Consider the following 115343-nt stretch of genomic DNA (forward strand, 5'->3'; position numbering starts at 1 on the left):
GTAATAGGTTTTCAGTGGGCTATGCTGCCCAACGGACATTGATTCTTTATGCAGGATAGAAGCCGAAGGTTGGTAATATATAATATAGCCCGCATTCCTAATTCGTTGTGACCAGTCGAGTTCTTCATAATAGAGAAAAAAGCGCTCGGCAAACCGACCAACTTGTTCAACAACTGTTCGACTAATCATCATAGCGCAGCCATGCGCAAAGTAAGTTGCATGAGGCTCGTCGAAACGTCCATCGTCGGTCTGATTACTGCCAATAGTCGTTGTCGTTCCGGTGTACATGTTTATTGGGTTGTAACCGGCGTACTGAATAAGTTGGGGTGCATCATAAAACCTGATTTTAGGGCACACGACTCCTATTTTCGAGTTTTCTACGAAGGGCTTTAGTAAATTCTCGATGAGCGTAGGCGAAAGCTCCGTATCGTTATTGACGATAAAAAAATAGTCGCCCTGCGCTTCACTCATCCCTAAATTGTTGCCGCCCGTAAAGCCCAAGTTGACCTCACTCCGAATTAGTCGTAGGTCAGGGTAGTCGTTAGGGCTAACGGTGTCTTTTAAAGGCTGTATAGACCCGTTATCAACCACTATGATTTCGTAGTTTGGATATGCCAGAAACCGGGCTGATTCCAGAAACTGTCGGGTCACCTCAGCCTGATTGTAATTAATGGTGATGATTGATACGAGAGCCGACTCGCTACCGTCCTCTACACGTTCTCTTTTTGCCATAAACTGAAAAGTGTATTCCAGATAATTAGAATATCTGTCTTGAATGAAAAGGTAGAGGAGTATTCAATGTCGAGCAATGTACGGTCCCGATCCGACATTGGGCCTTGCCCTTTACCGCGCTTTTTTACCTGCCATAAGCCAGTTAACCCGGCTGGGCCAGCAAATCGCTGGGCAAATTCGTCGGAGGTTAATTTTTCTGCCTCATAGAGGGGTAGAGGACGATTACCTACTAAGGACATATCACCAAGCAGAATATTAAAGAGTTGCGGTAGTTCGTCAATGCTGCTGTTTCGCAGAAATGTGCCAAGTCGCGTAATACGTGGATCATTCCGGAACTTCATAAATTTAGCTGATCCGTTCGTTTTTTGTAAATACAGCTTTTCACATATTAGACGATCCTGATCAAAAAGTAACTGCTGGCAGGATGTACCCTGCTGATAGCATATGCTGCATAACGATTCTACTTCGTTTGTTTCACCAGCTTCGGTTGCGGCTTTTGTATAGATATTCTGCGACGCAAGCTGTTTAAGAAGTTGATCGGCTTCTACTTTCATGGTTCGGAACTTATACATATTGAACACATGAAAATTGGCTCCGGCCCGTTTTGACTTGTAGATTATGGAACCTTTCGAGTCTAAAACAATAAGCAGTGCAACAATCAACAAAACAGGAGATAACAGCAGAAGCACAGTCAACGCAGCACTAATGTCAAGTGAACGCTTCCACCAAGGCAGGGTAAAATGTTGGATAGGAACAAACAAATTAGTCGTATTAAACGCATTAATTTGCATGTTCAACTTGAGATAATAGTCTATTTTAGCCTGAAGCTGGTGAGTATCTTCATTGACAATTAATAAGTCTGTCACACCAGCAGCCATTTTAGTTTGATCTACATGCGTCTCGCCAAAACGAGACGTAACAAGAAAAGGTACTAACCGATAGTCACTCTTACTTCGTACTATACTTGCCATCGTGTCCCCGCTGTTTCTATCGGCGATAATTAGGTCCACTTGTTGGCCATCAGTTAGCCATTCTTCTGCGTCTTTTGTCGCTCTGAAGCGTACTATTGAATAAGTTACACCAACCACGCCAGCAATTCGGTTAGCGATCAGGTCGTCTTCTATCACCAATAAGACATAAATTGTTGACATTTGATTTTCTACATTGGGGTCATTTAGGCCCTCAATAGATTTAATTGGATACTCTGGCATCAATATTGATGAGTGACGAGTAAAATAGAATTGCTGACTGGGTAATCGCGAGAAGGCAAACCAGGTTGGTTTGCGAAGATAAAAGCCTCCGCAGACATGTTAGGATTACCCATTTCACTGAATAATGATCTTTTAACTGTTTGCTGATTCCTGACAATGTTCTAAGATACAGCGTAGTCGCCCAAGAGCATAGACAGGATACGTGAGCGTTGCAACCAAAGGGGCTTACTTTTTGCACTAAACCGGACGGGCAACGATTTTTGAGTTTCCTCGACCGACAAATCGGTACGCCGGAGGAGGGAATGTAATTTAGCCTTGACTTCTAATGGGTTGAACGGTTTAGAAATGAATGCATCCACTCCCTTTTCCAGACACTCGATTCGGGTCGTACTATCTGATGCATTTGACAAAATGACGATGGGAATCTGAGCCGTTAGCCGACTCATTCGAATAAGTTTTGTCAATTCTAAACCACTAAAAAAAGGGAGCTCTAATTCTGTAAGGACACTATCAAATCGATTACCCTGTATTAATAAACGAGCCGCTTCCTGTCCTGAGTTAGCCACTGTGATCTTAAAATCTTTATTTAGCGTCTGAACAAGTATGTCAACAACGTATGGATTTTCATCCACTATGAGAAGATGGCGCTTAATTTTCATTTCGGTGTATTTTAAATTATCTATGGGTTAGATTTAAATTTTTAGACTAGGGTATCCTACTTGTGGTTACTATCGTATGTCAAAAAAACTATATCTGCTAGAGTAAAATGGGCCATTAATTAACGTAAAGAAGATTTTATATTCATCATCTTGTAACCTATATCAGACCCTATGCTTCTGAAAATGAGAGGGTTATTTGTAGAGTTATAGCAGTATCGCCACAACTGACAAGGTATCTTGATTAATTAAGCTATTATTTTAATATACACTGAAATTGATTGGGCGGTATGCTATTATACATTATTTAACCAATTGTAGCTGAAAGCAGACACTTCATATATAAGTGATATAAAATCAGTTTCTTTTATTTTAGAATGGTACACTATCAGGAAAATATTCAATCAAAACGATTAAACAAAGCAAAATGGTAACATGGTATAGGTGAGAAAGGAAATAGTCACGTGAATTAAGAATAGTGGTAGAATGAATGATACTTCATTTTACTAACTGTCAATGATTGCGACGCGCAAGAGTAGGATTCCCATCCAACAATCAGCTATTCGGTTTATCCGTTTTAGTACAAAGCCGTATCTTTGAGCTACGTACCAGTTGATTTTATGAACCAGCCAACCTCTTTTCAACCGCATCGGCGGACCGAACTTCGCCCCCATCTGATTGCCCTGCTGGGGCTACTCGTGTTGGCTATTATCTATTTTTCACCAGTGCTGTCGGGCAAAATACTATCTATGTCCGATGTGCAGCAGTCGTCGGCATCGGCACGCGAGATTCGAGAGATTACCCTGCAAACCGGGCAAAAGCCGCTCTGGACAGATGCCGTTTTTAGTGGTATGCCGGGCTATATGATCGACTTCAACTACCCCTATATTTTTGTGTACAAGGCTGTGATGGGCGCCATTAGCCTGCTCCCCAATACGGCAAGTGTGGTATTCATTATCATGCTCTGTACCTATCTGTTACTGGTTGTTTTGGGCTGCAATGCTTGGCTATCGGCCCTCGGAGCGGCCGCCTATGGGTTTGGTACATTAAGTATTGTCAGCCTCGAAGCGGGACATATCTCTAAACTCTATGCAATGGGTTTTGGCTCTGGGTTACTGGCTGGGGTGATACTGACACTAAGAGGGCGGTATTGGCTCGGCGCTGCCCTGACAGGTCTGTTTTTATGCTTGGAGTTCGGTGCCAACCACATTCAGATCACCTATTACCTATTCATGACTATTGGCCTGTACGTGCTTATTGAAGGCATCGCACTGGTTCGGGCAGGCAAAGGGCGACAGTTGGCACTTGGCTTAGCGACGCTGGCTATTGCTGGTGGGCTGGCCGCTGGTAGCTTTGGGAAACGGTTATTGGTCCTTAATCAATACACTAAAGAAACCATTCGGGGCACGTCAGAACTGACAGCCAAAACAACGAATCCTGATGGGAAAACGACGGGAAATGAGTCGAGGAGTGGGCTAGACAAAGAGTATGCGTTCAGCTATAGTTATGGTAAAGCCGAAACGCTAACGCTGCTCGTACCAAACGCCTTTGGTGGCGCATCGGGTGGTGGGCTGACCACTGACTCTGACTTTTATAAAGCCATGACTAGTCGGGGTGTTGACCCAGCCGCAGCAAAACAGATGGTCGAACTGGGGGCTCCTGCTTACTGGGGCGATCAGCCGATGGTGGGTGGTCCGGCCTACGCGGGCGCAGCATTGCTATTTCTCTTCGTGTTGGGACTTTTCATTATTCGAACGCCCATTCGTTGGTGGCTATTAAGTGCGGCTGGATTGCTGATTATGCTGGCCTGGGGTAAAAACTTGTTAGTCATAAATGGCTTTTTGTTCGATTATCTGCCTTATTTGAATAAGTTTAGGGCAATGACGATGGCTCTTTGCCTGGCCCAATTATTTCTGGGTATCGGGGCGGCTCTGGCTGTGCAAACCATTGTCAATCAGAGAATGACATTTGCCCAGCTACGGCAACCACTGTTCATTAGCCTGGGCCTAACGGCGGGCGTAGCCCTGATGCTGGCTTTGTTGGGTAGTACATTCTTTACGTTTCAGACGTCTACCGATCTTGCTTCTCTCTCCCGGTATTTTGGCGAAGCCGCTAAAGATTTTCAGACGGCTCTTATCAGTGATCGACAGAGTATGCTACGGGCCGATGCCTTTCGATCCTTCATGCTGATTTTGGTGACGGCTGGCGCGTTGTGGGCTTTTGTAACGAATAAAATTAAGCCTATCATTTTTTATCCCGTATTGTTTGCCGTAGTGGTGTTTGACTTATATGGCGTTGACAAACGGTTTTTAAATAACGCCGATTTTATCACCAAAACGCAGGCCAGCACAGTATTTGAACCAACGGCAGCCGACCAGCAAATTCTTCAGGATAAATCACCTGACTACCGGGTTTTTGACCAGACGGTTGACTTCATGAACAGCAACCGGACGTCGTATTTCCATCGCTCAATTGGTGGCTATCATGCGGCTAAACTGCGTCGGTATCAGGAGTTGATTTCGTATGCTTTTCCAGTCAATACGTTGCATATCCTGAATATGCTAAATGCAAAATATATTATTCAGGCCGGGCAACCCGATCCGGCTAATCCGCAACAACCGGCTGGCCCAGTTGCTATTCCCAATTCCGAAGCACTCAGTGCGGCCTGGTTTGTGGGTACGATACAACAAGTAGCCAATGCCGATGATGAACTGGCAGCGATGAAGACCTTGAATCCGCGTGATTCAGTAGTAGTTGACAAGCGTTTCGTGACTCAATTGGGTGGTCTGCCTGCTACAATGGATCATACGGGAAGTACCATTCAACTGACGAGTTACCGCCCTGATAAATTGATATATAAGGCTAACGCTACACGAGATGGGTTGGCGGTTTTCTCCGAAATCTATTACCGGGGTGAGTCGGACTGGCAAGCGTTTATTGACGGTAAACCAGCCCCACACCTTCGGGCTGATTACGTCCTGCGCGCCATGCGTATTCCGGCTGGAAATCACACGATTGAGTTTCGATTTGATCCGCCCCTCGCCCATACCGGCGATACGATTGATCTGATATGCAATGTATTGCTACTAGCACTCATTGGCTTTGTTATCTTCCACGAAGGTCGGAACCGGCGCGTTCAACCAACGAGTGAACCAGAGCCAGTACTGCCAACGGCTCCAGTTGCAACACAACCAATTCTGACGCCAACGAAAGCAAATTCACCGCAACGGCGGACTGGTGGGACAAAAACACGCTAATATGGCTTGTTGACTGCTTGGATTAAGGAGTTAAGGAGATCTGAAATACAACAAAAAAGCGTCGCCAGTTATCAACTGGCGACGCTTTTTTGTTGTATTGTATTATGCTTGGGGCTCTGCTTCTGGTTTCGGAACTGGTGCTTTAACAATTACCCGAGGGCGAGTAACGCCGTATGAACCTCTTGCAATCTTTCCTTTGCGGGACTTTATATCGCCTTTACCCATAATTAAAACGGTTTTAGTTTAGTATACGTCTTTACTACGCGGAAACGTATCCGTTCGTTCATTCTTGTAATTAACCATTTTGATCACAAGGATAGCACGTCTCATTTTAACGCCTGTGCTTCTACGCCCTCAACGGTAATTTTAACTGTTTTGATGGCTCCATCTGCGTCAAAATACATGTGGTCAATACACGTTTCGCGATGATTGCCATCCGTCTCGGTTAATGGACGTCGGTGATAAATAATATACCAGTCGTCGGTTCCGGGAACCTGAATAACCGAGTGGTGCCCTGCTCCGGTAGCCACTTTGGGGTCTTGCTGCAAAATCTTACCCACTCGCTCGAACGGACCAAATGGCGACTTTGCCACCGCGTAAGCAACGGAATAGTTAGGGCCTGTCCAGCCGCCTTCTGACCACATAAAATAATATTTGCCATTTCTGACGAACATGGTGGGTCCTTCAACATAATCTTTAGGTGTTATTTCCCGAAATGTAGTGCCGTCAGGGAAAGGAAGAAAACCGGTGAAATCAGCCTTTAAGCGGGCGATGTTACAGTGACCCCACCCGCCGTAAAGCAAATAATACTGGCCATCTTTATCGTTGAAAACAAACTGGTCGATGGGTTGGGCTCCATTATGAATCTGGCCGACCAATGGCTTGCCTAGGTAATCGCGGAAGGGTCCGGCAGGGTTGTCGGCAACAGCTACCCCAATGCCACCTACTTCTTTTTTGTCGTCATGAATATCATTTGCGCCAAAAAATAGAAAGTATTGGTCGCCCTTCTTAATAATTGAGGGTGCCCACATAGCTCGCTTCGCCCATTTTACGGCTGTTGAGTCAAGAATACGGCTATGCTTTGTCCAGGTCACTAAATCGGGTGACGAAAAGGCATCGAGAAATACCTGTTGATTATAAGGAGCCGAATAGGTTGGATATATCCAGTATTGCTTGCCAAATATGACACCTTCAGGATCAGCGTACCAACCTGGGAAAAGGGGATTACCGCTCTTTTTCAACGCTGGCTTGGTTTGGGCCCAACAGGAAAGCGTAAGGAAGAAAAGAAAAACGCAGTATAAAGCGCGTTGAAAATCAGGGATACACACAGTCATTGAACGAGAGAAGAGTTTATACGGATCAGCTTAAAACGCAAAAGCAGAACAGAGATTACCTGCGATTGCTAAGAAACTTAAAGGCTAATGGCTTCAAATATAAACCACCGAATACTTTTTTCCTGGTAGGGAACGTACAAATCCCTGAAATTCCAATGTGAGCAACAAAGCAGCCAGACGGCCCATCGGGATTTGACTCTTCCAGCTCAATTCATCAATATGGAAATCGACTGATTGGCGGAGCAATGCCAGAAGTTGACTTTCCTCTTCCGTAATATTTACAGGCAAAGCTGGTGCTATGTTCTTTTGGAATACAGGTTCGCCAGCCTGATTGATGGGTCTATCCCAGTTCAGAGCTTCGATAATGTCTTTAGGACTGGTGTAAATCTGCGCTTTGTTTTCCCGAATGAGTTTATTACAACCCGCTGAAAATGCCTGATTCAATTGTCCCGGAACAGCGAATACCTCACGGTGGTAGTTGTTGGCATACTCAGCTGTAATCAAAGCACCTCCTTTGGCGGCAGCTTCGATTACAATGACGGCATCGCTCAACCCCGCAATAATGCGGTTGCGAGCCGGGAACAGGTGCGCATCGGGTTTGGTGCCGGGCCGATTTTCGGTGAGCAAACCCCCTTGTGCAAGCATTTCTCCAGCCGTTTTCTGGTGAACAGCTGGGTAAATAATATCTAAGCCACTGGCCATTACGCCAATTGTTGGTAAGCTATTAACCAAGCTAGCCCGATGAGCGGCAATATCAATGCCGTAGGCCAGTCCACTGATAACACTAATGCCATAAGGGGCTACCGCTTCAATAATTTCGCTGGTGATACGTCGACCGTAATCCGTTGCTTGTCGCGTACCCACCACCCCAATAGTGCGTGGCGTATTGAGATTACCCGTCCCCTGAAAATAGAGTAGGGCAGGGGCATCGTAGAGAGTTTTAAGCCGGGCTGGATACGCTTTATCCGTATAAAACAGTGCGGTTGCACCTAGCTTTTCCAGCTGCTTTACAACCTGTTCTGCTTCGGCCAAGACAGCGGATCTCAGAATAGCGCGGGCCGTTACGTCACCAATACCGGGTACTTTCATCAAGCGTGCCAATGGCGACCGGAACACATCGGTAGCCGAGCCGCAGTAACTAATTAATTGACGAATGAGAATACTGCCCACGCCAGGGACAAGTGTGAGCGCAATTTGGTGGTGAGTGTCGGTGGGCACAGAAACAATAAGCTGAATTTGTATACGTATACGCAGTCATCGTTGACTTTTGCAAGCTTACATATTTCTGGTGGCAAAACCCAGTTTACCAGTAAAACGGACTGTTAGTTTAAATGCTACTAACTATCACTTCATCGAGTTGAGTCAGGTTTTGCCGTTAGAAATAGTGCGTCAAATAAAGTTCTTGAGAAAGTGGTCCTGATGAGAAAAGGAATGAAAAGAAAAAATCTGACTATTAGAAGAGAATGAATAGACAGTTATCTACATGTTATTTTAGGCGCAAAGTTCCATGAAAAGTATGGATAATTGCGGTAAATAAACTAGCGAGACCAATGGAAAATTCTCACTTATAGAAAACCGAAAAGTCCTTATATGTCAGTCGATTGGCTCACTCTCTAGGGGCTTATCCAAATCTGCCCGCATTTTCTCCAGAAATGATTTTAATTTTTTCAATTTGTTAATGTAATGGGCGTGTTCACGTCGGTTAGCATCACGTTCGTTTAAAAACTCGCGCGCGCCAGGCAATGTATATTTCTGCCGGTTAATCAAGTCCAGAATTTCGGTCAGATGGTTAATGTCAGCCTGAGTATAAACGCGGTCACCGGAGCGGTTTTTTTTGGGCTGTAGGGTTGGAAATTCTTTCTCATAATACCGAAGTTTCGAGGCATTAATCTCAAACATCTCCGCTACCTCCTTAATACCGTAGTACAACTTGCCCCCGTTTTCCATACTGCAAACTTGTCAATCTGTCTGAATAAACGCAAGTTTTGGCGTAATTTTGCAAAATTAGTCGGTGCTAAGCCGCCGGTGCAGTCAATAGTCGCGTTCTGCCGTTATGGTTAATGAAAAGCGGTACTATTGACCGCGTTAGCGGCCCGGTACTGACGTTATGACTTACGACTAACATAATGACTTCCCACGAAATACGTCGGCATTTTCTCGACTTCTTCCACTCCAAACACCACCTGATTGTATCGTCGGCTCCGCTTGTCGCCAAAAACGACCCGACGCTGATGTTCAATAATTCGGGGATGGCGCAGTTTAAAGACTTTTTTCTCGGAAATGGTACGCCCCCGGCTAAGCGCGTGGCCGATACGCAAAAGTGCCTGCGTGTATCGGGAAAGCACAACGATCTGGAAGATGTTGGTTTTGATACCTATCACCACACCATGTTCGAGATGCTCGGCAACTGGTCGTTCGGTGATTATTTTAAGAAAGAAGCCATTACCTGGGCGTGGGAGCTGCTGACGGAGGTCTATCAGTTGCCGAAAGATCGGCTCTATGTGTCTGTTTTTCAGGGTGATGAGAAAGATGGAGTTCCCTTCGATCAGGAAGCGTTCGACCTCTGGAAACCCATCGTGGGTGAAGACCGGATTATCTACGGCAACAAAAAAGATAACTTCTGGGAAATGGGCGATACGGGTCCATGCGGTCCGTGTTCCGAAATTCACGTTGATCTGCGTTCGCCCGAAGAAGTTGCCTCAACTCCCGGCAAGGAACTTGTAAATGCCGACCATCCACAGGTTGTCGAAATCTGGAACCTCGTGTTCATGCAGTTCAACCGCAAAGCCGATAGTTCGTTGGAACCTCTGCCCGCCCGCCACGTCGATACGGGTATGGGTTTCGAGCGTTTGTGCATGGCTATCCAGGGAAAAAAATCGAATTACGACACCGATGTTTTTTCGGGCACGATTAACGTCATAGAAGAATTGTCGGGCCGGAAATACGAAGCTGGAAAAGGGATGCCGGATGTAGCGATGCGTGTTATTGCCGATCACATTCGCGCCGTGTCATTTGCTATTTCCGACGGGCTGGTACCATCGAATGCTAAAGCGGGTTACGTAATTCGCCGAATTCTGCGCCGGGCCATTCGGTATGGATACTCCTACCTGAACCTGACTGAGCCATTTATGACTAAACTCGTGCCGACGCTAGCCGATCAGTTCGCCGATGTATTCCCAGAACTTTATGCCCAGCGTGATTTTGTGGCAACCGTAATTCGGGAAGAAGAGATAGCTTTCCTTCGGACCTTAGGAACGGGTTTAGGACGTGTGGATGCAATTACCAATGAGTTGTCAAAAGCGATTGCAGCTGACATTCCAACTGTGACATCTAAACTTTCAGATGTTGCAAAAAGTGTTGAGACCTTGGCAGAATTAAATCCAGACTCAAACCTTCTTAATTTTAAGAGTGATTTGACAAAATCTTTAGGTGCTATAACGCAGTTCTCAGAAGGTTTAAAAACTAATATTAAAAACATTGGCGATTTATCATTTCAATTAAGTAAAGCATTAGAAGCATCAAGAGCTGCGTCACAGTTCCAGAATCTTCAATCCAGCGTTGATACAAGTGGACTTTCTAAAGTAATACAGAATCTTCAGTCCAGCATTGATATAAGTGGACTTTCTAAAGTAATACAGAATATCCGAGATTTGACAAAGATTCCCGGAGAAACCGTTTTTGAACTGAATGACACATTTGGTTTTCCGGCTGATTTGACGGCGCTGATTGCCCGAGAAAAAGGCTTGACGATTGATGAAGTTGGTTTTCAGAAAGCATTGCAGGAACAGAAAACCCGGTCGCGCAAAGATGCTACATCGTCGGCGGGTGACTGGATTGAACTGACTGCCACCGAGCGCATTGAATTTGTTGGCTACGACCAGCCAGAAGCGTATGCCCATATTGTGAAGTATCGCCGGATTCAAAATAAGCAGGGAACGCAGATTCAGGTTGTGATTGACAAAACGCCATTCTATGCTGAATCAGGTGGGCAAATTGGTGATACAGGTGTGCTTCGGCTATTCGCTGGTTCGGACCAGATTGGCACACTGACGGTGCTGGATACGAAGAAAGAAAATGACCTGACAATTCATATTGTTCAGGATGTTACTGGCCTTGACGAATTGCTGACTGAAGCGGATTCTGTCTATGCCGTTATCAACACGGCCCGACGTGGCTTGATTGCCAGCAACCACTCGGCTACGCACCTGCTCCACGCGGCCCTGCGTGATGTGTTAGGCAAGCACGTAGCCCAAAAAGGGTCTTACGTTGGCCCCGATGCCCTGCGCTTTGACTTCTCGCACTTCAGCAAAGTAACCGACGAGCAACTCGCCGAAGTTGAACGAATTGTGAATGAGAAAATTCGGGAAGACATCAAACTCGATGAGAAGCGAAATGTACCTATTGGACAGGCTAAAGAATTGGGCGCAACGGCCTTATTCGGTGAGAAATACGGTGATTTCGTTCGTGTTATCACCTTCGATCCCAACTATTCAGTCGAACTCTGTGGCGGTACACACGTTCGGGCAACCGGCCATATCGGTCTATTCAAATTCACGGGCGAAGGCTCGGTATCAACGGGTATCCGGCGGATTGAAGCCAAAACATCAGCTGGTGCCGAAGCCTTAGTAAACGAGCAAATGGCGGTCGTGAGTGAATTGAAAGACTTACTAAAAGCCCCCAAAGACGTAGTAAAAGCGGTACAGGCATTGCTGGACGAACGGGGGGTATTGCAGAAGCAAATTGAAGCCTTACAAAATGAGAAGGTTCAACAACTGAAAAACCAGCTTCTGGATAAAGTAGAAGCGGTAAACGGTCATTCTCGCCTTATCGAACGGGTAGATATTCACTCTGCTGATGCACTGAAACAACTGGCGTATGATCTAAAGGCTAAAGTTGATAATCTGGCCCTTGTACTTGGTGCGGATATCAATGGGAAACCGCAACTGGCCGTGATGCTACCTGACTCGCTCATTCAAGGTAAGAATCTCAACGCCGGTCAGGTGGTGAAAGAACTGGCCAAGAATATCAAAGGCGGTGGCGGTGGTCAACCGTTTTTCGCTACAGCGGGCGGCACCGACTTATCGGGGTTAGATGCCGCTCTGGCACAAGGAAAAGAACTGCTAGGGTAAATTAAAGAGTTGTTTTTGTACAATCGGCCTTGTATGACCCCGATGGGGTCACATGTTTATAGCAAATATGGACCTTCTATAAACATGTGACCCCATCGGGGTCATACTGAAAGTCAGCAACTAAGATGGATAAAGAAGTACAACCTATTGGCGTGTTCGATTCGGGATATGGCGGCCTGACTATCCTGCGCGAAATCGTTCAGAAACTCCCACAATACGATTACGTTTACTTGGGCGACAATGCTCGGACTCCCTACGGTACTCGCTCGTTCGATACAGTTTATCACTATACGCTCGAATGTGTCCGCCACCTATTTGACCAGGGTTGCCGACTGGTGATTCTGGCCTGTAACACGGCTTCGGCCAAGGCTTTACGTAATATTCAACAACTCGATTTGCCTACGCTTGCTCCTGGTCGGCGGGTGCTGGGTGTAATCCGACCCACTACGGAAGTGATTGGGAACTACTCCAAAACCGGTCAGGTCGGGATTCTGGCTACGCGCGGTACCGTAACATCGGAGTCGTATGTGGTTGAAATTGAGAAGTTTTTCCCTGAATTGCAGTTGTTTCAGGAAGCCTGTCCGATGTGGGTGCCGCTGGTTGAAAACGGCGAATATGCCAGCTCTGGAGCTGATTACTTTGTTAAGCAACACATTGACCGATTGATGGCTCAATCGCCCGAAATTGATACGCTCTTACTGGCTTGTACACATTACCCGCTCTTAGTTGATAAAATTCGGCAGGCGGCTCCTTCCAACATGACGATCTTGAGTCAGGGTAGCATTATAGCCAACAGCCTGTCCGATTATTTAAATCGTCATCCCGAAATTGACGCGCAATGTAGCAAACACCACCAGAGAACGTTTTTGACAACTGACTCGACTGACGATTTCGATCGGCAGGCAACAGTTTTTTACGGTGAGCCGGTTCAATCGGTTCATCTGGCCTTGTAAAAACGCTATCAAGAAGTTGTCACCAACTGATTACTTGCTATGTTCAGAAGGTCTTGACGTTTAGGGTTTTGCTGTAGCTGTACTATCTGCTTTCAGTTTCGCGGCTTCCTTTGCCTGTTTCTTGAAAAAGCCACGCAACAGAAAATTGTTCTGGGCTGCTTTCAAATCTTCATTGAGAATTGCCGTACCCTGGCTTAGGTTGCGGAGCGTCGTGCGGAGGTTAGTCGCCGTTTCCTGATCGGTGAGCAACACTCCCAGCGGGCTATTGGTGTTATTGAGCTTTTCGGACGCCTTATGCAGATTGTCGGAGGTGCGGCTCAGTGTTTCCGACGCCTTATTCATGTTGCCAACCGTCTTGTCTGCTGAATTAGCTGTGTTTTCGAGTTGAGTAGCGGAGCGGCTCAGTCGCCGAAAAACTGTAGTGTCGGTCACTAATTCATTGGCCAGCGACCCTTTTGTATTTAGTTTAGACGCAAACTGCGAAACAGAACCCGTTATTTTTACCGTATTCTGCGAAGCCCGCTCCAGATTTACCATGGCCCGCTTGAAATTATTAGCCACCATAGAATCGGTCAGTACGGCCCCGACAGTCCCTTTGCCACGCTTAAGATTACCGACTAATTCCTTAAAATCATTGGTTACCCGTAGCAGGTTGTTATTGTTTTCCTGTAACGTTGCCATGATCTGGTCTGAACTCAAAGCCTCCGATGTTTTGAGTCGGTCATTTTCATCTACTTCGGGATGGCGAGTTGTTCCCCCGGTAATAACAACGATCTTGTTGCCAATAAGTCCATCGGAGCTGATCGATGCGTTGGCATCTTTGCGAATATAGGCCTGCGAACTTTGTTCAATATCCATATCTACCTCCACTTGCGAGGTACCGAAGAAACTAATGCGCTTAACGGTGCCAATTTTTACGCCTGAAAACCAGACGTTGTTCCCAACTTTTAAGCCGCCTACATCGTTGAAAATTGCATTAATTCGAATGCTTTTCGTAAAGCGTTTTTGCTGACCACCCAGCACAAATACCCCGGCTACGAAAATGACAAGGCCAAGCAGGACAAAAATGCCGACAACAAGGGAACGTTTAGTTGATTCTGTACTCATATTATAAAGGTGGTTGGTCGATAGTCGTCAGTGATTAGTTGCTAGTATCAAGCGAAGTGACTACTAACTAACAACTCAAAAGTTGTTGTGTTTAATTAACAAAATTGTAATTGTAGAATTGCTGGACTCGTTCATCAGGGTCGGCAAACACCTCATCGAATGTACCCACACGTTCAAAGCGTCCATCTAAAAGCATAGCCACCCGGTCGCCGGTCGCTTTAGCGCAGGTCAGGTCGTGGGTAATAATGATTGAGGTGGCTCCTAAACGTTCGCGTACATCATTGATAAGGTTGTTGATTTCAATGCATGTTATGGGATCCAGACCCGCCGTAGGTTCGTCGTAGAGCATAATTTCTGGCTTCAGAATCAGCGTACGGGCAATACCGATTCGTTTTCTCTGCCCACCCGAAAGTTCTGAAGGCATCTGGTTAATTGTTTGCGACAGGCCAACGGCATCCAGCGCTTTTTCGACAGCCTCGTTAATCTCTCCACGACTCAAATTACGGACATTTCGCACAAGCGGAAACTCCAGATTTTCGCGAATGCTCATGCTGTCGTATAGCGCACTGCTTTGAAATGAAAAGCCGACTTTCTGCCGAAACTGATCCATTTCTTTATCCCGTAATTGCTCAACATCCTGCCCCAATACCATCACGCTCCCAGTATCGGGTTTGAGCAGACCAACAAGGATTTTAATTAAAACGGATTTCCCTGTACCAGATCGACCAAGCACCACCAAATTTTCACTCTTGTTTACCTCTAAGTCGATTCCGCGTAATACGTGCATTGTACCAAAAGACTTACGCAGTCCATGAATGGAAATAACAGGATCGTTTGTTGGTGTCATATCATTAAAAAGGCGAAGAGTGAACGAACAAATGGTTCTTATCGCACATTCACAAATTGGGAATTAACGTTATCGAAAGGCTGCAATAATTTGAAGAGAAAGTAATTCTTCGATAAAAACTAAAAACATGGCCGTCACAACCGATGCGTTAGCCGCCTTACCGACGCCCTCTGTACCTTTTGATGAATGGTATCCTTTGTAACAGCCAACCATGCCGATGGTGAACCCAAAGACAATTGATTTAGTGATTGACGCAAAAATGTCAACGTATGAAATCGCTCCGAATACTTCCTGGATAAACGATGTAAAACTGGTTTGTTCATTCAGGTTGACATTGATGTAGGCACCCATCAAGGCTACGAAAATGGTGTACATCGTCAGAATCGGTATCGTGATCGAGGTGGCCAACACCCGGCTAACGACCAGAAATTTGAACGGATTCGTACCTGACACTTCCATTGCGTCAATCTGTTCCGTTACGTTCATTGATCCTAACTCCGCCCCTATACTTGATCCTACCTTGCCGGCGGCAATCAGAGCCGTTACCAGTGGTCCCAATGCCCGAACAATAGCAATGGCGATCAACGATGGCAACCAGGAGGAGGCCCCAAACTCGGATAGTGAAGGGCGCGACTGGTTCGTAAAAACAATACCTGTAATGAAGCCCGTCGTTGAAATTAGTAGTAGCGACCGATACCCTACTTCGTAGCATTGCCGAACAATTTCTTTGAATTCGTAAGGTGGTAGGACAGCCTCCCGGAAGAACCGGCCGATAAAAGCGGCTACATCGGCTAGGCTTAGAAAAAAGCTATCAAGTCGACGCGTTACAATAGGCCGACCAGAAGCAGAATCGGTAGATTTAGTAGTATCAGGCTGCATTCAGGCGCTGGAAGATAAGCCGGCTGGAATTCCCTGCCGGATATAGATTAATAACTGATTTCGGCGATTAGGGTTTATCTTGTGAGAGCGATACTGATTTTGCTTCTGTTTTTGGGCTGCCTAAATCGGTTAAAGCTAAAAAAAATAGTTGAAGAACGCCCTAATTTCGCCAAAATTTAGGTTGACCAGCGAAATCTGTCAGTAGAAATGGACGTTACGTCAGCATAAAAAAACGACCTTTGTTCCGCACATAACCCGGCTGTTTGTTTCTTGCCGAGTTTGCAACTGCTTATGATTCATATTGGACGAATAAATACTTTAACCGCCCTGCGCGAAACCAGCGTTGGTTTTTTCCTCGGCGACCTGTCGGACAGACAAACGCAGGACTTTAGTAACGACATACTGCTGCCCAATAAATACGTACCCACTACGCTTGCCGTTGACGATGAGATTGACGTGTTCGTTTATACGGACTCTGAAGACCGACCCATTGCTACAACGCTAACGCCCGCCGTTCATCGCGATGAGTTTGCCAGCTTGCAGGTTGTTGCCGTTACCAGTGCTGGGGCATTTCTAGACTGGGGACTGGAAAAAGACCTGTTTGTGCCGCATCGCGAGCAGGCACAGCCAATGGAAGTTGGTCAGTGGTACGTGGTGTTCATGTATTTGGATGAGAGTACAAATCGGTTAGTAGGGTCGAGCAAAGTAAACCGGTTTTTGGATGATGACGTGAGCGACCTGGAGGTAGGTGAAGAAGTGCAACTGCTGGCCTGTGAACTAACCGACCTCGGCGTAAATGTTATTATCAATGACCGTTACAAGGGATTGGTTTATGCCAATGCTATCTTTCGCACCGTCCGAACCGGCGATCTACTCATTGGCTATATCAAGCACGTTCGCGATGATGGCCTCGTTGATGTAAGCCTACAACGGACTGGCTTTGAGAATGTTGAGCCTAATGCCCGGCGCATCATGGCAACACTTAAAGCTGAGAACGGGTTTTTGCCGCTAACGGACAGTACCCCCCCCGATGTGATTTATAGTGCGTTGGAAATGAGTAAGAAAACGTTTAAGAAAGCCATCGGTACGCTCTACCGGGAGCGAAAAATTGTCATTGAAGAGACGGGCATTCGGTTGGTCTAATCCCGTCTCTTCAACGGGTTTTCTTACTAACTTATAGGTCTCAGACCAATACGGTCAACTAGTCGGAATGCCGTTTGCTCAACGGGAGCGGGTGACAAAAACGAGGAATAATCGTCAGGACGCGACATCATCTCTTTATAGAGCAATATGCGGTAGAGATAATACCGAGTTTCGCGCGGAAGATTCATCTGGTAGTAGTCCCGGTTTTCGTGTCGTTTGAGTTGATTTTTTAAGTAGCCCGGCCCGGCATTGTAAGCTGCCGCAACCAACGACCAGGACCCCAACTGAGTATACAATGAGCGTAAATAGCGACAGGCAGCTTCGGTAGCTTTCTGAACGTTAAACCGCTCGTCGGTTCGGCCGCCTACTTTAAGTCCCAACGAGCGGGCGGTGCCGGGCATTAGTTGCCAGTAACCGGCTGCTCCCGCTCGTGAAACGGCTTTGGGGCGTAGGGCACTTTCGGCCAGCGGTACGTAGCGGAAATCAGCAGGAATGTCGTATTTCTCCAGAATAGGGTCGATAATTGGGAAAAAAGTATCGGCTCGCTGGCGAAGGTTGCCAATATCACTGGCATGTGTACGAAACAGGGTAAAAACATGCTTCCAGCGATCAACGACATCCGTTTGGTCGAGAGGTAAACACTCGCCACAGAAATCAACGTCGAGTAGCGGTAATTCGGGTAATGGGAGAGAAACGGACTTAAGAACAGCTGATGCATCTAACCGATGGTTCAGTAGGGCCGTCGCATCGGACTGGGTTACTGCACTGGCTTTAAGTAGGTGAAAATTGGGAAGCGCAGACAAACTAAGGGTTGGGGCAATTAACTTGGCCGCAACGGTGACAGCCGGACGAATAAAGGCCATCAGTAAGGGAAATCCAACTCGTTTTAACAAAACTCAATCAGGATGGTACTTTATTTATAACGATAGTGGTTGTTAATTAGTGTGCTGATAATCAGTATTTTGTGAAAAATTTGTTGGTACTGAGCAGTACATTTATGCTATTTAACTTGAGAACAAACTGACGGTCAAAAGATTAAGGGCCAAGTTGCGCTCTATTTGCCTAGCCAGATTTTAACAGTAAAAAACGACTACTTATACTCTTTACTAGGTACAGTTAACTGTTCACTAAAAATGCCATTACGCTCCCAAGATTGGTTTGGCCGCACCGGAAAAGACGGCTTTATTTACCGTGCCTGGATGAAAAATCAGGGTTTCCCTCATCATGAATTTGAGGGTAAACCCGTTATCGGCATTTGCAATACATGGTCGGAGTTGACGCCCTGCAACGCGCACTTTCGCGAACTGGCCGAAGCCATTAAACGGGGTGTTTGGGAAGCCGGTGGTTTTCCGCTGGAGTTTCCGGTGATGTCACTCGGCGAATGTCAGATAAAACCCACAGCGATGCTGTTCCGCAACCTCGCCAGTATGGACGTTGAGGAAAGCATCCGGGGTAACTCAATTGATGGTGTTATTCTGATGTGCGGCTGCGATAAAACCACTCCTTCGCTCGTAATGGGCGCGTGTAGCGTAGATATTCCCACGATGGTAGTATCGGGTGGTCCGATGCTGGCCGGACGGTTTCAGGGGCGAAAAATTGGTACGTCGGACCTATGGCGTTTTGCCGAAGCCTTCAAAATGGGCGAGATGAGTCAGGCCGATTTCGTGGCTGCCGAAGCCAGTATGGCCCGTAGTCAGGGACACTGCGCCGTAATGGGCACCGCCAGTACGATGGCCGCCATGGTAGAGTCATTGGGTTTGGCTTTACCGGATAATGCCACGATTCCTGCGGCTGATTCGCGCCGAAAAGTATTGGCTCACATGACCGGCGTTCGCATGGTCGAATTAGTTCGTGAAGGGACCAAGCCATCTCAGATTCTAACCCGGCAAGCCTTTGAAAACGCGATTATGGTGAATGCCGCCCTTGGTGGTTCCACTAATTTTATTCTGCACCTAACGGCTATCGCCGGGCGTGTGGGCGTTGATTTATCGCTGGATGATTTCGACACGCTATCCGCTAAAATTCCGCTGTTAGCTAATCTGCAGCCATCTGGCGAACACTTTGTCGAGGATTTGTTTTATGCCGGTGGCCTGCCCGCTATTATTCGCGAATTGCGTAATGTGTTACACAATGATGCGCTTACGGTTAACGGTCTGTCTATAGGCGATAATTGTGCCAATGCTCAATGCTATGACTCAGATGTGATTGCATCAGTTGAAAAACCGTTTAAACCCGAGTCGGGCGTTGCGGTTTTGCGGGGCAATCTCTGCCCGAATGGAGCCGTAATGAAGCCGTCAGCCGCATCACCCCACCTAATGCAACACACAGGTCGGGCGGTTGTCTTCGAAAATATTGACGATTATAAAGCCCGCATCGACGACCCGAATCTGGACGTTGATCCAACGTGCGTACTTGTCCTGAAAAACGTTGGGCCAAAGGGCTATCCGGGAATGCCAGAAGTGGGAAACATGCAGTTACCAGCTAAGATTCTGGCGCAAAACGTTCACGATATGGTGCGTATTTCGGATGGGCGCATGAGTGGCACCGGCTTTGGTACGGTTATCCTGCACGTATCGCCCGAAGCAGCCGTCGGCGGCAATCTGGCCCTGGTGCAGAACGGCGATCTCATTACACTCGACGTTGAAAATCGAAGCCTGCATTTACACGTGTCGGATCAGGAATTAGCCGGACGACTGGTTCATTTTAAACCGATTGATTTAGGGTATGAACGCGGTTATGTTAATCTCTACATTCGCCATGTGACCCAGGCTCACGAAGGCGCGGATTTTGATTTTCTGAAGGGTGGTTCCGGCAGTGAAGTAAAACGGGATTCGCACTAAAGGTAGCTTTCGCTATTATAGTGGTGGTTAAGAGAAACTGATTCTTAGGAAAACGACCTTTTAATGATTGATTTTAAAAACCAAACGGTCCTTATTACTGGAGCCGGAATTGGAATCGGCTTTGCTATAGCCCGTTCGCTTGCGCAACAGGGAGCCAATGTACTGCTCAACGATTATGATAAAGAGTTGGCCCATAACGCTGCCGATGCTATTCGTGAGCAGGGTGGTAACTGTCAGGCTTGCCCCGGCGATGCATCCGATGTGACATTTATTCAGCAGCTGGTCGATACCGCTGTCAATACATTTGGATCGCTGGATATTGCCATTGCCAATGCGGGAATTACCATTTTTGGCGACATATTCACGACTACGCCAGACGCTTTTCAAAAAATTGTAAATGTTAATCTGCGGGGAAGCTTTTTTCTGGCGCAGATTTCTGCTCGCCAAATGCGGGAGCAGGGGCGGGGCGGCAGTGTATTGTTCATGTCGTCAGTGGTGGGGCATCAGGCGCATCCGGGCTTGCCTGTTTATAGTATGACCAAAGCGGGTCTGGAGATGCTGGCTAAGCAGTTGGTCATTGATTTTTCGCCCCTCGGCATCACCGTTAACGCAATTGCACCGGGGGCAACGCTCACCGAACGCACGTTAGATGACCCAACTTACATACCCATTTGGTCACGTATTACACCGATGGGCCGCCCGGCTACGGTAGAGGATATTGCCAATGCCGCCTTATTTCTGGTTTCTCCCGCATCTCGTCATATCACGGGTCAAAGTCTGGTTGTCGATGGTGGTTGGACGAGCATAAGTCCTCCACCGGTTTGATCGTAAATAGTGTTGGTGTTGGTTGGAGAAGGTAAATTGTAGGTCTGCCGATACCAACACTTATTTCCAGTAATCATACTGCATATACCGCGCTGTTTCGTCGGCTACGGGCTTGCCGAGTAGTTTACTGACAACGTAAAGCGACATGTCAATACCTGCCGAAATGCCTGCGGATGTGATAATTCTGCCGTTATCAATGTATCGTTCGGCTGGCAGAACGGTTGTTTGCGGAGCCATCTGAGCGAGACTATTAGCCGCTGAATAGTGAGTTGTGGCCGATAAGTTTTCCAGCAAGCCAGCTTTAGCCAATAAGAGAGCCCCCGTACACACGGACAACACTAATTCGGCGCTTTCATTAGAGCGCCGAATCCAGTTCAAAACAACCGCGTTATCCATTTCGCGTCGGGAGCCGTAGGGTGTACCATCGGAATGAATCCCACCTCCGCCCGGTACGACAACGATGTTTGCTTTCGGGTGATCGTTGAGTAAGTAGGTTGGTGTGATGCATAGACCATTACGGGCAAATATAGGCCCGCGTTCGGCGACTGTAAAGACAAGAAATGGTGGTTCTTGGCCTGCTTGTTTACCCGTAACCCCAAAAACTTCGAAGGGTCCGGCAAAGTCTAAAACCTCAATTTCGTTGAAAAGCAGAATGGCGACAGTACGCATCGTTAAGTATAAATCATTTTCTTCCCAGTGTAATTAATACCACACCCACCAGCGCCACGATGGCACCCATAAATGACTGGCTTGAAAAGACTTCTCCGGCAAACATAGTGCCTAGTAACATGGCTACAACGGGGTTTACAAACGCATACGTGGATAATAATTGGGGGGAAGCATTTCGAGCTAGCCAGGAGTAGGACGAAAAACCAATAATACTGCCGAAAATGACCAGATAAATCATTGAGCCGATGGCTTTGGGTGGAGCATCCAGAATACTCCAGGGCGTAACCGGCTCTAGTATCAAGCTAAGAACCAAGGTAGCAATGCCACCCACAATCATCTGAATGCCGCTCGAAATAGCGCCTGCCGGCAACGTAAGTCGGGGAGTCAGCAGAGTACCGATAGCCCAGGCAAAGTTGCCGAATGCAATCAGTCCCACGCCAATTAGTTTGGCGTCGATGCCGCCCGTACCCTGTAACTTATCGGGTTTGATGAGTAAGTAAATACCAATCAGGCCAACGGTTAAGCCAGCCAGAGCCAAGTTGCTGGGGCGTTTTCGGCCAAAGGAAATCCAGTTAAGCGTAAGTAGATAAACCGGTAGTAATCCGCCTAGTAAAGCCGCCATACCGCTTGGAATGTATTGAAGTCCCACCGAAAGGCAACCGTTGGCAATCGTCAGCAACAACACACCGATGATGCCTGCTGACCGCCATTCGAGACGCGTTGGGCTAGGCGTGCCGGTTAGTCGGGCGTAGCCGTACAGAATAGACCCAGCAATCAAATAACGAATGGAGACCATATACAGAGGGGGCATCTGTTCGGTCATGAAATGAATGAACAGGTAAGTTGACCCCCACAGTATATATACTGAAATTAAATTACCCCAGAGTGTAGCGCGGTTTGGAGTACTTGTGGCAGGAGACGTAATGACTTGCATACTAACTAATTCGTTAATGTCAAGGTAACATCAACAACTTGTATTTTTCTCCTTTACTTGGCCGTTTTTTCGCTATTTATGAGATTGATTATGAAAATTCTGAGAAAAGTATTAACCAGATCAGTACGTGACTTTTACGTTGTTTGATTCCAGCAGTTTAATTTGATTCGCGTATGGGCTGTTCATGGCTTCTTCACCAAAGAGGGGATTACTACCCATATACACTTTTTTCAGATTCTTAATCGATGTTAACACGGCTGGAAACTCCCGTAAATTGTTATTATTTAAGTCGAGTTCTTCTAAGGCTGGCATTGCTCCAAGCACAGCTGGAGCCCTGTTAAGCCAGTTGTAACCTATATCCAACACGCGCAGCTGTCGTAACTCCTGGAAGTCGGTGGGCAATTGACTAATCCGGTTATGATGAGCAAACAAGACTTGCAAGTGGTTTAACTTTGCCAGTGACGCCGGTAATTCATGTAGGTCATTGTGAGCAATGGCCAATTGTTCTAATCGTTTCATCCGCCCTAGCTGGCGGGGGAGTTCAGTGAGTTTGTTGTAGTATAAATCCAGCACCTTCACGTGCTTTAACCGCCCGATGTTTTTGGGTAATTGAGTTAATCCCGCGTTGTAAAGATTCAAGTCGCTTAATCGGTGCAAACGACGCAGTGTTTTGATGTCAATACTTGTCAATTTATTATTACCCAGCCATAAGCTTTCGAGTCGGCGATTCTGACGGACAGATGACGGGATTCGCGTTAGCTTGTTACCTTGCAGATTAAGGGACCGCAAGTGTTTATTGCGAGTAATGAATACACTGTCATTAGGAATGGCATTATAAAGTATACTGAGTCGCTTTAAGGTGCGAATGTCGGCTGTCAGTCTAGCCGGTAGTTGATGCAGGTCATTCTTCGATAAGTCTATTTCTTCCAATTTGGGGAACCGATACACAACTTCGGGTATGTTAACTAGTTCCAGTTGATTGAGGGCCAGCATCGTTACTGTGTCGGGTCGAGTAGTTTGCTTAGCCGCTTCTACGGTGCTGATGATTCCCGATCCGCGCCGAACGGTACGTTTCTGCGGAATGGAACCCAAAACGGTCATTCCCTTCTGCCGGAAACCAGTTTTAGTTTTTATCGGAAATGGATGCTGACCGTACCACTCGGCAACGAACTGCAACAGTTGACCTTCCTGTTGATCGGTTAGTTCGCTGCCTGAAAATTCGCAAAAGACTCGGTCATACGTGCCGTCAAGCCGAATGAATTCCTCCGTTTGCACCATGATACCCGACATCGGCAACCGTTTTTTATTACGTTCGATGAAGGTGAAAAACTGTTGACTTCTGGCGTTGATTGTATCAAAAAATAGTTTCCCCTGTCGGGCGAAAACACCTTGTTCACCAGCAACGCGAGCAATAGCAGGTGAGTATTTCTTCGTTAAATCAGCAAGTGATAAGTTCAGTCGGGTTGTGTCACGAAGCAAAACGATCCGGTCCTGCGCCAAACCCGGCAGCGTCAGTAGCCCAAATAAGAAGAGTACCAATCCCTTTTTCATAGGTAAACGCATTTTTTAGGTTGATAACGACATTTATAGTTTAAATGTACAAAAAAAGACCTGTTCTTGTTTATCCGGCATAAGGAAATAACAAGAACAGGTCAATCAATTACTAATTCTTTTTCTATTAATTCTTTTTGCCGCCACTCACCGACGATGCCGGTTGTTTTTCAGAGACTTTCTTAGCTGCTTTGGCGAAGTCACCAGCCTTAATAATCGAAATTTTCGACGGGTCGATATGCTTCTTCATCGCGGCATTGACCTGTTCGGGCGTTAGAGATGCCATTTTCTTTTCGAAATCGGCATCCCAATCGAGCGTCCGGTTCAGATACAAATAGTTATTGAGTGTACCGGCCAGCGAGGGGTCCTGTGCTCGTGACACCATCCGCGATTGCAACAAACCCGAACGGGCCGCATTAATCTCGTCGGCTGTAAATCCGTCTTTCACTACTTTATCCATCTCCTCACGGAAGGCTTTTTCCAGCCGCTCGGCATTCTCCGGATTGTAGATGGCGTAGGTCATAAACATACCAGTTTTATCGAGTGGGTTAGCCTGTAACTGCGAACCAACGCCATAACTGATACCTTCTTTCTGACGAATACGAACGGCTAACCGTGAGTTCAGGAAGCCACCGCCCAGCATGTAGTTGCCAAGTACCAAAGCGGGGTAGTCGGGGTCATCATCGCGCAGAGGCAGATTGACAGCCGCAACCATAAACGCATTGGCTTTATCGGGAGCCTCTAGAGATTGGGGTGTTGGTTTAATATCGTTGTAGACCGAAACCAACCGGCTAAATGGCTTCTTAGCTTTCCAGGTGCCTAATTCGTCAGTAACTACCTTCCGAATGGGCGTCTCTTCGAAGTCGCCAACGATAGCCAGCGTTGCATTTTGTGCACCATAAAAATCCTTGTGAAATTGCTTTAAATCGTCCAGTTTAAGGGCGTTTACGTCGGCCACATCTTCATCGGGTGTGGAGGTATAACGAACATCCTCTTTCGGATACGGATTCATCTGTCGCTGAAATGCTGTGAATGCCAGTGACTGTGGTTCAGAACGTTGCGATTCAATCTGCGCCAATTGTTCCTGTTTCAGTTTTTCAAACTCATTGGCATTGAAAGCCGGATGTTTAATCATATCGCCCACAACTCGTAGCACTGCTGGCAGGTTCTCTTTAGTCGTCTTGACGGTCACATTCACTTGATTGCCTCCGCCAGATACGCTAACCTGCGCCTTCAATTTATCTAATTCATCCTTGATTTGCTGACGGCTACGGGTTGTAGTACCTCTATCAAGCATCGACGCGGTAAAGACCGAAATGGCGCTCTTATTCATCAGGCTTTTCTGATCACCATAGCGAAGCGTCAGGCGGGCATTTACCTCATTGCCCCGTGTTGACTTGGGCAATAACGCCAATTCAATGGTATTGGGCTGTTCCGAACGGCGGGTACGACCGTCGATGTTGGCTGGCGACGGATCGAAAGCTTCGCCTTGGGCAACCAGTGCCCGGCCTTTGTAATCCTTTACCATTGCCATCACATCAGGTGCCTGTGGTACATCGACCCGGTCGGGAGTTTGCTCCGGGATGAATACGCCAACGGTACGGTTCGACGGTTTGAAATAGTAATCGGCTACGCGCTTTACATCGGCTGGTGAAACTTTTTCGAGCGCGTCACGATAGAGGAAACCCAGCCGCCAATCACCCGTAGCAATATATTCGCTCATGGCCAGACCAACGCGCTCGGCACTTTTGAAATTCAGTTCAACGTCTTTCAGTAATTTGGCTTTAGCGCGGTCAATTTCTTCTTTCGACGGGGTTGTGATAGCAACAGAGTCCAGCGTTGATAACAGTGCTTTTTTTGCATCGTCCAGCGATTTCTCTTTCAGCATTTCAGCCGCAAAGTACACATAACCAGGATCTTTGGTCGTGAACGAATAGCCATACTGTTGTGAGGCTTTCTTCGTCTCTACCAGGGATTTATATAATCGGCCAGACGGCTCGTTGGTCAATAATTCGATCACAACATCCATCGTGGGATAGTCGGGGTGCGAACCGGGCATAATGTGGTACAGAGCCGACACTACTTTCGTATCACCCACACGCCGGAGCGTCACTTGGCGCTCTCCATCCTGTACGGGTTCCTGGCCATAGGTTGGCTGCAAAACCCGCGCTGGACGAGCAACAGCACCGAAATACTGGTTGATCAGTGCCAAGGTTTTGGCTTCGTCAATTTTACCAGCCACTACCAGAACAGCATTGTCGGGCTGGTAGAATTTCCTGTAAAATGCCTGAAGATTATCGATAGGTACTTTTTCGATGTCGGAGCGGTTGCCGATAGTCGAATTACCGTAGTTATGCCACAGATAAGCCGAAGAGACAACGCGCTCATTCAGTACATTCTGGGGGGAGTTTTCGCCCATTTCAAACTCGTTTCGAACGACAGAAAACTCCGTTGCTAGATCTTCTTTCTTAATGAACGAGTTCACCATCCGGTCTGATTCCAGATCGAGTGCCCACTTCAGGTTTTCATCGGTTGCCGAAAACGTCTCGAAGTAATTTGTGCGGTCGAGCCAGGTAGTGCCATTGGGACGGGCACCGTGTGAGGTCAATTCCTGTGGGATGTTGGTGTGCTTGGTCGAACCTTTAAAGACCATGTGCTCCAGCAAGTGGGCCATACCTGTTTCGCCCAGCCCTTCATGCCGGGAACCCACTAAGTAAGTGATATTGACCGTAATAGTGGGTTTCGATGGGTCGGGGAAGAGCAAAACTTTGAGGCCATTCTTGAGATTGTACTCAGTAATGCCTTCAACAGACGCACCTTTTGTAATACCTTCCGGAACGGCAACAGCCGCTGACTTGTCCTGAGCAGACGAGAAGGTCAGGTTGCCGACTAATAAAGCAACGGCCAGCGTACCCGCTCGTGTAATAGTGTTACGCATAAATATACGGTTAGTTGGGTGATCCAAAAACTAAGCGTATAGTTACGAATAAACGAATAAATTACCAATGGGTTTTACAGTGGTTTACCGAAAACTAGGATGAACGGTAGGACACGTTTATAGAGCGGAGGAAATAGTCGTAAACTAACGTTTGGCCTGTCAAAACGGGTTTTAGTTGCTGGGCTTATGCAATAGTCTATACAGCAGTATTGGGCAACCTTAAGGTACGGTGGTGGTTTCTCAAGTGGATTGATTAGCGACGTTGTCAGTAGAAAAGGGCCAAAACTGTTTTTAATACAGATAACAACAACGTTTACCAGTCAGTAGGTATGACCACACGACGATCGTTTCTGAAAAATGCAGGCGGCTGCATGGCTTTGTCTGGCATGAGCCCGGTATTAGCTACTGCCAACACACCTGAAACTCACGTCTCCGCCAACGAGGACTTGTTTAAATTAGGCATGGCGGGTTATAGCTTTGTCAATTTTAACCTTGACCAATCGCTTGAGATGATGCGGAAAACGAGCGTACACTATTTGTGTATCAAGGATTTTCATCTTCCTTATGCTAGTACTGCCGAACAAATTACTGCTTTTCATGAAAAGCTAAAACAGTCGGGTGTCACGGGGTATGCTGTGGGACCGATTTATATGAAAACGCAGCAGGAGATCGATAACGGATTCGATTACGCCCGGCGTGTTGGTGTAAACATGATAATAGGCATTCCTAACCCTGAAGACTTGCCGTATATCGATAAAAAAGTGAAAGAGTTTAATATTCGCTACGCGATTCATAATCACGGACCGGACATTAAATTGTTTCCAAGTGCCACATCGGTGTACAGTGCGGTTAAAGAGCTAGACCCACGAATTGGACTTTGCTTCGATATGGGTCACGATAAGCGGTATGGAGATGATCCAATTGCTGATCTGGAAAAATATGCCAAACGAATTTTTGATATCCATCTAAAAAACGTCACTGCGGCTACTAAAGAAGGAACTACCTGTGAGTTAGGACGGGGAGTAATTGACATACCGGCATTCGTGACCATGTTGCGTAAAGTAAAATACGATGGCTGTTGCAGCCTGGAATATGAAAAAGACATGAAAGATCCCTTAGCAGGCATTGCTGAATCGGTGGGTTATTTTAAGGGCATTTGTGATGCCTCAAAGCAGGGCAAACGCAAGGCATAATGTTTTTTATTTTCCCTTCTTCGTTGTGTCAGGGTATGTGTGCATTACCAACCTGCTCTGACTAATAAATTCCTTAAGCATTCTGTATTCAATGGAAAATTCTCGAAGAGATTTTATCAAAAAAGCGGCCTTAGGCACTGCGGGCGTTACATTCGGCGGACTGGCAAATGGGATGTCGGCCAAAAGTTACGCCAAAATAATTGGTGCTAACGAACGGCTGAACGTCGCTATTGCCGGACTTGGTCGGCGATTGAGCGCTTATTATGAGCCGATTTCGAAAAAAGAAAGCAACGTCGAACTGGTGTATCTGTGCGACGTTATGAAAAAGCAGCGGGAGTCGGCGGTTCAAAAATTTTCGAAGCATATTTCGTATACGCCTAAGATGGAAAACGATATTCGTAAGGTTATTGCCGATAAGAATGTCGATGTGCTGATTAATGCAACCCCTGATCACTGGCACGCGCCGGGAACCTGGCTTGCCGTACAGGGAGGTAAGCACGTATACGTCGAAAAGCCCTGTAGCCACAATCCCCGCGAAGGTGAAATTCTGGTCGAAATTCAGAAGAAATCCGGCAAAATAATTCAAATGGGTAACCAGCAGCGATCCTCGTTGGAGTCTATTGATATTATTAACCAGATCCACAATGGCGTAATCGGTAAGCCTTACAAGGCTATTGCTTTTTATGCCAATGCACGGGGTGACGTGCCTGTTCCGAAGAAAGCAGTCGTGCCTGAGGGGTTGGATTGGGAGTTATTTCAGGGCCCGGCCCCACGCACACCGTATACCCACGACACTTGGGATTATAACTGGCACTGGTACGGCTGGCAGTACGGAACGGCCGAAGCAGGAAACAATGCTACCCACGAACTGGACATGGCCCGGTGGGCGTTGCAGGTTGAGTTTCCAGAATATGTAACGGTAGAGGCTGCCAAGCGGTATTTTCCGGAAGATGGTTGGGCCGTTTACGATACGATGGACGCTACTTTTCGCTTTCCGGGTAACAAAATCATCAAATGGGATGGCAATAGTCGGAACGGCCATAAGACGTTTGGTAGCGATAGAGGAACCATTATTTACGGAACCAACGGCAACGTATATGTTGACCGGGATGGCTATACGCTTTTCGGGCGGGATGGCAAAGTGATTAAAGATAGTAAGTCGAAGGGGTCGGAAGCGGGCACTGCCTTAGGGGGCGGTGGCGATATGACAACTCGACACATGATGAATTTCTTTGAGGCTATCCGGGGTAAAGCCAAACAGGCTTCTACTATCGACGATGGAGCCAAAAGCACACTGCTTTGTCATCTGGCTAATATCGCTTATCGGACGAATAAATCATTTTCGGTCGATCCGAAAAACGGCCACATTCACGACTCCGAAGCCATGAAATTGTGGAGCAGACAGTACGAGAAAGGTTGGGAGCCAGTCATTTAAAATGGTTTACGACAAAAAAAGCCGGCACCAATTGGTGCTGGCTTTTTTTGTATGCCTTACTCTATGTTACCTATATATCGGCAATTGCTTTGTGTATTTCGTCTTTCGTTTTTCCAGTTTTCTGCTGAACTTTACCCCACATTTCATCTTCCTGTCCTTCCTGATAGGTCAGGTCATCGTCGGTCAGGTCGCCGTAGGCTTGTTTGATTTTACCTTTTAATTCGTTCCAGCCACCTTTTACAGTTGTCTCGTTCATGATCGTAGTGTTTATAACGTTGAATGATCGTAATCACCTTGATTACATAAATATAACTATGACGGGACAGAATTGTTTTTGGCAAGTTGATTTGCAATACGTTCCGAATCAATATTGAGGTGATAGAGAACACCAGTTAAAGGGATAGAAAACCCCAAAAAGTATAGTCCTTGTAAGGCTACATCGCCGAACCAAAGCTTTTTTGGATAACCACGTTCGTTCAGAACAGTAGCCGATAAGCCATCGCCGAGAACAGACGCGAGTGCTGGCCGATAGCCTACAACTCAGCTAGCTCATTTTATGCGTGTCCAAGTTTGGGTTTTGCCAAAGAGTGAGATGCCTACATACCCACGCACATCGAGTGTATTAGGATCTTTAAGTGTCATTTTGCAATTGTATTCTTTTCCGTCTTCGGGGTTATAAATTTTGCCGTCACTCCATACATTGCCCCCATCGTACTTAAAGTTATACATTAAGAGCATGTTCATTAATGGCCGCGACCGCTTGGAATGATCGGCGTTTTTTTCGTCTGTTCTGGGCTTTCCAGTGGCTGGATCGGTAGGCTGGCCTAACCAGATGAGTTTACCAAAGTAGGTGCCACCCTGTTTATAAATCTGAACGTGCCCTTTCTTTGTGCCGTTTAGCCAGGTTCCTACTACGGCCTCTGAGTCATCAGTAGGAGCAAAGGCGGTCAGGCTGATGAACAACGCGACCATAGAAAATACATAACGCATAACTTTCATAAGTGCTTAGGAGTTGAAATAAAACGGCAATTTTGTTGTACTAACGTAAATATTGCACAAAAAGTCTGAACCACTCCGCTTCGGCGGGCAGTCTGGTGGGATTCGTCTGATTGAACAAATTGACGTAAGATTGTTGACATGCCTTGTTTTAAGCTAGTCAGCAAACAGAAGCCTTAAAATTAGTTTAATCCCATAAATTCCACCGGGTTGCTGGTGGAAGTCAGACATGTTCAAACGTGATCCTAACCGCAGCTATCCAACCGAAACCGAATCGCGGGTAATTATTCGCTTTCAGGACTGCGACCCGTTGCAGCACCTAAATAACGCTAAGTATTTCGATTATTATTTTAATGCCCGTGAAGATCAGGTTGCCAAACTGTACGACTTCAACCCAGGCCAGTTATTTCAGGAGTTAAAAACAAGCTGGGTAGTCTATCAGCATCAGATTGCTTACGTCCGGCCTGCTAAAGTGAGCGAGTGGGTACGCATATTGTCGAGGCTGATTTATGTGAATGAAGATACCACCGTGACGGAATATGTGATGACCGACGACGGAAAAACGCATCTCAAAAATGTCCTCTGGGTTACGTCCAAGTACATTAGTGTGGCTACTGGCAGACGAATTCCGCACGACGGACCCGTAAAGGATTTACTCGAGGCTATTCTAGTCCCAAACATGGATTTTCTCAGCTTGAATTTCAATGATCGCATCCACGAAATAAAGCATCAGGTAGTACAGGGCCATATTGTATAAGACAAAATGAGAAATGTATAATGGAAAATCGGTACAACCTCCATTATACATTCTTCATTTTACAGTATCTTGCCACCAATGAAACTCCTCAATAACCTCACTGTCCGCGTTCTGATTGCTATTACGCTGGGCATTTTGACGGGATATTTCTTCCCCGAAACAGCCGCAAAACTCAAACCGTTGGGCGACCTCTTTATCAATCTGATTAAGATGGTTATTGCGCCTATTATTTTCCTGACTATTGTGTTGGGTATTAGTAATATGGGCGATCTGAAAAAGGTTGGCCGGGTGGGAGGAAAGGCGCTTCTCTATTTTGAAATTGTAACAACTGGCGCACTGGCCATTGGTCTACTATTAGCTAATGTTATCCGGCCAGGCGCTGGTGTACAAACGGCTGCCGTGAAGGGGGGAGACATCAGTAAATATACGGAGCAGGGAGCGGGTATGGACTGGACCGAGTTTTTCATGCACATCGTGCCAAGTAATGCGGTCAAAGCGTTTGCCGATGGTGATATTTTGCAAGTACTCGTATTCTCGATTCTGTTTGGTGTTGGCCTTACGCGGATGGGCGACATGGGTAAACCACTGATTCAGACCTTCGAGCGACTATCAAAAGTATTTTTCAATATTCTGGGTGTGGTTATGATCCTTGCCCCGCTGGGCGCATTCGGCGGCATGGCGTTTACAATCGGAAAATACGGTCTTAGTACTCTGCTGCCCTTAGCCAAGCTAATGGGGACAGTGTACGCCAGTATGTTTTTGTTTATATTCATCATCCTCAATTTGATACTTCGCTACTACAAAATCAGTCTGTGGGCCGTATTGAAATTCATTAAAGAAGAACTGCTGATTGTACTCGGTACGTCGTCGTCGGAGTCAGCATTGCCGCAGATAATGGAGAAACTGGAAACTCTCGGCTGTTCACGGTCTGTAGTAGGGCTGGTGATTCCGGCAGGTTACTCGTTCAACCTGGATGGCACGACCATTTATTTAGTGATGGCAACTGTTTTTCTGGCGCAGGTATTCGGCGTCGACCTCACAATTGGACAGGAGCTAACCATTATCGGTATTCTGATGATAACCTCTAAAGGGGCTGCGGGCGTAACGGGTAGCGGCTTCATTGTGCTGGCCAGTACGCTGACGGCCATAAAAGTGATTCCGGTGGAAGGTCTGGCGTTGCTGCTGGGTGTAGACCGGTTTATGTCTGAAGCCCGCTCCATCACGAACATCATCGGAAATACAGTAGCTACAATTTTTATCGCCAATAATGAAGGTGAGTTTGACCGGGCAAAATACGAGCGGGTTATTAACCTGGAAAAACAGGACGCGCTGCCAGATTATAAATACTGAGGGAATCCAGCAGCAGCCCGTCCCTAATAGCCATAGTTGTATAGAGCAAACGGGCCTTAACAAGATTACTGAAATTCCTTTAGAAGGTACAGATTTGGTGAAAAAGCTAGTTGACTTTCTGGTAATCGGCGACCTCCGGCTGGGCTGGCAAACTAACTGAAAACTCGCCTGTCAGTATTTCATGCATGTTCCGGCGAATCGTCTGAGAAATCTGGTTAAGTGGCAAATCATTGCAGTCTAACCCAAACGGTTCTTCTATTTCGTCGCCAATCATTTCTACGCCCAATAAAGCATATGCAGCAAACATAGTCGCAAGGATTGTGAAATACTGGTATGTTTCAGCTAATACAAAGGGCATTAGCAATAAATACATGGTAATGAACAGCTTGATGAAGAAGCTGTATGAAAACGGAATTGGTGTGTTTTTGATCCGTTCGCAGGAGCCCGTAATGTCAAGAAAAGCCTGATGATAGGATCGAATGGTAATCAAATCGCCATCGCTAACGATGCGTTGTTGTTTCAATACTTGCAGACGGTGCATTAGCAAAGCGGCAATTCGGCTGGGAACGTGCTTATACCGTGACAATGATTCCCGCTCCCCATCTTCCATTTCTTCAAGTTCGGCAACGTCAATTCCTGTTCGTAAATGACCCTTTAGCACCAACGCAAAATTGGAAAGTGTATCGGCAAAGAAAATCCGGTTTGCGCTGTCATCAACTGGTAAAAGAGAATCCATAAGCACGGCAAAGTTACGGCTGTTGTTGACCAGCATTCCCCATTGTCTGCGCCCCTCCCAAAAGCGGTCGTAGGCTGTGTTGGTTCTAAAGACCAATAATAGACTCAATAGAATACCCAGTAACGAAAAAAAAGTACCATCAATTGGCAAATCGACGCTGATCCAATGCTGGTCAATAAGCGTGATTAGGGAGCCATAGCCGCCCACCAATGCCACCCGGCGCAACAGTACTTGTATAACATAACTAGTCTGGAAATGTCTGAGTGCCCCAAACCAGTCTTTCGCTTTATATATGACCACAGTACCAGAAGTAAAGGAATACAGGTTTCTTGACTAAATGGCAAATAACGCATTTCCCGTGAGTTCCAGATGATAATTTGGCAGGTATTTTATTCAGCTACTTTCTTTCTGTGAGCAATTCCCCAGTCAATCATTGCCAGAATAATTGGACTAAACGTTTTACAATAATCAGTAGATTCATACTCCACTAAAACGGGTGTGTCGGGATATACCGTTCTGGTAATGAGTTTATTTGCTTCCATATCCTTAAGTTCTCTCGACAGCATGCGCGTTGTGATACCAGGTATACTTCGCTCAATTTCCCGAAAACGCTTATTGCCATTGCAAATAGAATTAATGATGGGCAGTCTCCATTTACCGCCGAGTACGTAAATCGTGTCTTGTAAAGCCTGAATTTCTTGAGTCTGGTTTCTGGCAATCGTATCTATTTCCATGAAGTGATCTGGTATACTCTGTTATACTGGTTACAAAGTTATATCACTAGACGGATACCTTTGCATCTTAACTGATCAGAAATGGCAAAAACAATTTTTATTACCGGAACCAGTAGCGGATTGGGAAAATTGACCGCGAAATATTTTGCCGAACAAGGCTGGAATGTGGCTGCTACCATGCGGACACCAGAAAAAGAGACGGAACTTACAACCTACCCGACTATTAAATTAATCAAACTGGATGTAACAAAACTTGAACAGGTAAAATCAGCCACCCAACAGGCGATTGATACATTCGGCAACATTGACGTGGTGGTCAATAACGCCGGTATGGGTACCTATGGCGCATTGGAACTGGCCAAAGAAGAAGATATTGACTGGCAATTTGCCGTGAATACACGGGGTCCAATTAATATTATCCGGGCTTTTTTGCCGCATTATCGGGCCAATGGTGGGGGCATGTTTATCAATATCAGCTCGTTTATGGGGGTGACTACTGCCGTGCCAATCGGGTCATTGTACAACATGTCTAAATTCGCTTTAGAGGGGTTAACAGAAGGTTTGTATTATGAGTTAAAACCGCTGAATATTGACCTTCGGCTGGTTGAACAGGGCGGCTCAACGGACAATAATTTCGGTAATAACATCACCTGGAACTCACATCCAGATATAACGGCTTACGATGAAATTACCAATAAAGTGAAATACCTTTTTGAAAATGCCGACGACAGCCACAAGGATAATCCATTGGATATTGTAAAAGTCATAGCTAGTCTCGCTACCGGGGAGAGTACGAAGTTTCGTACTGTAATTGGCAATGCGGGCAATGGTCTGATGGCGCTCAGAAATTCGATACCTATTGAAGAATATTTGGAGACGATTGCCGCAAACTTTAAGTAAAGAAATAATTGATTTGTAGATAATTAATAGGACGTTGGAGGGTTTAAAACACAATAACACGAACCCTATTTAGCTTATATTTTAGATTTATTTAAAGAATTAATTAAACCATTCTATGGTGGACTGTTCAAAGGGACAAATACAACCTGAAACAAAACACTACCATGAAAAAAGTACTAATGACAGCCGCAACCCTGGTTGTCCTACTCTCGACCGGTGCATTGGCTCAACGCTATGGGTATCCGTCTCAACCCAATAATACGTATCCCCAACAACCGGGCTATAACCAGCCGGGAGTAAATCAGCGTGGAGGTTCAGGATACGGTCAACCGAACTATAACTACGATTATGACGATTCCCGCTTCGACCGTCATCTTGATTGGTGGGACCGCGAGCTAAATCTGACTCGTCGTCAGGAGCGCGAAATCCGCCGTATTCGTGACAGGTTCAATCAACAGGCGCAGAACATTGATGCTCGTGACCCACGCCAGCGGGATTTCTTTCGGCAGGCTCGGCAACGTCAGTTTATCGATATGATGGCTGTACTTGGGCCAGAGCAACGAGATCGGGTTATCGACCATATGCGGCCTTACGAACGCGTAGCCGGGCGTGGTGATAATAGAGGATATGGCAATGGAAACAATCGCGGGTCAGGTTACGGACCATATGGTTATTAAATAAAGAAGGGAGATGAGCAAACAGCCGACTACATTGGTCGGCTGTTTTTTGTTTAGGCTAACTAGAAGCCAGAAGTAGGCTATAGTAGTATTTTTTTTATAGCATCAGCCAACCGGACCGATACCACGAAAAAACTCAGTAATAAATAACGGGTAGTAGCCTTACAGTATTTATTGCGCTTGCGCCACTCGACATACGGTACAACCGTATGATCAACATAGCGTTGCGAAATCTATCTTTGTTTCGTATTTTTCCCGGAAACTCATTTTACAAATTGGTATGTTAATCCATCAACGAATCAAGCAAACTAGTGCGTTACTGGCCCTATTCGCTACGACGGCTCTGGCTCAGTCGCCCGCGACTCCGGCCTCACCCCAACAACCCAAAATGAACCAAAATCCATTTCTGTCCTCGTATACGACACCGCATCAAACGGCGCCATTCGACAAAATCAAGAACGCTGATTATCTGCCCGCGCTTAAAGATGGGCTGGCTCAGGGTCGTAAAGACGTTGATGCGATTGTTAGCAATACCGCCAAACCAACATTCGATAACACGATTGTCGCTCTCGAACGCTCGGGTGATTTACTAGGTAAAGTGACATCGGTGTTGTTTAATCTAAACAGCTCTGAGACAACTCCCGAACTCCAGAAAATTGTGAAAGAAGTGTCGCCAATGCTGAGTGAATATGGCAACGACATTACGTTGAATGCGAAATTATTTGCGCGGGTAAAAACTGTATATGATCAGCGTGCCAGCCTGAAATTAGATCCTGAAAGTGCGATGCTACTTGAGAAATCGTACAAACGGTTTGCTCGTAATGGAGCCAATCTGGACGAAAAAAGTAAGGAGCGTCTTCGGGCCATTGACAAAGAACTCTCACAATTGTCGCTGCAATTTGGCGAGAATGTCCTGAACGAAACCAACGAATACACGATGGTCGTGACGGATGAGAAAGAGCTAGCCGGTTTACCTGATTTTGCCCGTGAAGCCGCCAAAGCCACGGCCAAGCAGAAAGGTAAAGAAGGCTGGATGTTTACCTTGCAAGCGCCAAGCTACGGACCCTTCATGCAATATGCCGATAACCGGGAGTTGCGAAGAAAGCTGTTTATGGCTTTTAACGGGCGTGGTTTTCATGGTGATAAAAATGACAACTCGGCTACTATCAACAAGATTGTAAATTTGCGTTATGAGCGGTCTAATCTGCTGGGCTACAAGACCCACGCCGATTTTGTGTTGGAGGAAAGCATGGCTGGTTCGAAAAACAAAGTACAAAGTTTCTTAGACGAACTGGTAACCTACGCCCGCCCTGCTGCCGAACGCCAACTTGCCGAGCTAACGACTTACGCAAAAGCCCACGGCTTTACAGATGAGAAACTGCAAAGCTGGGACAATAGCTATTATGCCGAGAAACTCAAGAAAGAAAAATATGATCTCGATGACGAGACGTTGAAGCCGTACTTCAAACTCGAGAACGTCTTGACTGGCGTATTTACAGTAGCTAACAAACTGTATGGCGTCACGTTTACCGAGCGCACCGATATTCCGGTGTATAATTCTGAAGTCAAAACATTCGATGTGTTTGATAAGGACGGTAAGTTTCTAGCTGTTTTCTACGGTGACTATTTTCCTCGGGCGGGTAAGCGCAGTGGTGCCTGGATGAATGACATTCAGGGACAGAAAATTGAAAATGGGCAGAACATTCGGCCGCATATTGTCAATGTCTGCAATTTCACTCGCCCCACTGACACGAAGCCTTCGCTACTGACTTTCTATGAGGTGACAACGCTCTTTCACGAGTTTGGCCACGGACTGCATGGCATGCTGGCTAACGGAAAATACGAAAGCCTGAGTGGGACGAGTGTTCCGCGTGATTTCGTTGAACTGCCTTCACAAGTGATGGAAAACTGGTGCTATGATCCCGAAGCACTCAAACTTTTTGCCAAACATTACCAAACAGGCGAGGTAATTCCTAACGAACTGATTGAGAAAATACGCGCTAGCCAGAACTTCTTGGCGGGCATGGCTAACCTGCGTCAACTGCGGTTGGGGTTAGTGGATATGTACTATCACGGTCAAAAACCCACTGGCGAAAGCATTACTCAGGTGGAAAGCCGGGTGGATTCGGTAGCAAACCTGTTTCCGCATGTTGATGGAATAGCATTCAGTCCGGCTTTCTCGCACATTTTTGCGGGCGGCTATTCGGCTGGATATTACAGCTACAAGTGGAGCGAAGTCCTAGACGCTGATGCCTTTGAATTCTTTAAGGAAAAAGGTGGACTGGAAAACAAAGCAGCCGCCGATAGTTTCCGCAAGAACGTGCTGGAAAAAGGTGGTAGTGAAAAGCCGATGGAACTCTACAAAAAATTCCGGGGACGTGAACCATCGCCCAAAGCGATGCTGCGACGGAGCGGATTGATCTTGTAACTAGCAGTATGGCAGTATATAAAAACGGGGCGGCCAATATTGGCCGCCCCGTTTTAGTTAGTTATAGATGCTTTAATTTAACGTTACCTACTTGTACATTGGGTATCTTGGGTTACTAGTTTAGTCGGTAGTGTTGAGTAGAATACTGCCGACGGCATGACTGATTTTACGAACCTCTTCCTGTTTTCGTAACCGGTAACTGGGTAACGATAGGTTGAACTGAAATGATGTTAAAGGAAAGAGCCGGGTTGCGCCCGGCTTTTTTTCGTTTATTTAAGCAGCGCAGCCTCCTGAGTTCGATACTTATACACGTACTCAATTACGTCAGCGATCAAGCCCGTCCAGCCAGTTTGATGGTTGGCCCCAAGGCCCATGCCATTATCACCGTTGAAATACTCGTAAAACAGATAGAGACCCTTAAAATGAGGGTCATCCTGCATTTTTTTATCGATTCCATAAGCCGGTATTTGTCCCGATGAATCGCGTCGGAAAATATTAATGAGCCGTTCGGCTACCAAAACCGTCGCTTTTTTTACACTCATGATCTGACCGGAGTTAGTTGGATATTCCACCTCGAAATCATCACCATAATATTGATAAAACTTTAATAATGAGTCAATCAATAGGAAATTAACCGGAAACCAAATCGGTCCGCGCCAGTTGGAATTACCACCGAACATGCTCATTTCAGACTCGGCTGCCACGTAACGAACCTGAAAAATCTCACTATTCAACTCAAACTGATACGGCGTTTTTTCGTGGTATTTCGACAAGGCCCGAATACCATAATCCGATAAAAACTCCGTTTCGTCGAACATCCGTTTCAGAATCATCTTCATTCGGTGGCCACGCAGCAAACTTAGTAAGTGCGTCTCGCCTTTACCCGGCTCGTGCCAGCGGGAAACAAGCGATGCCAGATCGGGGCGGTTTGTAAGTACCCACTCAACCCGACGTTTAAAATCTGGTAGTTTTGAGAGCAGCGACTCATCTAAAATTTCGACGGCGAAAAGCGGAATAAGTCCCACCATCGAGCGAATTTTTAACAAGCGGGCATTATGATCGGGCATGTGCAGCACATCGTAATAGAACTGATCAACCTCGTCCCACAAACTGATGTTCTGCTTGCCAAGGTTGTTCATGGCCGACGCGATATGCAGAAAGTGCTCGAAAAACTTGCTGGCCATGTCCTGATAAGAGGGGCGGGTAAGCGAAATTTCGCACGCAATCCTCAACATATTCAGCGTGTACATCGCCATCCAGCCTGTGCCATCGGCCTGCTCAATACGACCACCCATAGGCAGGGGTTGACTTCGGTCGAAAACCCCGATATTATCCAATCCGAGGAAACCGCCACCGAATATATTATTGCCTGATACATCTTTCCGGTTAACCCACCACGTAAAATTAAGCAACAGTTTATGGAACACCCGCTCCAAAAAATTCACGTCACCAATGCCGTTTTGTTCTTTGTCGATTTCATATACCTTCCAGGTAGCCCAGGCATGAACAGGTGGGTTTACGTCGCCAAAATTCCATTCGTAAGCCGGAATCTGACCGTTGGGATGCATGTAATATTCGCGTAGGATAACCGCTAATTGCCGTTTTGCAAAGTGGGCATCGAGCCGAGCCAGGGTTAAGGTGTGGAAGGCCAAATCCCAGGCGGCAAACCAGGGGTATTCCCACTTGTCGGGCATAGATATGATGTTGGCCGTGTACATATGCCGCCAGTTTTCATTCCTCGCATAAACGCGTCCTTGAAAGGGAACCGGCATTTTAGGGTCACCTTTCAGCCATTCGTTGACGTTATAGTAGTAAAACTGCTTACTCCAGAGCATACCAGCGTAGGCTTGTCGCTGAATAGCCAACAGTTCAGGATCGGTAACATTCTTTTGTAAATCAGCATAAAACATGTCAGCTTCACTTACACGATTGTTCCAGATGTCGTCGAAGTCGGCAAAGGGCTGTGCTAACGTTGTTTGTTCGCTGAAGCGCAGTCGTATGCTGATACTGCCGCCTGCCGGGACTTTCCGGTCATACTGTGCGGAGGCTTTTGTACCTATTTGGTTTGGATTGATAAAGGTCTTTTTCCCGCCCGATATTATATAATTATTGATGCCGTCTTTTGTGTACTTCGACACGTTGGGCCGGCCATAGAGACGTTCAGAGTTGGTATCGTTGTCGCAGAAAAGCAGTGCATCGGCATCTTCGCAATAGAGTTTATATTTGCCTAACTGCTTGTGATTCACCTCAATCTGATTGTTGGCAATGCCATTGAGCATTGGCCGGGCGTTGTATTGCTCATATCCCCAGGACCATGTATTGCGGAACCAGATTGTTGGCAGTATTGTCAAAGGAGCCACCTTATCCGAGCGGTTGTGGATGGTAATCGTCACCAACCAGTCATTCTGAGCGGCTTTGGTATATTCAATGAAAATGTCAAAATACTCGTCCTTGTCAAAAATACCAGTATCGGTTAGCTCAAATTCTGGCTCCTGCCGACTCCGTCGCGTGGATTCGATAACCAACTGGTTATACGGAAATTCCTGCTGCGGGTATTTATACAGCATTTTCATATACGAATGCGTTGGGGTACTGTCCAAATAATAGTACAGTTCCTTTACGTCCTCGCCATGATTGCCTTCGGGTCCGGCCAAGCCAAAGAGTCGTTCTTTCAGAATATTATCTTTGTGGTTCCAGAAGGACAGTGCAAAACAAATGTGTCCTTTGTTGTCAGATATTCCGCCAATTCCTTCTTCGCCCCAGCGGTAAGCGCGGGAGCGGGCCATGTCGTGACTGACGAAGTTCCAGGCATCACCATAGGGGCTATAGTCCTCGCGGACAGTCCCCCAAGAGCGTTCGGAAAGGTAAGGTCCCCATTTCTTCCAGCCTTTATTGTCGGCTCGTTCGTAAATACGTTCGCGTTCAGCAGTAGGCATAATAGTCAGCAAATTTCAACTCTTACGGTGGGCAAAATGATAAACCCGACGCGTACAACTATCAAATATAGTATGCATGCCGAGTATTTTTGAAAAAAATCTTTTGTCCTTACGCTAATTCAAGTACTAAATCTTCTGCTAATTAGCGTGGAGACAGGTAATTACTTTGGTATAAAGAGGGGTATGTCCAAGTAGATAAAAAATCAAACAAAGGATAATTCGCCGTTGTAAATTTAGGCATACGGCTTTAGGTTTGTCGCCTGTACGCTGGTAGTAATAAACATGTCAAAGACGCAAGTAATATGGATACATTGAAAATATAAGCCCCAGTTTAAGTCGATTTTTAGTCTTTATGAGTTTGGCACGTTATCTAAAAAAGGGCAGAAGAATACAGCTCCCGAATTTATTGACGTTTTTTGTGCTATGAACCCACAACTCAACAATCCATTACACGGCAAAACCCTCGAAACCATACTGACCGAATTACTTGCTCATTACGGTTGGGAGCAGTTGGGCCAGAAAATTAGAATTAACTGTTTTACAAGTAATCCCAGCATTAAATCGAGTCTGACATTTCTGCGAAAGACTGACTGGGCGCGCAAACAGGTCGAAGACCTCTATTTGCAAATGAACTCATAATCAAGGCAAAGCCGTTTTTACTCTTTTACGGCAGCCAGTACCCGCTTGATCAGCTCGTTTGGATTTCCGTTATGCCACCGCCACACAATCACAATATCGTGCTGTGGATCTACCCAAACAGTATTTGACCCGGCACCAATGGCGGAAAAACTTGTCGTTGGGCCGTCGGGCCAGGCTTTTTTGCCAGTTTGACTTGTGCCTGTATTGAGCCACCAAAGATACCCATAGTCTGGACCAAACGGGCTAGCTGTTGTTGCCTGTTTTACCCAATCAGACGACACGATTTGTTTATTCTCCCAACGCCCTTGCCGTAAAAAGAGATACCCAAACCGGGCTTCGTCACGGGCACTGATTCTCAGCCCACCGCCCCATCGGGTACCACCACTCACAGAAGGCAATGATTTGCCGTCTATATCGGCAACGGCGTTTGGATAAGGAATGTACTGCCATGTGCTCGATGCGCCGATAGGATTCATGATTTCATCGCGCACTACATCGGGCATCGGCTTCTTCCATAAGCGCAGTAGCGACAGGGCCATCCGGTTGATGCGCACGTCGTTGTACTCGTAGAATGTGCCGGGTTTCTGGAGGGTACGTGGTTTGCGTTCGCCTTTTCCAAACGCTTCTTTACCAATAAAATCACTGTTTTTGCCCCATAGTGTTCCTTCCCATTCGCTGGTTTGGGTGAGGTGATTCTCCCATGTAATAGGCCGATTCTGTGCTGACTCGTAACCGCCATCGTGAATTAAATTGGCTACTGGATCATGAACATTAGAAATCATTCCTCGCTCTATAGTAATACCTACCACGGTCGATAACACACTCTTTGCCACACTATAGGTTGGGTCTGGGCGTTGTGTGTCGCCCCACTCAGCTACAATGTAACCGTGGCGCAAAACTATACCGTTGGTAGCTGCTCTACTGGTTGGCATTGGACCAAGAAGTTTGCCGAAAATCTCTTCCTGTGTTGAGAAGTTGGGAGTCATCTGGGTTGTTTCCTGCGTTTTTGCAAAGGCAACGGCCTGATCCAGCAGAGCCGCATCCATACCAACTTTTTCGGGTGCACGATGTGTCCAGTTGTCGCCTTTGGGGGGAAAATAAGGTGCCGATGTGGTTGACTGCCGATGGCATGAAGTCAGGATTGCCAGTACGAACAGCGCATATAGCGGGGATTTCTTTACTATACTTTGTCTCATAATGAACTATGGTCGTTATTGTTACAGCTACCTTGACTCAGATAAAGGTAAAGTGGTTTCATCTCAATCATCATCTAATAGGCCATACGCTTGACTTATGCCCTATTCTACTGATTGACGAAGGTATTAGCTGATTTTGATTTTCGTCTGATTTCGACTGTTTTTATTCCGTATAAGAAGATAGTAAGTTGGCATTTCGACATGCTTAATTCGTCAATGAGCTAGCGCAGGCAGAGTGAAATAATGGAATAGATTTTAGCCTAAGGTAAGTATCCGTTTAATCTGAATTTGCTCAAACATCCGGTAGATAGCAACTAATAGGCTTCTTATTTAACGAAACATTAACCCGTATTTAGCTCTTCCCAGGGCCGTTTATTGTTATGTCTATAGTCAATGAAACGGTCTAATAAGGCGAAAAAGCAGCTTACTTCTCGTCATATCCGGCCTGACGTTGACTATCAATTACTTGGTTAGTGAAGCCAATATTATCTTGACAGAAGCGATAAAGTAAGGTATTAATCATGAAAACGTTCATCCATAAAATCTCGGCTAAAACTCTGCTGCTTTCACTTGGGCTGTTAGTGGCAGGATGGCAACCCACTCATGCTCAAAACACAGACGCTGAGCCGCCATCAGCAAGTAGTAACGCCCAAACCATTGTTTCAGCCATTGCGCCTTATCGGGATGATGTTCGCCGGTCGGTTTTATTAGTTAGCGAGCAACCACAGATTTTGACTGGTCTGGCTCAACAGCGCGCTACTAGCCAGCAGGCATTCGGCAATCTGATTCAGTCCTATGGACAAAATAAGCAAGGCTGGTTTTATGACCTGGCCCGTTACCCCGACGTACTGCATGAACTGGCCATATTACCCGCCGGTTCTACTGAGTCGGCTGTAAAAGCAATGACTAAAAATTTGTCTGCCGATTCGCAGGAGTCGGCCTGGAAACTTTATCGTCATCACCATGATGATTTGGTGAAGGTTGATAACTTGAACCAGCAGGCACAGCAAGCGTTCGACAACCTCATCGGGCCACTGGATATTCCGACACAGCAAGCATTTCGGCAACTGCTCGATATGCCCGATGTTTTGACACAACTTACTGATCAACTGGATAAGACGGCCCAACTGGGAGAAGCCTACCGGAATAATCCTGATCAGGTAACCAAAGACTTGACTGCCTTACACGATAGTCTGATCGTACAGAATCAGCATGAAATCGCTGATTACCAGAATGAGTTAAACCAGGATCCGCAGGCAAAACAAGAGTTGCAACAGGCTGGACAAGCTTATGCTCAGGCCAACGGCTACAATACAGGTATCAACCCTAATCCTGCCTGGGTGAATAGCTCGTATTATTATCAGAATCCTTATCCCTATTGGTTTGGGTATCCATCCTGGTACACATCGGCGCTTTGGTATCCGTCTGCCTGGTGGTATGGAACCGGTTTCTATTATGGACTGGGTGGAAATATGATGGTGTTTGGATTGCCATCAATGGGATTCTCAAACTGGTTTTTCGGTGCGGGCTATTCGTCTTATCCGCACCTGTATGGCCGATTTAATAATTACTATACCCGCAACATTGGCGAGCATCGCATATTGACATCGGGAAATGCTGGCTTCATGACATCTGCCCGTCAGGCATTTGGCTCCGCTACGGGTGCTGGTCGGGGTAACTGGTTGACCAACGCCCGCCAATACAACCGACCAAACAGTTGGACCAATACAAATACAACCCGTAGCGTACCATCGGCTCGTTACCAGAATTTTAACGCAGGGGGCTATCATTCACAAGCCTGGGGCGGGGGTGGTATGCGCTCATTTGGTGGTGGCGGTGGTTTCCACGGCGGACGCCGATAAGGTTACAACTATAGACGACTTAATAAGGGCTTCCTACAGCGTGTGTGTATGCAAAAACACACGCTGTAGGAAGCCCTTAAATTATATCCCATCTAAACTATTCGCTGATTTTCTTGTAATACCCGCCTTATTAGGCAAAGTGTATCTAGCAACCTATTCATTAATTAATTTAAGGATATCCTGCCAGATGGCATCGTTTGTGCTGGGACGTTTTGCCGTTGCATCAACAACCTGTCCATTCTTATTAATCAGCATGTAGCGTGGAATACTGTCAATGCCAAAATACTGGACGGTCCGTGAATGCCAATCACCTTTCGACCAGCCTTGTTCACCCGGTAATTGAAGTACAGCGAGTGCCTTTTTCCACGCTTCTTCGTTCTCGTCTATGGATAGATAGAGAAAGACAACCTGTTCTTTTTGCTTCTTCGTCAGGCGTTCGTGGAGTTGTTTGGAAAATGGAAATTCAGCCCGACACGGCCCGCACCAACTAGCCCACACGTCGAGGTAAATAACTTTCCCTTTGAAGTCATCAAGCGTAACGGATTCGCCACTTTGATTGGCAAACGAGAATGTATTGGGGTCTATAGGTTTCTTTTTAGCGGCAACCGCCACGACGGGTTCGTCTTTTCGAGCCATCACTTCCCCACATCGGACTTTTACAGCAGCTACATAATCTGCCGAGTTGGGCAAGTTGCTAAGTATACCGAACACATCCCGAACCGACGAGGGCGTCGCCTTGTCGCAATTTTCGACCAGCGTCCGCGCCAGTGCATACTGATAGGGCTTACCCGTTAGATGCTGACGGGCAAAACTGGCCTTGTCGGTCATGCTGGTCTGGAAATCCTTAGATGTGTATTTGGCGAAATTTCGGGCCTTTGAGTTGAAGTAGGTAACGTAGAAAAACAGAAAGTTCTGGTACGATTCAGCAGGTAGAGCCGCTTCGTCGTTTACGGTCAGGTTAGTCAATTCCTCTACCATAACCGATGGAAGAGACATCAGGCTTGACTGGGCAGTTTGGGCGTTTCCCCGGATTATGGGATAAGCCAGCATCAAGTGCCAGTAGTTCCAGCGGATGCAGGCCTCGACGTACTTAGTGAACGCTGCCGAAAACTGGCTAGCCTGCGGATAACCTTTGTAGAAAGTAGACTGAGCTTTACGGGCGTCGAAAAGAGTCATTTCCCACGCATCAATGCCTATATTTTGAATCTTGGCATACTGGCTGGTTGCGTCAAAATCAGTCTTGAATTTTGCAGTAAATTCTGTTAAAAAGGTCTGTTCAGTGGTTGCCGTAAATAAAGTTTCGGGTTTTGGCCCCTGATAAATCGGCTGCGCGAATCCCTGTCGCAGCCCTACCAAAATGAGTAGGAGGATAAAACGAAAAACATTCATAAACTTTTCGGCAAGTAGTGTTTCATAGGTATTGCTGGCAAACATCATTCCAAATGGACGAAGCTGTTCAGGATTTAAATTGTGACGAGCCTCTAACGCACTGGATAACGCCACTATTAACTCATCCCATTCCTATAAAGAATCCTGAACAGCTTCTAACCGGTCATAGTAAATCCTTACCGTTCCAGTTTAAACCCTTCGTCTACCCGTACACGATTTGGCCGGTTAGCTACATCCCAGCCAGTCAGGTAAATCCAGCGGGCAATGCGCGTTACCTTGTCGGTATTGATGCGATCTGGTTCGTCTTTTGGTGTGTGATAATCAGGATGAAGCAAGCTTGTAAAAGCAATAGCGGGCACATTCGCCCGGGCGTAGGGGAGATGGTCAGATCGGAAATACCAGCCTTCAGGGTGTTCGGGCTTGTCCCAGAGGGTATCGAGTTTAAAATGCGCTTCTGACTGGTTGACCGCCAAAGCCGCATTGACCAGATCGGTTGAGTTGCGGTGCGGAGACTGCTGACCCAAAATAGCTGCGCTGTCGGGCGCGTTACGACCAATCATTTCGGCATTCAGCACAGCTACAATCGAGCCTTTCGGTACGGTTGGATGCTCCACATAATAGCGGGAACCCAATAGGCCACGCTCTTCGGCTCCGTGAAAAACAATTAGTGCCGAACGCTTGCCGGGTTTCTGAACGAAGGCCCGACCAATAGCCATTGTCGCTACGCAACCACTGGCATTGTCATCGGCACCATTCCAGATTGAGTCGCCCGCTACCGCCCGCCGAACGCCATCGTGGTCCTGGTGCGTACTGAACAAAACATATTCATTTTTGAGGGTTGGGTCTGTGCCCGGCACCTTTGCTACAATATTAACCGAAGGGTAGCTAAAGCTCTCAACGTTAACGACATTGGTAAACTGCTGGCCCGGTTGTTTAATCCATTCCAGCGCACTGGCCGGAAGCCAGACCGTAGGGGCTTGTGAAAAAACACGGGTATTCGCACCACCCGGCAAATCATAACGACCGCGTTCGAGGCCGGTTGTCCAGCGATCAAAATAAAACTGAGCTGGCGCATCTGAAACCCATAAGACCGCCAACGCACCCGCTTTCACGAGTTCGGCAGCCCGGCGGTTCATCGTGCCAAACAGAAAACGGCGGTAGCTTATATCGGCTGGTCCCGTTCCCGAAAACTCTAACGCCACTGCTTTCCCTTTCACATCGACCTTAGCCATGTCTTCGGGAGTGCCTTTGCCCACAAACACAAGTGGCGCATCGACCGACGCAATAGCCGGGGCTAGAATAAACGCATCCTGCCCGTGAGTTAGTTGGTGAGAGCCAATGTTCAACCGGCTGGTTTCGGTGATTCGGGTGCGCTGAATATGGAAAAACTGAAAGAACGTGCCATCGTCGCCAGCGGGTTGCAGGCCCATTGCCCGGAGTTGGTCCGCAATCCAGACCGATGCTTTTAGTTCGTCTATGGAGCCACCTTCACGACCTCGAAAGTGATCGCCTGCCAGCGCGAATAAATCACGTTTAATGTCACTTTCTTTAATCGCAGCTACTGCATTGTTCGCATTAGTGGTTTTAGCCGCACTGGCTTTCGATTGTCCGTATCCAGCCATTGAGGATAGGAGTAGTGGTAACAGAATCGCAACAGCCAGCCAACGCCGGAATTTCTGATTGTCAGAATAAATCATGGTTGTATTTGCAAGGAGATAATTGGAGTGCAACAAATCTACGTAGAGACACAATATATTACGTCTCCTGACCAGATGGTTTTTAGTCTCCTGCCTGGAAGATTTTGTCTTTTGGCTGGATTCTGATTATTGATTGTGAGAAGAAGGGATTTCTGATGCGCACAAGACGTAAAGTATTGCGTCTTTGCGGGGATGTCCAAACGATAAAACACTATCTTGGAGGGGTAAAATCCCTCGTATGAAAAATAATCTCCTCCTTTTTGCGCTACTGCTTACTGTTTGTATCTCTCATTCTCTTTTTGCCCAATCTAAGAAGACCACCTCTGACCCTGTCGCCCGGTATGATGCGTATGCGCAACAGGCCGTTCGGGAATGGAAGGTGCCGGGTTTAACCGTGACAGTTGTGAAAGATGGGAAAGTAGTATTCAAGAAAGGGTACGGCGTTCGGGTACTTGGCCAGCCTGAAACGGTTGATACAAAAACCCTCTTTGCAATGGCTTCGACGACAAAGGCCATGACCGCGGCCTGCCTTGGAATGATGGTAGACGAGGGAAAACTACGCTGGGATGACCCTGTTACGAATTATCTGCCCGATTTTCAATTGTACGATCCTGCGGTTACGCGAGAACTGCGGGTACGTGACTTGTTGATCCATAACACCGGGGTTGGTAACGCCGATGTGCTTTGGGCCGCGATGCAAGTAACGCCTGACGAAATTCTGCATCGGGTGCGACTTGTGAAACCGTCGTATTCCTTGCGGTCAAGTTTCATTTATCAGAACATTATGTATTTAGCGGCTGGCAAAGTGCTTGAGAAAGTTAGCGGAATGCCGTGGGATGTCTTTATTCGTACCCGCATTTTCGACCCGCTTGGTATGAGCCGAACAAGAGCACACTTTGCTGATGTGACGGACCCTAACCGCGCCAAGCCGCACGTTGAACGTAACGATACAATTCGGGCTGTTAACAGCCTGAAAGAAGAAGGATTGGTTGATGCCGTTGGTCCAGCCGGGTCGGTGTGGACGTGCCCCGACGATGTTACGGCCTGGATGATATGTATGCTTGACAGCGGACGCTATAACGGTAAAGTTCTGCTAAAACCCGCTACTTGGGCGGAGTTATTCAAACCACAAACACTGGTGACCGATAGCGAATTCTATCCAACTCAGCAACTCACTAAACCCGTCTGGAAGACGTACGGACTTGGTTGGTTTCAGCAGGATTACCGGGGGCATCGAATTAATTTTCATACAGGAAGCTTAACCGGGATGGTCGCTATTCATGGGCAATTGCCCGATCAGAAACTAGCCGTATATGTGCAGGGTAACCTCGATCATGCCGAACTGCGTCATGCACTGATGTTGCGGGCGTTCGATGAATTTGGCCTGGGCCTGAGCCGCGACTGGAGCGCAGAATTTCAGAAACTCTACGGTGGAATAAAGCAAAAGGGAAAACTAGCCGAGCGCAAAGCCGATAGTACACGCGTGCTAAACACAAAACCATCACTACCGCTAACGGCTTATGTGGGTTCCTACACCGACCCGCTCTATGGCAAGGCCGATGTGACATTGCGAGACGGCAAACTTTACACATCGCTCAATAATGTAATGACGGGTTATCTGGATCACTGGAATTTCGACACGTTTCGACTAACCTACGATCAATTCTGGAACGGTAAAGAGCCGGTCAGTTTTGTGCTCAACACCCAGGGTAAAGTGGCCAAACTAACTATTTCTGGTCTTGAACTGGCCAAAGCCCCAGAAGGGCTGAGTAACGGCACCACAGAACGGTAAACAAGGCAATCTTAATCTAGTATACAACCCAATTAAATATTTATTATGTCTGTGAAATATAGCCTTTTTTTAGCGTTTGTTATCACTTTTTCAGCCAACGCTCAGTCTACTCAACAACGCGTTCGAGAGTACCGTCAGACTCAGGAAACGGCCTTAATGGATGAGTATAGAGAGTTCCTGTCCATTCCAAACGTCTCGTCAGATTCAGTTGATATCCGGAAAAATGCGGCCTTTATCCTACAGATGATGAAGAAACGGGGTATTTCGGGAACACTGCTCAACGGGCCTACTCCGGGTACTACGCCCGCTGTATTTGGTGAAGTTAGGGTGCCGGGTGCGAAGAAGACCCTTGTTTTTTATGCTCATTATGATGGTCAGCCTGTCAATCCTAAACAATGGGCTGAGGGGTTACAACCCTTTGTACCTGTTTTTATCACGGCTCCTGCTGAACAGGGAGGTAAAATCGTGACAACCTATAAATCGGGTGACCCAATTGATCCAGCCTGGCGACTTTCGGGGCGGGGTAGTGCAGACGATAAAGCGGGTGTAATGACTATTCTGAATGCTTACGATGCGCTGGTAAAGAGCAAAATTGCCCTTACGTCTAACCTGAAATTTTTCTTCGAAGGCGAAGAGGAAGTTGGTTCTACGCACCTGGGAGAGATTTTCGATAAACACCGCGATAAATTGGCCAGCGACCTCTGGATTATTGCCGATGGGCCTCGTCACATATCGGGAAAACGCGTCGTGCAATTCGGGGTTCGGGGCGATGTAAATGTGAACTTGACTGTCTATGGACCAAAACGTCCGCTTCACAGTGGTAATTATGGTAACTGGGCACCTAACCCGGCTATGCGTTTGGTGAAACTGCTGGCCAGCATGAAAGATGATAATGATCAAGTTATTATTAAGGGCTTTTATGATGATGTGGTGCCGCTGACGGCCAGCGAAAAACAGGCTTTGGCTAAAGTGCCGAATATGGAAGCGGCTCTAAAAAAGGAATTAGGCATTGCCCAACCCGATGGCAATGGTATGCCGTTTGTGGAGTTGCTGATGCGCCCCACGTTGAACATCAATGGCATTCAAAGTGCAAATGTCGGAGCAATGGCCGGCAATATTATTCCAACTAAAGCGGAAGCCGTGCTCGATTTGCGACTCGTTCGCGGGAATGACGCGACGCGACAGATCGGGCGCGTTACTGACCATATACGTGCTCAGGGATACCATGTTCTCGACCATGAGCCTACCGATGCCGAACGGCAGCAGTATCCGAAACTTATTAAAATCAGTACTGGACACGGCTACAATGCACAGCGGACTCCCATGGATTTGCCTATTGCTCAGGAAGTTATTGCCGCTGTGCAAACAACCAGTCCTGATCCTATCGTGTTATCGCCCTCGTCGGGTGGTAGTTTGCCGCTGTACCTTTTCGATAAGGTGCTGAGTGCCAATGTAGTGTCGGTGCCTGTTGTTAATTATGACAATAATCAGCATGCTGAAAATGAGAACGTTAAGGTTCAGTATCTCTGGGACGGTATCGAGATAATGGCTGCAATTATGCTCATAAAGTAATTCCTAAAAGCGGCCAATTCAGGCAGAAAACGTATCTGACGAAAAAAAATTAATTATATAATGCAGGTAGTGAAACAATTCACTGCAATTAAATGTATATACATCAAATACTTTTACACGTAATAAGAAAATTCTTAAACCAATGGAAACGCAACAAACAACAGCAACTGCCTGGGCTATTGACCCTACACACTCTGAAGTACAGTTTAAAGTAAAGCACCTTGTTATTTCGACCGTAACGGGTTCGTTCGGTCAGTACGAAGGGCACGTAGAGACTGTAGGTGATGATTTTGATGGAGCTAAAATCTCGTTTTCGGCAGATATAAGCAGCATCAGTACGGGCAACGAACAGCGTGATGGTCACCTGAAATCGGTTGAGTTCTTTGATGCTGAACAATTTCCAAAATTAATGTTTGTATCAACATCGATGACGAAAACGGGCGATGAATCCTATTCGGTCACGGGTGATCTGACGCTTCACGGCGTTACAAAGCCGGTAACGTTAAAGGTTGAATACGGCGGTCAGATGCAGGATTTTTACGGACAGACCAAAGCTGGTTTTGAAGCCACGGGCACAATCAAGCGTAAAGAGTTTGGCCTGACCTGGGATGGAGTAACCGAAGCCGGTGGCGTTGTTGTTAGTGACGATGTTAAATTGGTATTGAATATTCAACTGACGAAGCAAGCCTAATTTATGGCTTAGATTCCAGAAGCAGTAACTATACTATTCCGGTACGGACTGAATTAATTCAGTCCGTACCGGAATTTGTTTTTATAGACGAAATTATTGGCTCTAACCAATAAAATAAAGAATCAATTGTCAGACAATCAGGTGTTTTGCTACCCAAATGCTACCTTGGATTACCAAACAACCTACCATGCGATTTATACTTCTCCTTGCCTTAATTATGGCCAGTCTGGGCCACTCATTTGCACAGCCGGTTAAAACGGCAGGCACCCATTTCGACATACTTATCCGTAATGGGTTGATTTACGATGGCTCAGGGCAACCGCCCCAGCCGGGTGACGTAGGCATTCGGGGTGATCGCGTGGTTGCGGTTGGCAAATTGACCAATGCAACAGCCACAACTATTATTGATGCAAAGGGTAAGGCTGTAGCGCCTGGGTTTATTAATGTACTGTCGCACACCGGGTTAGAACTCTTACGCGATGGTCATTCGATGAGCGACATTAAACAGGGGGTTACGACTGAAGTATTCGGTGAAATTTCGTGGGGACCCGTTAATACTGACGCCATGCGGCAGCAAGTCAATCTGTCTCTGAAACCGTATAACATGACCTGCAACTGGACGACGCTGGCCGATTTTATGGTCAAGTTGCAGCAAAAAGGAATTACGCCTAACATCGCGTCGTACCTCGGTGCTGGGCAGGTTCGGGAGAGTCTGCTGGGCGAAGCCAACGTAAAACCAACACCCGCACAGTTGAATCAGATGCGGGCGATTGTTCGTAAGGCAATGCAAGAAGGTGCTCTGGGCATCACTACGGCGCTCATTTATCCACCTAATACCTTCGCTGATACCGACGAACTCATTGCCCTTTGTAAAGAAGCCGGGCGTTACGGTGGTCGCTATATTGCCCACATTCGCAGTGAAGGAGATCGTCTCGAAGAGGGGGTGAAGGAGTTGCTCAAGATTGGGCGGGAAGCTGGTGTTCCCGTTGAATTATATCATTTTAAGGCGTCGGGACAGCGGAACTGGCCAAGAATGGAGTCGACTATTACGCTGATTAACAACGCTCGCAAGCAGGGACAGAACGTAACCGCTGACATGTATACTTATACTGCCGGGGCCACGGGTCTAACATCCTGCCTGCCGCCCTATCTGTTCAATGGTGGGTTTATGGCGGGCTGGAAACGACTGCAAGATCCTGCTACACGCCAAAAACTAGCCGCTGAAGTTCGGCAAAGTGGAAAGGACTGGGAAAACATGTTTCAATTAGCGGGCTCAACCGACAATATCCTGCTAACGGCTTTTGAAGCTGATTCCCTAAAAAAATACAATGGAAAAACACTTGGGCAGATAGCTGCGATCTGGCATAAAGATCCTATTGAAACGGTTATGGATTTGATCGTAGCTGATAAAAGCCGCGTTGAGACAACGTATTTTCTGATGTCAGAAGAGAACGTAAAAAAAGGCATAAGTCAGCCTTGGGTGTCCTTTGGCTCCGATGCTCCTTCTATTCCGGTTGATCTTAAAGACGTTGGTGTCGTTCACCCCCGCACGTTCGGCAACTTTGCCCGGTTGCTTGGTAAGTACGTTCGTGATGAGCACGTTATGTCGCTTGAAGAAGCCATTCGCCGGTTGACGAGTCTGCCTGCCACCAACCATAAGTTACCGAATCGGGGGTTGTTACGCGCCGGTTATTTCGCTGATGTAGTCATATTCGACCCGGCTATTATTGCGGACAAAGCTACATTCGCCGATCCGTTTCAATACGCAGTGGGTGTTCAACACGTGCTTGTTAACGGCAAACTTGTGTTGAAAGATGGTGAACATACCAATGTGTTTCCGGGTCGGGCCATCTGGGGGCCTGGTCGCAAGAGCCGCACGCTGTAAAGAGACGAGCGGTTATATAGTACTAACGCACAGTAAGATTCTGAAACTACCGTATCAGCACTAATTGACCTCGTATGGGAGGCTTTTTAGGTATGGTATCAAGTGAGTAGGCGTATACACCAGATGGCAGGGAGGTTCCGTTTAGCGTTCCGTCGAATGGATTTGTATAGCCCTTGCCGGACGAATAAATAACTTCTCCCCAACGGTTAAAAACCGTCACAATAGCATCGGGGAAGGCTTCGATTCCAGGCAACTCCCAAACGTCATTCAGGCCATCACCATTGGGCGAGAACGCATCTGGAACCCACACGCGCGCGTAAACTTTGATATGAATCGTGTCATTTACTTCACAGCCAGTACTGTTTTTTACATCCAGCGTATAGGTAATATCATCGGCAATGGCGGTTATCAACGGGTTAGCTACATTGGCATTGTCTAAATACCTGGAGCTTACCCACTGAAACTGAGTTGGATTGCCGGTGTACACCGGATTCAGCGAAAACGTATTTCCTTTATAAGTTGTCAGGGAATCGACTAGTTTAATGGTTGGTATGGGGGCCACAACGGCTAGGCGAGTGGCTACCACTCCTGCGCATTCGGGAGATGCTTTTACCGTGTAGGTTACAGCGTAATCCCCTACGCCAGCCAGCCTCGGACTAAATATGTTGCCAACAACACCTGTACCGGCAAATTGGCCCCCCAATGGGCTGCCAGTTAGTATATGTGCCAACCCATCTATACCACAAACACCCGGAATTGAATCAAGGCTAACACTAATAGGCGCTAGTTGAGTTATAGCAACCGGGTCTGATGTGCCTTCACAACCATATATGTCAGTGGCCGTTACGCTATAGATTCCAGCCGTTTTTACGACAAACTTCGACCCACTATTGCCAACGTTCGTTCCGTCTTTTTGCCAGCGATAACTTAGTCCGCCACTGCCAAGTAAGGGGAGAGAATCTTGAGGACAAATTCGATTGAAACCTGAAGACGACTTAATAGTGGCCACTACCGTGGGCGACCGATCAAGTATTGCCGTGTCGGTACGAACTTTGCATCCCAACGTAGTATAGGTCAGAATAGCCCAATAATGACCTGCCTGAGTAGCCCGAAGCGAATCCGTTGTCTGACCCGTCAATACTCTATTATCCTGATACCACTGGTAGGTAACGTCCGGGTCGCCCGTCGCGGTTATTTTTATAGAACCAGTTGTTGCGCATAGATGCCCGGTAGCGGAGACACTGGCGCTACTACCAATTACATTTATACTCAGAACCTCTGAATTGCCCGCTTTACTGCATGTCGTTTTTTGCGAAACAATTACAGTATATTGACCAGATTCCCGCACTGCTAGTGACGAACTGGTTGCTCCGCTAATATTAATGTCATTTCGGCGCCATTGATAATTCCAATTGGCATTTGCGGCTGCCGTCAGAATGGCCGAATCGCCCTGACAGATCGTGGTCGTTGGGTTTTTAGGCCGGTTCTTAATCTGCACGGCTGGATCTGGCGTAGTTTGGGGTGGGCAATCAACAACCAGAAATTGAAAATCTCGCCTTACTTCACCAATTTTCACACCATTACGGTATTCTTCTACTTTCACCGCAAATACAAATAAGCCCAACTGGGTTGCGGTTACTGACAGCTGTCCCGTCTGGGCATCTATACTCAGCGTAGGACTACCCGGAATGGCATTGTCGGCACCAAATCCTGATGCCCAGCTTACGTCTGGGTAGGGAGCCGGTGAAACTGCATTTTGTCCACCATTTTGACCGGTTGCACCTTTTTGATTGAGGGGTGTAACCATGGAGTACCGCAGTTCGTCGCCGTCGGGATCGGTGCCGCCGAAAGGAAAGGTAAAAGGGTCTCCTATACAAACGTATTCGCCGTTTATTGAACCAAAATGGGGCGATGAATTTGGGAATAACTGACTGTTTTGCAACAGGGCAGGAAACTCAAGGTAGAATGTATAACCCGTTTGAATGGGATTAACTATGTTGTTGATACCGCCGTTTCGGTTGCGTGTCTGATAAGATATATAATAGCCCTGAACATCATCGTAATCAGCAGGTGTAAGCTGAATGTCAGCCTCAAACGTGGCGACGATAAACTTCAGATTACGCTGTTCAGCGCAAAATTCATTGGCGTAGATTACCGGTTGCCGTTGCCCGGTTTCACGGGTTGTAAACCTCATCATCAGCACATTATCGCTTTTTCGGAATATACCCAGTGTGCCACCAGCCTGACGATCGGCACTCGCACCACTTTCTAAATATTGCGCAACAATGATGCGATAATGCCCCGGTACATCACCAACCGCCCGCATCTCCAACTGTCCACCAACCTGATGGGTAGCTTTTGATGTAAAGGGCAATCCCATGGCGAGAAGCCAGCTTAGAAGCGTAAATATGCGCATAAACAAGTCGTTCTAAATCGTCTGTTCATTCAACTGGGTACGACTGACTGCTTTGCGTATTTCTTAGGAGCGAAATTAAATTCTCGTTGATAAACGGCTAACATCTTGTTTAGTGATAGTGCTGAGCGAACTATTATTCTTTAATCAAAGAAAATACAAGCTTAAATATACGCATACAGCAAGTGATAAATATTGCTACTTGATCGACTTACAGGCGAAATTGATTTTATATAATAGATGCGCCTATAAGACAAAGATGTTCCTTTAACCGAACAGTATTACTTAGGTAAAACGGCGTCGGGTGTAGTCTGATGATAGAATAAATAACTAATTGATTTTCATTTAGTTGATATCATTTTAAAGGCCAGTCATTACTTGATTTCCAGATGTCACATGGCTTTTTAAGGCCGCGAGTGCGCAGTATGAATAAGCTATTTAGTGTCCTCAGTTTCAGACCGGTATTTGACAATACGTCAGACGGACAGCATCCGTTGCAGAGAAGATACAATGGGTGCGGAAGCTATTTTACTGGTAGGTCAGGGTATCTTCTTTACCAGATTTAACCCCAATAGCTGATGAAGCCCTTTCAGTCTTCCCTATACAAAGGGCAATGGCCGCAGAGTTTATGAATTATGTAAAACCCATTGTCGGCTGTCATTGTCATCAATAAAATAGCGGCATGTCAATCCATCATTCATCGTGGTTGATGCTCTGAGTATCAAGTCTGCTCCCAATTTGGAAAACTGGTTAAGATCATTCAGGATAATAGCTATTCGAGCTTGTCGAAGTAAGCCGGGGTTGGCCTGTGGCAACCATTGTCGTATAAACCAATGTATGTCCATTGGATTAAATAGACGCAACTGTCTCAAATCAATTAACCATCGTTTCACCTGATGGCGTTTGGCCAAAGCCATTGTAGCCAACGATCCATCCCGGAAGTTTTCGCTGGTTGGTAATCCCGTCCATGTTTGCTGCAACAGATGTACACTGCAATCGACACTAACCGTAATGTGTTCATTCTGGTAGGTTTTCATAGGCTCGAAAAAGCAAGGAATTACTGGATTTGTGCAGATACGCCTGTGTCTGTTTGCCCTAAATAAGCTCGTTGTAATTCAGCTTCGGCGAAGCGGTAAGCATACATGAATTTGTCGTTTTCCTGCTGAATGATACCCATATCTTCGAGTTTCACAACATTGTTCCAGATACGTTGCAGGCTTCCGTAAAAATCGTCTTCAGACTGCGATAGCAAAACCTGTAGTGTTGAAGCAGTCGCAAGAGTAGGCTGAGTAACTTCGGTTGGCATGAGTGTACGATTCATCTTCTGGCTTATTCAGTTTATCCGCTGTTTCACGGGTTAAGAAGGTAACGTACAGGTAGGGCATCGTACTATTGAGTTTTGTGGCAAATGGGCTTGCCAGACTGTTTTTTAAGCTCTTTTAACGCGGATTACAGACAAATTCTACGGCTTCCTATGGCTTGTCATATGCCTTGTATAGTGTATGTAAAGACTAAACAGGACGTAATAAGAGCGTTAAAGCTGTATTGCACTTGTTAATATAATTACGTGAGCCATTGCCGATTCGTTGCGCATAGGTAGTCACTTCAATTTTTTCTCTATACGCAAAACGGCCAGTTGTCATAAATTTTAGAGGATGTTTTTGTGATAAAACCAGTGATCTTTGCTTTCTTATAATGTCGGCCAATTAGTTGATGTTGCCCTATTTTTGCCTAAAAATCACCTTATCTACCTATGAACCAAAACCGCTGGTTGTTTCTGTTTCTTGCTTTTTCTACGCCTTCACTGGCCCAACCGAATTTAAAACTGTGGTACAACCAACCGGCTGCTGTCTGGACCGAGGCTTTACCCGTTGGCAACGGCCGCATTGGGGCCATGGTTTTTGGCAATGTAGATAACGAATTAATTCAACTCAACGAGAGTACACTCTGGTCGGGCGGTCCGGTTAGTGGAAATGTCAACCCTGAATCGCCTACCTATCTGCCTAAAGTCAGGCAGGCATTGGCGCAGGAAAACTACAAGCAGGCCGTGGATTTGGTCAAACATATGCAGGGATTGTATACCCAATCTTACATGCCGTTGGGTGACCTATTGCTGAAACAGAATTTTAAAGGAGCAAGCCCGTCGGCCTATTATCGGGATTTAGATATTCAGAAAGCGTTGGCTACCACTCGGTTTACGGTGAATGGCGTAGTCTATAAACGGGAGATATTTACGTCTGCGCCCGACCGGGTTATGGTTATTCGACTGACTGCCAGTAAACCCGGTCAGCTTACTTTTGATGTGTCAACCAGCAGCCAGCTACAGTTCCAGAATAGCGGCACTGGAAAAGATGAATGGATTATGAAAGGCAAAGCACCCACGCAGGTCGATCCTAACTATTATAATGCCAAAGATCGGCAGCCTATCATCTACGAAGATACGACCGGCTGCAAGGGTATGCGGTTTCAACTACGCTTAAAGGCTCTCAATAAAGGTGGAACTGTGCAAACCGACAAGGCCGGGATTCACGTCCGCAATGCGTCGGAAGTGCTGCTGTTGGTAGCAGCAACTACGAGTTTCAACGGGTATGACAAATGCCCTGACAAAGACGGGAAAGATGAAAACAAGCTGGCTGAAGATATTATCAGTCGGGTAATTGGTACGGATTATCAAGCCTTGCTGAACCGACACATGGCTGATTATCAGTTGTATTTTAATCGGTTCTCGTTCCAGTTGACCGATTCTACTGCCAACAATGCCAACGCAGCCTTACCTTCTGACAAACGCTTGCAGGGTTATAGTGACGGCGCGTATGACCCTGGTATTGAAACGCTTTATTGCCAATATGGTCGGTATCTGCTGATTTCCAGCTCCCGCGTGCCAAATGTACCCGCCAATCTCCAAGGTATCTGGAATAAAGAAGTACGGGCACCCTGGAGTTCCAACTACACGATCAACATCAATACTCAAATGAACTACTGGCCGGTTGAGGTTACGAACCTTTCCGAATTGCACCAGCCGTTATTGAGTTTTATTGGGGAACTGGCAAAAACCGGTGCTGTAACGGCGAAGGAGTTTTATAACATGAAGGGCTGGGTGGCGCATCATAACACCGACATTTGGGCCATCTCTAATCCGGTGGGTGATCGTGGGCAGGGCGATCCTAAATGGGCCAACTGGAATCAGGGGGCGGGTTGGTTATGTCAGCACCTGTGGGAGCACTATCGATTTACGGGAGACAAGAAATTTCTGAAGGAAAGTGCCTATCCCATCATGAAAGGAGCAGCCCAGTTTTATTTAGACTGGCTTGTAGCAGACAAAGACGGCTACTTAGTTGTGTCTCCGTCGGTATCGCCGGAGAATGATTTTATTGACGCAAAAGGCCAGCCTTCATCCATTTCGGTAGCGACTACAATGGATATGTCGATCATGTGGGATTTGTTTACTAACCTGATCGATGCGTCTACAGCCTTACAAATTGAGCCTGAATTTCGTCAGTTGCTCATCGAAAAAAGAAAGCAGTTTTACCCATTGCACATCGGTCATAAAGGAAATCTTCAGGAATGGAATAAGGACTGGGAAGATGTGGACCCGCAACACCGGCATGTTTCACATCTGTTTGGCTTACACCCCGGTCGGCAAATCTCCCCCGTCACGACCCCAGCTTTTGCGGCTGCGGCCAAGAAAACACTGGAACTTCGGGGCGATGCCGGAACGGGTTGGAGTCGGGCCTGGAAAATCAATTTTTGGGCTCGGTTGCTGGACGGTAATCATGCCTACGTACTCTTACGGGAATTATTGAAATACACTGGCCAAACCGCAACAAGCTATGTGAATAAAGGCGGGGGCGGTACTTATCCTAACTTCTTCGATGCCCATCCACCATTTCAGATTGATGGCAATTTTGGTGGTACGGCGGGCATGGCTGAAATGTTGATTCAAAGTCACCTAAATGATATCCACCTATTAGCGGCTTTGCCGGATGCCTGGAAAGAAGGTCGGGTAAGTGGCTTAAAAGCACGGGGTGGTTTCGAGGTGGCGATGCAGTGGAAGAACCGTCTACTAACTTCTGCTAGTGTCAAATCACTGAATGGCGAACCTTGCAAAATTAGAACTAGCCGACCTATACGCGTACAGGGGGCAAAATCGGAGTCAACAGCAACCGATTTGGGCTATGTAACGTCGTTTAGTACCCAAAAGGGGGCAATTTATACCTTAACAGGCTTATAAAACAGAAAGGGGGTGGTGTCAGATTTGAGAATCTGACACCACCCCCTTTCTGTGTTGCATCCTAATTATTATCTTACGTCCCTGAGGTCATAAACAGTTTTAACTGTACCTGGTCGTTAGGCCGTAGTTGGTCACCAAGCGTTACACGCTGTAGTAATGATTTCACCGTAAACCCAGTGGATGAACTGGGAATTGTTAGCAAAAGCGGCTGGCTCAAGGCTTTTTTCTTGATAATCTGGCCGATATAATACGTTAAATCAATGGTATAAGCATCATTCAATAACAACGCTGTCCTATCAATAGAATAGCCTGCTCCAGCTACATCACTGCCAGTTGTACCTCCAGGTATCGTAGCGATAAGCTCATTTTGATTATTGGTCTGGTAGAGTTGCAGTCCCACCGGGGGCGGATTATTATCGAGTAAATCGCGCCGAACGGGACTAATAATCAGAAGCGCTCTGTTTAAATCGGCGAACGTCTCTGGCCGGAAAAAACCATTCAGATACGGAAATTCTATACGAGTTTGAAGCCCGGCTCCCACCGATACAAATGTAGTCCTATCAGTCAGGCGGCTACTAACCGCATCAGAACGGTTTTTCAGGGCACTTAATGGCGTGCCGGTCCGGTCGTTTTGTAGTTTTGTAAAGTGCAGCGACGTAATCGGAAACAAGAGTGTTGCCGCCGTCTTGTTGACATCCGTATCATGGTAATAGAGCCGCATACCACTTACCGTAGGGCTGGTTGTGAACCCAACAAATGTATTGGCCGTTGATTTACTGATAAAGGCAAACCCCGCCAAAAAATCATTCAACGTGATGTTATCCGCAATCTCCCCGCTGATAAGTTTGTCGTATAAGCCCTGGGCCAGATCAGTTGGCACACGCATCTGGACCAGACGGGTACCACTTAATTGGTGGGGAACAAATGTATTCTGCATGAGTGGCTTAGTATCATAGCCAATCGTACTGGTGCTGTAGTAGACCTGAGCAGGCATCGGTTTACTCAGGCGGTAAACGCTCATATCAAAAGCCGAGGTCGTGTCGCCATACGTAAATGAATAACCTAACTCCAACACTAAAGAGTCTAACCGCAGGTTTGTCTGCGAGACCAATGAATTTCCTGGGTAATCGAGTGCCGCAAAACTTTGGGCACTTTGTTTGCCAACTTGCGCGTCATTCCAGTAGCCAACGGCTATGTTGGCATCGCCCGATGTCAAGAACGAGTCAGTCCGCATAACCGTCGATGTCTGAATCGTTACCGAATCAACAGACTGAACTGTTAACTCCTGCGGATTTATAACAGACTGTCCCACATTGAGATCGCCCGATTGGCAAGCAAATAGCACTATACCGGCCAGCCAAAGCAAACCGGCGTACCAGAGAGTACGCATAAGCAAATAATTCAGGGAATTTTTACGCCTAACTGGCGCAATTCGTCATTCGTCAGGGTAGGCAAGGCCTTTTCCTGTTGTATTTTCTCAACTACCCGCTCACCAACCCGCTGGGCTTCTGCTTCGGTAGCAAAGCCTACGATTCCGGGCTGACCCGGAATCGTAGGCTGATGGATGAGTAGCTTTCCGTTATTTAATATTGTATACCCCCAACCACCAGTTGTCGCAAAAACCTGAACATGATAAGGGTTTTTGCGCTGATAAATGAGGTAGGCCGTTATAATAGCCAGTCCAAGTATAACCAGAAGTAACCCCTTGCGAATCAAATTCGTACGTGTTAGTTGGCTAGTATCGGTTGTGGCATTCTGCACGTTACAATACCTGTTCTATTGTTGGGTCGAAATCCCATAAATCATCGAAAGGAGTCGTTCCGTTTAGCCCTGTTGTTACATAGCCTTTTGTGCCAATGGCCCAGGCAACAGCGTAGCTTCGGTTAGCTCCCTCAAACGATCCTAAGGTTGTCCAGAGATCCGTTGTGGGATCATACTGCCAAAGAACAGTGTTAGCATCACCAAGCGTAAGATACCCTTTGCCATTAATGGCAAAGGCGACGGCATTACTGCGCTGAACGGCTTGATCCGTTAGAAAGTCAAGTTTTTGGGTCCATACATCCGTTGTAGGATCATACACGTACCAATCCCGTTGGGCTGTTCCGTTGTTATTACCTGTACCAGCATACGCCTTGCCATCAATAACGAATGCTACAGCACTAATGCGTTTTGCCCCGCCATAACTGGCTACTTTCGTCCAGGTATCAGCCGTTGGGTTATAGGCCCACATGTCTTTTAGGTAGTTACCATCGTTACCGGTGCCAACATATCCTTTGGTTCCTATTGTAAAGGCCATCGTGCCGTAGCGCGCTGTTCCACCAAAATCAGCTGCCTTTGTCCAGATATTAGTTCCAGCATCATAAGCCCAGAAGTCTTTCAGCTTATCACTATTGACGTTAATGCCAGTGCCGATGTACCCTTTGTTGCCAATGGCAAAACCGATACCCGAATAGCGGGCAGCACCACCGTAATTAGCTTTCTGCGACCAGGCGTTCTTGCCGGGGTCATAGGCCCAAAAATCCTGAAGCCGTTGGTTACTGGCATCGCGGCCTGTGCCCATGTAAGCAATGCTGTTGATAACGAAGCTGGCAGCGCCTGAGCGGGCTACTCCCTCAAATTCAGATTTAACAGTCCAGTCGCCCAGGACGGATACCGTGGTCGAGCCACCGCAGCCGACTAGCAAACCAGCCCAGCCGATAGAAAGAACACCCAGCGCCCAGTTAATGCGCTGTTGGTTCTTAGTTTTCTTGGTTACGGGAGAGGGCGATGTCTCTGAAGATACAAGTTGCGGCTGAGAGTCAGTTGCCGAAAGAAATCGAAATGGTAAATGAATCATGAAAAAGAGCGTAAACGAACTAAAACGTAAAGTTATACCAATTTGAGTTAAGAACGACGGTTTTGCCATCCTGACCAGTATGAATCAGCCCAGAAAGAAGCCTCTTGCTATCACTTATAAGTCAGCTCCCAAGCTGACTTATAGAGATGGGTGATCAAATGGGTCGGGCAAAATTACGTCAAATGGGCCTTACATACCAACGTGCCGGGTTCATAAAAATTCTTAATTGTTTCCATATAGATGAAAGCTTTGCCAGAAAAGTGAAACGACTACGGAACAAAGACCCTCTTTGTTCCGTAGTCGTTGGAATGGCATTAAAAATAGTTCACCTAAAATTTCAGGGTTTTGAGCGTTCGGATCATCGAGTGAGCACCCGCCTTCCGCTGAATAGAGGAGCCCATCGATAAAAGTGGGTTTCGAACAGCAACGGCTTTTCGGCCACTGGCGCTATTGCCCGAAATCTGATAAAGAGCTTCATTTAATAAGGGCTCGTTGACGTCGCCCAAGGGTAGCAGACTAATGGGCTCATCGACTTCTACAGTAGGTGTAAAGCCAGTTGAGTAGTCTGATTGCCCCGCATTATTATAGGATTTGAAGACAATAGGCTGCATTCCCCACTTTATCTTGCCGGTGTCGTCGGTGATAGTAATGGAGCCAACATTTTTTCCATACGTAGTTGTACCAATGGTTGATACAGTCATATAAGGCCGTAATCCATTAATGATAAGTTCACTGGCCGAGGCTGTGTGGTCAGTAGTAAGCACAAATACCCGCGAGAGGCTACCGCCAATATTCTGCGCCTTGTCAAGAAAATTCGTGACAAAGAAACTGCTGCCATATTCTTTCTGTAACTCAGGTGTAATGGTGGCATTCCACTCTTCACGGAAGTACAGCTGATTTGAACTGATTCCTTTGCCAATCAGGCTGGCCAGATTAGCCGATGAGGACGTATAACCACCGGGATTGTAGCGCAAGTCCAGTACCAGTTCGTTAACACCCTGCGCTTTGAATTTACTGAAAACCGCATCTACCTGCGCATCATACTCGTTGGCGGTGCTACCATTGGCACCCGGAACGAACTGATTGTAGACCAGATAGCCAACTTTTTTGCTGCCGACCGTATACACAGAGTCCAAAAATACCGGATTCTCCTGAAACACTGTTTCTGTTACGGTAACTGTTTTGTCTGAATCGACCAGCGACGTTCCGCTCACGGTGGCCAACCCAAACGTAAAGGTAGTGCCCGTAAATAATAGATCAGAGTAGTTGGTCGTGTTTAGCAACTGGCCGTTTACTTTTGAGATAATATCACCCCGTTTTAGTCCTGCCTGCTGCGCCGGAGAGCCGGGCAAAACATAGAGAACCTGTGCAATGACCCCGGTTGAGCCCGACGCACGTAGATACAGATTATAATCCATACCCGTTGTGGTGCTTTGTCCACTTAGTTCGGCTGTCAACGTAGTAGCGTCATTTTCAATCCATGAAAAACGGTCGCCTGTTGGGTTGGTTGTGGCGTCGTAGGTATTCAAAATGGAATCAAAGAAAACATCAGGCGCCAGCGTAGTGTCTGGGTTAGCCGGAATTTTGTCGTTCCAATAATACACTTCCCGCATGTTTGCCAGAATCCAGCTATCCACTGTTTGGTTTTCGCTGGTTGAGGTGGCTGTTGTTTGCGGGATAACATCGTCCGTCGTTTTCTTACAGGCCGACAGCGACAGTATAAATCCCGCCATTAGTAACCACTGAAACGATCGGTTTCGGCTATGCGACTGATTAATAAAGTTCTTTTGAGTGTTGTTCACAATACGTTGTTTCATAGAAGTTGATGGATGAGCAAAAAGACTCACCTATTCTATTTTACGAGTACAAAAAGCCGAATGTTGCATCGTGACCCAGAGAATTATAGATTTAATACACATTTAATGATCTGTGACGGTGTAAATGCCAACTATGTCAACAAGGATAGGAGTGACCAGAGAAGAGTTGGCAACTGAATTTATCGTCTGAGAAGGACACTGTATCAGCCTACAGAGCCAGCCTGTAGCAGCCCAAGCGAGACCATTGGTAGTTTACCGTAATTGAGTAGTAGGAAATCTGCGCTGGCAGCCGTTGTTTGACAAGTTTGGGCAGAAATAAGGAGTCGATTAAGGGACAGAACATGAACGATAACGTATGAATCGTCTTCGTTTATTTTGTATCTTTGACAGACAGGATGTTCGTTTTAGCCTGCCACCGCACAAGCGACCCCGCAATATGGCGACCGTGGCTAGCCGTAATCTATATGTAGATAGTGGTGCTGCCCGAGCGAAAATCCTGATAGAACAACTCAACCGAAGTAACTATTCCTGTGGAAAGACGTAATGCATTAAAAACAATGGCTGGTGCCGTTGGCGGGCTGATAAGCCTGCCTGCCTGGGCTAACGGCTGGACGACCGAAACTGTCCGCCCGGTTCAGCAAATCCTCTCCCGAAGCCAGGCTAGCCTGCTGGCCGAAATGGTTGAAACAATAATTCCGGCTACTAATACGCCGGGGGCAAAAGCGTTAAATGTGCACCAGTTCGTACAGAAAATGGTGACCGATTGCTACGATAAACCTGCTCAGGCAAATCTTCAGAAAGGACTTGATTCACTGGACGGTCTGGCTCAGACATCGTTCAGCAAGCCCTTTGCCGAAGGTGATTCAGCACAGCGCACAGCGTTGCTTACTCAGCTAGCGCAATCCACCGACAAAGCCTCGAAAGACTTTTATTCGCTGGTAAAAAATCTGACCATTCGGGGTTACATGACTTCAGAATATGTCATGACTAACCTAACACACTACGAATTTATTCCCGGTCATTACTATGGCTGTGTACCCGTAAAAACAAAGGCTGTTTCACAACCGAAATAAATTATAGTTGCTAGTGGTCATATAAGGGCCATTAGTAACTAACCACTCTTGTTATGTCATATTTAAATATAGACGCTCAGGCGCTCAACACCTACGATGCTATCGTAATTGGCTCCGGCATCAGCGGGGGCTGGGCCGCTAAAGAATTGACCGGCAAAGGACTTCGCACCCTCGTTCTCGAACGGGGCCGCGATGTTCGGCACGTGACCGATTACCCCACCACCAACATGCAGCCGTGGGAGTTTGACCACCGCAACCAACTGCGGCAGGAAGTGCGGGAGGCAAACCCGATTATTAGTAAGTGCTACGCCTTCTATGAAGGGACGGAGCAATTCTTTGTAAAAGATGCCGAGCACCCCTACATCCAGGAAAAACCTTTCGATTGGATTCGGGGCTATCAGGTGGGTGGCAAATCGCTGATGTGGGCGCGACAGACCCAACGATGGAGCGACTTCGATTTTGAGGGACCCGCCCGTGATGGATTCGCGGTTGATTGGCCCATTCGCTATGCCGATATCGCACCCTGGTACAGTTACGTAGAACGGTTCGCGGGAATTTCGGGTAATAAAGACGGATTGGCAACGCTGCCTGATGGCGAGTTTTTACCCCCGCATGAGTGGAACTGTGTCGAGAAACATTTTCAGCAAAAAATAGCGGGCCGTTATAAAGACCGGCACGTTATTATGGGTCGGGCGGCTCACCTGACACAGCCGCAACCCGTTCACTATCAGCAGGGGCGGGCGCAGTGCCAGCACCGCACTATTTGCGAGCGTGGTTGCCCGTTCGGTGGTTACTTCAGCAGCAACTCCACCACCATTCCATGGGCGGCTAAAACGGGCAAAATGACCCTGCGGCCTAATTCTGTCGTGCATTCTATTATTTACGACGAGAAGAAAGGACGGGCTACCGGTGTGCGGGTGATTGATACCCACACGAAGCAGATGCAGGAGTACTATGCCCGTATTATTTTCCTGAATGCAGCCGCGTTGAACTCGAACTTGGTCTTGTTGAATTCAACATCGACCCGCTTTCCAAATGGTCTGGGTAACGACAGTGGCGTACTGGGAAAATACGCAGCATTCCACAATTACCGGGCGGGGGTTTCGGGTGAATATGATGGCGACCTCGATTCAACCACCGACGGACGTCGCCCAAATAGTCCTTACATTCCACGTTTCCGCAATGTGCTCAAACAGGAAATGGGCTTCCTCAGAGGATACGCAGCTGGTTTTTCGGCTGGTCGTGCATCGCGTTCTGATCAGAGCGGTGTCGGGGCTGATTTAAAGGAAAGTTTACTGAACCCGAAACTTGGTGGCTGGTATGTTGGCTCGCACATGATGGGCGAAACCATTCCCAAAGAATCTAATTTCTTGGCCCTCGATTCGTCGCTAAAAGACCCGTATGGCATTCCGCAGTTGAAGATTTCCATTGCCTACGACGACAACGACGATAAAATGGTGAAGGATTATCAGGAGCAGCTAACCGAAATGTTTACGGAAGCGGGGTTTAAAAATATCCGCGTTCGAGACAGTCATGCTAGCCCCGGCCTCGATATTCATGAAATGGGTGGCGTTCGCATGGGCAAAGATCCTAAAACATCCATGCTGAATAAATGGAATCAATTGCACGCCGTTAAGAACGTGTTCGTGACCGATGGTGCCTGCATGACCTCAACCTCAACTCAAAACCCATCGCTAACGTACATGGCTATGACCGCCCGGTCAGCCGATTATGCGGTGAAGGCTATGAAGAAGGGACTTGTATAGAGATAATTAAGCTGATTATAAAAGCCGGTCTTGTGAGAGACCGGCTTTTTGTTGATAAATGTCAGGACGTAAATTGAGAGGATTAATAAGCGTTCATATTGGCACATCAGGCTGGAGTTACGATCATTGGCAGGGGGTATTGTACCCGCCCCATACGCCCGTTCACGACCGATTGGGCTACTATATTCAACGCTTTCAAACCGTTGAACTCAACAGCAGTTTTTACCGCTGGCCAAAACAAGCCACGTTTGCCAGTTGGAGACGGCGTCTACCCGACGGTTTCCAACTAACCGTAAAAGCACCCAGGGGGCTGACCCACGCTAAAAAACTCTATGCACCTGAGACATGGATGGAACGTATCAAGGTTTGCTGGCACGAGTTGCGGGAAAAACGGGCGGTGTTGTTAGTTCAACTATCGCCCAATCATGCCTGTGACTACGACCGGTTGGCGTATTTTTTGAACCAAGTACCTTACTGGATGCGGGTATCGGTGGAGTTTCGCCATCCCAGTTGGCACAACGAGGCCATTTTTGCCTTGCTGGAACAGCATCAGGCAGCCTACTGCATCATGAGTGGTGCGCATCTGCCCTGTATCTTGCGGACTACTGCCCCGTTTGTGTATGTGCGGTTGCACGGCCCCGATGATCAGTATCTGTATGGAGGTTCGTATTCCGATACAGATCTGCATTGGTGGGCCAACCGAATTCGGGAGTGGGCCAGCATGGGGAAAGATGTATATGTTTATTTCAATAATGATGGTGGGGGCAACGCGGTGCGAAACGCTGAAACGCTGCGGTGGATAGTTGGATAGATGCAATCAATTTTGCCATAGTCACGGCTAAACAGTAAACCAACTTCATTCGTATCTTTAGCTACTAGATACGCGGATACTTCATCCGTCGTCCATTAACCGGCTCAATAATTCATGGATTACTCCTCCAACATTACCCGCCAGCAATTTCTTAAATTAGGTGCTTTAGCGGCATCGGCGGCTTTATTACCTCAACTGGATGCCTTCGCGGCTTCGCCTAAAAAGGTAGGTCTGCAACTGTACACCCTGCGCGACCTGATGGGTAAAGAACCTGTTGAGACGCTGAAAAAAGTGGCCGCAATTGGCTATAAAGAAGTTGAACCGTATGGATATTCAGATGGTAAGTTCTTCGGGAAAACGCCTAAAGAGTTTGCCGCTTTGCTGAAAGAACTGGGCATGTCGGCTCCAAGCGGGCATTACACGACGGGCAAAACAATGCCAAATGCGAAAGGGACGCTCACGAATGACTGGAAACGGGCCGTTGATGATGCGGCTACCATTGGGCAGAAGTACATGGTTTGTGCTTACTTGTTTCCGGCTGAGCGTACTAAACTTGATGACTACCTGCAATTTGCGGAGTTATTCAATAAATCGGCGGAAGTATGTAAGGCCGCTGGTATTCAGTTTTGCTACCACAACCACGATTTTGAATTTAAAGAACTGAGTGGGAAAGTGCCTTACGACGTATTATTGGGTAATACCGATAAAAATTTAGTGAAACTCGAACTGGATTTATACTGGGCTAGTTTCGCCAATCAGGACCCCGTTGCGCTGTTCAAAAAGCATCCCGGTCGGTTCCCGCTCTGGCACGTGAAAGACATGGAGAAAACACCCGAACGGGCTTTTGCTCCAGTTGGAACGGGATCGATTAATTTTCAACGCATTTTCGACGCTAAGAAAACAGCGGGCATGACCCACTATTTCGTAGAGCAGGATGTCTGCAAACTTCCGCCGTTAGAATCCATCGCCATTAGCTACAAGAATATAGAGAAGATGACGGTGTAAAGGTCAGAAGCCGTCTGATTTAGGATATTCGGATTAAAAAGAATACAAACGCCAGCCGGGGGTAATCAATCCCCGGCTGGCGTTTGTATTCGCAGGAAATTTGCCCTTAAATCAAGGGATTTTTCTGCGATTCACATCCTCCGATGTCTTGAAAAATAGCTCCTAAAAGATTTTTAATATTTTTCCTATGGTTCTGTTTTTTTAACCTTTCTAAAAGTTTGAATCGACTTTACATTTCCTGCATCTCCAACCAACACTACTCGCCCTTTACGATGGGCATAAAGGCTAAAAGGCAACTGCTTGCGTGTTTCTTTTACGAATCGCTTCTTCGGTTCTTGGAATAAAATTTTCTTTTATATTTAATTCAGCTGTGGCTTGAACTTCTTCAATAAATGGACGCAAATTTTTGTTGTATTCTTGAAACGCCAGGTTGAAATTACCATTGTGTTTTTGCAGAGCATCGGCTAATGCCGTAGCCCCATTTATTGACAATGATGCACCCATTCCAGCAGCGGGCGAAGCGCAATAGCCTGCATCGCCCACTAACGCTACTCTGCCTTTTGTCCACGACGGCATTTTTATTTGACAGAATTTATCGAAATAAAAATTTTCCGACTCCTGTATTTCTTTCAGTAATTCCGGGGTTCTCCAGCTTTGCCCAGCAAACTGTTCCAGAATAATTTTTCTTTGTTGTTCGATATCACGATAATCGTACGGAATTTCTTTTTCTGAATTAAAACAAAAAATGATGTCGGTCTTATTGTTATAAGCATTGAGCATTACAGCTTTGTCCGGAACATTATACATTTGCATCGTTTTTTGTTTTATCAACAATTTATTTACGATTGTGATAGAGGAATATGCTTCAAGAAAATGAGTGTATTCAGTTTCTTGGCCAAACCAAATTTTTCTTACACCCGAATGTATACCATCGCAGCCAAACACCAGATCAAAAGCCCGTTGCATACCATTTTTGAATGTAACCTGTATATCGTCCTCTGTTTCGTTTAACGCTGTGATGCTGTTGTTGAAAATGAATTCAACATCATTTTTTAACCTATCAACTAAAATACCTGCAAATTTATCTCGTTCTATTTCGATCTCGTCATCGGGAAGTTCTTCACCCTCATTTGTCAGAGATATCGAGCCTTCAGTAACATCAACATCATTTTTAAACTCTATAAGTTCTACATTTGATCTGTTTGATTTCAACTGCTCAAAAATTCCCATACGTTTAGCGGCTTCAGAAGCCGCTCCCTTTATATCTACTGCCCCACCGGCAGTTCTAGGCTCATTAGCCAATTCGACAACAGTTACTTTGTAACCCAGTTTGTTCATCCAGAAAGCGGTTGAAAGTCCGGCTATACTAGCGCCCGAAACGAGCACTTTTTCCCCTTTTAACGATTCCATTTTATACGATTTTATTGACGAAGCAAAGCAACATCGTATAGCAAGGATAGTAAATAGCAATACAAAGTAGGTATTGGACTAATCGTGGTTTTTGTTTCGGAACGCCAAAGCAGTCATTCCTGTAACTTTGGTGAATAGCCGTGAAAAATAGGGGTAGTCATCATAGCCTAATTCTGTAGCAATTTCTTTTACCGATTGATCAGAATAATGGAGCAAACGTTTTGCTTCTAAAATTACACGTTGCTGTATGTGATGTGAAACGGAATAACCTGTTGTGTTTTTAACACATTCGTTCAGGTAAGGTGTAGATATGTTTAGTTTTTGAGCATATTCTGCCGGACGTTTGGCAGTAGTATAATGACGTTCCAATATTTCCCTGAAGGCTTTGGTAATAATTTCGAATCTTGAAAGTTTGTCTGTTGATTTAGATTGTTCTAAATACTGTGAAATAACTAACGCAACCAGTGCATTGCAACTGTCTTTTAGCAACGAATGATAAAGTTTGTCGTTTTTCCGTTCAGAAAATTTTATAAAAAGTGACACCGCTTCGGAAAAAATGGAAAACGTTTCATCCTCTAATACCAAAGGCTTCGCGGGTGTGATGTCTTCCAGTAATTTCAAATACTCAGGATTCAAATTTTCATTATTGATTGCCCAACTGCTAACAATTGCATTTTCAGATACAACTGTATGATGTACTTGGTCGGGGTGAATGTAAATGACAGATGAGGGTTTTATTTTATACTTTTCAAAGTCAATTTCAATGTGAACGGTTCCACTTTCAAGTAAGAAGAATGAATGACGATCGTGACGATGTGATTGTTCTGCTTCTTCAAAACCGTTTAAGTCTGTTTTGTCCGAAGAGATTAAATCGCTAACAGCTATTTTTTCGATGGAAATATCTCCACCGAAATTATCAACCATTATATTTACCGGAATGGATTTGTTCTTTTTACGCATCGTTTTTCAATTCACTACGTAACGATATGTTTTTGGATTTTGGCCTCGACATAATTAGTAACGACTAATTATGTCGAGGCCAACCGTAATATCATCGAAGATGAGAAGCACAGAAAATAGATAACAATCAAGTGCTACATTGGTGAATCGACAGCACCAGTGTAGTCACTTTTTAAAAAAGGAACTTGATTTGTTGAATGCTTCCCTAATCGGGTTCGAGCCATTCCTATTAATAGAACAGGTCTGAGAAATGTACAAGCCTACTACAGTGTAGCAGATTGTACGTTTTTCAGACCTGTTCAATAAACAATACCGCGCAAAGATAGCGGCTAGAGTAAAATAATTAGCTTTTTGACATGGGCCAATTCTCGTCCGTTTTTAAGATACGTCCTTTGCTGATATAACCTTTATAATGTCTGAAACCAGGGGTGCTGTAGTAGAGCCTATCCACAGGTAAGCCTCGCACATCCTCGGTGATCACACCGTATTTATTCTCCCTTCGCACGTTCTCGTTTCTGTTAGGAAACAGTAAATCAGCGAACTTGTAGCAGTAGCCGCGTAACCAATTTAAAGCCTGTTTCATTTTATTGGCTATTTTCGAAGTTAGGACCAGATAGTCACAAAAATGCTGAATACTTGTTTGATTGTCAAGAAATTAGCTCCATAATTTTAAAAGATACTATTATCTGACAACGCTAATTCGTTTATAGAGTAAGAAGTTTATGAAGACCGAAAACTTGGCTAACACAGCCAATCCTTTACGTTGGGTATTCGTATAAGCAGGCTTACTTTATCACACTTCCCCGAACCGTTCAAATGCTTGCCGTTCCAGTTCTTCCCGATGGTCGGGGTGGGCAATGTTGATCAGAGCACGAGCACGCTGCCGCAGATTTTGACCATATAAATCGGCAATGCCAAATTCTGTAACGATGTAATGCACATGAGCGCGGGTAGTTGTTACGCCCGCACCTTCTTTCAAAAATGGCACAATTTTACTCAGTCCTTTGCTGGTGGTAGACGGTAGGGCAATAATCGGTTTGCCGCCTTCCGAGAGTGACGCCCCCCGCACAAAATCCATCTGTCCGCCAACGCCCGAATACTGGTACGTACCAATAGTGTCGGCGCAGACCTGGCCCGTCAAGTCAATTTCAATGGCTGAATTAATAGCTGTTACCTTTGGGTTTCGCCGGATGATGGATGTGTCGTTGGTGTAACTGGCCTGTTTCATCGCCACACCGGGGTTGTCGTCGATGAAGTCATACACGCGCTGACTGCCCATGACAAAGGCCGATACGATGCGATAAGGCAGTACCGTTTTATGTTCGCCCGTAATAACGCCCCGCTCGACCAAATCAATAACACCATCCGAAAACATTTCGGTATGAATACCGAGTCCCTTGTGGTGAATCAACTCCGCTAACGTTGCATTTGGAATGCCTCCAATGCCGAGTTGAAGAGTAGCTCCATCGTCGACCAGGCTGGCTACGTACTGCCCTATTTTACGGTCTTCAGCACTGATTTCGCCCGGCAGCACTTCATAAATAGGTGCATCGACTTCAATAGCCGCGTGCAACATCGAAACCGGAATCAGACCGTCGCCATGCGTACGAGGTACCCGTGGGTTCACTTGGGCAATCACATACTTTGCCGACCGAATGGCCGCCAGTGAAACATCGACCGATGGACCCAACGAACAGTAGCCGTGTGCATCCGGGGGCGATACCTGAATAAGCGCCACATCAATTGGCAGAATATTTCGGCTGAATAAAAGCGGAATTTCACTCAGGAAAACCGGGACGTAATCGCCGATGCCCTGAGCCAGTTGCTTCCGCATATTAGCCCCAATAAAGAAGGAATTAGGCCGGAATGAGTCGCGGTATTTTTTGTCTAAATAGGGTAGGGGGCCTTCTGTGTGAATATGGCATATTTCCACGTTTTTTAACTCCGATGCCCGGGCCACCATTGCATTGATAAGCACGTGGGGTGTTTGAGCAACGCTGTGGATAAAAACACGATTGCCGGATTGAATGGCTGAAACAGCTTGTTCGGGTGTGGTAAACGGGAGAATAGAAGGCATGATATCGTTATGGAGCGTTTTGAGAAACAACAGAATGGATAGGCAAGGAGTTTGGAAATTTGTCACTTAACCAGCATCGGCTCGTTGGTTAGCATCTGCTGAAACCATCGTCCCGACGCTTTTACAATTCGTTGCTGCGTCCTGAAGTCAACATATACCAGCCCGAATCGGGGACGGTAGCCTTCGGCCCATTCAAAGTTATCCAGAAATGTCCAGGCGAAATAGCCCTCAACCGGACTGCCTTCCTGTTTAGCCTGCAACACATGTTGTAAGTAATTCTTATGGTAGTCAACTCGTGCTGTATCGTTCACTTTACCCTGTTCAACCGTATCGTAAAAGGCGGCTCCGCTCTCAGTAATGTAGATTTTTTTGACACCCTCATATTGACTGAACTGCCGAATAATTCGATACATGCTTTCGGGATATACTTCCCAGCCCATTTCTGTGATTGTCTGCACATTACGCCTAAGGGGTGATATGTCTTTGGCCCATAGGTAAGGCATGAAATACGACTGCTCAACTACGGCCCGAAAGTAGTGCTGCAAGCCAATAAAGTCGAAGTCGAAAGCCAGCCGGTCCATGTCGCCGGGTTTGGCTACTTTTTTAGCAATGCCCGTCAAAAAGGGCAACTCTTTGGTCGGATAACCTAATCCCAAAGCTGGTTCGATAAAAAGTCTGTTCAATAGGGCATCCACCCGGGTAGCTGCGCCCTGGTCGCGGGGGGTAAATGGGTCGATGGGCGAACAGGAAAAGGCAGTGCCAACCTGCGCATCAGGCACGTTACGCCGGACAACTCGGCCACCTTCCGCCTGCGCCAATGCTGTATGGTGAATAGCGGGTAACAGGTTTCGAAAACTTCGTCGGCCAGGCGCGTGCTGACCCGTAAAATAACCTAAAATCGACGAGGCCAGCGGTTCATTAAGAATAATCCAGTGCTTCACTTTATGCCCAAACGCCTTTGTGCAAATGTCCACATACTCGGCAAACCAGTCTACGATCTGGCGGTTGGGCCAGCCTCCTTTCGTTTCAAGTGCCTGCGGTAAGTCCCAGTGGTAGAGGGTAATCCAGGGTGTAATGCCCAAGGCAAGACAATGGTCAATCAGGCGGTCGTAAAATAATAATCCAGCTTCATTCACGCGGCCACCATGAAGAGGGCCGGTACCGTCGGGCAAAATCCGTGACCACGACAGCGAAAACCGGAACGCGTCGAACCCCAATTCTTTGTGAAGGTGTAAGTCTGACTCGTAGCGGTCGTAAAATTCGCAGGCTATATCGGCATGTTCACCCGTTTTAATTTTACCTTTCTGATGGCTAAACGTATCCCAAATAGAGGGGCCGCGTCCGTCACGGTCAACGGCACCTTCAATCTGGTAGGCTGCTGTGGCCGTTCCCCAGACAAAATCTGGTCCGAAAGCGTGGCGATCAACCGTGGGAGAATTAACTAAGGGAGCTATTGGATCTGTCAACGTCTAAAAAGCGAAAGAGCAATCAAAAGTACGAGGTAGCCCCCAAAAGCAATTCGCCAAACCGATAATTTAACATATCGGTTTGGCGAATCATTTAGTCTACGTTGAGCCTACTAGCCCCTGCGTCCGTATGGTGTAGGGCGATTGGCAGAACGGTTGTTTTGCTGAACGGCGAACAGGCGGTCGCGTTGTGCTGACGTTAATACGGCCAGTATATCCTGACGTTTCCGAAGTTGAAATTGACGGTAGCCATCTGGTGTCATCCGGGTTCTTGCCAGTTGCTGATCGTAGCTATTTTCAATTTTACGAAGTTGCTTTTCCTGACGGCGGGATAAGCCGACGATGGCATCTATGCGGTCGATTTTTAGCTCGTCCTGAGCTTGATCGTTGTTGTATCGGGGACCTTGCGACTGCGAAGGACGATTGTCAAAAGGTTTTGAATAGACGCCCTGAGCTAAGGTTACATCAGTGGTAAGAGCAGCAAAAGCGAATAGGGTAAGAGCGGCAGCGATTGTCTTTTTCATGATCAAGTTGTTTTGTTTTTATGTGTTAACTGATCGTTAGAGGTAAATCGACTGGCTGCGTTTAACGGGGTACTACAACATAGTTGCTGAATGCCCATTTGTACTTGCCGAATGGGGCTAAATCATTTCTGAACGGCTTCAGCTTTCTGCAACTGCCGATGGGCCATACCCTGCGCTATAATACTGGCAACAATAAGTTGAAGGGCATGATAGATCATAATCGGTAATAGAACAACCCCGGCAATGGTGGCCGGAAACAAGACATTTGCCATGACACTTCCCTGTATCAGCGATTTTTTCGAGCCGCAGAATAAGGCCGTTATCCGGTCTTCCCGGCTAAAATTAAACAAGCGGCTAAGTAGCGTGATAAAGCCAAAAATGAGAAAAAACAGGCTCAGTAAGAGAGCTGCCAGCTTAATAAGATCACTCACTGAGTACTTGGCAAACAAATTGAGAGAAAACGACTCACAAAAGGCGGTGTAAACAATCATCAGAATGGTAACCTGGTCGAAGTAGCGCAACTTCGCCTTATGGCGTTCGGCAAACCAACCCAGCCGACGGTTCAATAATAATCCTAATACAACCGGCACGATAACCTGCAACGTGAGTTTGCCAATAACACTGCTCAGGTCGTATTGGCCGTTTGTACTGGATAATAAAAAGCTCATCCATAAGGGAGTGATAAACACGCCAATCAGACTGGAAATGCTGGCGTTAAAAATAGCCGCTGGAATGTTTCCGCCCGCAATAGACACCATTACCACCGACGAGGAAACCGTGGAGGGCAAGGCGGCTACGTAGAATATACCTAACCAGAGTAATTCTGTATCAGGTGTCATTAACAAAGAACGGACGGCTAGCAAAACGGCTGGAAACACAACGAACGTGGTTAGGTGAATAACCAAATGAAGTCGGTAATTGCGCAGCCCCGCCTTTAACTGATCGAAGTTAAGCCGAAGTCCGTAGAAAAAGAAAATCAGCGAAACACCAACATTTGCTAAAGACGATAACGACAGCGGGCCTTCCTGAATGCCGGGACCGGGCCAGAGTTTGGCTAGGCCAATCATACTCAGTAACGCTATTATGAACCAATCGAGCCCGACACGAGCCAGTAGAGAACCTAACGAAGTTTTTGCCATATGATACTACAAACTAAGCCGAAATATAGTAGCTTATTGATGCAATCAGGTAGACTTCGACATGGCAAATTCAATATCGAAGCCTACCTGATTGCGGAGAAATCAGTTGCAGTCAGACAAGACTACCGCTTCCCGTAGCGGAAGAGGTTAGTTAGATAATCCAATTTATCGAGCCATAGTCAAACATAATGACAAGGCGTAAGTTGCTCATAGTCATTTCCTTTAAACCGTTCCTTGATTAAGGAGGACGCTGGCTAATTGCTTTCCATCAGCAACACCCAGACCCGTACAGGCATCCCAACCGGTAGTGGCCGAATAACCTTTACTGCCCGTAGTCGTATTGTTGTTGCCTTGCGTAATGTCCCGAAACACAGTTGGATGAGCGTAGATAATCGGATGAATAAAGCCGACGGGTTTGCCCTTTTGCTGATTAATCAGGGCAATCAATCCTGCCATCAGCGGAGCCACGGCACTTGTTCCACCAATAACAAAGTTGCTGCCATCTACCCGAACGGCGTATCCCGTAGCAGGGTCGGCGACGGCAGCTACGTCGGGTACCCCCCGACCGACCCGATTTGTGCTATTTACGGATGCAGGAACGTGGCTTGCCTGTTGATAAACGGGTAAGTCGAAAACGTCGCTTATACCGCCACCAGTAGCACTGGTATTGCTTTCGTGCCAAACCGTCTCTGCCCTTACTGAATCGCCGGCAACCGTGAGTTTAGTGCCTCCACAAGCCAACACAAATGGACTGGAAGACGGAAAATCAACGTGCGTTTGTCCATCACCAACTCCATCGTCGGAACCTGTATCGCCAGCGGCTGCACAAACCGTTATGCCCAAAGCCGCTGCGGCCTGAAAAGCCTCATTGAACGAGGTGAGTGCCTGGGCTGTCCAGTCTTTCTCCGCTGCCCCCCAGCTAATGGAAATGACAGACGGTTTATATTTCGTATCATGCATAGCCGTGGTGATGGCATCCAAAAAGCCCTGGTCGGTATTCGGCGCAAAATAAACGACAATTTTGGCCCCCGGTGCTACACCCCCCGCTACCTCAATATCGAGCATTACTTCGCCATCGGCTCCGTCGGCAGTGGTAGGCGCGTTATGGCCACCATCTACCGAAACCGCAACAACAGAGGGAGGTTTGATACCCAGACTGGCAAAATAAGCCGTAATATCTGCTTTACGAAAGCCACCTCCTAACTCAATAATAGCGATACATTGCCCTTTGCCAGTTACGTCGGTTGGATAGTTATATAGCTTGGCAAGCTGGGGCGGAGTAAATGATTGACTGCTGGCTAGCGAAACAATACCCGCATCATGACCTGGTTTGTAGACCTGGAAATGGGCTCTTGTCTGCGGGCGATTGTCTAACCCAAATACACCTTCAATATCGTTTAGTAGTTCGGCGGGTACATTGATAACGCCACTGCGACCCCGAAAGATGGTTCCATCTGCCAATTGGTAATTAGTCAGCAATACTCCGAAAGCCTTTTCCATCTGGGCGACTGTTCCACGCAGCAAAACACTGCGCCGGGCCAGACTCTGGTCAACTAAACTCAGATCGTAGGCCGCAGCAAATGCTTCTACTTGATCCACTAGGGCGGGGTCAGCACCGTATTGGCTGGCATACTCACTGCGACTTACCACCTCAGATACCACAAATGCCGTATTAACCCGTGAAGCCAGCGATTGCTTTCGGCGGATACGAATTGTAACGGTTAGTACCTCATTTGGGTCCAGCGTATGTAGTGGTGTAGCATCCGGGGTAGCTTTTTCGCTACCGGGTAGTGGAACAAGCTGGTCAAAAGCGTCCATAATAGTAGAATTATCTGGGAGAAATAGGTTGTTTGACTCGTTAATTTAGTAACGATTCTTTTCCTCAGTTGGCGGATTAAATTTTCGGACAAGGCTACTTACTACCAGAGCTTTTGTTCGTCATGAAGTTAACAACTGTGTTTTTCTGGTCATCAAAGCGGCACTGTCAGTGGCTTCTCGGGTCAATATTTCTCCTTCAAAAATCGTCGATAAAGGCAGGCTGTAATTCCTGACACAAATTAGATAATAGGATATTAATAGTGTGAATCGCAGTTGCAAAATCTGTACAGACTCACAATCCGTTTTTGACACAACCAGGTACAATCAGTCTGTGCTTTAATTCTAATTGATGGACAACGGAGAGCAAGAAGCTGATAAATTAAATAGCTGCGGTAGGGACTAAATCTGTAAACTGTAGTTTATAAGAGATAAGGCAGGAGAAATCCAGGTGAGCAGGCTTAGAACTTTCTGCTCTTCTTCATCACAATTGTGATTTTGCCCAGTCATCAGAACGTAAAATCGATAGGTATCGCTATCGCCAAATGTTATGAAAAAATTACTCAAAATTTTGCCCCTGTTGCTGTTGGGCGTGTCAGCCTTAGCCCAAACAAAGGTCGCAGCGCCCACCCCGCCTACTGTCATTTCGACCATCGAGGGTGTTACCGGTAAACGCTTTCTGCCCGACACAGCCTTCGTTGCTTTATCTGAGGAAGACGAAACGTTGTTAGCCAAAGAACCAGTGGCTAACTGGAGCTTGTTGCAGGAATCCGGGAAGGACATGGCCTATTCCAATCTGGTCATTGGTACACGGTCCTACCAATTGATTATCATGAGATTACCTAAGTCATCGTTTCCAACGGCGACGTTACTACGCTTCACGGATCCACAATCTAAGCCGGAGCCTATCGCCCGTGGTACCCTCAAACCTAAGGAAGAAAAACCCAAATAATCACCTGTTGCGGGTCTAAGCTCATGGTTTCCTATGAGCTTAGACCCGTTATTTTTGAGGAGTGGTACTTGAACTGATGGATAACCCTAACTGCCAAAGACAGACTAGGTAAAACCTGAACATGCCTCTATGTTAGCGCTAAACTGAGCAGAAAACAGGTTCAGAGCGTAACCAGCGTGCTGGCTAATTCGCTCTAATTAATTCGACTCAGGCCGATTTTGAAGATAAGAATGGAATTGGCTGGAATGCCGTTTTGCTCCTGCGAACCATAGGCCAGACTGGGGGGTAGGTAGAGCGTGATGCTACCACCGGGCGCAATCAGGGGAATGCCTTCCTGCCAACCCACAATAAGTTGATTCAAGCCGAAGCTGATATTTGGCGCGCTATCAAACGTATTTCCGTTAGTCAGCTTACCGCTATAGCTTACACTTACATTCGAGCATACAGTTGGTTTTGGCCCTGATCCGGGGGAATCGATCGTGTAATAAAAACCTCGTTTGTCGGCTATAGCGGTAATTCCGCTGCTATCAATAAACTGTTTCAGTGCTATAACCTCCGCCTGTGGCGCCTGAGTCGTAATCGGAACCGCGTCGCAAGGAGTTTCATTGGCTTGCTGGCAACCGGTAGCCGCTAGTGCCCAGATCAGTAGGGCAAATCCATATTTTTTCATTACAAATAACTTGTTGGGGCAAGCTACTTCTTTTTGTTGAGAACAACCTTGAGAAATGAGCGCAGAGATAATCCAACATAACTTAAAAAATCAGTTGGGTCTTGAGTTGACTTGTCGGTTTGGAACTACTTGACAGGAGCCATCAATGGGTGATAATATAACGCATCAATAGCAGGAGTAAGATCTCAAGCACTAAGGCTACGATTTTTGTCCAGTCGTACGAAAGTGTATTCAGTACGATGAGTATAAGTAGCAAAAAAAGGCCAACTATGTTGATGGCTAACGCTTGTTCTTTACCTCCAGCGTCATTATATGGATTCGCGTTTATAATGGCATAGATCGGGAAAGCTCCATATATACTCATCAGTACCCAATTAACGATGGTAATAATCTTCATTGCAGACATAGGGGTCCTTTAGAATAGTGTATAGTGGATTATGGGCTGATTGATTACCAGTACTATCAGGTTGCAGGAAGATGCCAGGAGGTAGTCAACCAAGAGATAAAGGTAGGAATGGAGGGGAGCAGCAGCCAGATCAAATTAATCGTGAGCGGAGTTGGCTGAATAAGTGGCGGATAAGAGCGGTTAATTACCAGCAAAATAACCAGTTCGTCAACGGTGACTTTCAGCTGTATCTATCTGTGATACAGTTTGTCAAGTAACTGTTCCAAGATACCCAACCCGGCCAATTATTGCACAGGTACCAACGATTTATATGTACCAGATAATAAAAAATAATACTTACAATGTAACAAAAGGCATGTAAGTATTGACTTTTTGCTAAATATATTTAATAATTGTAACGATTTGTTCGTCAGGACTATTAGCACGCTATGTTCCTTATTTTTACCACGATTGACTCAGAAAATCAGCTTCGCGACTTTTCCTGGTGGTTTAGTAGCCTGGAGATTGCTTTGGAGGTATTGAGTTCCGTTGCATTAAGAGGAAAGCAAATCATTAAGGCCGAGATTCTTGATAATGATCAACGGATCAACCTGTCGCCTGAAGCGTTTGATGGGTCTACAATGTCATCGTCCATTCAGCAATTGGAGAGCGAGTGGCAACAGATTTTAAGCGAACCGGTTAATCTACGCTCTGTTCATAATGAGTGGCTTGTTGCTTTGGTTCGAAAACGAATTAGAGATAATGAAGCCCATATTGCTCAACTTGAGCTGGCTATTAAAACAACCGAGCAAAACTGTCGACGGATTCGAAATAGTATTTGCGATAAGCGATGCCCGTCAAAACAACTTAAGGAGCTTGAGGTGCTTCTCAATCAATATAAACAGTACCTATTCAATGCACAGACCAGACAAAAGAAGATTTTAGACCAACTAATTCAGATGCAGACTCAGTAGTATTTTCTATTATTATCGCTGAATAAGCAAACGAACGCAGTCGCGCTGATAGCAAGGCGCAGATATTATTAATCGTGATGAGGGTCAGCCTTAGGGCATTTAAAATTAGATTTTGGGTGATCCGGCGCACCTTCACCAGATCGCCTTCTACAGATAGAGGTTCCGGCCCAACACTACTCAGAACCAGGTTTCGTTCGGCGGCCATTGGCTGCAATACGGCTATCAGTTCGCCCAGCACCTGGACTGCATCGAAGGTACTGGGCTGAAACAGTTCCTGGCTAGCTTCTAAACGTGAATAATCCAGTAACTGCGTTAGCATCTGGGTCACCTGCCGCAGGTTGCGCTGGAGCATGGCCAGCATATCGGCCCGATCTTCTTCAGTGTTCATCAGGTTGAGCAGCGTGGCGGCTCCCTCCGTAGTTAGCCTATGCAGGATTTTGTCGAACGTATCGTCGTACCAGAGCCGATTGGCAAACTGCCTTACTGATGCCCCAACCAAGTCGGCTGGCGACTGGCCAGTCAACTCGACGAACTTCTGGTTGCAGGCTAAAAAAATAAAATCAAGGAACTGATTATTTTCATCGCGTCTGGCTTTCAACAGACCAATTGATGCGGGTGAACTGTTGAGTACAGCCTGTAGACTTTTAGCCGTTTGTGCTAGTTGGGCTTCAGCGTCAAATGGGGACGTGGTCATTTGCTTGCTGCCAGTCTTATTGGACAACCCTTACTTACTGTACCTGTCTGCCCGGTGAATATAGTTTGTCTGACCATTATCACGGCTATTGACTGACCATGTATTGTCTCTAAAGGCAGAATTTGTATATTAACAAGCTGTATTTTATCGAACAAGAGGTATAAATGCCAGTATATATAAAAGAGATACTGAACAGACAACCCAATTAACTGTTTACCTGTCAGGTAAATTATAACGGACGATAACTGGCTCTAGCATGCCATTGAATAAAACTAAGACGCCTACGGAGCGTCTAGATATAGATTTTGCCTTGAAGGCGGCCCGGCTGGGTGTCTGGGAATTAGACCCGGTTACCAATCTGTTCAATTGGGATGATCAGTGCCGGGAATTGTTTGGACTGACAAAGAATGATCCGTTGCTCTATGAAGAAGTTATACCCCATATCCATGCGGATGATGTAAACCGCGTTAATCAGGCTATCGAGTGGGTGTTAAAGTCCCAGTTTGGTGCTGAATATGATGTCACCTTCCGCACTCTTGGTATTGATGATGGAGTACTGCGGTGGGTTCGACTTATGGGACGAAGTTACTTCAATGAGGTGGGCGAGGTGTATCGTTTGGCCGGTGTTGCCCAGGATGTAACTCTTCAGGTTCAGCAACAGGAGCACTTAGCCGCTTCGGAGCAAATCAATCAATTAGCTACCGAGGCAGCGGGCGTAGCGTCTTTTTATCTTCGGCTGGCCGACGGTCATATCACGTACAAACCCTTGCTGGCTAAGCTATTGACGGGTCAGGAGGATACCCTATTTAATCGCTATACAGTAGCCCGCTTTATCCATCCCGACGACCGTCACATTCGCCAGCAAGCGTATGCCGATGGGTTGCTAACGAGTAAAGTTTGCTATAAAATCAGGTTTATCTGGCTTGATGGCTCTGTTCACTGGATTCGCACGCAGGGCACTTACACTTTTGACGATTCAGGTCAACCACAGGCCCTTATCGGTATTGTACTGGATATTACCGAGCAGGTAGAAACACAGCGGCAACTCGAAGACAGCGAAGCCAAAATGCATAGACTGATTGAGAGCGTGCCATTCCCAATTGGCGTTTATGTAGGTCCTCAAATGCACATACAGTTCGCCAATCAGTCTATTATAGATGTATGGCGTAAAGGTAAGGAGGTGATTGGCAAACCGTATGCCGAACTATTACCAGAGCTGGCGAATCAGGACATTTTTGCCCAGTTGGATGATGTTTATACTACCGGCATTCCCTTTCACGCCAGGAACCAGCGTGTAAATATTGTTGTCGATGGAATATTGCAGCCTTACTACTTCAAATACAGTTTCACTCCGCTCTACGATGCTGATGGTCAAGTCTATGGCGTGATGAATACCGCAGCTGATGTAACAGATCTGGTGTTGGCCAAGCAGCAGGTTGACGAAAGCGAAGCTACCCTACAGGATGCCATTGAGTTGGCTAAGCTGGCTACCTGGAGCATGGATATTGACACAGGTACATTCCACTATTCAGCGCGTTTTATGCAATGGCTTGGCTTCTCTCATAGTACGAAACGTTTGGATGAAGCCTTTAATACACTTCCTGATGAATACCGGCAGTCCGTCGCGGATGCCATAGCCACGGCAATTCGGCCCGGCTCGTCGGGTCTTTACGAAAATGAGCACCCGATTATCAACTGGCTTACCGGGCAGCAGCGAATTATCCATGTGCAAGCCCGCGTATTTCATGATGCAGCCGGTAAGCCTGCGGTCCTTCGCGGAATAGCCCAAGACATAACCGAACAACGGAATATACAGCTTGCTTTAGAACACCAAGTACAGGAACGCACCGAAGAGCTTGAAACAACGAATGAGGAATTAGCCGCTATCAATGAAGAATATGTATCAACGAATGAAGAACTAGCTGCTGCGAATGAAGAATACGCGGTCATTAATGAAGAGCTTGAAGAATCGAATCAGCTCTTTAACCGGTCTAATCAAAACCTGGAGCAATTTGCTTACGTAGCCAGTCATGACTTACAGGAACCTCTACGTAAAATACAGCAATTCGGGGACCTCCTGAAAAATCAATATGCCGATCAGTTAGGGGAAGGGGTTAACTACCTGGAACGTATGCAGACCGCAGCCAGTCGTATGTCTACCCTAATTCGTGACTTGCTAAGTTTTTCACGCATTTCTACAAGACAGGATGCTATATTATCGACCTCACTGACAGATGTAGTCCATAACGTTCTCAATGATTTAGACCTGCGTATTCGGGAAACGGGAGCTGTTGTCGAAGTCGAATCTCTGCCTAGGATACAAGGTGACAGGTCTCAGCTGGAACAGCTATTTCTAAACTTATTGAGTAATGCTCTGAAGTTTCGCCGGACTGATGAGTTTGGCGTTCCGGTTCCGCCAGAGATTCAAATCAGTTCCCAGGTTACCCCTGTTGCCGACTTACCTCCTTCGGTGCAGCCTACCCGTACAGCCAAGAGTTACCACCGCATTGACGTATCGGATAACGGCATTGGCTTTGATGAAAAGTATGTAGACCGCATTTTTCAGGTCTTTCAGCGGCTACATGGCAAGAGCGAGTTTGCGGGTACAGGCATTGGGTTAGCCATCTGTGAAAAAGTGGTTGCTAATCACGGGGGTGCTATTACGGCTAGTAGTCAGCTCGGTTATGGAGCAACGTTCAGTATATATTTACCTGTTGCCTGATGATTAAGCTATTGATAATGAGAAAATTGATTCATTGTTTAACAGGTGGGCTATAATGTTCATCATGTAGTTTAATCATCATTTAACTCTCGATTAGCCGCCAGACTCTGAAAACGACGCTATTTTAAATAGCTTTGGCCTTTTTAACAAGCCTTTGGTGTCTACTATGGATTGGGTGTATGACCTGCCGAACTGGCTGTTTTTTTTATTATGTATCGGCACGACCATTTCATTTGCGGCTATTGGCCTGCTAACCACGCGAGTCTGGGTGAAACGTCATGCCGACGAACACTCAGTACAAAATGACTTAGTGAGTTACTTTTTGGGTGCTTCGGGCGTCATTTATGGGATAGCTTTGGGCTTGGTAGCGGCTGGAGTCTGGGGTAATTTTCAAGCCCTATCGGGTCAGGTCGATGAAGAAGCGGCCATCACAGCCGCGCTTTATCAGGATGTGAGTGCGTATCCACTGCCCCAGAGAGAGCTATTGCGACAGGGGCTGCGGCAATATGTCCGGGTCGTCATCCAGCAGGATTGGCCCCAGTTGCGTCAGGGCAAGATGCCCCAGAATAGCACCAGCTGCCTTTACGGGTTCAAAAAACAATTGTTTCACTTCACTCCGTCAGACGCTGGGCTCAAATTAATTCACGAACAGGCACTGGTGCAATACAATGAATTAGCGAAGGTGCGCCGGGTTCGTTTACAGGGGAGCGACAGCAGTTTACCAGCCGTTCTGTGGTGGGTAATCATTTTAGGCGCTGCCGTTAATATTATTATTACCTGGTTCTTTGTGAGTGAACATGGGGCTTATCATTTGTTGCTGACAGTCTTATTAGCCTTATTATTAGGGTCGTTGCTGTTTCTTACAGCAGCAATGGATAATCCTTTCCGAGGTGATTTTAGCGTAAGTGCCGAGCCATTTCAACTCATTCTGGCTCAAATGCCTTCCCATTGACTAACCGAAATCGAGCGATTCCTGTGATCATGAGAAGTTCATTCAGCTAGTTTAGCAAAAAATATTCCTTCACATTTTAACTTTCTTACACGTAAATAAAAGGTGATTGGTGAATTTTCCTGTGGCAGCAAATCACAATAATCTCATTACGAACGGAGTGCCTAAACGTGTTTATGTTCTCTCCGATTGGGTAGACAGTGAGTGCTTGGTTCAACCCTCCACCTAGATTGCTATAAAGAAGAAATCCCGCTAGTTACGACGCGGACGTTCAAGGGCTCAAACCAGTAACTTTTTAGCCAATCCTGAGTTTATTATAGTATTAAACTATATGATTAATACATAACTCAAGGCTATGAAAAAGGTAATAATGATAGGGACTTTTGCACTTGCTGCACTATGTAGTGCTCAGGCCCAAACGTCAACAACTACGAATAGTACACCTCCAACTACCGACGGTACGACAAAGAACAGTGGCGTAGGTAACGCTACTAACGGATCCTCTTCTCCAACGGGTACAACTAATGCGAAAGGAGCAGTAGGCTCGGATAACGGAACCTCGTACGGTATGCAACCGAGTACGTCCACAACAAATACGACAACTCAGTCGGGCACATCCCAGCGAAAGGAGCGGAAAACCAAGCGCAAAAAGAACAGCTAAATGAGTAGTGAAGAAGTAAAATGATACAATTCAAAAGCCTTGCTCTCAACCAGCTGGGCTTTTTGTATTTTGAAGCAAGCATACCGAATAGAGCGAACTTTCCTTGTACTTACTGTCGCCGTCGTCAAGCACCAGATTCAGCCTAATCGAATTGATTTAACGTGTATGTCTCCCTTCGAAATACCTTTATGCCTTCAACAATTAAATATAACTTACTACTTATTAGCCTTTATTGTGTTATCTCCATGCCTGATCGAGAGTCATATGCTAATTTGGTGTGAAGCCTGTATAGAAGAGTTCAACAACGTACGAAATGGTCGCCAATAGTGACAAAGCAATAAATGCTGTTAGGCAGTCACTTTCCGATGCAGAACTTACTAAATATGGAAGCTAGTAAATCATCTGTGGTGATTTCTCCTGTTAATTCTCCTAAGTGTTGTAGAGCTACCCGTAGGTCCATCGCCAGCCAGTCGGGGGTTACGCCCGAATCCAATCCGGCAATGGCGCGAGCCAGCGCGTCGTCAGTACCGGTGAGGTGATTGTAATGGCGGGCATTGGTCACAACGGCACTGCCCGTTTGTACAGCGGCATCAGTGCGAACACGGGCCGAAAGTGCCGCTGTTAGTTCGTCCAAATGTGTTTGCTTGGCGGCTGAAATCCAGACTACTTGTTCGCCTAGTACAGTTTCCAACGATTGGCGTTTATGGTCGGTAATCGCATCAAGTTTATTGCCAACGAGCAAATAGGGCTTGCCCGACTCACGCACTTCAGCCACTGCCGCTTGCAATTCGTCGGGCAGAATGTTCTTACCATCAAACAGGTAAACCACTAGAGCGGCATCCCGCATTTTCTGCTGGGTCCTCTCAATGCCGATGGCCTCAATTTGGTCAGTGGCTTTACGTAACCCAGCAGTGTCAATCAGTCGGAAGCGAATACCATCCAGAAAAAGCTCATCTTCGATTACATCGCGGGTGGTGCCGGGAATCTCGGAAACAATGGCTTTCTCTTCGTTTAACAAGGCATTCAGTAGTGTCGATTTACCCGCATTGGGCTTGCCCACAATTACAGTCTGAACGCCATTTTTAATAGCATTCCCGGTTGAAAACGAGTCAATTAACGGATGCAGTACTCGCCGGATGTCGAGCATAAGTTGCCGGAGTTTATCGCGGTGAGCGAACTCAACATCTTCCTCGCCAAAATCCAGTTCCAATTCTACTAAGGCCACAAAATCAATCAGTTGCTGACGAAGTTCCTTCAGTTGTTTGGAGAATCCCCCACGAAGTTGCGTTAGGGCAGCCCGATGACTGGCATCTGAATCAGAGGCAATCAAATCGGCCACGGCTTCGGCTTGTATCAGGTCAAATTGACCATTTAGAAAGGCGCGTTGTGTGAACTCACCGGGCTTGGCCAGACGAATGCCTTCCTGCATAAGCCGACGCAGAATCTGCTGGATAATGAACTCCGACCCGTGACACGAAATCTCAACAACGTCTTCTTTTGTGAATGACGTTGGCCCGCGAAAAACAGTGACTAATACCTCGTCTATGATACCACCATCCTCATTGCGAAAGGTGCCAAAATGGGCGGTGTGACTGGCCTGTTGTGTGAGGTCCTTGCCTCGGAACAGTCTGTTTGTTAGCTCGATAGCACCTTCGCCCGACACACGCACAACGGCAATGGCACCTATACCTGGCGCAGTAGCAAGGGCAGCAATGGGTTCTAATTGAAACACTGGTAAATCGTTGTGAATCTCCGTGAATCCTTTGCTTTATCCTTAGTATACACCTGTCAGAGGTACACGGAGTTGACGTAGAGATTTACTGAGAAATTCTTTGTGAAAAAATGGGCAGGCGACTTAGCAATCCGGCTAGCCGCTTTTCGACGGGTGCGTTTGGAATACCGAGCCAGTCGGCATATTGGTCGCCCATGAAGAAACGCATTTCACCAGCCGCGAGGTTCCGAATCGTTTCAGATTGGACCGCTTGTCGTTTACTACCCGATTGGTCTGAGCTGGTTTGGGCGGATTGAGTAGAGGCAATTCCGGATGCTATGGCGTTTAACAGGGAACGGGTTAGCCCCACACCGGCTTCAGAAGGAGCAAACTGCCGTCGGGCAATGGCGTGACCAAGGTTATACGCTTCGCGGAGATTTTTTGGGATCAACTCATCCGTTACTCCGTTGAGATGTCCCACCACATTAATATGATGTAAGTAATCTTCTTCTTCCTGCTCGGTTGCCGTAACACCCGATTTGCGCAGACCTAACAGGACAATGTAGGAGAAAGCAAGGCTGGTTCCTGCCATATCCTCTTGATTGACAGGGTATCCCCAGGCCATATTCCAGCGTCCGGAATGCAGGGCAAACCAGCGTGCACCGGCATGAATCAAACGGATCTTTTGAGTTCGGGTGATGGCATTTCCCGTAGTCCACTCTTTTGGATTATTGACGGCAAATACCCATTCACCAGTTTCCTGCAAGCGTCGGGAGGTGTCATTCTTGATGCGTTCGGTCAACCAAAGGACCTGCGCTCCGTTAGCACCGAGATACGAATAGGGCAGTGAAAAGAATCCCAGTGTCAAGCCAATTTGTTGAGCATGTTTCTGAAAAAATACCATACCCCGTTTCATTCGCGCCGGGTCGGCCCAGCTAGGCAGGCTGGCATAATTCGTAAAAAAAGCCTGCACAGCGGGATGCTGGTTAGTGGTCGAAAGGTCGTTGGTATCAGCCAGCCAACGCATTAACGCCCGTAAACCGTTGCTGGCATCCACGTCCACCACGGCTGCGACTACAGCATCGGCGGGAGAATCTCCCTGTTGTCTGTAACGTTCCAGTAGCGCATCTGGAAATGGGCGGGAAGGCTTGATAAGTGTCGGCATCGTATAGGTTGTAAGTCTAAACGGTAACGATGCGTGGATGTGATTGGTTTTACAGCTTGATCTGTAATCCATCGTACCCGAGCCGAATGTTGGCCGGAAGTTCCTTTTCGACCTCTCTATGCATGCCCAACTTATGGCTAATATGGACGAAATAGGTCCGATCGGCACCAACTCGGTTAGCGAGACTAACGGCCTGATCGAGGGTGAAGTGGGAGATGTGTGGCTGGCGTTGGAGAGCATCCAGCACGAGAACTTTTGTGCCGTATACTTTTTCTAACTCGTTGTCAGAAATATAATTCAAGTCCGTGAGATACGTGAAATCACCCACGCGAAAACCATAAACGGGCAGTTTGTGGTGCATTACTTCAATAGGCGTAAACCGAACACCCAGCACGTTAAAGGGCTCATTAATAATATTGTGAAGCTGGACATGGGGCGTGCCGGGGTACTTCTGTTCAGCAAAAACGTAGGCAAATTCGCGTTGCAGCTGTGCCAGAACAGTTGGTCGGCCATAGATCGGAATATCCTGCCCCGACCGAAAATTATACGCTCTGATTTCGTCCAGACCCGCTGTGTGATCTTTATGTTCGTGGGTAAACAGAACCGCGTCGAGTTGTTGCAGATTTAGCCGGAGCACCTGCTGCCGAAAATCGGGACCAGTATCTATAACAAAACTACGACCGTCTACGGCAATATGAACGGAGGTGCGGAGCCGTTTGTCCCGGAAGTCAACCGAACGGCACACCTCACACGTGCAGCCGATGAGCGGCACCCCCGACGATGTTCCCGTACCAAGTAGTGTAACAAGCATAATGAGTTGATGAGTACCGCGACGGGCGTTGAATGAGCAAATGAAAGAATCGCGTCAATTGTTCGCTCATTCATCGCACCGCTCCGGCGGCTCGGTCATTCAATATTCGCTCATTATTTTTCAGTCAGTTGATTAACAACTTCTACCAGCCGGTCGAAGTTGAGGGGTTTCACCAGCACATCGTTAAAGCCAGCGGTTTTAAATTCTTCTTCTGTATAATTTTTGGCATTACCTGTGATAGCGACAATAGGCACACTGGCTTTTTCTTTTTCGGGTAAAGCCCGAACGCGCCGAACGCACTCCATACCATCCATCAGGGGCATGTTAATGTCTAACAGAAGAATATTGAAATCTTCTTTTTCCAGAATTTGCAACACTTGCTCACCGTTTTTCACAGCCGTGATGTCGTAGTTCTGAAATTCAAGAATTTTGCGGGCCAGATTCTGGATAACGGAACTATCTTCGGCAATCAGGACGCGTTTAGAAGCTGACATAAGCTTGAGAGATCGTGGTTAGTTTTAGTGTGGTGAAATTATAGAGTTAAATCGGCAAACGCAAAAAGGCTTTCGCGTCAAAACCCGTTAAAATCGTCTTTTTAGTCGAACGGCCCTGTGAATGAACTGCGATGGATTAGAAATAATCGGCTCATCATGGGTAAATTAATTACAGAATCTTTTCCATCACAATAAACTCGAGAGGCTGTTTGGGAATGCCGAAGCGCGGATCGTTCGGGAATGGCTGAGTTTCGCCGGTTGCCTGATACCCGCGTCTTTTGTACCAGGCAATGAGTTCGTGGCGTTGCGTAATGACCGTCATCGTGACCGCACGGCACTTTCGGTCGATGGCAACTTGTTCGGCGGCCAACAGCAATTGTTTGCCTATGCCGTTGGTCTGGACATCGGGCGAAACGGTCAGCATGCCCAGATATAAGTCATCGCCTTTAATTTCCAAATAGACGCATCCCAGCAAACGGTCTGCTTCCTGGTATTTTAAAATTAACGTGTTAGGGTTTAGGAACATCGCTCGCAATGATACCTCGCTGGTTCGGATACCATCGAGTAAATCGGCTTCTGTCGTCCATCCTTTGCGGGAGCTGTCGCCCCGGTAGGCACTGTTCACTAACTTATCCAAAGCGGGAATGTCCTCTTCGGTAGCGGGTATAATAGCTGCTTGATTCATGGAAATCTATTTGCTCACTTCCCGGAAGTCCAACTGCTGAATCAAGGCGGGGGTTTCGGGCGTTAGGGTAAAAAATACATCGATACTAGCTTTTTCGCCTTCGAGTAGAAAGTGGCCGCGCAACTGGTTTTCGGGTATCAACTCGCTAACGTGCTTAATTGCGCCCGCTTTTGCATACAACTCCTGCACCACGTTTCGGCGAATTGCCACCGACTTATCAGGAAAAAAATTTTCGGCGAAAATGCCACTCCGTTCGGCATTTGTCCAGTCAGGCAATAGTTTTATTATGTCGGCCTTACGTTGCGCCAGAATGCTGGATACCGGCAGTTGGCGCGGTTGTAATTTTGCGATGGCAACCAGCGTGTCGAGCACCGCTATGTTCACCGACCCCAGGCCAGCATACGTTAAGTTGCTGTAGGCAATGACACCAATGCCGTATTCGGGCAGGATGCGCCACTGACTGCCAAAGCCGGGTAATCCGCCACTATGCCCAACGCCAACCTGACCTGTGCAGTTCTTGCTCCAACCTAGCCCGTAGCCGTAGCCACCAGTCGTGGGACACACTTGCCCCGCCGAATTTTTAGCTTGTGCAGATAAGCCCGAAAACGTCCAGGGTTGCTGCATTTCGCGTATCGAACTTCGTTTAACGGGGCCATTATCAGTGTCATTTCGGGGTGGCCAAGCGGATTCGTGTAGCGCTACGTACTTGCTGAAATCGTCAATAGAGGTGATTAGTCCGCCCATTGCCCCGTATGAACCGTCGTGTAATAAGGGTTCCTCCAACCATTTTTCGTCTTGCCATCGGTAGCCAAGTGCCAACTTATCCGCAGGAACGCGGGTGTATTCCCACTGGGTATCGTTCATGCCCAACGGCTTCAGAATAGTTTCGGTAATATATTGCTGGTAGGGCTTTTTCGACACAACGGTAATAATGTGGCCGAGCATGGCAAACCCGAGATTACTGTACTCGTAGGCGAAACTCGGCACGTTGGCATTCGAGATACCATCTTCAATAAGCTTTAGCAGGTCAGCATCCGAATCGGCCAGTTGGCGGTCACCCCAGGGGTTATCTTCGGGGAAACCGGCTGAGTGGGTCATCAGGTTACGGACCGTGATGCGGGGTGCGTCCGCCGTGAGGTATTTATGCGTTTTTAGTTCTGGAATATAATTTTCGGCGGGGTCGTCGAGCCTGAGTTTGCCTTCGTCACGGAGTTTAAGAATAGCCATCGCGGTCAGGCTCTTAGTCATCGACGCAATCCGGAACAGCGATTTAGCCGTAGCTGGTGTCTTCTTTGCCACGTTGGTATATCCGAATCCACCTGAATAAACCAGTTTTCCATCGACAACAATGCCAAACGCCAAACCGGGATAATGGTATTTCTCGGCCCGTTCGCGGTATAGTTTTTCAACAATAGGGAAGGCTGCTTCCAGCTTTTTAAGCCGGTCGGCATCCATGACAGTTGGCGGCTGATAGGTTGTGATGTGCGCTACAGTACGGCTTGGTACGACTGGCTGGGCGAGCGCAGCGGAAGTGATGAGGAAGAGAACAGGGAAAATACGTTTCATGCTAGCGGTTAAATGCAGGTTGGCTTCAAGTGTGCTAACTTACTAAATAACCGCTATATGTGCTTATTTCATCGCTTTAATCCACGCCCGGAGAAGTTCCAAACTCTCTGCGTGAATCGTTTTGCGGCCTATTTCGGGCATCATTTCACCCGGGTCAGTAGAGGCCAGCCGGTAAATCAGGATAGATTCATCGGGTTTGCCCGGTACAATATCGAACAAATGTCCACCCGATCCGCGCCCGGCAGCAACGGGTGTTTTTGATATTCCCAGGGCTGTTGGGTCGGTTTCTGAAAGGCTTAGATTTAAGCCTGATGTCATAGCTGGTCCCTTCGGGTTGTGGCAGTGGGCGCAGTTGATATCGAGCCAGGCACGTGCCCTATCGCTGAGCGAACCCGTTTCGGGCTTATTCCAGACAGGAATTTTGGGGCAGTTTGCCAGAGCAGGCAGGCCGGTAAGCATAGTCATTCGCTTCCAGTGCATCAGTTGGTTTTCCGGACTATCAGCGCCACTATAAACCAACTCACCGTTGAGTTGCCGCACCGATGGACCAATGGGCGTCATTACCTCATTGCGGTTATGGCAACCTTTGCACTGGTTTAGGTTTGGAATTGTATAAGCGTGTTGCTGACTGTGGCCCTCGGCATCTATATAACTGACGGTTTTGGTATCGCCCGCTACCTCTATCACAGCGTCGGTTTGTTCGTCGTTCCAAACGTAATCGAATGCTTTCCACCCCTCGGTCTGGTGAATCAGCAGGCGTGTCTCCATCAATTGACGCCCTTTGGTTAGGTCCCGAAAATCGTTCGGATAATAGAACGTTTTAATCAGTGTTGTGCCGATCGGAAAGTCAAGTACAGCCGTGTCATTGTAGCTAACTTCCTGACCAGCTGGTAACTTTATAAACCGTAATTTTTCGGCGTAGTCAGAAAATAAAGGTGTGTTGAGTGCATACGGAACAACTCCGGCTACAGGTTGCTGTTGAGCTGGATTTCCGTTGAAAAAGCCGTAGTCTGATAGTTTCTCGGGAACCGATTCAGACCGCCAACCAACCAATGTCAGCCAAACCGTAAGCGCTACAAGAAACCAGAACAGGTGAGGGCGCATGGGATTAGCGATCATTGCCTACAGTTATCTTTAACGGGTCCAATTGGCAATTGAACGGAGCCGCATCGCGGGAGACATGCTGAAACCCACGCCCGGCGTCAAGGTTGGCTACACTTTGATTCTTGTTGTTTCGAATGCAGATACGCCGGTCGGGGAGGGGGTTGCCTTCCTTATCCAATGTACTTGGGTCAGCAATACCGTCGTATAAAATGTGCGGAATATCCTGGTTAAATTTCAGAACAGAATGAAATAGTTTACCAAATCGACCGCGCGAAGTTGGTGGCCCGGGATCGCGCTCATAAACGTTATCATGGATGGAAATGCTGCTCGAAAATGGGTAATAGCCTTTGTCAGTAATGGGCCTCTCGGTAATCAGATAACTAATAATACCCGTACCCACGCTTTGATTGCGAATAAATCGATTACCGAATACTTCCACCCGATTCGCAGCCAGAATTAGCAGGCCGGTTCCGTCGGATACGCCCGCAACGATGTTACCCTCCGGGGCAAAATTGGGTAAATTGTTATCATGCACGTAGTTGTTATAAACCCGCACATTACCGCCTTGTTTCTGCACCAAATCGGGTAAATCAAAGACCAATATCCCGCCTGTATTTTCGTACGCTTCGTTATTGAAAACATCGGCATTTCGCGAGTTCTCAATTTCGATTCCAGCTACGTTATGGTAGGCTTGGCTATTTTTGACGACGATGCCACGCGACTGTCCAACGTAAATGCCTGCGTCGGAGGCTCCGATAGCGGTACATCCGTCAATCATAACATTGTCGCACTGAACAGGATAGAGTCCATAGCCGCCGTTGTCAGCCTTCGGCGGGCCAGTCCACTCAACCTTCACGTTGCGAAATGTGATGCCCTTTACGTTCATTGTTTTAATGCCATCGCCTTTCGTATCCTGAATGGTCAGGTTTTCGATGATGATATCTTCTGCATTGGACACGCGCAGGCCCTCGGCCCCATCGGTCTGACCTTTGAAGCTGAGCACCGTTTTGTCGATTCCTTTGCCCCGAATAACAATATGCTTTTTGTCTTCCAGAGACAGGCTTCCGGTGAAGGTGAACGTACCCTGATCGAGATTAACCGTACTTCCATTGTCGGCCAGAATGAGTTGGGTCTGGTAGCGCTTTTGCACATCAGACTGGGTCCAGGCTGAACGGCTAAACAAGCACGTGATAAGGAGTAATAAAAAGGACTTCATGATGGCGAGGAGTTAGGGTGACGAATTAAGTAAATATAGTACCGTGAACAGGAAAATGAGTTAAAGAGGATTCTACACTTTTGTTATGTAACAGAAATTCTTATTAGTCAATCTGTTACTAAATCGAAAATTTTGTCTGTAAAATTGGGATTTTAGCTATTTTTCTGATTGATTATTCGGCTTTATCCGGCAAGCGCAAAATATCTGCTAAATTGATCCCCGAAGTTGTTCAAATCAATGAACCCATTCCATCTTCTTTTTTAACCTTCACTCTATTTGTGCATGAAACAACACAGTATACTATTTATTTGCTTACTTCTTTTTGCAAAGGTATCTGCTCAGAAGTCTTACTATGGAACGGAAGAAAAATGGCCTGAACAGGACACCGCCCGTAAATTCTACACTGTAAAAGGAGATCGACATGGAGTAAGCTTTTTTAAAAAACAGCAGTTTAAAGACGTTCAGTATCAGCCGGGACCAACACTCACGTTCAACACGTACCATACGCCCGATGTCATGTATAGCTGGTATCGGAAATGGGCTGAACAATATCCGAATCTTGTGGAGTTATACGAAGTCGCGAAGAGCTACGAAGGCCGCCCGATCCTGCAAATGACCGTCACTAACAAGAAGATGGGTAAGCACACAGACAAACCCGCTGCGTATTTTGAGGGAGGGCGACATAGTGGCGAGGTAACCAGTAGCGAAGCCGTTTTGTGGCTTACAAAGCACTTACTGGATAACTACGGTAAAGACCCCGCTATCACTAAATTAATTGATACAAAGTCAATTTATCTCCGGCCAGAAAATAACCCGGACGGGGCCAATATGTATCTGTTTACCGCGCAACGGAACCGGAGTTCCTTACGCCCCCGCGACGATGATAAAGATGGACTGCTAGACGAAGATGCCGAAGATGACCTCGACGGGGATGGTATTATGTATCAGCTCCGAAAAAAAGCAACCACAAAAGAGGAACTGGAAAAAGCCGACTATGTGCTTGACCCTAAAGATAAATCGGGCCGGTTGATGAAACGGGTTCAGGTTGGTCAGGGCGATTACCTTGTCTATACAGAAGGTATTGACAACGACGGTGATGGGAAATACAACGAAGACGGCATTGGTGGCTTAGACAATCATCGAAATTATCCTGAAAACTGGCGACCCGATCAGGGGGGCGATTTTACGGGCCGGGGTTATTCGCAGGGAGGTTCCAGCGAGTACCCGCTCAGCGAACCCGAAACACGCGCCACGTTCGTCTGGCTGATGGGTCATCCAAATATATCGGTCGTGAACTCAATGGATACGCGGGTACCAATGCACCTTCGGCCACCCTCCACGTCGTCTAGTGCGGAGAGCATGTTTCCGCCCGATCTGGCCCTTTACAAACACATGGATAGCTTGGGTTTGTCGTTCACGAATTACCCTTGGGCGGGTGATGTATATGATACATATAATACGCGCAACAAAGTCGACCGCGTTACCGGCGACCCGACAAAAGCCACACCTTTATTTGGGCACGGGCCTGATTTCGGCTATTTCCAATACGGGTCTATCTGGTATGGCGATGAACTCTGGAATGGTGGGGCTATGAAAGACTACGATGGCGATGGCGATTACGACGAATATGATGGTCTGATGTGGGACGACGAAGCAAATGGTAAACGAGGCTTCAAACCTTGGACAAAATTCACACATCCGCAGTTGGGAGCGGTTGAGATTGGCGGATTTCATCCCAAGTTCTTCGCCCAAAATGGTCCGGCCTGGCAGTTGGAAAACTGGATTTCCAAGGAATCGCGATTCAATCTTGCCATGGCGAAAGAGTTGCCACAGATTGACTTAACCGACGTAACCGTAAAGCCATTGGCGAACAACGAATACGAAATTAAAGCTGTCTGGTCTAATACGGGTAAACTTCCCGTCGCGCTGGAGCAGGCCAAACGGGTCAAGATGGTTCAGGAAGACCGCGTTACATTGGATATTGATAAGGCCTTGCTGAAAGGATTTAAAGACGCCAAAGTGATTATTACACAGCCTGAACTGGTTGACAAAACAATTTACGCGGGTTACACAAACGTTGGCGAGAAGAAGGAAGCTACGTTCCGGATAAAACTCAACCAGTCGGGGCCGGTCAAAGTGAAAGTCAAACTTCTCTCAACGCGGGGCGGTTATAAGGAAAAAGAAATCACGATTGGGAAGTAAATATTCAATGTTTGCCGCGTATTACATGACGATGTTAAAGTGAATTTACTTCCTTTCTTTGCTAGTAAATTAGGCACAAAAGGCAAACGGGGAGGGCCAAACTCTAGTTTGTCTTTTGTGCATTTTTTAGAGCCGTATTTCTCCAGTTTGCCTGACAGATTTCGAGTCTACCCATTAACAAGCGTGATGCCCGAATGAAGTTAAAATAGACGGTCGCCTTACTAATCAGCTAATTATAACGATGAGTCTAGAAAATATTGGGGCTGGAATAGTATGATCAAGGGGAGTATGTGAACATTTCCCGCTCAAATTCCCGTAACTTTGCGTTAATAAATCCCTGTTTCCACTAATGGATACTAAGTTTCACGGCGTAGGTGTTGCCATTGTGACGCCCTTCAATGCCGATCAATCAATTGATTTTAACGGCTTCGGCCGCATCGTCCGGCACATCTCCGATGGGGGCGTCCGTTACATCGTCCTTCAGGGCACAACTGGCGAATCGCCAACGGTGACGAAGCAGGAAAAGGGACAGTTACTGCAATACCTCAAGGAAAATAATCCTAAGAATCTGCCCATCATATTTGGTGTGGGCGGCAATGTTACCGCCGATGTTGTGTCGGGTATGAAGGATATTGATTTCAATGGGGTTGACGCGATCCTGTCGGTTTGCCCGTATTATAACAAACCCGGCAAACGGGGTGTAATTGAGCATTTTACCCGTATTGCCGATGCCAGCCCGGTGCCGGTTATTCTCTATAATATTCCGTTTCGGACGGGCATCAATATGACTGCCGAAACGATCTGCGAATTGGCTCAACATCCCAACATTATTGGGGTTAAAGAAGCTTCGTGCATTATTGAGCAGTGCATGGAAATTGCCCGCGACAAACCCAATGATTTTCTGCTTATTTCCGGCGACGACGTGCAGGCTTTGCCCATCATCAGCATTGGCGGAGTGGGTGTTATGTCGGTGATTGCCAATGCATTCCCGACTAAATTTACGGGTATGATTGAAGCCGCCTTACAGGGTGACTTTTCTTTCGCACAAAAAGAGCTCGGTCATTTCCTTCGCATCGATTCGTTATTGTATGAAGAAGGAAATCCGGTTGGTGTGAAGAATATTCTGGAAATTATGGGTCTGATTTCGGCTGAGGTTCGGTTGCCACTTATGCGGGCATCCGACGACCTGAGCGAACGCCAGCGAGCCGTGTTACAGCGTGATAGTTTGCTGGAACTGGTGGCATAGATTTATTCTCAAAAACAGTAAAAAGCCGAACCCTTTATGGGGTTCGGCTTTTTACTGTTTTTGAGAATAAATCACTACGAATTTCGGCTACCGCCCCCACCAAATAATTTAGAAACTAGCCAGATTACAACGCCAACCACTACTATCACACCAATGATACCGGTGTAAGCACCAGCTTTAAAAATATCGCCGATGGCCGCGCAACTGCTTAGGCAAAAGGTCATGAACAATGCCACAAGAGCCATTGGAAAAAAACGCAAAAGAGTTTTCATAATTGCCGATTAATTTAAGTGTAGTAGACTTCACTACCTCGAATAAGGTAATTGCTCAAATAACCGGCATTTAAACAGTTTGTTTTACGAGATGTAGCTCAGATGTTCCACCAGTAAGTCCATTTCAGAACCAACGCCCGGTTTTTGACCGAAAAGAACCCCGGAACATCCTGACCAATCTGAGCCGAATTGGGTAGATAATTGTCGGTGTAGACAAGGAAAAAATCTGATGCAGGCTTGTAGCGCCACTGAATACGCGCATTAAGGTTCATGTTTTTTTGCTGCTCGTTATACTGCACAAACGTGGTCAGATAGAGTTTGTTGGTCAGCGTCAGGTCAAATCGGGGACCAACAAGCCAGAACGTAGTATGCCCCCAAGGCTGAGGTAAACGAATATCGTTGTAACTCGCGCTGGCGGCTAAGCTGACATAGGGCTGAAACCGATAGCCCAGATCAGCGGTGAGGTTAAGACGAGTGCCGTTGTCATAGTAGCCACCATAACGCGACGAAAATCCGTACGTGAATACACTTTGAGGTTTAGAGTCAAAGTCCGTTCCCCAGGCCGTCCAGCGGTGTTCAGTGCCCGTAGCCAGAGTTTCGCGACCCGTGTTGGTTGGGTCAAAGGGTTGAAGCAACCGGACATAATCTGTCGCGACCCAAGCCGTAAATACACTTTTAGCGCGGAAGGTAACTATATAACTCAACGTACTTTCGTTGTCGCTCTGCCGACCGGCGGGGTCAAAAAAGTAGGTTGATGTTAGCGTTGGACCATGACTAAGCACCCCGCTAGCTGGCGGTAAAAATGTATAGCCAAGGGTTGCCATACCTCGCTGATAGCCCCGACGTGGCACGTAACCGGCTTCGGCTGTATAGTTTTTGCCGACAGACTCCACTTGCCCGCTAATGAGCCACCGACGTGTGTTATACTGTAAGTTGGCGGCATAAACCGCTTCGTTCCCTAACTGATCTGGACTAAACGATTTGACAAACATCGCTTTACCAGACCAGAAATTATTGGCCGAAGCAAGATTATACTCCAGGCCAAGATTTCGGTTAAAGCGCGTGTAAGTGGGTTTGTCGGTGAGTGGCGTGTAGGAAATCGACTCCTTATTGACAAATATCATACCCACATTTGAGCGTGCAGAAACCCGTCGTTGCAATGCCACCACCGCGAAGTTTTGGGCGGGTAATGGGTCTACGCCGGCTCCCATATTGTCGACGCGCCCGGTTTGCATATCCATGATTCCGATTCGCCAGTCTTTATTGAGTTTGCCACTTAGCCGTGCGCCAAAGCGAATCGGCACGCCACCCAGCCCAATCCGGCGGCTAAAAAACGGGCGAATCGTTGCGTAGCCGAAATTGGTAAACTGGTCGCCGTTTTCCAGGAAAAATTGTCTCTTCTCAGGGAAAAACAACTCGTAGCGATCAAGATTTGTAACCTGCTGATCCACATCCACCTGCGAGAAATCAGGGTTAACGGTTAAGTCTAGATTCAGCGAGGAGGTAATGGCCACTTTCGCATCCAGTCCGGCATCAAAGCGGCCTTTGCTTGGAACATTATTCTGAAAGTCGCGCGTCAGGCCGCTCAGCGCATAGGGAATTAGGGAAATGTTTGGACCGGGTTGTGGTGGTGGCTGATCCCAAACCAATACGCCGGTCAACGCCAGCGACGCCGTCGGAAATTGACGCTGTATCGGTGTCCAGGACGATTTTTCCGTTGTTTTCAAATCCTGCCGACTAAAGTTGATTCCCCAGCGGGAGATACCTCGTTTGTAGCGGATGGTTTTAAATGGAATGGCTAGCTCGAGTACATACCGATCAGCGTAGTTGCGGACCACCGATGTCCATTTGTTATCCCAACTCAGGTTGGCTTTGCCGCCTTCATATAATAACCCATCCCACTGGGCTCCGGCAGCATTAGTGCCGAAAGTAAATCCGTTGGTCTGGTCGTCGAAGGTATCCATGAAGAAAATGAAATTGTCGTTTTTGGCAAAAGCCCAATCGCGCCGAAGCGACTCGACAATGTACGGACCCGCCACATTGCCATGATAACAAACGGCGCTCATATACATGTTATGGTCGTCGTAGGTCATCCTGACCTCGGTTCGCACGTTGGCGTGGCTGGTGTCCATAGGAAGCACCATCCAGAAATCGCTTGCTATTTCGGCAGCTTGCCAGGCGGGTTCATCGACAACACCATCCACAACAACGGGCGACGTAGTACGGCTGATATGAAGTTGGTATTGCTCGTTTTTCTTCTGAGCCAGTAGGGGAAAGAAGCCCGAAAATAGACTGAGAAATGCAGAAATTAGAAAAAGTCTCACCAAATAGACATGTTAAGGAGGTTAACAATAAAAGAAGGATAGTAGGTAAATTTACTCCGCTTGTCCTTAACCACAGAGACGCAACAATAAGCTGACTGTTGCGTCTCTGTCAATCGAAATCGATAGATATTAATTACCGACCATAAACACTGCGTTGCTGAACAACAGCTTGCCATTGTACCAGAAACCCCGGAATAAAGGGTCATCGGCCAGATAGACAATGCTGCCCCGGCCAAAACTCTGAACGCCCATTAATAGCGTATTTTTTAGTTTCCCCTTGGCATTTCTACCCGAAAAACCAGCCACGTAATTATTGGTTTTTAAGTACCCAACATTCCAGCCATCTTTCAGAAAATCAAAGTTATACGCATTTTGCACCAACGAATAATAACCGCCCGCAAGACCGAATCCCAGCGGGTGTGAGGCATCTATATCTACGCGATAAATACTGCCTGGTATTTCGTCCGAAATGGCTGTCCGTTCGCGGTCAATGTAGAGTTTAAGCGAGTCGGTTGGGTTGCCTTTTTTTGCTTTATCAGCTGCTTTGTCCACATCGGCTGACCGCTCCTTTTCTTTTAATTCGAACCCTTCTTTGCCGGCCAAAAACGACGCGGCCCGCTCCATAGCAATGAGCTTGCCACCTGCCCGAACCCACTCCTTGATAGCGGTTAGGGTTTTGTCGTTCAGGAAGCGGCCATAGTTATAATTCGTTGGCAGAATCAGCACATCCAGCTTATTCCATTGCACATTGCCCAGCGTGTTGCCATCGAGCAACGCAATTGGGTAGTTCAATTCCTGATCGAAAAAATGCCATACTTCACCTGCCGACGGTGGGGGTGTTCCCTCGCCAATAACCACGCCCACGCGAGGAGCCTTCAACCCCGAAACAAAATCAGACCCGAAGTCTGAGCCTGTAGTTACGAAGCCCGTTTGTACGGGTGTCAGGTCCGCACCCGTCCGGGTAGCCTCTGCCCGCACCAGCGCGTCGAAACGGTCGCCAAGGCGTTCATTGCCTGCCCGTGCCACAATTAGTGTGCCCGATGGGTACTTTTTGTTTTCTAAGTCGAATGGTTTCTCGGCAGCCCGTACTCTTATTTTCTGTTTGAGCAATCCGGCCAGCATTTGCACCGATGGCAGCGATTGCCACCGCACGAGGTAAGCATAGGGGCGGACATTCGCGGTAGTGCTACCTGTTGCCGACTGTGGATGGCTAACCGTGGGCTGTTGACTACTGCCCGGATTAATGCGCGTTGTCAGGCCGTAGGTTTGCAGACCAAAAGCATAGGGCAATGCCCAGGCTGTAATGTCATACGTCGCGGAATCTTCCAGCGAGGAATTCTGCTCGAACAGAATTTTTAACAGCGTCGATTTGGGCTGGTATGCACTAATAACAATATCATCGGCGTCAACGGATACACTCTTATCATTCTTCTGAGTTGTGTAATTGAAGCCACCGGCAACGGTTTGGGCTTTACCCGAATACCCATAGCTGATTTTATTGCGCTCCAGCAATAGCTGTAAGGCTTTTAGTCGACCGGTATCGCCGTTGGACTTGATGACATAGCTTTTATAGACACCAATGGGGGAGTTGCGGGATTTGTCGAAAAACTGCCCGAACTCCTTAACGACTTCGGCTGGTCGGTCGGCTACCGATTCGAGGGTGGCTATGCTGGAGGCTACGTGGTGGTCGATTCGCTGACGCAGGGTAAGCGTATCGCCATCGGCTTTTTCAATAGCCAAACCTGCCCGGCCACTACCACCCTGTTCAAATGTCATGCCGATAGCTCCGTTGTAGGTTGGGTAAGTATCACCGTAGCTGGGATAGAAAAGGTCGAAGCGTTCGCGGGTGTAGTAAAGCCAGCCATTTTTGTCGAAATAGCGGCTACAATATTCTCCGATAGTTTGCTGGAATTTTCGTTGGAAAGGCGTAATATCTTCGTGGTACGGCTTGGCCGAGGGCGCAAAATAGTACGGACTTTCAACACTCATCTCATGGAAATCGCCATGCAGATGGGGCATCCACTGCTGGTAGAGAGCCATACGCTGCTGCGTGACTTCCTGCGTTTGCCAGGCCCAATCGCGGTTGGGATCGAACAGGTAGTGCGTGTAACGACCACCCGGCCAAGGTTCGCTATGTTCGCGGGCCGATGGCGTGGGATCAGGTGTGCGGCCCAGCATTTGATTATACCAGTTCACGTAACGATCATGACCATCTGGATTCAGACCGGGATCAAGAATAACCACTGTGCTGTTTATGATCTTCTGAGTCACGGCATCAGACGAGCTAAGCAACCGATACAGCACGTCCATAAACGTTTCAGAACTCACAGCCTCATTGCCATGAACATTGTAGCTAAGCCAGGCAATGGGTGGTTGAGCCGCTGCGGTTGGAGTGCCATCCATCAAACCAATACGTTTCAAATTATTGGTCCGAATTTCTTCCAAACGGCTCAGATTTGCTTCCGAACCGACCGCTACCACCATTAATTGGCGACCTTCATAGGTGGTGCCATAGGGAATAAGTTTAATGCGGTTGGGAATTTGGCGAGCTACTTGCTCGGCATAGGCCAGTACTCGGTGGTGGGGCGTAAACCGTTCACCAATTTGATAACCCAGAAATTTAGCGGGCGAATCGACCGCAGCGGATGAGGCAGCGCTTGATCCAGAGGAAGTTGACTGTGCCGAAGCCGATAGTGACGCGACCGTCAGGCCCGCCAGCAGTAAAAAATGTTTCATGTAGGCGATAAAAAAAGGATATGCTAACTTCCTCAAAAATAGCAGTAAATCACTCAGGAAACCCTTTTCTGGGAAAATTTTGACAGCCACTCTTGCATTTTAAAAAGATCCCCTTACCTTTGCACCACGTTTCGCCAACAGGGCGGCTAATAAGCCAAACGGTTGGGTCTTTTAAACAAGACGGCCGATTCGTCTAGCGGTTAGGACATCGCCCTTTCACGGCGGTAACACGGGTTCGATTCCCGTATCGGTCACTAGTCCAGTGACTAAAACTCAAAACCAGCCCCGAAACGGCTGGTTTTGTTTATTTAAAACCTATCTGTCTGATTCTCCGCTGTTTATTTTTATCATTCTTCCAGTGACTGTTGCCCACAAGGAAAACGGACCGCTCCCCTTTGTCGATTCAGCTCTGAAGTTCGGCCACTGAATACCTATCTTATCTTTGCAGCACTATCCCAACGGATATATCTTCAACCATCCCTGAAGAGTAGTTGGTCTTACTGTGCTTCTTGTCTGACTATATGACATTGAGATTATTATCACCTTCACAACTAAAAAGGCATTTGTGAGACAACTTTATGTATAAAGGGAGTGTCAGTATGGAGGTGAGTAGCGCTCACTTTGGGGAACTTTACGAGCTAAGGACTAATACTCTACAAAATCTGTGGAAAAACATAGACACTATGTAGAAGGGTAAATTTGTAAACAACAGATTCTCAGTGCATGGCATGGTTTTAGCTTAATAGTGAATAAAATTCAACGTTAAATCTTAAACCAATAAATAACATGGCTTCTTTAGGAGATCAAATCGCCAATTTTTTCAGTGGTAGTGATGATGATACAAGAGAAGGTCTACATGGCCTTTTTATCGATGAACTGAAGGGAATTTATTACGCTGAGAAGCAGGCTGTTGACGCACTTGGCGAACAAGCTGATGCTTCTACAACGGACGAAGTGAGAAACGCCTTCTTGACGCACCAGGAAGAAACGCGCGGACAGGTTGCTCGGTTGGAACAAGTATTTCAGAGCATTGGAGTTGACGCTGACGATAAGACATGCGCGGCTATCGATGGCCTGGTGGACGACGCACAAACGGTTGTTTCTAACACGGAATCTGGTTCACTGACGCGCGATGCCGGATTAATTATTGCCGGACAGAAAATTGAACACCACGAAATTGCAGCGTACGGATCAGCGGTGACACTGGCTAAGGTGTTAGGCTACAGCGAAGCAGCCCAACTGTTGCACCAGACGCTCGAGGAAGAAAAAAATACAGATAAGAAACTGACTCAGTTAGCGGAATCGTTCATCAATCAACGTGCCGCTTTAGAAGATGGTAATACACCGTCTGATTCTGATGAGAATCGGTACAGCACAGATACAAATACGGTTAACCCAGATGGTTCCCGCTACAGCGATAGTTCAACCATAACGGGCTATGGCTCATCAAATGACACCATATCAGGTGGCTCACGGACGCTATAATTTAGCTTAACTCTGTTTAACAAAAAGGTGGCAAACCAGTCTTGGTTTGCCACCTTTTTGTTAAACAAAAATAGGCTTATCCGATTGATTACAACCTCAATGTAAAACTAGCTATTGCCTATGGGGTCCGTCATTTCGGGGTCTGACTCTGTGCCGTCATTATTACCCAGTGCATCGCCGTTGCTATAATTTGTTAGGTCTGGTTCCATGTTCGGGCTACCCGAAGCAGCACCGCTTCCGTGGTTGCTGGTGGCGGCTTCCTGTTCGTCGGTGGGGGTAGTTGGTGGCGCGTTTACATCACCGGCAAGGTCCGTTGGATTGTAATCCTCGTTTTGAAGAATACTGTCATCCGGTGTTTGATCCGTTCCACTCTGATTTGGGTGCTCATTGAGCATGGCATCCTGATTTACATTTTCCATATGTGCTGGCTGTTGTTTAGGGATATGTATAAAAGCGTAACCCCAAACGCTTATTTCAGTTTATCCCTTTGTAAACAATTCCCATAGTCGGCTATTTAATTTACTGGCATAGGTCTTCACATCGTGATTCGAAGCATGAATAGTAAATGGTATAAACTGAGTTGCCGATGAGGGTAATGGTTCAATCCGAACGGTTCTGCCAGTTGTCCATTTACCTGCCAATCGCCGAACAGAACCTGTTAAACGCAACCCCGCATCAAGCAAATCAATTTGGCTGATATCGGGGTATTGAGCCGCAGCTAATTCCGAAGAAAATCGCTGAAGTTGGTTAGCATCAAACCACGACAACGTTGGCATGTGCAGATGGTTGGCGTAGCGGTCGCTGCGGCACAGGAATCGAACGGATAGCAATGATTTTCCAGCATTCCGGCGGGCTGATACGTGTAGGTCGAGGACTTCCAGCGGGGCTGTTTCGGACGCTGTAGTAAGCTCAATATTCATGTTTGAAGTGGATAGTGTTATCAAAAAATCATGACTGACAGCGTTGTTATGCTAGCCGTATAAGAAGCAATATATAGCTATCAGTCATGACTGTCGGTATTAAACCATGCAAAGGTCAAGTATGTTTCAGTCTATTGATAGGGAATTTATACGTAAACCATCTTTCGTGTCATACCTCCATCGACTATAAAATTCTGTCCCGTAATGAAGTTATTTTCCGGGGCAATCAGGAAAAGAATCATGCGGGCAATATCATCGGCCTGCCCCACCCGCCCCGCCGGGTGCTGGGCGTGATCCTCGGGACGAAGTTCGTCAGATTTTGCTTTTGCCTTTTTCTTCAAGGCCGACACGTCAATCCAACCGGGACTAATGGCATTGACCCGCACATCGGGCCCCAAACTTACGGCCAGTGAGTGCGTAAGTGCCAAAATGCCTCCCTTACTGGCTGAGTAAGCGAACGTATCGGGTTCCGACTGGAACGCCCGCGTAGAGCATATATTAATAATGGTGCCTTTCTGAGCCGCTAAGTAGGGAGCGGTATGTTTAGCGCACAGAAATGGGCCGGTGAGGTTCGTGCCAATTACCCGATTCCACTCGTCGAGGGTTAGCTTGTCAAGGGGTTTTTCAATCATGATAGCCGCGTTGTTGATTAGTGCGTCAATCTGTCCGAAGTGAGAAATAGTTTGTTCGGCTGCTTTTTTGACGTTAACCTCGCTAGATACGTCGCAGGAGACGAAAAGGATTTGTGCTGATGAGGCTTTGAAGGCTTCGCGAAGTTCGGCCAGAGCGTCGGTATCGGCCTCCCAAATGGCTACGCGATAACCATGTGTGAGTAAATATTGTGTGGCTACGCGGCCAATTCCTTGGCCTCCGCCGGTGATAATAGCTGTTTTCATACAAGTTGGATAAACCCTATCAACGACCAAAAGCCATAGATTAGTAACATACCTAAGCCGGAACAGCTTGCCAGAGAGCGTATCTTTATCAAACGGACCAACCAATTTTGTAGGTCCGCGAGTGCCGTAGCACTTTATTTTTTGTAGTATAATGAAGGAAAAAAAGGAATTGACGCTCTAATCAATGGCAGTTACCCAAAAGTATATACGTCGGAGAGACGGCAAACGGAGCCTTGAACGAACTGAAAATACGCAAGTCCTTCAACGCTATCGTCTCCGAAGCTTCCGACGTAAAGAGGCTATTTTATGGAACCTGTCGAAACTTAGTAGCTTGCCGTACCCGATGGTGCCAATACAGATACTGCTGCAATTGGGTAACACAACCGGGCTTCAACAGGTTAGCTATAGAGTGCTCTGTTAAATAGACGGGGCTACTCTTGTCTATATGCTTCAGATTGCATTTTCGCCGGTGTACCGGCTGCGGTTGCCTGAGGGGCACCGGTTTCCGATGCTCAAATACGAATTGATTCAGGAACAATTACTTTATGAAGGGACCTGTACCGACGCTAATTTTTTTGATCCGGCACCCGTCATCGACCATTGGGTATTGGGTGTTCATACGGCAGATTATGTTCATGCGTTGAGAACCGGCACTGTTGATCCAAAAATGATGCGCCGAATTGGTTTTCCCTTAACGCCAGAACTAATTGAGCGCGAGTGGATTATTACGCAGGGGACGATTGACTGCACCCAAATTGCCCGGCGAGACGGAGTGGCGTTGAACATTGCGGGCGGCACACATCATGCCTTTCCTGATCGGGGTGAGGGGTTTTGTTTGCTCAACGATGTGGGCGTGGCCGCCCATTATCTGCTCGAAACCGGCCAAATGAAAAAAATTCTGGTTGTGGATTTAGATGTCCACCAGGGTAATGGCACCGCCGTAATGTTTCAGCATGAGCCGCGTGTATTTACGTTTAGTATGCACGGTGCCGATAATTACCCACTCAAAAAAGAACAGTCGGATTTGGATATTGAACTGCCCACCGGCACGACCGACGACCTCTATCTGAATACACTTTATGACAATCTGCCCCGCCTGATTCAGCGCGAGCAACCCGACTTTCTATTTTATGTGTCGGGTGTGGATATTCTGGCTTCCGACCGGTTGGGTAAATTGAGTGTTAGCCGGGATGGCTGTCGGCAACGCGACATATTCGTGTTTGAGCAGGCCATTAAAAACGGCTTGCCAATTGCTGTTTCGATGGGCGGTGGTTACTCACCTCGCTTAACCGACATTGTGGAAGCTCACTGCAATACATTCCGGGTAGCCACGGATTTGTTCTTTTGACAAGAAAGCGGTCGCCCGAGTTATATAGGCGACCGCTCAGAGGAAGATTCAAGAGGAAGAAGAAAATGGCGTAAATAGAAGAGCAACAAATCTCAAATTAACTACTCGTCTGGGCAATACCCTAATCCGGGTATATTCAACTGTTGTGTAGACTATATATTCATTTCAATAGCAAACCGAACCAGGTCCGCTACCGTATTGATACCCAACTTAGCGTGTATGTTTTTTCGGTGAGTATCAACGGTATGCTGGCTCAGATTTATTTTTGCCGCAATCTGAGGGCTGCTCAAGCCATCCTTTATGTGTCGTATAATCTGAACCTCACGGGGCGAGAGCTTGTGTTTTTTCAGGAATATGTCATCGGCGTGGTTACTAAACTGTTTCTCGTCGGCCAGTTTAGGATCGAAATAGGTTGACCTCTGAGCTACGGCTCTGATGGCCGTTAATAGTTCTTCTTTGGTCGAGGTTTTAAGCATATAACCTAGGGCACCCGCCTTTCGAAAATCTTCAATATAACGGTTTTCGCCGTACATACTCAGAATCAGAATACGTTGTGGGCCGAGTTTTGCTATGAGTTGTCGGGTTAGCTCAAGGCCGTCTATTTCGGGCATGTTAAAATCAATGACTAACACATCAGGCTGGAGGTCACGCACTTGCTGAACGGCTTCGCGACTATGGTAAACATGGCCAACAATGGTCAGGTCGGGAGCATCGGCAAGCATTAACCCCAATCCGTCGTTAAACAGGCGGTGGTCGTCAATGATCAATACGTGTATAGGGTAAGAAACCGGTAGCGTCATAAGGTACGTCGAGCATAACAATGTGGCTCTCTGCATTGCTGTCTGTGGTGAGATCAGCGTGTAGATATTCAGCCCGGTAAGTTATATTTTTTTGCCCGATTCCAGGTGTCATTTGTTTTGAATAAATAGTAGTTAATCGTTTAAGGTCCAGTGGGGTTTCAACAAGGATACTTAATTGTTTAGGATGGTACCCTAACTGCACAATGGCCATGCCCTGACCGCCGTGTTTCAGCGCGTTTTGCACCAATTCTGCAATAATTCGATAAGTAACTAGCTCACGTTCGGGTTTTAGTCGTTGAACGTCACCGAAAAGAATAAAGGCAAAGGCTGTTCGTGACGACAGGTTAGCCCGATCCACCAACTGGGCTACCACCTCGGGTAAGGCATATTTTTCAAACTCAATCGGCATCAGGTCGTGGGTAATGCTACGAAGGTCATCTCCTGCTTTGTCAATCATGTCGTAAGCCTTCGCAACTTCGGGCATCTGAGCGGCCAGTGATACTCGTTCCTTCGCTAACCCTAGCATTCCTTTAATGGCAGCCAGCGTATTACCCACATCGTCGTGCAGGTCGCGGGCAATCCGTCGGCGTTCATTTTCCTGAGTTGCCAGCGTATTTTGCAACAATCGCCGTTGCCGGGCCAGTTTTTGACGATTATTTGTTGTAAACCAGGCTACTACTGTTCCAATGAGGGTTACTAAGCTGAGTACTACGAACCACCACCGTTTCCAGAAGGGCGGATAAATACTGATTCTTAACTGTATTGTAGGCGTGTTCTGGCCCCGTGCGTCCACGGCTCTAGCCCGAAAAATATACTTGCCTGGTGAGAGGTTGGCATAGCGTACAGTATTGGCGTTGGTTAATGTTACCCAATTTCGATCAATGCCAGATAAATTATAGAAAAGTTGATTTTTCCCATTACTGAGATAGTCTAACGCTGCGAGGCCAATCGAAAAGGTGTTCTGCTGATAGGTAAGATCCACCGCCCCCGTTTCTCCCACAAAACCATTGGCCCGGTAAGGTTGGTCATTTACTTCAAAACTAATGATTCGGACTGGTACATTGGCCTTATACGTGTCTAACTGGTCGGGTGTGAACCGATCTAACCCATGTACTCCGCCCATGTAAAATGTTCCATTGGAGCCGATCAGGGCGGCATGACTATTGTACTCCCGGCCTTTAGTAGAGACGACCGGACTAAATTTGACTTCGGTGGGGAAGAACTTAACTAACCCATTATTAGTGCTCAGCCAGTAATGCCCCTTGCTATCGGGCAGCATGCTATATACGACATCATCGGGCAAGCCATCGCGAACCGTATAGGTATGAGCCCGCCGGGTAGTTGGGTCAAAACGAACCAGGCCCCGGTCAGTGCATAACCATAAACAATTGCGCGCTGGGTCGGCGTGAAAATACATGATATTATAACCGGCTAGTGTTACGTACTGCTGGATGAAATGACCGTCGCTGTAACGATACACAATCAAATCCTGATCGCGTCGGCCCGTGTAAAGTAAGTTGGTAGCTGGATCGAAATATAACGATCCGAAATAAGTGCCTTCCGGATCAATGCAGCTAATGGGTTTCAGATCGGAGGTTAGCAGAAATAAACCGCCGAACGTGGCCATCACAAACCGACCATCGGGCAGTTCAAGAATACCGTGAGCGAACCGACAATCGGCATCGGAACAAAGTGGATTCGGCAGCTCAATAAAGCGGTCTTGTTTTGGATCATAGCGTAGCAGCCCCTGTAAATTAGCGACTAAAATTCGCCCGTTCCGGGTACGGATAATGTGTCGGACGTTGCCTTCTGTCGGAACGCCTTGCTCCGCTCTATATGCCCGCATGCGACCGGTAGCCGGATCGAAAAGCCGAATGCCACCATCTACCGTCCCAATCCAAATACGACCCTTATTATCTTCGCAAAGACCCCGGATAGGGTGTTTGTTAAGGTCAGCAAAGTCAGTAGGGTCGTCAGGAAATGTTTCGATTGTGTGCTTGTCAGGGTAAATTATGTCAATGCCAAACGGATCAACATTCGTCCAGACGAGACCTATATCATCTACATACACCTCCGAAACCTGATTCGTCATCAGCGAATTTGCCAGAGTCGCTCCGGGTTTTATCTCGCGCAATAATTTCATTTTGTCGGGGTCGTAGAGCCACACGCCCGACCCTTCTACACCAATCCACCAGTGTCCTTGTTTATCTTCATCCATACTCACCAAGCGATACGTGTCGATACCCGACCGAAGTGGATGATGGCGCAACAGGTGAGTCAGGCTGGCGTCGAACTCGAAAATACCCTGTGGCCCGGTAAAGCAATAATGACCATAGTGAGAACCCGCCACGTGGCAGCGGTGAATGGATTGAAACAGGTAGCCCTTCCTGAGTCCGTCAGTGGGTAAGGGGCCGATGGCTTGATCGGTTGGCTGACCTGTCAGAAAAGTTGTCAGCTGATGCGTTTTATAATTATACCGGGCAACCCCTGTGGGCAACAAATAGAGTAGAGCCTGTTGATCGGGCTGATGCTCAATCCATTCGGTATTGATACTGAACTTCGGTTTGACCGACGGCCTGATGCTTGTTTTGTGGCCGGTTCGGTAGTTTAATTTCATAATACCCTCCCGATTACTGGCGTACCAAACGGTTGAGTCATCTGCAAAAAAAGGTTCCTGAAGAGCCGGCAGGCGTCGTCCCTTCGGATCGATAGCATAAATATGCTCGAACGAATCGGTGCGTCGGTTATAGCGATTCAGGCATTCTTCGGTACCAACCCAAAGATCGCCGGATGGGTCCTCAATGATACCTCTCACTTCTCCCTTACCAATGGTTGTTGAATCCTGATCGTCGAAGTTATAGGTTGTAAATCGGGTGCCGTCGTAGCGATTCAGGCCATTCTGGCTGCTAGTCCACATAAACCCCCGCGAATCTTTCCGAATATAATAGCACGACCCCTGCGACAGTCCGTCGCTGGTGGTAAGATGACGAACGGGGAACTGTTGTGCCTGTCCACTCTGCGTTAGCACAAGGAGAGCGGGAATTAACCAGCGCATATAGAAATAGGAAGAAAACCTGACTTAAAGCTACGCGGGAATTTGGAGTTGCAAAACAGGGTAGCTAGGACAAATCATAGGAGCGTTCGCATTCGCCCTTATATCCCATAAAAATGCAATAATTTCCTGCTGGATAGTCCGTTATCTTAGTTAAAGGCGCTGATTTTTAGAGCGGTTGTTCAGCTAAAGTTATCGAATTACGTAGCCTAATCTCTGCAAAATGTGGGAGTACGTTCGCGTGTTTCATACCCCCTTTAGTGACTTTTAAAAAGAGCACCCTGTAGCCTCCATAATACAGCCATTTGAAAAATGGTGGAAACAGGTACTGCTGAATGCACTAAGCGCTATAAACACTATTCGACCCGTTTTCAGAGAATCGGTAGAAAATATTGACGGTAACCCATAGGCCGTTTATCGACAATGTTAGGAATGAGGTGTCTGATTACCGCAAAACTATCTCATAGTAAGGCTATCAAGCCGATTTGGTCGTATCTTGCTACCCCAAAATTCTTATAATGAAACGCGGTCAAGCGGGGCACTGCTTCCGTTTTGCATAGAACATGAAGCAAAATATCGTTAAAACCCGACTTAAAAACAGTCAGCCCGTGCTGGGCGTCTTATCCAACAGCAGCGATCCAACCGTAGCGGAACTTTGTGGCTTTTCGGGACTGGATTTTTACATGATTGATGGAGAACACAGCCCCATAACAACAGCACAGGTGCAGGACATTGTGCGAGCCTGCGAACTGAGCGGCATTACACCCCTGGCCCGCGTTCGCGGTAACGACCCGAAGTTGGTTTTGCAGTTTTTGGATGCAGGGGTGATGGGCATCATGATGCCCGCTATCAGTACCGTTGCCGAAGCCGAAGCGTTGGTGCAGGCCGTAAAATATCCGCCCCTCGGAGCGCGTGGTTTTGCGCCGGTACGAGCTAATGAGTATTTGCTGGGAGGCATGAATCAGGGGGAGTACGTGAACTTCGCTAACGAGCAAATACTGATTCTACCTCAGATTGAGGACAAGGAAGCCATTGACAATCTCGACGATCTATTAACGGTTGAGGGAATTGATGGATTTGTGATTGGCCCCCGCGACTTAGCCATGAGCATGGGTTATTATGACGGTCCCGGCCACGATGAAGTAAAACGAACGATTGCGGGCGTGGTTGAAAAAATCAGAAAGGCCGGGCTAATTGCCGGAACCACAGCCGCTACCGGCGATCAGGCAAGGGCGTTGATTGACCGGGGCGTTTTATTCTGTCTAAACTCGTTCGCCGGTCTGCTAAAATCGGCTGCCAGCGATTTTATGAAGGGCCGCGCGTAAGGTTTTTTGCAAAAAGCATTCTTGTTTTGTGAGCCATTATTGCTACCTTTGCACCCTCATTTCCAATTCATACAAAACACATGTACGCAATCGTAGAGATCGCAGGACAGCAATTCAAGATCCAAAAGGGTCGCTCTATCTATACCCACCGGTTAGAGGGCGATGTGGACGCTGTACTTGCCTCCGACAAGGTGAAGGTTCTCCTTGTTGACAACGAAGGGAGCATTACCGTTGGTGCTCCAACCGTCGCTGGTGCGACGGTATCGGCCAAAATTCTTGAACATTTGAAAGGCGAAAAAGTCATCATTTTCAAGAAGAAACGTCGGAAAGGATACAAAAAGAAAAACGGTCACCGTCAGTATTTGACGAAGATCATGATCGAAGACATAACTCTCTAATAGTTGTAAGGTGTAAGGTGTATGTATCAACTTTACGTTGGACTTACCACTTGTAAACTTACTACTTACTAACTTCCTTAAGAAAAAATGGCACACAAGAAAGGTGTAGGTAGTTCCAGGAACGGCCGCGATTCTCACAGTAAGCGTTTAGGCGTGAAATTATTCGGTGGTCAAGTGGCCATTGCCGGAAACATCATCGTCCGCCAGCGCGGTACGAAGCACCACCCCGGCAAAAATGTCGGCTGTGGTAAAGATTATACCTTGTTTGCTCTAGTAGCAGGCACGGTGAAGTTCCGTCCAGGCCGCGACAGCCGCTCGTACGTGGATATTATCCCAGCGGGTCCGTCGGCGGTTGAAGTCGCTCCGG

The 115343-nt window shown here is 47.0% G+C and carries 93 protein-coding genes and 1 tRNA gene (2 of these 94 cut by a window edge); 38 read left to right on the forward strand and 56 right to left on the reverse strand.

The features are described from left to right. From ACFS25_RS09200 to ACFS25_RS09210, 3 genes are all read right to left on the reverse strand, one after another. Window positions 1-732 carry the 5' portion of a glycosyltransferase family 2 protein gene (locus ACFS25_RS09200; protein WP_381499021.1) on the reverse strand. It extends 198 nt beyond the left edge of the window, so the window shows 732 of its 930 coding nt (coding positions 1-732); its start codon is at window positions 730-732; its stop codon lies beyond the left edge, outside the window. Further along, window positions 711-1943 carry a sugar transferase gene (locus ACFS25_RS09205; RefSeq protein ID WP_381499024.1) on the reverse strand — a complete coding sequence of 411 codons (1233 nt, stop codon included), beginning with the start codon at window positions 1941-1943 and terminating at the stop codon, window positions 711-713. The genes ACFS25_RS09200 and ACFS25_RS09205 overlap by 22 nt, the downstream gene beginning before the upstream one ends. 161 nt (window positions 1944-2104) lie before the next feature. Further along, window positions 2105-2602, reverse strand: a complete 498-nt coding sequence (locus tag ACFS25_RS09210) for a response regulator (RefSeq protein ID WP_381499026.1) — start codon at window positions 2600-2602, stop codon at window positions 2105-2107. 617 nt (window positions 2603-3219) lie between these two features. On the opposite strand from ACFS25_RS09210, the gene ACFS25_RS09215 reads away from it, so the two are divergent. Continuing rightward, complete coding sequence (locus ACFS25_RS09215) at window positions 3220-5856, forward strand: hypothetical protein (protein WP_381499029.1); 2637 nt, start codon at window positions 3220-3222, stop codon at window positions 5854-5856. A 102-nt stretch (window positions 5857-5958) separates the two neighbouring features. Here the strand turns inward: ACFS25_RS09215 and ACFS25_RS09220 are convergent, their stop codons facing one another. The 4 genes from ACFS25_RS09220 to ACFS25_RS09235 all read right to left on the reverse strand — a co-directional run bounded on the left by ACFS25_RS09220 (window position 5959) and on the right by ACFS25_RS09235 (window position 9137). Then, entirely contained in the window at window positions 5959-6081 is a 123-nt protein-coding gene (locus tag ACFS25_RS09220; protein WP_381499030.1) for a 30S ribosomal protein THX, read from the reverse strand. 101 nt (window positions 6082-6182) lie between these two features. Further along, window positions 6183-7190, reverse strand: a complete 1008-nt coding sequence (locus ACFS25_RS09225) for a glycoside hydrolase family 43 protein (protein ID WP_381499033.1) — start codon at window positions 7188-7190, stop codon at window positions 6183-6185. A 93-nt stretch (window positions 7191-7283) separates the two neighbouring features. Continuing rightward, window positions 7284-8408, reverse strand: coding sequence for a DNA-processing protein DprA (dprA, locus tag ACFS25_RS09230; protein WP_381499037.1), 1125 nt, complete (start codon window positions 8406-8408; stop codon window positions 7284-7286). A gap of 375 nt (window positions 8409-8783) precedes the next feature. Then, window positions 8784-9137, reverse strand: coding sequence for a MerR family transcriptional regulator (locus tag ACFS25_RS09235; RefSeq protein ID WP_381499040.1), 354 nt, complete (start codon window positions 9135-9137; stop codon window positions 8784-8786). Window positions 9138-9316: 179 nt separating this feature from the next. Between ACFS25_RS09235 and alaS the strand changes: the two genes are divergently transcribed. Both alaS and murI read left to right on the forward strand, forming a co-directional pair. After that, window positions 9317-12319 (forward strand): alanine--tRNA ligase, encoded by a 3003-nt coding sequence (gene alaS / locus ACFS25_RS09240; protein ID WP_381499043.1) that lies wholly within the window; start codon window positions 9317-9319, stop codon window positions 12317-12319. A gap of 125 nt (window positions 12320-12444) precedes the next feature. Beyond that, entirely contained in the window at window positions 12445-13272 is an 828-nt protein-coding gene (gene murI / locus ACFS25_RS09245) for a glutamate racemase (protein WP_381499046.1), read from the forward strand. Between the two features lie 60 nt (window positions 13273-13332). Here murI and ACFS25_RS09250 read toward each other — a convergent pair whose 3' ends face one another. From ACFS25_RS09250 to ACFS25_RS09260, 3 genes are all read right to left on the reverse strand, one after another. After that, window positions 13333-14379 carry an MlaD family protein gene (locus ACFS25_RS09250; RefSeq protein WP_381499049.1) on the reverse strand — a complete coding sequence of 349 codons (1047 nt, stop codon included), beginning with the start codon at window positions 14377-14379 and terminating at the stop codon, window positions 13333-13335. Window positions 14380-14470: 91 nt separating this feature from the next. Beyond that, window positions 14471-15226, reverse strand: a complete 756-nt coding sequence (locus ACFS25_RS09255) for an ABC transporter ATP-binding protein (RefSeq protein ID WP_381499051.1) — start codon at window positions 15224-15226, stop codon at window positions 14471-14473. A gap of 69 nt (window positions 15227-15295) precedes the next feature. Continuing rightward, on the reverse strand, window positions 15296-16105 hold the full coding sequence (locus ACFS25_RS09260) for an MlaE family ABC transporter permease (protein ID WP_381499054.1): 810 nt from the start codon (window positions 16103-16105) through the stop codon (window positions 15296-15298). A gap of 291 nt (window positions 16106-16396) precedes the next feature. On the opposite strand from ACFS25_RS09260, the gene ACFS25_RS09265 reads away from it, so the two are divergent. Beyond that, the gene (locus ACFS25_RS09265) at window positions 16397-17248 is read left to right on the forward strand and encodes a CvfB family protein (protein ID WP_381499056.1); all 852 of its coding nucleotides are present in this window, start codon (window positions 16397-16399) and stop codon (window positions 17246-17248) included. A gap of 26 nt (window positions 17249-17274) precedes the next feature. Here the strand turns inward: ACFS25_RS09265 and ACFS25_RS09270 are convergent, their stop codons facing one another. Further along, window positions 17275-18141 carry a lytic transglycosylase domain-containing protein gene (locus ACFS25_RS09270; RefSeq protein WP_381499059.1) on the reverse strand — a complete coding sequence of 289 codons (867 nt, stop codon included), beginning with the start codon at window positions 18139-18141 and terminating at the stop codon, window positions 17275-17277. Between the two features lie 240 nt (window positions 18142-18381). On the opposite strand from ACFS25_RS09270, the gene ACFS25_RS09275 reads away from it, so the two are divergent. After that, window positions 18382-20088 (forward strand): IlvD/Edd family dehydratase, encoded by a 1707-nt coding sequence (locus ACFS25_RS09275; RefSeq protein ID WP_381499062.1) that lies wholly within the window; start codon window positions 18382-18384, stop codon window positions 20086-20088. 63 nt (window positions 20089-20151) lie between these two features. After that, window positions 20152-20913: an SDR family NAD(P)-dependent oxidoreductase gene (locus ACFS25_RS09280; RefSeq protein WP_381499064.1), complete on the forward strand. Its 762-nt coding sequence runs from the start codon at window positions 20152-20154 to the stop codon at window positions 20911-20913. Between the two features lie 60 nt (window positions 20914-20973). Here the strand turns inward: ACFS25_RS09280 and ACFS25_RS09285 are convergent, their stop codons facing one another. From ACFS25_RS09285 to ACFS25_RS09300, 4 genes are all read right to left on the reverse strand, one after another. Beyond that, the gene (locus ACFS25_RS09285) at window positions 20974-21582 is read right to left on the reverse strand and encodes a DJ-1/PfpI family protein (RefSeq protein WP_381499067.1); all 609 of its coding nucleotides are present in this window, start codon (window positions 21580-21582) and stop codon (window positions 20974-20976) included. Between the two features lie 13 nt (window positions 21583-21595). After that, a complete protein-coding gene (locus ACFS25_RS09290) occupies window positions 21596-22516 on the reverse strand; it encodes an EamA family transporter (RefSeq protein WP_381499070.1) in 921 nt (306 codons plus the stop codon). Between the two features lie 120 nt (window positions 22517-22636). Then, window positions 22637-24067, reverse strand: coding sequence for a leucine-rich repeat domain-containing protein (locus ACFS25_RS09295; protein ID WP_381499074.1), 1431 nt, complete (start codon window positions 24065-24067; stop codon window positions 22637-22639). Between the two features lie 127 nt (window positions 24068-24194). Beyond that, entirely contained in the window at window positions 24195-27005 is a 2811-nt protein-coding gene (locus tag ACFS25_RS09300; protein WP_381499078.1) for a M16 family metallopeptidase, read from the reverse strand. 329 nt (window positions 27006-27334) lie between these two features. On the opposite strand from ACFS25_RS09300, the gene ACFS25_RS09305 reads away from it, so the two are divergent. After that, window positions 27335-28198, forward strand: a complete 864-nt coding sequence (locus ACFS25_RS09305) for a sugar phosphate isomerase/epimerase family protein (RefSeq protein ID WP_381499080.1) — start codon at window positions 27335-27337, stop codon at window positions 28196-28198. Between the two features lie 91 nt (window positions 28199-28289). After that, complete coding sequence (locus ACFS25_RS09310) at window positions 28290-29633, forward strand: Gfo/Idh/MocA family oxidoreductase (protein WP_381499083.1); 1344 nt, start codon at window positions 28290-28292, stop codon at window positions 29631-29633. 70 nt (window positions 29634-29703) lie between these two features. Here ACFS25_RS09310 and ACFS25_RS09315 read toward each other — a convergent pair whose 3' ends face one another. Further along, complete coding sequence (locus ACFS25_RS09315) at window positions 29704-29889, reverse strand: CsbD family protein (protein ID WP_381499086.1); 186 nt, start codon at window positions 29887-29889, stop codon at window positions 29704-29706. 293 nt (window positions 29890-30182) lie between these two features. Continuing rightward, on the reverse strand, window positions 30183-30632 hold the full coding sequence (locus ACFS25_RS09320; RefSeq protein ID WP_381499089.1) for a DUF2147 domain-containing protein: 450 nt from the start codon (window positions 30630-30632) through the stop codon (window positions 30183-30185). Window positions 30633-30858: 226 nt separating this feature from the next. Here ACFS25_RS09320 and ACFS25_RS09325 point away from each other — a divergent pair, with 226 nt between their 5' ends. Together ACFS25_RS09325 and ACFS25_RS09330 are read left to right on the forward strand one after the other, a co-directional pair. Next, on the forward strand, window positions 30859-31386 hold the full coding sequence (locus ACFS25_RS09325; RefSeq protein WP_381499092.1) for an acyl-CoA thioesterase: 528 nt from the start codon (window positions 30859-30861) through the stop codon (window positions 31384-31386). A gap of 78 nt (window positions 31387-31464) precedes the next feature. After that, on the forward strand, window positions 31465-32736 hold the full coding sequence (locus ACFS25_RS09330; protein WP_381499094.1) for a dicarboxylate/amino acid:cation symporter: 1272 nt from the start codon (window positions 31465-31467) through the stop codon (window positions 32734-32736). A 106-nt stretch (window positions 32737-32842) separates the two neighbouring features. Here the strand turns inward: ACFS25_RS09330 and ACFS25_RS09335 are convergent, their stop codons facing one another. Next, entirely contained in the window at window positions 32843-33772 is a 930-nt protein-coding gene (locus ACFS25_RS09335) for a bestrophin family protein (RefSeq protein ID WP_381499097.1), read from the reverse strand. An 89-nt stretch (window positions 33773-33861) separates the two neighbouring features. Continuing rightward, window positions 33862-34206, reverse strand: coding sequence for a winged helix-turn-helix transcriptional regulator (locus ACFS25_RS09340; RefSeq protein WP_381499099.1), 345 nt, complete (start codon window positions 34204-34206; stop codon window positions 33862-33864). A gap of 81 nt (window positions 34207-34287) precedes the next feature. Between ACFS25_RS09340 and ACFS25_RS09345 the strand changes: the two genes are divergently transcribed. The 3 genes from ACFS25_RS09345 (at window position 34288) to ACFS25_RS09355 (ending at window position 38211) form a co-directional block, all read left to right on the forward strand. Beyond that, window positions 34288-35106: an SDR family oxidoreductase gene (locus tag ACFS25_RS09345; protein WP_381499102.1), complete on the forward strand. Its 819-nt coding sequence runs from the start codon at window positions 34288-34290 to the stop codon at window positions 35104-35106. A 164-nt stretch (window positions 35107-35270) separates the two neighbouring features. Beyond that, entirely contained in the window at window positions 35271-35783 is a 513-nt protein-coding gene (locus tag ACFS25_RS09350; RefSeq protein WP_381499105.1) for a hypothetical protein, read from the forward strand. A gap of 280 nt (window positions 35784-36063) precedes the next feature. Next, window positions 36064-38211 carry a M3 family metallopeptidase gene (locus ACFS25_RS09355; protein WP_381499106.1) on the forward strand — a complete coding sequence of 716 codons (2148 nt, stop codon included), beginning with the start codon at window positions 36064-36066 and terminating at the stop codon, window positions 38209-38211. 269 nt (window positions 38212-38480) lie between these two features. Here ACFS25_RS09355 and ACFS25_RS09360 read toward each other — a convergent pair whose 3' ends face one another. Beyond that, window positions 38481-41147: an MGH1-like glycoside hydrolase domain-containing protein gene (locus ACFS25_RS09360; protein WP_381499109.1), complete on the reverse strand. Its 2667-nt coding sequence runs from the start codon at window positions 41145-41147 to the stop codon at window positions 38481-38483. 423 nt (window positions 41148-41570) lie between these two features. On the opposite strand from ACFS25_RS09360, the gene ACFS25_RS09365 reads away from it, so the two are divergent. After that, entirely contained in the window at window positions 41571-41786 is a 216-nt protein-coding gene (locus tag ACFS25_RS09365) for a VF530 family protein (protein ID WP_381499112.1), read from the forward strand. A gap of 17 nt (window positions 41787-41803) precedes the next feature. Here the strand turns inward: ACFS25_RS09365 and ACFS25_RS09370 are convergent, their stop codons facing one another. After that, entirely contained in the window at window positions 41804-42982 is a 1179-nt protein-coding gene (locus ACFS25_RS09370) for a serine hydrolase domain-containing protein (RefSeq protein ID WP_381499115.1), read from the reverse strand. Window positions 42983-43503: 521 nt separating this feature from the next. On the opposite strand from ACFS25_RS09370, the gene ACFS25_RS09375 reads away from it, so the two are divergent. Beyond that, window positions 43504-44844, forward strand: coding sequence for a hypothetical protein (locus tag ACFS25_RS09375; protein WP_381499118.1), 1341 nt, complete (start codon window positions 43504-43506; stop codon window positions 44842-44844). 153 nt (window positions 44845-44997) lie between these two features. Here the strand turns inward: ACFS25_RS09375 and ACFS25_RS09380 are convergent, their stop codons facing one another. Continuing rightward, on the reverse strand, window positions 44998-46233 hold the full coding sequence (locus ACFS25_RS09380; RefSeq protein WP_381499121.1) for a TlpA family protein disulfide reductase: 1236 nt from the start codon (window positions 46231-46233) through the stop codon (window positions 44998-45000). A 176-nt stretch (window positions 46234-46409) separates the two neighbouring features. Then, entirely contained in the window at window positions 46410-47930 is a 1521-nt protein-coding gene (locus tag ACFS25_RS09385) for a M28 family peptidase (protein WP_381499124.1), read from the reverse strand. 238 nt (window positions 47931-48168) lie between these two features. Between ACFS25_RS09385 and ACFS25_RS09390 the strand changes: the two genes are divergently transcribed. The 4 genes from ACFS25_RS09390 (at window position 48169) to ACFS25_RS09405 (ending at window position 53870) form a co-directional block, all read left to right on the forward strand. Further along, complete coding sequence (locus ACFS25_RS09390; protein ID WP_381499127.1) at window positions 48169-49722, forward strand: serine hydrolase; 1554 nt, start codon at window positions 48169-48171, stop codon at window positions 49720-49722. Between the two features lie 45 nt (window positions 49723-49767). After that, window positions 49768-51294, forward strand: coding sequence for a M20/M25/M40 family metallo-hydrolase (locus ACFS25_RS09395; RefSeq protein ID WP_381499129.1), 1527 nt, complete (start codon window positions 49768-49770; stop codon window positions 51292-51294). 142 nt (window positions 51295-51436) lie between these two features. Next, window positions 51437-51985 (forward strand): YceI family protein, encoded by a 549-nt coding sequence (locus ACFS25_RS09400; protein ID WP_381499132.1) that lies wholly within the window; start codon window positions 51437-51439, stop codon window positions 51983-51985. Between the two features lie 187 nt (window positions 51986-52172). After that, a complete protein-coding gene (locus tag ACFS25_RS09405) occupies window positions 52173-53870 on the forward strand; it encodes an N-acyl-D-amino-acid deacylase family protein (RefSeq protein ID WP_381499134.1) in 1698 nt (565 codons plus the stop codon). 46 nt (window positions 53871-53916) lie between these two features. Here ACFS25_RS09405 and ACFS25_RS09410 read toward each other — a convergent pair whose 3' ends face one another. From ACFS25_RS09410 to ACFS25_RS09420, 3 genes are all read right to left on the reverse strand, one after another. Then, window positions 53917-56286: a gliding motility-associated C-terminal domain-containing protein gene (locus ACFS25_RS09410; RefSeq protein ID WP_381499137.1), complete on the reverse strand. Its 2370-nt coding sequence runs from the start codon at window positions 56284-56286 to the stop codon at window positions 53917-53919. Between the two features lie 623 nt (window positions 56287-56909). Beyond that, complete coding sequence (locus tag ACFS25_RS09415) at window positions 56910-57320, reverse strand: hypothetical protein (RefSeq protein ID WP_381499139.1); 411 nt, start codon at window positions 57318-57320, stop codon at window positions 56910-56912. Window positions 57321-57340: 20 nt separating this feature from the next. After that, window positions 57341-57604: a hypothetical protein gene (locus ACFS25_RS09420; protein ID WP_381499141.1), complete on the reverse strand. Its 264-nt coding sequence runs from the start codon at window positions 57602-57604 to the stop codon at window positions 57341-57343. Window positions 57605-58036: 432 nt separating this feature from the next. Between ACFS25_RS09420 and ACFS25_RS09425 the strand changes: the two genes are divergently transcribed. Beyond that, window positions 58037-60514 carry a glycoside hydrolase family 95 protein gene (locus ACFS25_RS09425; RefSeq protein WP_381499144.1) on the forward strand — a complete coding sequence of 826 codons (2478 nt, stop codon included), beginning with the start codon at window positions 58037-58039 and terminating at the stop codon, window positions 60512-60514. Window positions 60515-60587: 73 nt separating this feature from the next. Here ACFS25_RS09425 and ACFS25_RS09430 read toward each other — a convergent pair whose 3' ends face one another. The 4 genes from ACFS25_RS09430 to ACFS25_RS09445 all read right to left on the reverse strand — a co-directional run bounded on the left by ACFS25_RS09430 (window position 60588) and on the right by ACFS25_RS09445 (window position 65167). Then, a complete protein-coding gene (locus ACFS25_RS09430; RefSeq protein WP_381499147.1) occupies window positions 60588-61904 on the reverse strand; it encodes a DUF4270 family protein in 1317 nt (438 codons plus the stop codon). An 11-nt stretch (window positions 61905-61915) separates the two neighbouring features. Continuing rightward, entirely contained in the window at window positions 61916-62230 is a 315-nt protein-coding gene (locus ACFS25_RS09435) for a DUF4907 domain-containing protein (RefSeq protein WP_381499150.1), read from the reverse strand. 46 nt (window positions 62231-62276) lie between these two features. Then, on the reverse strand, window positions 62277-63350 hold the full coding sequence (locus tag ACFS25_RS09440; RefSeq protein WP_381499153.1) for a Kelch repeat-containing protein: 1074 nt from the start codon (window positions 63348-63350) through the stop codon (window positions 62277-62279). Between the two features lie 329 nt (window positions 63351-63679). Beyond that, window positions 63680-65167: a S41 family peptidase gene (locus tag ACFS25_RS09445; protein WP_381499156.1), complete on the reverse strand. Its 1488-nt coding sequence runs from the start codon at window positions 65165-65167 to the stop codon at window positions 63680-63682. Window positions 65168-65522: 355 nt separating this feature from the next. Here ACFS25_RS09445 and ACFS25_RS09450 point away from each other — a divergent pair, with 355 nt between their 5' ends. The 5 genes from ACFS25_RS09450 to ACFS25_RS09470 all read left to right on the forward strand — a co-directional run bounded on the left by ACFS25_RS09450 (window position 65523) and on the right by ACFS25_RS09470 (window position 69822). Beyond that, on the forward strand, window positions 65523-65711 hold the full coding sequence (locus ACFS25_RS09450; RefSeq protein WP_381499159.1) for a hypothetical protein: 189 nt from the start codon (window positions 65523-65525) through the stop codon (window positions 65709-65711). A 13-nt stretch (window positions 65712-65724) separates the two neighbouring features. Further along, a complete protein-coding gene (locus ACFS25_RS09455; RefSeq protein ID WP_381500837.1) occupies window positions 65725-66240 on the forward strand; it encodes a gluconate 2-dehydrogenase subunit 3 family protein in 516 nt (171 codons plus the stop codon). A gap of 53 nt (window positions 66241-66293) precedes the next feature. After that, complete coding sequence (locus ACFS25_RS09460; RefSeq protein ID WP_381499162.1) at window positions 66294-68006, forward strand: GMC oxidoreductase; 1713 nt, start codon at window positions 66294-66296, stop codon at window positions 68004-68006. Between the two features lie 58 nt (window positions 68007-68064). Continuing rightward, window positions 68065-68817: a DUF72 domain-containing protein gene (locus ACFS25_RS09465; RefSeq protein WP_381499165.1), complete on the forward strand. Its 753-nt coding sequence runs from the start codon at window positions 68065-68067 to the stop codon at window positions 68815-68817. A 114-nt stretch (window positions 68818-68931) separates the two neighbouring features. After that, the gene (locus ACFS25_RS09470; RefSeq protein WP_381499168.1) at window positions 68932-69822 is read left to right on the forward strand and encodes a sugar phosphate isomerase/epimerase family protein; all 891 of its coding nucleotides are present in this window, start codon (window positions 68932-68934) and stop codon (window positions 69820-69822) included. A 285-nt stretch (window positions 69823-70107) separates the two neighbouring features. Here the strand turns inward: ACFS25_RS09470 and ACFS25_RS09475 are convergent, their stop codons facing one another. The 7 genes from ACFS25_RS09475 to ACFS25_RS09505 all read right to left on the reverse strand — a co-directional run bounded on the left by ACFS25_RS09475 (window position 70108) and on the right by ACFS25_RS09505 (window position 79216). Further along, on the reverse strand, window positions 70108-71232 hold the full coding sequence (locus ACFS25_RS09475; RefSeq protein WP_381499171.1) for an FAD-dependent monooxygenase: 1125 nt from the start codon (window positions 71230-71232) through the stop codon (window positions 70108-70110). A 78-nt stretch (window positions 71233-71310) separates the two neighbouring features. Then, window positions 71311-72192 carry a helix-turn-helix domain-containing protein gene (locus tag ACFS25_RS09480; protein ID WP_381499174.1) on the reverse strand — a complete coding sequence of 294 codons (882 nt, stop codon included), beginning with the start codon at window positions 72190-72192 and terminating at the stop codon, window positions 71311-71313. A gap of 793 nt (window positions 72193-72985) precedes the next feature. After that, window positions 72986-74269 carry an acetyl-CoA hydrolase/transferase family protein gene (locus ACFS25_RS09485; RefSeq protein WP_381499177.1) on the reverse strand — a complete coding sequence of 428 codons (1284 nt, stop codon included), beginning with the start codon at window positions 74267-74269 and terminating at the stop codon, window positions 72986-72988. Between the two features lie 62 nt (window positions 74270-74331). Continuing rightward, a complete protein-coding gene (locus tag ACFS25_RS09490) occupies window positions 74332-75735 on the reverse strand; it encodes a GH1 family beta-glucosidase (protein ID WP_381499180.1) in 1404 nt (467 codons plus the stop codon). Window positions 75736-75848: 113 nt separating this feature from the next. Then, window positions 75849-76259 carry a hypothetical protein gene (locus ACFS25_RS09495; RefSeq protein ID WP_381499183.1) on the reverse strand — a complete coding sequence of 137 codons (411 nt, stop codon included), beginning with the start codon at window positions 76257-76259 and terminating at the stop codon, window positions 75849-75851. A 122-nt stretch (window positions 76260-76381) separates the two neighbouring features. Next, complete coding sequence (locus tag ACFS25_RS09500) at window positions 76382-77398, reverse strand: bile acid:sodium symporter family protein (RefSeq protein WP_381499186.1); 1017 nt, start codon at window positions 77396-77398, stop codon at window positions 76382-76384. A 222-nt stretch (window positions 77399-77620) separates the two neighbouring features. Further along, complete coding sequence (locus tag ACFS25_RS09505) at window positions 77621-79216, reverse strand: S53 family peptidase (RefSeq protein WP_381499189.1); 1596 nt, start codon at window positions 79214-79216, stop codon at window positions 77621-77623. Window positions 79217-79763: 547 nt separating this feature from the next. Between ACFS25_RS09505 and ACFS25_RS09510 the strand changes: the two genes are divergently transcribed. After that, window positions 79764-80165 (forward strand): hypothetical protein, encoded by a 402-nt coding sequence (locus ACFS25_RS09510; RefSeq protein ID WP_381499192.1) that lies wholly within the window; start codon window positions 79764-79766, stop codon window positions 80163-80165. 193 nt (window positions 80166-80358) lie between these two features. On the opposite strand, the gene ACFS25_RS09515 is transcribed toward ACFS25_RS09510, so the two are convergent. Next, window positions 80359-80835 (reverse strand): FKBP-type peptidyl-prolyl cis-trans isomerase, encoded by a 477-nt coding sequence (locus ACFS25_RS09515; protein ID WP_381499195.1) that lies wholly within the window; start codon window positions 80833-80835, stop codon window positions 80359-80361. Window positions 80836-80977: 142 nt separating this feature from the next. After that, window positions 80978-81241 (reverse strand): hypothetical protein, encoded by a 264-nt coding sequence (locus ACFS25_RS09520; protein WP_381499198.1) that lies wholly within the window; start codon window positions 81239-81241, stop codon window positions 80978-80980. A gap of 428 nt (window positions 81242-81669) precedes the next feature. Between ACFS25_RS09520 and ACFS25_RS09525 the strand changes: the two genes are divergently transcribed. Continuing rightward, a complete protein-coding gene (locus tag ACFS25_RS09525; RefSeq protein WP_381499201.1) occupies window positions 81670-82194 on the forward strand; it encodes a hypothetical protein in 525 nt (174 codons plus the stop codon). Here ACFS25_RS09525 and ACFS25_RS09530 read toward each other — a convergent pair. Then, on the reverse strand, window positions 82133-82888 hold the full coding sequence (locus ACFS25_RS09530) for a PAS domain-containing sensor histidine kinase (protein ID WP_381499204.1): 756 nt from the start codon (window positions 82886-82888) through the stop codon (window positions 82133-82135). The genes ACFS25_RS09525 and ACFS25_RS09530 overlap by 62 nt on opposite strands. Before the next feature lie 256 nt (window positions 82889-83144). Here ACFS25_RS09530 and ACFS25_RS09535 point away from each other — a divergent pair, with 256 nt between their 5' ends. The 3 genes from ACFS25_RS09535 (at window position 83145) to ACFS25_RS09545 (ending at window position 87220) form a co-directional block, all read left to right on the forward strand. Beyond that, complete coding sequence (locus ACFS25_RS09535; RefSeq protein WP_381499207.1) at window positions 83145-85610, forward strand: PAS domain-containing protein; 2466 nt, start codon at window positions 83145-83147, stop codon at window positions 85608-85610. Between the two features lie 166 nt (window positions 85611-85776). Then, a complete protein-coding gene (locus ACFS25_RS09540; protein ID WP_381499209.1) occupies window positions 85777-86562 on the forward strand; it encodes a bestrophin-like domain in 786 nt (261 codons plus the stop codon). 352 nt (window positions 86563-86914) lie between these two features. Further along, a complete protein-coding gene (locus ACFS25_RS09545; protein ID WP_381499212.1) occupies window positions 86915-87220 on the forward strand; it encodes a hypothetical protein in 306 nt (101 codons plus the stop codon). 355 nt (window positions 87221-87575) lie between these two features. Here ACFS25_RS09545 and mnmE read toward each other — a convergent pair whose 3' ends face one another. The 8 genes from mnmE to ACFS25_RS09585 form a co-directional block, all read right to left on the reverse strand. After that, window positions 87576-88952: a tRNA uridine-5-carboxymethylaminomethyl(34) synthesis GTPase MnmE gene (gene mnmE / locus ACFS25_RS09550; protein ID WP_381499214.1), complete on the reverse strand. Its 1377-nt coding sequence runs from the start codon at window positions 88950-88952 to the stop codon at window positions 87576-87578. An 85-nt stretch (window positions 88953-89037) separates the two neighbouring features. Further along, window positions 89038-90096 carry an oxygenase MpaB family protein gene (locus ACFS25_RS09555; protein ID WP_381499217.1) on the reverse strand — a complete coding sequence of 353 codons (1059 nt, stop codon included), beginning with the start codon at window positions 90094-90096 and terminating at the stop codon, window positions 89038-89040. Window positions 90097-90145: 49 nt separating this feature from the next. Beyond that, window positions 90146-90907, reverse strand: coding sequence for an MBL fold metallo-hydrolase (locus ACFS25_RS09560; RefSeq protein WP_381499220.1), 762 nt, complete (start codon window positions 90905-90907; stop codon window positions 90146-90148). Between the two features lie 113 nt (window positions 90908-91020). Next, complete coding sequence (locus ACFS25_RS09565; protein WP_381499222.1) at window positions 91021-91401, reverse strand: response regulator; 381 nt, start codon at window positions 91399-91401, stop codon at window positions 91021-91023. A 169-nt stretch (window positions 91402-91570) separates the two neighbouring features. Continuing rightward, on the reverse strand, window positions 91571-92086 hold the full coding sequence (locus ACFS25_RS09570) for a GNAT family N-acetyltransferase (RefSeq protein ID WP_381499225.1): 516 nt from the start codon (window positions 92084-92086) through the stop codon (window positions 91571-91573). Between the two features lie 6 nt (window positions 92087-92092). Further along, window positions 92093-93652: a serine hydrolase domain-containing protein gene (locus ACFS25_RS09575; RefSeq protein WP_381499227.1), complete on the reverse strand. Its 1560-nt coding sequence runs from the start codon at window positions 93650-93652 to the stop codon at window positions 92093-92095. Window positions 93653-93715: 63 nt separating this feature from the next. Next, window positions 93716-94756, reverse strand: a complete 1041-nt coding sequence (locus tag ACFS25_RS09580; RefSeq protein ID WP_381499229.1) for an SO2930 family diheme c-type cytochrome — start codon at window positions 94754-94756, stop codon at window positions 93716-93718. A gap of 4 nt (window positions 94757-94760) precedes the next feature. After that, the gene (locus tag ACFS25_RS09585; protein WP_381499232.1) at window positions 94761-95972 is read right to left on the reverse strand and encodes a parallel beta-helix domain-containing protein; all 1212 of its coding nucleotides are present in this window, start codon (window positions 95970-95972) and stop codon (window positions 94761-94763) included. Window positions 95973-96254: 282 nt separating this feature from the next. Here ACFS25_RS09585 and ACFS25_RS09590 point away from each other — a divergent pair, with 282 nt between their 5' ends. After that, entirely contained in the window at window positions 96255-98174 is a 1920-nt protein-coding gene (locus tag ACFS25_RS09590; protein WP_381499235.1) for a M14 family metallopeptidase, read from the forward strand. A gap of 349 nt (window positions 98175-98523) precedes the next feature. Then, window positions 98524-99420: a 4-hydroxy-tetrahydrodipicolinate synthase gene (dapA, locus tag ACFS25_RS09595; RefSeq protein ID WP_381499238.1), complete on the forward strand. Its 897-nt coding sequence runs from the start codon at window positions 98524-98526 to the stop codon at window positions 99418-99420. 74 nt (window positions 99421-99494) lie between these two features. On the opposite strand, the gene ACFS25_RS09600 is transcribed toward dapA, so the two are convergent. From ACFS25_RS09600 to ACFS25_RS09610, 3 genes are all read right to left on the reverse strand, one after another. Further along, a complete protein-coding gene (locus ACFS25_RS09600) occupies window positions 99495-99692 on the reverse strand; it encodes a hypothetical protein (protein ID WP_381499240.1) in 198 nt (65 codons plus the stop codon). A 98-nt stretch (window positions 99693-99790) separates the two neighbouring features. Further along, on the reverse strand, window positions 99791-102016 hold the full coding sequence (locus ACFS25_RS09605; RefSeq protein WP_381499243.1) for a carbohydrate binding family 9 domain-containing protein: 2226 nt from the start codon (window positions 102014-102016) through the stop codon (window positions 99791-99793). 129 nt (window positions 102017-102145) lie between these two features. Beyond that, a complete protein-coding gene (locus ACFS25_RS09610; RefSeq protein WP_381499246.1) occupies window positions 102146-104752 on the reverse strand; it encodes a M14 metallopeptidase family protein in 2607 nt (868 codons plus the stop codon). A gap of 182 nt (window positions 104753-104934) precedes the next feature. Between ACFS25_RS09610 and ACFS25_RS09615 the strand changes: the two genes are divergently transcribed. After that, window positions 104935-105006 (forward strand) — tRNA-Glu (locus ACFS25_RS09615). A 532-nt stretch (window positions 105007-105538) separates the two neighbouring features. Beyond that, window positions 105539-106237 carry a YciE/YciF ferroxidase family protein gene (locus ACFS25_RS09620; protein WP_381499249.1) on the forward strand — a complete coding sequence of 233 codons (699 nt, stop codon included), beginning with the start codon at window positions 105539-105541 and terminating at the stop codon, window positions 106235-106237. Between the two features lie 107 nt (window positions 106238-106344). Here the strand turns inward: ACFS25_RS09620 and ACFS25_RS09625 are convergent, their stop codons facing one another. From ACFS25_RS09625 to ACFS25_RS09635, 3 genes are all read right to left on the reverse strand, one after another. After that, window positions 106345-106656, reverse strand: a complete 312-nt coding sequence (locus ACFS25_RS09625) for a hypothetical protein (RefSeq protein ID WP_381499251.1) — start codon at window positions 106654-106656, stop codon at window positions 106345-106347. Window positions 106657-106716: 60 nt separating this feature from the next. Beyond that, window positions 106717-107157, reverse strand: coding sequence for a hypothetical protein (locus tag ACFS25_RS09630; protein WP_381499252.1), 441 nt, complete (start codon window positions 107155-107157; stop codon window positions 106717-106719). 146 nt (window positions 107158-107303) lie between these two features. Beyond that, window positions 107304-108053, reverse strand: a complete 750-nt coding sequence (locus tag ACFS25_RS09635) for an SDR family oxidoreductase (protein ID WP_381499255.1) — start codon at window positions 108051-108053, stop codon at window positions 107304-107306. Between the two features lie 445 nt (window positions 108054-108498). Between ACFS25_RS09635 and ACFS25_RS09640 the strand changes: the two genes are divergently transcribed. Continuing rightward, entirely contained in the window at window positions 108499-109401 is a 903-nt protein-coding gene (locus tag ACFS25_RS09640) for a histone deacetylase family protein (protein WP_381499258.1), read from the forward strand. A 152-nt stretch (window positions 109402-109553) separates the two neighbouring features. On the opposite strand, the gene ACFS25_RS09645 is transcribed toward ACFS25_RS09640, so the two are convergent. Further along, a complete protein-coding gene (locus ACFS25_RS09645) occupies window positions 109554-110168 on the reverse strand; it encodes a response regulator (RefSeq protein WP_381499261.1) in 615 nt (204 codons plus the stop codon). Then, complete coding sequence (locus ACFS25_RS09650; RefSeq protein ID WP_381499264.1) at window positions 110158-113256, reverse strand: ligand-binding sensor domain-containing protein; 3099 nt, start codon at window positions 113254-113256, stop codon at window positions 110158-110160. Before ACFS25_RS09650 ends, ACFS25_RS09645 begins: the two co-directional genes overlap by 11 nt. Window positions 113257-113816: 560 nt before the next feature. On the opposite strand from ACFS25_RS09650, the gene ACFS25_RS09655 reads away from it, so the two are divergent. The 3 genes from ACFS25_RS09655 to rpmA all read left to right on the forward strand — a co-directional run. Continuing rightward, window positions 113817-114578: an HpcH/HpaI aldolase family protein gene (locus tag ACFS25_RS09655; RefSeq protein ID WP_381499267.1), complete on the forward strand. Its 762-nt coding sequence runs from the start codon at window positions 113817-113819 to the stop codon at window positions 114576-114578. Between the two features lie 80 nt (window positions 114579-114658). Continuing rightward, window positions 114659-114976 (forward strand): 50S ribosomal protein L21, encoded by a 318-nt coding sequence (rplU, locus tag ACFS25_RS09660; protein WP_381499270.1) that lies wholly within the window; start codon window positions 114659-114661, stop codon window positions 114974-114976. A gap of 87 nt (window positions 114977-115063) precedes the next feature. Continuing rightward, on the forward strand, window positions 115064-115343 hold the 5' portion of the coding sequence (gene rpmA / locus ACFS25_RS09665; protein WP_381499273.1) for a 50S ribosomal protein L27. It continues 38 nt past the right edge of the window; 280 of the gene's 318 nt are visible here — the first part of the coding sequence; the start codon lies at window positions 115064-115066; the stop codon falls past the right edge of the window.

This window comes from Spirosoma flavum (genome assembly GCF_042686045.1).
Classification (GTDB): Bacteria; Bacteroidota; Bacteroidia; order Cytophagales; family Spirosomataceae; genus Spirosoma; species Spirosoma flavum.

Coding starts and splice junctions, on each gene's coding strand:
- ACFS25_RS09205 (WP_381499024.1), bottom strand. CDS start 1,943: ATGCCAGAGTATCCAATTAAATCTATTGAGGGCCTAAATGACCCCAAT.
- ACFS25_RS09210 (WP_381499026.1), bottom strand. CDS start 2,602: ATGAAAATTAAGCGCCATCTTCTCATAGTGGATGAAAATCCATACGTT.
- ACFS25_RS09215 (WP_381499029.1), top strand. CDS start 3,220: ATGAACCAGCCAACCTCTTTTCAACCGCATCGGCGGACCGAACTTCGC.
- ACFS25_RS09220 (WP_381499030.1), bottom strand. CDS start 6,081: ATGGGTAAAGGCGATATAAAGTCCCGCAAAGGAAAGATTGCAAGAGGT.
- ACFS25_RS09225 (WP_381499033.1), bottom strand. CDS start 7,190: ATGACTGTGTGTATCCCTGATTTTCAACGCGCTTTATACTGCGTTTTT.
- ACFS25_RS09235 (WP_381499040.1), bottom strand. CDS start 9,137: ATGGAAAACGGGGGCAAGTTGTACTACGGTATTAAGGAGGTAGCGGAG.
- alaS (WP_381499043.1), top strand. CDS start 9,317: ATGACTTCCCACGAAATACGTCGGCATTTTCTCGACTTCTTCCACTCC.
- murI (WP_381499046.1), top strand. CDS start 12,445: ATGGATAAAGAAGTACAACCTATTGGCGTGTTCGATTCGGGATATGGC.
- ACFS25_RS09250 (WP_381499049.1), bottom strand. CDS start 14,379: ATGAGTACAGAATCAACTAAACGTTCCCTTGTTGTCGGCATTTTTGTC.
- ACFS25_RS09255 (WP_381499051.1), bottom strand. CDS start 15,226: ATGACACCAACAAACGATCCTGTTATTTCCATTCATGGACTGCGTAAG.
- ACFS25_RS09260 (WP_381499054.1), bottom strand. CDS start 16,105: ATGCAGCCTGATACTACTAAATCTACCGATTCTGCTTCTGGTCGGCCT.
- ACFS25_RS09265 (WP_381499056.1), top strand. CDS start 16,397: ATGATTCATATTGGACGAATAAATACTTTAACCGCCCTGCGCGAAACC.
- ACFS25_RS09275 (WP_381499062.1), top strand. CDS start 18,382: ATGCCATTACGCTCCCAAGATTGGTTTGGCCGCACCGGAAAAGACGGC.
- ACFS25_RS09280 (WP_381499064.1), top strand. CDS start 20,152: ATGATTGATTTTAAAAACCAAACGGTCCTTATTACTGGAGCCGGAATT.
- ACFS25_RS09285 (WP_381499067.1), bottom strand. CDS start 21,582: ATGCGTACTGTCGCCATTCTGCTTTTCAACGAAATTGAGGTTTTAGAC.
- ACFS25_RS09290 (WP_381499070.1), bottom strand. CDS start 22,516: ATGCAAGTCATTACGTCTCCTGCCACAAGTACTCCAAACCGCGCTACA.
- ACFS25_RS09295 (WP_381499074.1), bottom strand. CDS start 24,067: ATGAAAAAGGGATTGGTACTCTTCTTATTTGGGCTACTGACGCTGCCG.
- ACFS25_RS09300 (WP_381499078.1), bottom strand. CDS start 27,005: ATGCGTAACACTATTACACGAGCGGGTACGCTGGCCGTTGCTTTATTA.
- ACFS25_RS09305 (WP_381499080.1), top strand. CDS start 27,335: ATGACCACACGACGATCGTTTCTGAAAAATGCAGGCGGCTGCATGGCT.
- ACFS25_RS09310 (WP_381499083.1), top strand. CDS start 28,290: ATGGAAAATTCTCGAAGAGATTTTATCAAAAAAGCGGCCTTAGGCACT.
- ACFS25_RS09315 (WP_381499086.1), bottom strand. CDS start 29,889: ATGAACGAGACAACTGTAAAAGGTGGCTGGAACGAATTAAAAGGTAAA.
- ACFS25_RS09320 (WP_381499089.1), bottom strand. CDS start 30,632: ATGAAAGTTATGCGTTATGTATTTTCTATGGTCGCGTTGTTCATCAGC.
- ACFS25_RS09325 (WP_381499092.1), top strand. CDS start 30,859: ATGTTCAAACGTGATCCTAACCGCAGCTATCCAACCGAAACCGAATCG.
- ACFS25_RS09330 (WP_381499094.1), top strand. CDS start 31,465: ATGAAACTCCTCAATAACCTCACTGTCCGCGTTCTGATTGCTATTACG.
- ACFS25_RS09340 (WP_381499099.1), bottom strand. CDS start 34,206: ATGGAAATAGATACGATTGCCAGAAACCAGACTCAAGAAATTCAGGCT.
- ACFS25_RS09345 (WP_381499102.1), top strand. CDS start 34,288: ATGGCAAAAACAATTTTTATTACCGGAACCAGTAGCGGATTGGGAAAA.
- ACFS25_RS09350 (WP_381499105.1), top strand. CDS start 35,271: ATGAAAAAAGTACTAATGACAGCCGCAACCCTGGTTGTCCTACTCTCG.
- ACFS25_RS09355 (WP_381499106.1), top strand. CDS start 36,064: ATGTTAATCCATCAACGAATCAAGCAAACTAGTGCGTTACTGGCCCTA.
- ACFS25_RS09360 (WP_381499109.1), bottom strand. CDS start 41,147: ATGCCTACTGCTGAACGCGAACGTATTTACGAACGAGCCGACAATAAA.
- ACFS25_RS09365 (WP_381499112.1), top strand. CDS start 41,571: ATGAACCCACAACTCAACAATCCATTACACGGCAAAACCCTCGAAACC.
- ACFS25_RS09370 (WP_381499115.1), bottom strand. CDS start 42,982: ATGAGACAAAGTATAGTAAAGAAATCCCCGCTATATGCGCTGTTCGTA.
- ACFS25_RS09375 (WP_381499118.1), top strand. CDS start 43,504: ATGAAAACGTTCATCCATAAAATCTCGGCTAAAACTCTGCTGCTTTCA.
- ACFS25_RS09380 (WP_381499121.1), bottom strand. CDS start 46,233: ATGAATGTTTTTCGTTTTATCCTCCTACTCATTTTGGTAGGGCTGCGA.
- ACFS25_RS09385 (WP_381499124.1), bottom strand. CDS start 47,930: ATGATTTATTCTGACAATCAGAAATTCCGGCGTTGGCTGGCTGTTGCG.
- ACFS25_RS09390 (WP_381499127.1), top strand. CDS start 48,169: ATGAAAAATAATCTCCTCCTTTTTGCGCTACTGCTTACTGTTTGTATC.
- ACFS25_RS09395 (WP_381499129.1), top strand. CDS start 49,768: ATGTCTGTGAAATATAGCCTTTTTTTAGCGTTTGTTATCACTTTTTCA.
- ACFS25_RS09400 (WP_381499132.1), top strand. CDS start 51,437: ATGGAAACGCAACAAACAACAGCAACTGCCTGGGCTATTGACCCTACA.
- ACFS25_RS09405 (WP_381499134.1), top strand. CDS start 52,173: ATGCGATTTATACTTCTCCTTGCCTTAATTATGGCCAGTCTGGGCCAC.
- ACFS25_RS09410 (WP_381499137.1), bottom strand. CDS start 56,286: ATGCGCATATTTACGCTTCTAAGCTGGCTTCTCGCCATGGGATTGCCC.
- ACFS25_RS09415 (WP_381499139.1), bottom strand. CDS start 57,320: ATGAAAACCTACCAGAATGAACACATTACGGTTAGTGTCGATTGCAGT.
- ACFS25_RS09420 (WP_381499141.1), bottom strand. CDS start 57,604: ATGAATCGTACACTCATGCCAACCGAAGTTACTCAGCCTACTCTTGCG.
- ACFS25_RS09425 (WP_381499144.1), top strand. CDS start 58,037: ATGAACCAAAACCGCTGGTTGTTTCTGTTTCTTGCTTTTTCTACGCCT.
- ACFS25_RS09430 (WP_381499147.1), bottom strand. CDS start 61,904: ATGCGTACTCTCTGGTACGCCGGTTTGCTTTGGCTGGCCGGTATAGTG.
- ACFS25_RS09440 (WP_381499153.1), bottom strand. CDS start 63,350: ATGATTCATTTACCATTTCGATTTCTTTCGGCAACTGACTCTCAGCCG.
- ACFS25_RS09445 (WP_381499156.1), bottom strand. CDS start 65,167: ATGAAACAACGTATTGTGAACAACACTCAAAAGAACTTTATTAATCAG.
- ACFS25_RS09450 (WP_381499159.1), top strand. CDS start 65,523: ATGAATCGTCTTCGTTTATTTTGTATCTTTGACAGACAGGATGTTCGT.
- ACFS25_RS09455 (WP_381500837.1), top strand. CDS start 65,725: ATGGCTGGTGCCGTTGGCGGGCTGATAAGCCTGCCTGCCTGGGCTAAC.
- ACFS25_RS09460 (WP_381499162.1), top strand. CDS start 66,294: ATGTCATATTTAAATATAGACGCTCAGGCGCTCAACACCTACGATGCT.
- ACFS25_RS09465 (WP_381499165.1), top strand. CDS start 68,065: ATGTCAGGACGTAAATTGAGAGGATTAATAAGCGTTCATATTGGCACA.
- ACFS25_RS09470 (WP_381499168.1), top strand. CDS start 68,932: ATGGATTACTCCTCCAACATTACCCGCCAGCAATTTCTTAAATTAGGT.
- ACFS25_RS09475 (WP_381499171.1), bottom strand. CDS start 71,232: ATGGAATCGTTAAAAGGGGAAAAAGTGCTCGTTTCGGGCGCTAGTATA.
- ACFS25_RS09480 (WP_381499174.1), bottom strand. CDS start 72,192: ATGCGTAAAAAGAACAAATCCATTCCGGTAAATATAATGGTTGATAAT.
- ACFS25_RS09485 (WP_381499177.1), bottom strand. CDS start 74,269: ATGCCTTCTATTCTCCCGTTTACCACACCCGAACAAGCTGTTTCAGCC.
- ACFS25_RS09495 (WP_381499183.1), bottom strand. CDS start 76,259: ATGAAAAAGACAATCGCTGCCGCTCTTACCCTATTCGCTTTTGCTGCT.
- ACFS25_RS09500 (WP_381499186.1), bottom strand. CDS start 77,398: ATGGCAAAAACTTCGTTAGGTTCTCTACTGGCTCGTGTCGGGCTCGAT.
- ACFS25_RS09505 (WP_381499189.1), bottom strand. CDS start 79,216: ATGGACGCTTTTGACCAGCTTGTTCCACTACCCGGTAGCGAAAAAGCT.
- ACFS25_RS09510 (WP_381499192.1), top strand. CDS start 79,764: ATGAAAAAATTACTCAAAATTTTGCCCCTGTTGCTGTTGGGCGTGTCA.
- ACFS25_RS09515 (WP_381499195.1), bottom strand. CDS start 80,835: ATGAAAAAATATGGATTTGCCCTACTGATCTGGGCACTAGCGGCTACC.
- ACFS25_RS09520 (WP_381499198.1), bottom strand. CDS start 81,241: ATGTCTGCAATGAAGATTATTACCATCGTTAATTGGGTACTGATGAGT.
- ACFS25_RS09525 (WP_381499201.1), top strand. CDS start 81,670: ATGTTCCTTATTTTTACCACGATTGACTCAGAAAATCAGCTTCGCGAC.
- ACFS25_RS09530 (WP_381499204.1), bottom strand. CDS start 82,888: ATGACCACGTCCCCATTTGACGCTGAAGCCCAACTAGCACAAACGGCT.
- ACFS25_RS09535 (WP_381499207.1), top strand. CDS start 83,145: ATGCCATTGAATAAAACTAAGACGCCTACGGAGCGTCTAGATATAGAT.
- ACFS25_RS09540 (WP_381499209.1), top strand. CDS start 85,777: ATGGATTGGGTGTATGACCTGCCGAACTGGCTGTTTTTTTTATTATGT.
- ACFS25_RS09545 (WP_381499212.1), top strand. CDS start 86,915: ATGAAAAAGGTAATAATGATAGGGACTTTTGCACTTGCTGCACTATGT.
- ACFS25_RS09555 (WP_381499217.1), bottom strand. CDS start 90,096: ATGCCGACACTTATCAAGCCTTCCCGCCCATTTCCAGATGCGCTACTG.
- ACFS25_RS09560 (WP_381499220.1), bottom strand. CDS start 90,907: ATGCTTGTTACACTACTTGGTACGGGAACATCGTCGGGGGTGCCGCTC.
- ACFS25_RS09565 (WP_381499222.1), bottom strand. CDS start 91,401: ATGTCAGCTTCTAAACGCGTCCTGATTGCCGAAGATAGTTCCGTTATC.
- ACFS25_RS09570 (WP_381499225.1), bottom strand. CDS start 92,086: ATGAATCAAGCAGCTATTATACCCGCTACCGAAGAGGACATTCCCGCT.
- ACFS25_RS09575 (WP_381499227.1), bottom strand. CDS start 93,652: ATGAAACGTATTTTCCCTGTTCTCTTCCTCATCACTTCCGCTGCGCTC.
- ACFS25_RS09580 (WP_381499229.1), bottom strand. CDS start 94,756: ATGCGCCCTCACCTGTTCTGGTTTCTTGTAGCGCTTACGGTTTGGCTG.
- ACFS25_RS09585 (WP_381499232.1), bottom strand. CDS start 95,972: ATGAAGTCCTTTTTATTACTCCTTATCACGTGCTTGTTTAGCCGTTCA.
- ACFS25_RS09590 (WP_381499235.1), top strand. CDS start 96,255: ATGAAACAACACAGTATACTATTTATTTGCTTACTTCTTTTTGCAAAG.
- dapA (WP_381499238.1), top strand. CDS start 98,524: ATGGATACTAAGTTTCACGGCGTAGGTGTTGCCATTGTGACGCCCTTC.
- ACFS25_RS09600 (WP_381499240.1), bottom strand. CDS start 99,692: ATGAAAACTCTTTTGCGTTTTTTTCCAATGGCTCTTGTGGCATTGTTC.
- ACFS25_RS09610 (WP_381499246.1), bottom strand. CDS start 104,752: ATGAAACATTTTTTACTGCTGGCGGGCCTGACGGTCGCGTCACTATCG.
- ACFS25_RS09620 (WP_381499249.1), top strand. CDS start 105,539: ATGGCTTCTTTAGGAGATCAAATCGCCAATTTTTTCAGTGGTAGTGAT.
- ACFS25_RS09625 (WP_381499251.1), bottom strand. CDS start 106,656: ATGGAAAATGTAAATCAGGATGCCATGCTCAATGAGCACCCAAATCAG.
- ACFS25_RS09630 (WP_381499252.1), bottom strand. CDS start 107,157: ATGAATATTGAGCTTACTACAGCGTCCGAAACAGCCCCGCTGGAAGTC.
- ACFS25_RS09635 (WP_381499255.1), bottom strand. CDS start 108,053: ATGAAAACAGCTATTATCACCGGCGGAGGCCAAGGAATTGGCCGCGTA.
- ACFS25_RS09640 (WP_381499258.1), top strand. CDS start 108,499: ATGCTTCAGATTGCATTTTCGCCGGTGTACCGGCTGCGGTTGCCTGAG.
- ACFS25_RS09650 (WP_381499264.1), bottom strand. CDS start 113,256: ATGCGCTGGTTAATTCCCGCTCTCCTTGTGCTAACGCAGAGTGGACAG.
- ACFS25_RS09655 (WP_381499267.1), top strand. CDS start 113,817: ATGAAGCAAAATATCGTTAAAACCCGACTTAAAAACAGTCAGCCCGTG.
- rplU (WP_381499270.1), top strand. CDS start 114,659: ATGTACGCAATCGTAGAGATCGCAGGACAGCAATTCAAGATCCAAAAG.